We start from the raw sequence: 114,924 nt of genomic DNA, 5'->3' as shown, positions 1-114,924 counted from the left end.
CCGTGCTCGCCCCGACCGGCACCATCGGTCTGGCGATGTCCTGCGACACCACCGGTGTCGAGCCGGACCTCGCGCTGGTCAAGTTCAAGAAGCTCGTCGGCGGCGGTTCGATGCAGATCGTCAACGGCACCGTGCCGCAGGCCCTGCGCCGCCTGGGCTACCAGGAGGAGCAGATCGAGGCGGTCGTCGCCCACATCGCCGAGAACGGCAATGTGATCGACGCCCCCGGTCTCAAGCCCGAGCACTACGAGGTGTTCGACTGCGCCATGGGCGAGCGGGCCATCTCCCCGATGGGCCACGTCCGCATGATGGCCGCGATCCAGCCCTGGATCTCCGGCGCCATCTCCAAGACGGTCAACATGCCGGAGACGGCGACCGTCGAGGAGGTCGAGGAGATCTACTTCGAGGCGTGGAAGCTGGGCGTCAAGGCGCTCGCCATCTACCGCGACAACTGCAAGGTCGGCCAGCCGCTCTCCGCCAAGAAGAAGGAGGAGGAGAAGGCCGAGGTCACCGAGAAGGCCGAGGCGACCATCCGCGAGGCCGTGGAGAAGGTCGTCGAGTACCGCCCGGTCCGCAAGCGCCTGCCCAAGGGCCGTCCCGGCATCACCACGTCCTTCACGGTCGGCGGCGCCGAGGGCTACATGACCGCCAACTCCTACCCGGACGACGGTCTCGGCGAGGTCTTCCTGAAGATGTCCAAGCAGGGCTCGACGCTCGCGGGCATGATGGACGCCTTCTCCATCGCCGTGTCGGTGGGCCTCCAGTACGGCGTGCCGCTGGAGACCTACGTCTCGAAGTTCACCAACATGCGCTTCGAGCCGGCCGGTATGACCGACGACCCGGACGTGCGGATGGCGCAGTCGATCGTCGACTACATCTTCCGCCGCCTGGCGCTGGACTTCCTGCCCTTCGAGACCCGCTCCGCGCTCGGCATCCACTCCGCCGAGGAGCGTCAGCGTCACCTGGAGACCGGTTCGTACGAGCCGTCCATCGAGGAGGACGAGGTCGACGTCGAGGGTCTGGCCCAGTCCGCCCCGCGGCACACCGAGCTGACGGCCGTGGCCACGCCGAACGCCGAGTCGGAGGCCGCCAAGCCGGCCCCCAAGCAGGCTCACACCAGCGCCGAGCTGGTCGAGATGCAGCTCGGCATCCAGGCCGACGCCCCGCTCTGCTTCTCCTGCGGCACCAAGATGCAGCGCGCCGGCTCCTGCTACATCTGCGAGGGCTGCGGCTCGACCAGCGGTTGCAGCTAATCCACGGCTGAGCCCGTGACACGGGCCCGGTGAAGGGGCGTCGGCCATGCGGTCGGCGCCCCTTTCGTCGTCAGGTGTGCACGGGGTGGCCGATGGCGCGGACAGCGGTCAAGCGGTATTGCAGTGGACCGTACGCGGCCGCTGCCAGGTCTATGACTCCATCGACCATCACTCCCTGAGAGCCGGGAGGGTCGACTTCACTCCGTGTCAGCCACCCGACCGTTGACACAGCCTTCACATCTGGCCCCCTTCCCGACCTCGCTCTGAAGTCCTCAGCATGCCCAGGAAGCGTCAGGCGCGACATCCGGGCGTGGGCACCTCTACCTGCGCCAGGCAGGTGCATCGCTCCCACGCCACCGGCTTCCTATTGGCAAGATTCTGCTGAAGGGGCCCACGGGCGGTGGCCTGTGCCAACAGTGCCGATATAGTCACCTCGCCCCGGCCATCGAGCGCAAATATTGCGGGAGGAATACATGGTTGGGCCCTCGGTTGAGAGTCGAGGGACCCAACCAATCTCCCGCGAGGCAGACCGTTCTAACCCGCCTACGGCGGAAGTGTTTTTATGAGCCGCGTGGTACCCGAATGTTTCTACGGTTTCGGCGGCTCAACTCTGTTGCGGTAACTGTACACTTGGTTTTTTCGGCGGCTATTCAAGCGGCCACAGCTTACGGCCGTCTACAGTGATGCTGCCAGTGATCCGTCCAGCCTGGACAGCTGCGCCGTAGACATCACCGACTAGAGAATTCGCTCCAGGAGGACCAACTTCACCGATGATGTTGTGGGAGCCAATCTGGACTACATTTTGTACATTCCCAATTATGGTCCCACCTTCCGTGATTACCGCTGTTCCATGCACGTTCCCCTCAAGGGTTCCGCCTCGGACGACGACATCACCGTGCACGTCCCCGGTGCGAATCTCATGGGGGCCGACGATTTGGACCGTTCTGACGCCTGCGGTGAACCGTCGCTTTCCGATCGAGGGCGCCGCTTCCTCCGGGTTTACTGCGGCTCGTCGCCACCCAGTCAGCCCGCCGACCCCGGTGACGGCGATCTGTTGGGTGAGTTCCTCCGCCGCGTCCGCGTACAGGTCGGCCAAGGCGTCGCAGCCCTGGTCGCGGAGCATGCTCTCGGCGCGGTAGAGGCGGTAGGCGGGGCGGATGGGGAGGTACTTGTCGACGAAGCCGCCGGCGCCGCCGTTCTCGCCGGTGAAGGCGTCGTGGACGTCGCCCATGAACACGAAGGGCGACTTGAAGACGTCGACGAAGGCGTTGCCGAAGATGCCGAGGACCTGGCCGAGGCTGTGGACGTGCTCGTCGTTCGGGTCGGCGGGTGTCAGACCGCTGGGGTCTGTCAGCAGGCTGGGTGTGTTGTCGGCGTAGGCGTACGGCGAGACGTAGGGCGTCGCCTGGTCGCGGGTGGCCGGGTCCGGTCGGGTGAAGCGGCCGGTGCCGGTGTTGTACTGGCGGGCGTGGAGGTCGAGGTTGCCGGTGGTGATCTCGTAGCGGGCGCCCGTGTAGGACGGGGTGCTCGCGGGGGCGCCGCTGGTGGCGGTGGCCAGGACGCGGGTGCCGAAGGAGTCGTAGGACCAGCGCTGGTACAGGGTGCCGGTGTTGCCGGTGACGTCGACCGGGGAACCCTGGGTGTCGTGGTGGTAGTAGAAGAGTGACCCGGCGCCGGTCGCGGTGGCGGTGGGCTGGCCGAGCGGGTCGTAGCGGTAGGACTGCTTCAGGGCCCAGGCGCTGTCGTACTCGCTGGCCAGGATGGGCAGGGGGGCGTTCGGGTCCCACTGGGTGCGGTTGGTGACTGCGCCGTCCTTGCTGGCGGTGACCTGGTTGCCCTCGGCGTCGTGGTCGTAGGTGTAGGCAGCCCCTGCCACGGTGGCGGCGGAGATCTGGCCGGCGAGGTCGTAGGTGAAGGTGTCGTTGCCCGCCTTGTTCTGGTTGCCTTCGTCGTCGTAGTCGTATGCGGTGATCGCGGAGCCGGTGGTGCTCGAGGTGAGCTGGTCGGCCGCGTCGTATGCGTAGCTGGTCGAGGTGGTGCCCAGGGTGGAGGTCAGGCGGTTGCCGACCTTGTCGTAGGTGTAGGACGTGGCGCGGGTCGTGGGGCAGCCGGTGACCCAAGGCTGGGGTGCGCAGCCCGTGGTGAGACGGCCGGCCGTGTCGTAGGTGAGGTCGTAGCCGCCGCTTCCGATGCCGGCCCTGGTGACGTCTATGTGGGAGGGCAGGCCCGCGGCCGAGAGGGTGAGCGCGGTCTTGGTGACCGTGGTGCCGGCCTTGGCCGAGGTGACGGCGGTGAGACGGCCCGCGCGGTCGTAGGTGCGGTCCTCGGTCTCGGTGTTGGGCAGTGCGGACTTGGTGAGATTGTCGGCCGCATCCCAGGTGTAGGTGGTGGTCTTGCCGTCGGCCGCCATGGTGGCGATACGGCCGTCGTTGTCGTGCGTGTAGGTGATCGTGTTGCCGTCGGAGTACTTGCGGGTGAGCATCTGCCCGGCGGCGTCGTAGGTGTAGGTGAAGCCGCGGGTCTTGGTGAGGTTGCCGACCGCGTCGTAGACGAAGTCCTCGGACATCTTGGAGTTGGCGCGGGTGGTCATCTGTCCGGCTGCGTCGTAGCCGTACGTCACGTCCGGGGTGGAGTCGGAGTAGTCGACCTTGGTGAGCAGGCCGCGGGGATCGTAGGTGTAGCCGGTGTTCCCGCGCGGGGTGGTCTTCTTGGTGAGGTTGTTCTCGGCGTCGTAGTCATAGGCCGTCTCACGCTTCAGCGGATCGCTGACGGAGGTGAGGCGGTGGGCCGTGTCGTAGCCGTAGGTCGTGACGTGGTCGTTGGCGTCGGTGCGGGTGGTGACGTTGCCGGTGCTGTCACGGGTGAAGGCGGTCTTCGCGCCGCCGGGGGCGGTGACCTCGGTGAGGTGGTCGAGCTTGTCGTAGCCGTAGTCGGTGGCGCGTTTGTCGGCGTCGGTCTGCTTGACGACGTTGTTCACCGCGTCGTAGGCGGTGGTCGTCACACCCCCGAGCGGGTCGGTGACCGTGGTGGGGTTGCCGGCCGGGTCGTAGCCGTAGGTGGTCGTGTACTGGGCCGGGTCGGCGCCGGTGACGTTGCCGCGGGGGTCGACCGAAGTGGCCTGCCGTCCGTCCGCGTCGTAGGTCCAGCTTGCCTTGCCGCCGAGTGGGGAGGTGCGGCTGAGCAGGTTGCCGTCGGCGTCGTAGGCGTACGCGGTGGTCTTGGTGAGCTGGTTGGTGCTGCTGGTGAGCCGGTTGTTCTTGTCGTAGACGGAGGTGACCGTCTTGGACGCGGCATCCGTGACCTTGGTGACGTTGTCGTTCGCGTCGTACGTGTAGCTCGTGGTGCTCTTGCGCGGGTCGGTGACCACGAGCGGCCGGTTGATCGCGTCGTAGGTCGTGGTCGTGGACGCCCCCGTGGGTCCGGTGACTGCGGTGCGGTTTCCGGCGGCGTCGTAGGTGTAACTCGTGGTGTACGCGGCCGGGTCGGCGCCGGAGACGTTTCCGCGCGGGGAGACGCTGCTCAGGAGGCGGCCGGCCTTGTCGTAGGTGTACGTGGTCTTGCCGCCGGCCTGGTTGGTCTCGGAGGTGAGGCGTCCGCCGGCGTCGTAGACGCGGCTGAGGGAGGCGTTGGAGGGGTCGGTGGCGCGGGTCAGGTTGCCGGCGTCGTCGTAGGCGAACGTGCTGTTGTCGCCCGCCGGGTTCCGTACGGAGGTCACCTGCTCGGCGCCGTTGTACTCGTAGGCCGTGGTGTGGCCCAGCGGGTCGGTGGCCGAAGTGAGCAGCCCGCGGCCGTCGTAGGCGTACGTCGTGGTGTAGGCGGCCGGGTCGGCCCCGGAGACGTTGCCGCGTGGGTCTGTCTTGGTAAGGACGCGGCCGGCTTTGTCGTACGTGAAGGTCGTCTTCTCGTTCAGCGGGGTGGTGACCGAGGTCCGGTTGCCCGCCGCGTCGTACCCGTAGGTGGTGGTCTTGCCGCGCGGGGTGGTCACGGTCTGCAGGGAGCCGAGGCCGGTGTAGGTGTAGGCGGTCTTGCCGTTCAACGGGTCTGTGGTGGACGTCAGTTGGTTCGAGGAGTTGTACGTGTACGTCGTCTTGTTGCCGCGGCCGTCGGTGTGGCTGGTGATGTTGCCGGCCGAGTCGTAGGTCCAGCTCTCCGAGTAGCCCAGCGCCGACGGCGCGCTGCGGGTGAGCATCCGCCCCGCGCTGTCGTAGGTCATGGAAGTGGTGTTGCCGCGCTGGTCGGTGATCGCGACGGGGTGCAGGTAGCGGTCGTAGTCGTAGCTGACGCTCTTGCCGTATGGGTCGATCGTCTCCATCAGGACGTTGCCGGCGTAGACGTCCGTCCATACGCCCCCGTCGGGCGCCGTGGTGTGCGACTCGCTCTTGCCGTCCCAGGTGAACGCGGTCGTCTTGCCGTTCTGGTCGGTCTGGGACTTGATCCGGCCCGAGGCGTCGTAGGAGTTGGCGACCTTGCCGCCCGCCGGGTCGGTGTAGGAGGACAGTCGCTTGTCGGTGCCGTACGCGTACGAGGATGTCCTGCCCGCCGGGTCGGTCACGGAGGTCAGCAGGCCGGCTGTGTAGGTGTAGGACACCGAAGTGTTGTCGGGCAGGGCCACCTTGGAGAGCAGCCCGTCAGCGCCCACCGTGAAGGAGGTGGTACGGCCGGCGGCATCCTTGACGGACGCGAGCTTTCCGGAGGTGTAGGTCAGGCTCAGGCCCTTGCCGGCGGTGTCGACCACAGCGGTGAGCAGCCCGGCGCTGTCGAAGGTCCGCTTAATGTGATCCGGCGTGGTGATCGTGTAGGTGCTGGTGCCCTTGACCAGCTTGGCCGCAGACCCCGCTGGGGCTGTGTAGGTGCCATCACTGGCCTGCGTGAACACGAACGACGCACCGTCGTCCGACCGGTACGTCACCTTGCCCGTCGCGACCGCCAGACTCGTGTCGAACGGGGTGGACCAGCCGCGCCCGAGGAGGCCGGTGACGGTCGAGTCTGACCGGTAGGTGCGCTCCAGAGTGAGTGGGACACCGGCGCTCACCAGGGAGGCGTCGGTGAGCTGTTCGTAGAACATGCCGGTCGCCGTGTTGACCGGGTCGGCGCGGTGGGCCTGTGCGTAGCAGGTGCAGATGCCGGCCTGAGCGCCGGGGATGACCGGGGTGTAGAAGGCTTCCACCAGCGGGGAGGTCGTTCCCTGCGGGCTGGATGATCCGTCAGAGCTGTTCAGGAAGATCCACGCGTAGTACTTCTTGCCGTCCTGGAGAGAGCCGCCCAGAGCGTTGCTGGCCCACCAGAAGCACTCGTCGGTGGGGTAGGAGTTGCTCGACCACCAGTCGTAGCACCACACCCCGGTAGGCGATGTGTCGCCGCTGGGATCGTCCGTCGACTTCTTGATCTCCTGCTGGATGACGAAGTTGCCCGCCTCGTCCAGAACGTAGAACCACATCCCGCTGTAGGTCGACCCACGCTTGGGCAGCTTCACATGCCCGCCGATGGACAGCAGACCCGGAGAGGCTGTTGCCCAGGACGACACCCAGGTCGGGTTCTCCGGCGCGGCAGCTACGCCGGGACGAACGGCATTCGGCGACTGAGCGGCGGGACCGCGCGTGGCGCCGTGGCCGTTCGGCCGCGCCGGCTTGCTGGTCGGCTTCCGTCCCGGCTTCTTCATGTAGTCGCTGATGGGAGACAGGCCGAGCCGGTTCTTGGTGACCTGCTTCCGGCGCTCGGCCAGCGTCATGGACTTGGGCGGCTTGGGCAGGTCTGCTGCGGTGGGGGTCCTGGGCTGAGTAATGACCGTCGAGGCCTCGTAAGGCGAGCGCCCCTGAGACGATGCCCACGCTGGGGCGGCGACCCCAGTAATCGTTAGGAGCGTCGATGTCAGGAGGGCTGTGACAAGTCTTCGCGCGTGGGTGCGCACGATGCATCACCTACCTGGCTAAGGGTGTAAGAGGACGAAGTTAAGTTGATCCACAGAACATTCGAACTAACGTGTCACGAGCGATAAGGCCGAATTACGACGGCAGCTCCGTAAGACATTGACTGCATGCCGCAGGCTACGTGGCCGACCGGCTGTGAGCTTCGTTCACTTTGGCGTGATCACGACCGTACAGACAGGGGATCTCGCTCAGCCGGTATATCGGCCGCTGAAGACCGGAACACGCCACGGGCGATGCGGGCGCACAGCCTCCGGATGTCCCTCACGTCAAGAGGTAGAGGAGGTTGACGACCAGTTGGCCCTGAGCCGACCGCGTAGAGGCCGCCCTCGGTGGGAGCGTGGCGGCCCCTCCGGCGTGTACTGCACACGAATCGACCACTTGGTTCGGACACTGGCGATAATCAACCGATGAGTGCCATCGATCGCCCTATGCCGCCCCTGAACGCCGACGAGCCCACGACGCTGGAAAGCTCGCTGGACTTTCACCGCACCACACTGGCCATGAAGTGCGAGGGGCTGGACGATGAGCAGGCCGCCGAGGCGTCCGTGCCGCCGTCCGACTTCACTCTGACCGGCCTGGTCCAGCACATGGCGGAGATGGAGCGCAATTGGTTCCGCCGCGTGTTCGCCGGAGAACAGGCTCCGCCCATCTACGACCCGCAGGCCGACCCGGATGCCCCCCACGGTGGGTTCGATGTGGCTGAGGGCGCCAACCTGAGCGACGCCCTCGCCACCTGGCGCGCGGAGATCGCCCGCGCCCGTGGGAACTGCGCCGAGCATGCGGCGTGTAGCGCCGGATCAGGCAGTGTTGGCCCTGTCGACGACGGCGCGTAGGCGCTGGTCGTCGGCATGGCGGTTTCGCCAGGCGATGTAGCGCCGGATCATGCTGCCCTGCTCCTCGTGGCTGGCGTGGTCGGTGCCTCGAGGGTGAAGTAGCGCAGGGCGGTGAACTGGGCTTCTATGCGGTTGAGCCAGGAGCTGTTGGTCAGGGTGTAAGCGATCTCGACGTTGTTCGCCGCGACCCAGGCACCGACCCGCTGGCATCTCTTCGTGGTCAGGTGCGGGGAGAAGTTGTCGCAGACGATCGCGATGCGGACCTGCGGCGGGTAGAGGGTGCGCAGGCAGCGGCAGAACTCGAGGAACTGCCTCCGCCTCTTGAGCGGCTCAATGTGACCGTAGAGCTTGTCCTTGGCCAGGTCCAGGGCGGCGAACAGGCGTCGTACTCCGCCGTAGCGGTTGTAGGTCGCCCGGCGCCGTCGGCGAGGTTCACGGTCGGGGTCCTTGTGCTTGCCGGCTCGCTCGGCCCAATGCCGCCCCGGATGTGGCATCACGTTGAGAGGCCCGAACTCATCCATCCAGAAGATGGGTTCGGGTTCACCCTTGTCGGGCATGACCTAGGCGTCGGCGATCGCGTAGAGGTGCTCGATGCGGGCCTTCTTCGCCGCATAGTCAGGGTCCTTGGAGGTCTTCCAGGTCTTCAGGCGTTGAAAGGAGACGCCCTCCTCGCGGAGCAGGATGCGCAGGCCCCCGTGGCTGATGTCATCGACCATCCCCTCGGCGACCAGGAAGTCCGCCAGCTTGGTCAGACTCCACGTCGCAAATGGCAGGTCGTGCTCGGTCGGCTTGGACTTCGCGATCTTCTTGATCTCGCGCCGCTCAGGCAGGGTGAAGGTCTTGGGCCGACCGCCCTTGCGCTTCGGATACAGGGAGTCGAAACTGCCGGCGTTGAAATTGTGGATCACATCCCGGACCCGGTCCGCGTTCGTGAATGTCACCTCGGCAATCTTCGCCACGGGCATACCCTGCGGGGACAGCAGCACCATCTGGGCGCGCCGCCAGGTCACCACCGACCTCGTGCCCCTGCGGATGATCCGCAACAGGCGCTGCCCCTCGTCGTCATCGATCTCGCGGACACGTACTCGTTCTGCCACCCGGACAGCCTGGCGACACCGCGCCGTCCGAACCAGCATCCGAACGGCGCGTCACGTCACTACGGAGCAAAGGTTGTCTGATGCGGCACTAGGCGTAGGTCGGCACGTCGGCGGACTCTATTCGGCTGCAACCGGTGCGACTGGGAAGGTCGAGCTGCGGCTGCCGACGCGCGCTAGCGTACGGGCAACTCTGAGAGGGCCTCGCCGCCCGCTGCCCCGATCTCTAGCGTGGCCGTCGCTACCTCGGCGTCGGTGGGACCGGAGGCTGCGCCGGGCTGCCACGCAACGACGGCGACGAGCGGCCCTACTTGGTCCACCCTGTTGTCTCGGTGCCCAAGCTGGAGGCGTGCTACCGCTACCGTGATGATGACGTGATGCACCGCCAGGTGAGTAACACTGCTACGTACATCAACATGAGTGATGTCGCGCAGGTAACGTACTCAACGTCTGGCCAAACGAAGCGCTCAAGGCTTTAAGAATGGCACCACCAGCAAGTTTCCGCCGTCGAAGTCACGATCGAGCGCGACTCGAAACGCCTCCAACCCGCCTGAAAGATCTCGGCCATCGCACGCCGCGAACCGGGCAGTTCTGCTCATCAGCGGCGTGTCGATGGGCCAGCGCGGCAGCGATCGATGGCACCGGTCTGGTGAACCATCGCACACTGGTAGGCAGCCGCTCACACCCAGCGCATTACTCTCGCCGACGACCTCGACCTTGCGCACGTGGTCGACCTACTCGACATGCTAAGGGAGCCTGCGGTGGCCCCCATCTGGGCCGAAGGAGACCACCGCGCTATGGGGCAGAGGTTCGCTGCTGGGCTCAAGCCCATTTTCACTGGCCAGGACCACGGGCGGGACGTGGTCTACTCCGGACGTCTTGCAGAGGCGGCACAGCCCACCGCTGACACCCCCAGCCGGGGTGGTGGAGTGCTCAAGTCCGACGTTTGGAGCCCATGCCCCGAATAAAGGTCGCCGGGTCCTCGTCGGAGCCATGGATGCCCGGGTGGAAGGTCCACTCGCCCGCGCTGTCGCGGGTGAACTCGGCGACGACGGCTGCCGTGGCGTCCTGGGCGGTGGTGAAGTCGGCCTCGAAGAGGGTCGTGTAGCCCTCCGCGACGCGGACCGCCGGGTTCAGGACCGAGGCGAACGTGGTGCGGTTCTGACTCTGCTGGATGACGACGCCGACCACCACGCGCGCGTAGCGGGCGTCCAGGCGGCCGAGTTCGAGCTTCATGACCTCGTCCCAGCCGAACCCCTTGCCGTCGGGGCTGTCCCGGTTGAGGAAGATCGTGCCGTCGGGGGAGCGGCTGTCGAAGTGCACCAGATAGGCCGGTTCCCCGTACGCGTCCGCCGCCGTGAACGTCGCGGCAACGACGTCCAGGTCGGAGGGCGGCCGCCCCGCCGGACTGGGGTCCCACTTGAGCGCGACCTCGACCTCGCGGATTCCCTTGCTGACCCCGGTCACCAGGCTTCCCCTTCCCCCTGAAGCGCCATCATCCCCAACTCCCTTGTCGCCGGGACTTCTTCCCATCGTGTCACGCATCCGGCACCGGTGCGCGGGCGAACTCCGCCAGAGCGTGACCGACGCCACGCCCGGTGGCCTTACGATGGCGCGGTGCTGGTCAAGTGGATTCGCTGCACCGTCGTGGACCGTCGCGGGTTCGAACGCGGGCAGCGGAAATGGGCGGGGCTTCTGGGGGAGCCGGGGTTTCGGGGACAGGGCGGAGGCTGGAGCCGGCACCGGCCGGGAGTGGCGCACATCTTCGCCTTCTGGGAGAGCCGTGCCTTCTACGACTCCTTCATGGCCCGCTCGCACGACCGGCTGGCCGCGTCCCAGTCCGGCACGTTCAAGGACTCCCAGGTCAAGCTGTTCGAGTACCGCTTCGACGTGAAGACCGGCTTCGAGCCCCGGTTCACCGACGCCGACCTGGTACGGGTCGCCCTGTGCCGGGTCCACGAGGAGCGCGTCGAACACTTCACGCTGATGCAGGAGAAGGTCTGGAACCCGGCGATGGCCGGCTCGCCCGGCATGATCCGGGGCATGTTCGGCGAGGCGACCGAACACGACTTCCTGGTGCTGTCGATGTGGCGCGCGGCGGCCGAACACGGAAAGTATCGCACCGAACGCGTGGAGCGGCTGGCCCTGCGCGCCCAGACCGAGGCCGACATCGCCTCCCTCACCGGCGACATCGTGGAACTGGAACCCTCCTGGACGGTCTGAGCGGGGCGCGCGGTGTGACCTACACCGTATGAGGGCCGTACGAGTGTCCGGTCCCGCCCCCGTCCCCGTAGGGTTTCCGACATGGCACGACCACGGCGCATCGTCCTTGTCCGGCACGGGGAGTCAGTGGGCAACGTCGATGACTCCGTGTACGAGCGCGAGCCCGACCACGCCCTCGCGCTCACCGACCGAGGCCGGGAGCAGGCGGAGGAGACCGGCAAGCACCTGCGGGAGATCTTCGGCGACGAACGCGTGAGCGTCTACGTCTCCCCGTACCGCCGCACCCACGAGACCCTGGACACCTTCCGCCTCGACCCGGAGCTCATACGCGTGCGCGAGGAGCCCCGGCTGCGCGAGCAGGACTGGGGCAACTGGCAGGAACGCGACGACGTCAAGCTCCAGAAGGCGTACCGGGACGCGTACGGGCACTTCTTCTTCCGCTTCCCGCAGGGCGAGTCCGGCGCCGATGTGTACGACCGCGTCGGCGGCTTCCTGGAGAGCCTGTTCCGCAGCTTCGAGGAGCCCGACCACCCGCCGAACGTCCTCCTGGTGACGCACGGCCTGGCGATGCGGCTGTTCTGCATGCGGTGGTTCCACTGGACGGTCGCCGAGTTCGAGTCCCTGTCGAATCCGGGGAACGCGGAGGTGCGCATGCTCGTTCTCGGGGAGGACGGCAAGTACGCCCTGGACAAGCCCTTCGAGCGCTGGCGGGACCCGGTTCCGCACTGGATCGACGGATAGGCTGGCGGGAAGATGATCCCTGAATCCTCCTCCCTCCCCTCCGGGCGCCTGGAGCGCGCCCTGGCCAGCCTGCGCGGCCTCGCGGTGGGCGACGCGCTCGGCTCCCAGTTCTTCGTCCCGGTGAACCACCCGCTGCTCAAGCGCCGCGAGCTGCCCGCCGGGCCCTGGCAGTGGACCGACGACACGGAGATGGCCTGCTCCGTCGTCTCGATCCTGGCCGCGCACCGGATGGTCCACCAGGACGAACTGGCCCGGTCCTTCGCCGAGCACCACGACTTCGACCGGGGCTACGGCCCCGCCGTGAACCGCCTCCTGCGGCTCGTCCGCGAGGGCGCCGACTGGCGTGAACTCGCCGCCCAGCTCTTCGACGGCCGGGGCTCCTGGGGCAACGGCGCCGCGATGCGCATCGCGCCCCTGGGCGCCTGGTACGCCGACGACCCCGAGCAGGCCACCCACCAGGCCGAGATCTCCGCCTACACCACCCACCAGCACCGCGAGGCGGTGGCCGGCGCCATGGCCGTGGCCGCCGCCGCCGCGCTGGCGGCCGCTCCGGGCGGCCCGCCGGCTCCCGAGGCCCTGCTGGACGGTGTGATCGCCCTGGTGCCCCGCAGCGCCGTGGGCGCCGGTCTGCGCCGCGCGCGGGACATGCTCGACTACGGGGACGCGGCCACCGTGGCGGCCGTCCTCGGCTGCGGGCGCCGGACCAGTGCGCACGACACCGTTCCGTTCGCCCTGTGGTCGGCCGCGCGGGCCCTCGGCGACTTCGAGCACGCCTTCTGGACGACCGCGCAGGTCGGCGGCGACGTGGACACGACGTGCGCGATCGTCGGCGGTGTCCTGGCCTCCGGCGAGGCGGGAGCACCGCCCGCGAAGTGGCTGGAACGGACCGAGTCGCTGCCGGAATGGGTGCCGGGCCGCGTGTGACGCGTGTGATGTTTCCGGCTGCGAGGGGCCGGGGTGTCGGGGCGGCAGCGGGGCGGCGTAGTCTGAGTGCGCCATGCCGTACGAACCACCCACTCATACCGTCGAGCGCTCCCTTCGCGCCACGACCGGGGCGAAGGTCATCGCCGGCGTCGACGAAGTGGGGCGGGGTGCCTGGGCCGGACCCGTCACCGTCTGCGCGGCGATCACCGGACTGCGCCGCCCGCCCGAAGGGCTCACCGACTCCAAGCTCCTGACGGTCAAACGCCGTGCGGAGCTGGACGGGATACTGCGGTCCTGGGTGACGGCCTTCGCCCTCGGTCACGCCTCCCCGGAGGAGATCGACGACCTGGGCATGACCGCCGCCCTGCGGCTGGCCGCCGTCCGCGCCCTGGAAGCCCTGCCGGTCCGGCCCGAGGCCGTCATCCTCGACGGCAAGCACGACTACCTCGGCGCTCCCTGGCGGGTGCGCACGGTGATCAAGGGCGACCAGTCCTGCGTGGCCGTCGCGGCGGCCTCGGTGATCGCCAAGGTGTACCGCGACAAAATGATGGCCGAACTCGGTGCCGGCCATGCAGACTTCGGATTCGCGGACAACGCCGGGTATCCGTCGCCGGTGCACAAGGCCGCACTGGAGGAGCGGGGCCCCACCCCGTACCACCGTCTGTCGTGGGCGTATCTTGATGCGCTGCCCCGGTGGCGGCATCTCAAGAAGGTCCGCAGCCTCGTGGACGGCGGCGTCCCGGTGATCGAGGGCCAGCTCGGCTTCGATTTCTGACGCTTCCGCCCGCCGCCGATGTGCCACCCGGCCATCGGCGTCGTACCAACGTTTGATTAAAATCAGCTCATGCCTCTCCTTCCCGAGGAGCCTCAGATTCACGAGAGTGCCCAGGGTCCCGTCGCGACTCCGGCCAGCAGCCGCGTCGCACCGACCCCTCGTCCCGTACCCGGCCCCCGCCCCGCGGCTCCGGTCCGTCCCGGCCGGCCCGGCCTCCCGCGGCCCGCGCCGCCGGCGCAGCGCGCGCCGCGTGACGTGGCCCCGGCCGAGCCGAGCCCGTCGGGCCCGGCCGTTCCCGCCGCTCCCGCGGCCGGTCCCCAGATCCAGTTGATCCCGGCCTCGGCCGAGGGCGCGCTCGACGCCGCCGAGGAGGCGCTGGACCTGCTGCTCGACTCCGGCCGCGCCCCCGGCGAGGTCCTGGTGCTCACCACGGGTGCCCGGCACCCGTGGGCCGAGCACGAGCTGTCCTTCGGCGAGGCGTCCTACTGGGCGCAGCACGACGCCGGCGACGACGTCTTCTACGCCGACGGCGCCATGGCCGCCCGCGCGGCCACCCGGCCCGTGGTCATCGTCGCCGTCAACGGGGACGACACCGCCGCTGCCGCCACCGCCCTGCCGGTCGCCCACACGCGGGCCGGCGCACTGCTGATCGTCTGCGGCGACCCGCAGCAGATCAACGCGGTGCTGGGCGCCGGGGTCTGACCCCACCGCACGACCGACGGCGCCGCGCGCGCCGGACAGCCGCTCTGCCGTGACACGGCAGCGGGCGGCTGTTCGGCCCGCACGGCGCCGCAGCGGTTTTCCGGGATACGGCGCCGAAGTGTCCGGCGCCGGGACCGAGTTCGCTCAGCGGGCCGCGGCCCGGCGCATGACCTCGGAGACCGGCCCACCCGTGCGCGGCATCAGGGGCGGTGACTCGGACAGGGCGAAGGACTCCGGCGTGGAGTGCGCGTTGGGATGGCGTCCGCCGCGTCCCTCGCCGAGCACCTGCCAGCCGTCGTGCGTCAGCGTGATGTACGCGCCGCAGCGCAGCCCGTGCAGCGTGCAGGCGTCGCGCAGCCCCCACATCCAGGCGCCGTCCTCCTCCGTCCACCGCGCGTCGCCCTCGCGGCAGTACAGCAGCACGGCGGTGCGTACCGGGGTCCGGCGGCGCAGGTCGTGCGGGATGACCCGGCGCAACTGGTCCAGCAGCGCGTTGCGGAACATCCAGCCGTCCGCCGGGGCGGAGCGCCGGGTGAACGAGGCGCTGGCCAGCAGCCGTTCGTCCGCATCGAGGACGGCCACGATCGCGGTGGACGGCCGCGGGCGATGGCGGACGTGCAGGCCGCTGACGACCTCGCGCGGGTTGCGCAGCAGGGGGATTCCGGCGGCGGCCCACTCCGCGGGTTCGAGCAGGCGGCTGACGGAAGCGGCGGACGCGGACGTCGACAACGAGGCCGCCGAGGACGAGGCGAATCCGAAGGTCACGTTCCTCCCTTCGGCTACGCGCCCACACTGCGGGCGAGGTCGGAATTCGGGGGAGCGCGCACCGCAGTGAAGCCCAGCCGGAACACGGGCGAGCCGTGCGGGGAGCGGACTTCAATTCTTCCTGTCGAACTTCGATGCGGCAACGAGCAATTGAGGCCGCCGACGCTTATCTGATGGTCCGGGGCTTATATCCCTACCCACAGAGACCGGTGACGACGCCTGGGACGGCACGGGGTCTCTGGACGGCCCGCCGGAGGAGGTTTCAGGCGCTGATGCGAGCAGAGGGCTCGCCCTCGTCGTCCTCGCCCTCCTCCGCCTCCACGGGCCGCTGGGCCAGCAGGCGTTCGGCGCGGTCGGGGGCGAGGTCCAGGGTGGGCATGAGCTGGGGGAGGGTGATGCTGGGCAGGAGGTGTCTGAGCAGGACCGTCACCCGCTCGCTGAGGTCGGCGCGCTCGCACAGGATCTGCGACATCCACTGGATGCCGGTGAAGGAGCCGGCGAGCAGGTCGGCCGTCTCCGCCGGGTCGACGTGCGGCAGCAGTTCGCCCCGTTCCCGCGCCTCCACGAGCAACTGGGTCAGCCGGTTCGCCCAGGACTGGAACGGCGTGCCGTGGAACGGGTTGCTGCGCTCCGGGCCTTCTCCCCACTGGTCCATCGCCAGGCCCACGCTGGCCCGCGTCAACGGGTCGTGCCGAAGCTGGTGCGCGAACAGCAGCCCCTGGTCGATGAGTTCCTGCACCTTGGTGCGCTGCGGGGGCAGCGGGCCCACTTCGAGCTGGGCCGCGATCACCCCGAGGGCCAGCTCCTCCTTGGAGGCGAAGTGGAAGTACAGGCCACCCTTCGTGACCCCGGCGCGCGCGAGGATCTCGGTGATCGTGGCGGCGCTGTAACCGCGTTCGTCGAAGACGGCGGCCGCTGCCAGCAGGATCGTCTTACGGGTCTGGATCGCGCGTGCTTGGCGTGCCATGGGCTGTCGCCCCTGTTTCTATGTCAGAGCTTGGTCAGGTTCGCACACGAAGAGAACCGGACTGTCAGTATTTTGTCGAGGGGGAACGAGCCTTGATCACACCGGACTCAAAGGGCAATCCATGTCTGAAGGCATTAGCTTCATAGCCGATCGCGCCGACATCGGCACCTCATCGGCCGTACGGACGGTCATGACGCAGGCACCGGACCCCGCCGCGCCGCCCGAAGACCAGACCGACCCGCTGGTTCTTGTACCCGAATCCGGCGACACCGGTCAACCTCCGGCGCACGGCGGCCGGGCCACCGGCGAACTCGTGCACCGGCCGGACGCCGACGACGCCTTCCCCGTGGAATGGACCCGGCTGGCCGAGCACCGCTACCTGGTCGTCGCCGACTGGCCCGCCGCCCACCGCTTCTTCGCCCCGCTCCCCGGCGGCGTCCAGGACCCGTTGCTGGTAGCGGAAACGATGCGGCAGACCGCGATGATGCTGGCCCACGCCGAGTACGGGGTCCCCGCCGACCACCACTTCGTCATGTGGGACATGGAATACGCCCTCGGCACGGCCGACTTCGGCCTCTCGGACGCCTCGGGCCGCGTCGACGTCGTCGTGGAGTGCTCCGAGGTCCAGATGCGGGCCAGGAGCCTGGCCGGGATGAGGGTGCGGCTCACCTTCGAGCGCGGCGGGCGGCTCCTGGCCACGAGTACGGGCAGCCTGAGCTGCACTTCGGACCGGGCCTACCGCAGGCTGCGCGGCGACAAGCTGGCCGCCGCCGGTGACCCCGTACCGCTGCTGGACGGCGTACCGCCCGAGCGAGTCGGCCGTCGTGACCCCAGGGACGTCGTGCTCGCGCCCTCGGAGGAGGGGGACGGGTGGCGGCTGCGCCTCGACACCGCCCATCCCACGCTCTTCGCGCGGGCCAACGACCACGTCCCCGGCATGGTGCTCCTGGAGGCCGCCCGGCAGGCCGCCGTCGCGCTGGCTCCTGACGGCCGCTTCCTTCCCGCCTCGCTGGCGATCGCCTTCCGCCGGTACGCCGAACTCAACCAGCCGTGTCTTGTCCGCGCCCGGCGCGAAACCTCCCCCGAGGGTGAAGTCTCGGTCCATGTCGAGGGCGTCCAGGGCAACGAGGCCGTCTTCACGGCCACCCTTGGCGACACCCCGGAGGCGACCCGATGACCCGGCGCCTGCTCATCACCGGATCGAGCGGATTCATCGGCGGACACGTGCTGAGGGCCGCCCGCGCCGCCGAGGACGTACGGCTCCGCCTGCTCGTCCGCACTCCGCCGGCCACGCCCGACCCGGACGTCGAGTACGTGTACGGCGACCTCACCGACCCGGCCTCGTTGCGCGGCGCCTGCGCGGACGTGGACGCCGTGGTGCACTGCGCCGGGCTGATCGGCGGCGACGCGGAGCTGCTCCGCCAGGCCAACGACCTCGGCACCCACGCCCTGGCGGAGGAGGTACGCCAGGCCGCAGTCACGCGGTTCGTGTACCTCAGCACGGCCGCCGTGCACGGACGCGGGCCCTTCCGTGATGCGCGGCCCGGCGAGGTGCCCGTAGCCCCCGCCTCCGACACCAGCCGCACCCGTGCGGCCGCCGAGGAACACGTGCTCGCGGCGGGCGGAACGGTTCTGCGCCCCCACCTCGTTCACGGCAGGGGCGACCGCTGGGTGATCCCCGGCATCCTGGCCCTGCTGCGCACCCTGGACGGCCTCCCGGACGGCTGGGCCGGGCTCCAGTCGATGATCGACGCGGACACGCTGGGCCGGGTCGCCTTCGCGGCGGCCACGAGGGGGCCAGCGGACGGTGTGGGGCGCGTCCACTACGTCACCCATCCCGATCCCGTGCCGGGGGAGCTGCTGCTGTCCACCGTGGCGGAGACCTTCGGGCTCTTCGCCGAGGACGCCCCGCGCGTCTCGGCCGAGACCGCCCGGCAGCGGGTGCTCGACCACCCCGCCGCCCGCCACCACCTCGGCATGCTCGCCGTCGACCACTGGTTCAGCGACCAGTCGCTGTGGAGCGAGTACGGCGTCGAACCGGGCGCCGGATTCGCCGGGCGCTTCCCGGAGTACGCCGACTGGTATCGCGAACAGACCGGGTTGCCTGCGGGGTTTGAGAAGACGCGGTGACCTAAGGCGGTGTCAGCGCAGATCCCGGCCACGCGCGCGTAGCCGGGATCTGGGTCGCGCGCGGCGCGGCTCGGCCCGCATCCGGGCGCCCCTGGTAGGACCGGATCATGACGCGAGGAACCGGCCGCCACCTGCTCGCCACCAGCCTGCGCTCCCTGAAGGTGCGCAACTTCCGGCTCTTCGCGGTGGGCCAGATCGCCTCCGCCACCGGCACCTGGATGATGGCCGTCGCCCAGGACTGGCTCGTACTGGAGCTGACCGGCGACTCCGGCGGGGCCCTCGCCACCGTCACCGCCCTCCAGTTCACCCCGGTCCTCCTGCTGACCCTCTACGGCGGCCGGCTCGCCGACCGGTACGACAAACGCGCCCTCCTGACCGGCGCCAACATCGCCTCCGGCGTTTTCGCCCTGAGCCTCGGCCTGCTGGTCACCGCCGACGCCGCCCGGCTGTGGCACGTCTACGTCGCGGCCGCCGCGCTCGGCGTGGCCAACGCCGTGGAGGTCCCGGCCCGGCTGTCCTTCATCACCGAACTCGTCGGCCCCGAACTGCTCCCCAACGCCTCCGCGCTCAGCGGCGCCTACTTCAACATCGCGCGCGTACTGGGCCCTTCGCTGGCCGGGCTGCTCATCCAGTGGTCGGGCACGGGGACCGTCATGCTGCTCAACGCCGTCAGCTACACGGCCACGGTCGCCGGGCTGCGCGCCATGCGGCCGGCGGAACTGCACCGCGTGCCCCGCCAGGCCACGCCCGCGCGCGTCATCGAGGGCCTGGCCCATCTGCGGACCCGGCCCGACCTGCTCACGACGCTCGCCCTGGTCGCGGCGGTCGCCCTCTTCGGCCTCAACCTGCCTCTGACGCTGCCGCTGATGGCCCGCGTCGTGTTCCACACCGAGGCCGCCTCCTTCGGCCTCCTCACCGCCGCGCTCGCCGGTGGCTCCCTCCTGGCCGCGCTGGTCGGCACCCTGCGCCGGACCCGCCCCTCGGCGCGGCTGGTGGCCGCCTGGGGATGCGCCTTCGGCGCGCTGGAGCTAATCACGGGGTGGGCGCCGAACCTGCCCGTCGCGCTGGCGCTGCTGGTGCCGACCGGATTCGCCTCGCTGTACTTCGTCCAGGCGGCGAACCACCGCATCCAACTGGGCGGCGACCCGGCTCACCGGGGCCGGGTGATGGCCCTCTACACCGTGATCCTGCAAGGCAGCACCCCGCTCGGCGCCCTCTTCGTCGGCGCCGCCACCCACACCCTCGGCGCCCGCTCGGGACTGTGGGCGGGCGGACTGATCGCACTGACCGCCGCCCTCATGGCCCTGGCCGGGGCACGCGCGGACGCGCCGGTACGGGCTCCCGAGGACGAGCGGGTCCGGCCGACGGGCAGTCGTCCGTAAGGCGAGTGGCCGGATGTCAGTGGGGTGCGGTTGCATGGGGGCATGAACGACCTGGAGCAGTTGCGTACCGAAGCCGACGCCGTCCTCGCCGAGCTGGTCGGCGCGCCGGAGGGTTCGGCGCGGCTGCGGGAAGACCAGTGGGAGGCGGTCAAGGCCCTGGTGGTGGACCGGCGCCGGGCCCTGGTCGTGCAGCGCACCGGCTGGGGCAAGTCGGCCGTGTACTTCGTGGCCACCGCTCTGCTCCGCCGTCGCGGCGCGGGTCCCACGGTGATCGTCTCGCCGCTGCTGGCACTGATGCGCAACCAGGTCGAGTCGGCCGCGCGGGCCGGCATCCAGGCCCGCACCATCAACTCGGCCAACCCCGAGGAGTGGGACGCCATCCACGAGGAGGTGGAGCGCGGCGAGGTCGATGTGCTGCTGGTGAGCCCGGAACGGCTCAACTCCGTCGACTTCCGCGACCGCATGCTGCCCAAGCTGGCGGCCACCACCGGCCTGCTGGTCGTGGACGAGGCGCACTGCATCTCCGACTGGGGTCACGACTTCCGCCCCGACTACCGCAGGCTGCGCACCATGCTCCAGGAGCTGGCGCCCGGCGTGCCCGTGCTCGCCACCACCGCCACGGCCAACGCGCGCGTCACGGCGGACGTGGCCGAGCAACTGGGCACCGGCGCGGGCGAGGCGCTGGTGCTGCGGGGGCGGCTGGACCGGGAGAGCCTGCGGCTCGGCGTGGTCCGGCTGCCGGACGCCGCGCACCGGCTGGCGTGGCTGGCGGAGCACCTGAACGAGCTGCCGGGCTCCGGGATCATCTACACGCTGACCGTCTCGGCCGCCGAGGAGGTCACCGCCTACCTCCGCGCGCGCGGCTTCGCCGTCGCCTCCTACACCGGCCGCACGGAGAACGCCGACCGCCAGCAGGCCGAGGCCGACCTCCTGGACAACCGGGTCAAGGCCCTCGTGGCGACCTCCGCGCTGGGCATGGGCTTCGACAAGCCCGACCTGGGCTTCGTGGTCCACCTCGGCTCGCCGTCCTCCCCGATCTCCTATTACCAGCAGGTGGGCCGCGCGGGCCGAGGCGTCGAGCATGCCGACGTGCTGCTGCTGCCGGGCAAGGAGGACGAGGCGATCTGGCGGTACTTCGCCGAGGTCGCCTTCCCGCCCGAGTCCCAGGTCCGCCAGACCCTGGCCGCCCTCGCCGACGCGGGCCGACCGCTGTCGGTACCCGCGCTGGAGTCGCTGGTGGACCTGCGGCGCACCCGGCTGGAGCTGATGCTCAAGGTGCTGGACGTGGACGGCGCCGTCCACCGGGTGAAGGGCGGCTGGACGGCCACCGGCGCCGAATGGATCTACGACGCGGACCGCTACGCCTGGGTCGCCCGCCAGCGCGCCGCCGAACAGCAGGCCATGCGGGACTACGTCGGCACGGACGAGTGCCGGATGGCGTTCCTGCGCCGCCAGCTCGACGACGTGGAGATCACCCCGTGCGGGCGCTGCGACACCTGCGCGGGCGCCTGGATCGACACGGCCGTCTCCGCCGACGCGCTGACGGCCGCCGCCGGTGAACTGGACCGGCCCGGCGTGGAGATCGAGCCGCGCCGCATGTGGCCCACGGGGATGCCGGCGCTGGGCATCGACCTCAAGGGCCGCATCCCGGCGAAGGAGCAGTGCGCCACCGGGCGTGCCCTGGGCCGGCTCTCGGACATCGGCTGGGGCAACCGGCTCCGGCCGCTGCTGGCCGAGCAGACGCCTGACGGTCCGGTGCCGGAGGACGTGCTGAAGGCCGTGGTGGAGGTCCTCGCCGACTGGGCACGCTCGCCCGGCGGGTGGGCGTCGAACACGTCGGACGCCATGGCGCGTCCGGTCGGTGTCGTCGCCATGCCGTCGCTGAGCCGGCCGCAGCTCGTCGCCTCGCTCGCGGAGCGGGTGGCCGAGATCGGACGGCTGCCGTATCTGGGGGCGCTCGCGTACACGGGAGAGGCGGGGGCGCATCAGGCGCATCGCAGCAACTCCGCTCAGCGGTTGCAGGCGCTGGCTTCGGCGTTCACGGTGCCGGGGGAGTTGGCGGCGGCTCTGGCGGGTGCTCCGGGGCCGGTGCTCCTCGTGGATGACCGGACCGAGTCCGGGTGGAGTCTGGCGGTCGCGGCGCGGTTGTTGCGGCGGGCGGGGGCGGGGGAGGTTCTGCCGTTGGTGTTGGCTGCGGCGGGGTGAGGTGGGCTCTGGGCGCGGGGGCAGGCGGGCTCGGTCGAGTTGGTTGTCGTGTCCCTGCTTCGACTTATCCACAGGCCCGTTATCCACAGGCCCAGCGGGATTGTGAGATTCGCGGGATCGTCAGCGCATGACGAATCACGGCGAAACGACCGAACCCTTCGAAAACGGTGACATCGCGGCGGGAGTGTCCTTCGACGGGCAGCTCACGCCCGACACCCCGATCGCCCTGCGCACCCCGGCCGAGCTGGCCGACGCGCTGCCGTACCTGCTGGGATACCGCCCGGAGGACAGCATGGTGCTGGTCAGCCTGCTCGACCGGGGCAACTTCGGCGGGCGTGCCCGCCTGGGCATTCCGGCCGGCGTCGAGGACTGGCAGGCGGCGGCGCGGCAGATCGCCAGAGGGCTGGTGATCGGCGCCCGACGGCGCGGTTCCCGGCCCGAGCGCATCGTGGCCTACGTCTGCCAGGAGCCACGGCCAGGGGAGACGGGGCGGGACGTGATGCTCCGGCTCGCCCCGCTCGCCCAACTGCTGCGCACCGAGTGCGGCAGTCTCGACGTACCGGTGATCGAGGCGCTGTGCGTCTCGGACACCCGCTTCTGGTCCTACGTCTGCCCGGTGGAGAGCTGCTGCCCGCCCGAGGGCACGCCGATGGGCATGCCGGGCACCTCGGCCATGGCGGCCGCCGCGACCTACGCCGGTATCCAAGTACGGGGCTCGTTGCGGGAGCTGCGCGCGAGGATGCAGCCCTGGGAGACCTCGGCCGCACTGGAGCAGGAGGTCGCGCTGGACGCCGCGGGCATGTCGCTGGTGCCCCGCATTCTGGACGACACGAGCCGCGTCGAGGTGGCCGAGGAGACGCTGGACCTGGCCGGACGCGTCATCCGCCGGTTCGCCGAGGCCGCGCCGGTGTCGGGGGTCCACCCGGCCGACGTCCGCGACGACGCGCTCCTCGGCCACGACGAGGCGGCCACCCTCATCCTCGGCCTCCAGGACCGCACCACCCGTGACCGGGCGGCCGCCTGGATGGAGGGCGACGAAGGCGCACCCGCCCTACGGCTCTGGCGGGCACTCGCCCGCCGCTGCGTCGGCCCGTACCGAGAACACGCGGCGGCTCCGCTCACCCTGGCCGGCTGGGTCGCCTGGTCGACCGGCGACGACATCGAGGCCCGAGAGGCCCTGGCCATGGCCCTCGGCGCCGACCCGCACTACCTCTTCGCCCAGCTCCTGCACCGGGCGTGCAACGAGGGCCTGGACCCGGAGTCCATCCGCCGATGCCTCCGGCAGGAGCGGCACGGGCGGACACCGGGGGAGGGGCCATCGTCGACGGGGCCGCACATCCCGGAGCAGAAAACCGGCTCCCAGCTCCCGCCGGGTACGCCCCTCCCCGCGCAGGACACGGCGGAGGCGGACCGGGCCACCCCGACGCGCCGAAAGCGCCGCCCCCGCTCCACCGGCCCAGGCGACACCGCCCCTGGCAACACCGGTCCTGGCGAGACCGCCCCCGGTAACACCGGCCCCTGCCCCCAGCGCCCGCAAGCCCAGACCCGCCGCCCGACCCGCTCACGCCCCACCCCCTCCGGAGCCGGCAAGACATGCAGCAACGGGGAGGACGGCTGAGCGGCCCCCCGAACTGTTTGATCCCACCATCCGCTGCCACCGGATTCACCGATCCTCCCAGCGAACGGAGTGTTTATCGTCAGGAAGACGACTATGATCGCGGCATGCCCTACGACCCGTCAGCGTTCCCGCCCTTCGCCGTCACCGTGGACCTGGTCGTGCTGACCGTGCGCCGCCACGCCCTGTGCGCGCTGGCGGTACGCCGGGGCGAGTCGCCCTTCCAGGGGCGGTGGGCACTCCCCGGCGGCTTCGTACGGGACGACGAGGACCTCGCCCAGGCGGCGGCGCGCGAGCTGGCGGAGGAGACGGGGCTCCGGGCCCACGACCCGGCGACTCCGGCGCAGGACAACGGTGCCCACCTGGAGCAGCTTGCCACGTACGGGGACCCGAAGCGTGATCCGCGTATGCGCGTGGTCAGCGTCGCCCACCTCGCCCTCGCGCCCGACCTCCCCGCCCCGCGCGCGGGTGGCGACGCGAGCAACGCGCGCTGGGCGCCGGTGGAGGAACTGCTCCAGCAGGGGGGCTACGGCCGCGACGGCGAACCGATGGCACCCCTGGCCTTCGACCACGCCCTGATCCTTTCCGACGGGGTGGAGCGCGCCCGCTCCAAGATCGAGTACTCATCGCTGGCCACCGCTTTCTGCCCGCCGGAGTTCACGGTCGGCGAGCTGCGTCGGGTCTACGAGGCGGTCTGGGGCGTGGCGCTCGACCCGCGCAACTTCCATCGCAAGGTCACCGGCACGCCCGGCTTCCTCGTCCCCACGGGCGGTACCACCACCCGCCAAGGAGGCCGGCCCGCGCAGCTCTTCAGGGCGGGCGGTGCCACGCTGCTCAACCCCCCGATGCTCCGCCCCGAGGTCTGAGGCGAGGCGTCGGACCATCACGGGCGCGGCAGTTGGGGAGCCGTCGCGCGCGGGACGCTCATCGGGCAAGTGAGCCATGCAGGTTGCCCCTCCGTCGAACAACTGCCGGACAGAAGGGGTGATACCCGGAAATCAGGACATAGCGCGCTATCTTCCGTCAGGTGATCCAGGCTGTCGGACTGACCAGTGATTCCCTCAAAGACCAGCCGCCCGCCGTCGAGGACGTCTCCTTCGAAGCGCGCGCCGGCCAGGTGACCGCCCTGCTCGGAGCGGCGGGCGCGGGCAAGACGACGGTGCTCCGGCTGATGCTCGAACTCCAGCGAGGGCGCGGCATCGCCTACTTCAGAGGGCGCCCCCTGCACTGCATCACCCACCCCTCACGCGAAGTCGGCGTACTGCTCGGCGATGTACCGGGACACCCCTCCCGGACGGTCCGCAACCACCTGCGCATGCTCTGCGCGGCGGCCGGTGTCCCGGCCAGGCGGGCCGACGAAGTGCTGGAAGAGGTCGGCCTCGTCAGCCTCCGCGAAGAACGGCTCGGCACACTGTCCCTGGGTATGGACCGCCGACTCGGCCTGGCCTGCGCCCTGCTGCCCGACCCGCACACCCTCGTGCTGGACGAACCGGCCGCCGGACTCTCCGCACCGGAGGCACGTTGGCTGCACTCCACCCTGCGGGAGTACGCCGACCAGGGCGGTGCCGTACTCCTCACGACCGCCGCCCCCAAGGAGGCCGCCCGGCACGCCGATCACGTCGTCACCCTCGAAGCTGGCCGGGTCGCGGCGGACCTGGACGCCGCGGAGTTCGCCCGTACCCGGCTCCGGCCGCGTGTCGCCGTCCGCAGCCCCCACGCCGCACGCCTGGCCAGCCTGCTCGCCAAGGAGGCGCGCACCGAACGACGTTCCGTGGAGGTCGTCCGCGAACAGGGCAACCGCCTCTCCGTGTACGGCAGCACCACCGCGGATGTCGGGGAGACCGCCTTCCGGAACGGCATCCTCATCCACCAACTCGCGGATGAAGTCGGTGACATGCGGCCGGAGCCACGCGAGGAGGAGCAGCCGGTACCGGCCGAAGACGCTGCCATGCCGGAGGGTGACGCGGAGCCGGAGGAGACCGAGACCGCAGAAGCCCCCGAACCTCTGCCACTCCCCATCGCCGTCCGCTCCGTACGCAGCCCCCTCCGGCCCCTGCGCTACGAACTCCGGCGCGCCACCGGCATCAGTACCGGGTTCGTCGTCTGCGGGGTCGCCCTCGTCGTGTCCGCGGTCACCGCCGTGGTGCTGGCCCGGATCGGGCACACCCCGCAGGCGCGCCTGTTCGCCGCGTGGCCACGTGAATTGCCGTTGCCGCCGGTCGCGCTCGCGGCGGGGCTGCTCGGTGCGCTGGCTTTCGGGGACGAGTTCCGCCATCCCGCGCTGGCGGCGGACCGGGGCACCGTTCCCCGTCGGCTGGGGCTGCTCACCGCGAAGCTCCTCGTCTCCGGAATCACCGCCGGAATGCTGGCCTTTCTCGCGCTGGGCTGTGACGCCGAGCTTCTCTATCTCGTCTACGGCCGGGAATTGGTTCAGGTCCCCGAGGACTGGCTGCCGCTGTGTGCGAGTTGGCTGGCGCTCGTGGTCGGCTGCGCGTGGGCCGGTGTACTGGCGGCCGGGGTGTTCCGGTCCACGGCGGCGGGGCTGGCCGCCGTACTCGCGGTGCCGGTGGCCGTCGTACCGCTCGTGCACCGGTTGTTCGAAGGCTCATATGTGCGAGTCGCAGCCGGGATTCACGTACGGATGCGGGAGGTTCTGCTGCTCCAGTGGCCCTTCGGAGGGGAGCGCTATCTGCTGGGTCTTGCACGAGTGATCGCTCAACCCGTGGGTGGCGCAATGACGTTGTCGCTCGCCGCGCTGCTGTGCGCGTACCTGATCACGACCCTGCGCGCCCGGGCGAGATGACGGCCTGAGGTGCGGTTTCCGAGCCGCTGTGCACACAACTCCCCACAGAAAGCCCGTTTATTTCCGATAAGGCGTCAATTGCGACGGGGTGAGCGATCACCCTTTCGTGTGCTTTTCACCAAAGCCCTCAAGGCAGTTGAAGGCAACGCCGACAAAAGATGCGTGAGTACCCTTGCGCACACCATGATGACCGCCGCCCGCTCCGCCGACTCCGGCCTCGCCGGACCGGGCGAACTCGACCGCTACCCCTACGCCGAGGCCCCGATGGCCGACCGCGTGGCGGCGCCCGCCTGGGAGGGCGCCGATTCCGACCTGGGCCGCGTGGGCCGGCGCGCCGCGGGCAGCCGCGGGCGCGGACTGCACGGCCAGCTCGTCCAGCAGCTCGGTCAGATGATCGTCTCCGGCGACCTGGGTGCCGACCGCCCGCTGGTGCCGGAGGAGATCGGCCAGCGTTTCGAGGTCTCCCGCACCGTCGTGCGCGAGTCCCTCCGGGTCCTGGAGGCCAAGGGCCTCGTCAGCGCCCGGCCGAACGTGGGCACCCGCGTGCGCCCGGTGAGCGACTGGAATCTGCTCGACCCGGACATCATCGAATGGCGCGCCTTCGGCCCGCAGCGCGATGACCAGCGCCGCGAGCTGAACGAATTGCGCTGGACGATCGAGCCGCTCGCCGCCCGTCTCGCCGCCGGACACGGCCGCGAGGACGTGCAGCAGCGCCTCGTCGACCTGGTCGAGATCATGAGCCACGCCTTGGCCCAGGGCGACGCGCTGACCTTCTCGCGCGCCGACGCCGAATTCCACGCGTTGCTCATCCAGGTCGCGGGCAACCGGATGCTGGACCACCTGTCCGGGATCGTCACCTCCGCCCTCCAGGTCTCCGGCGGCCCGGCCACCGGCTGCGAGCGGCCGACCGAGGCGTCCGTCGCGCAGCACGCGCGGATCGTGGACGGACTCGGCAGCGGCGACGGCGCCGTGGCCGAGGGCGCGATGCGCCAGCTCCTCACCGTCCACCCCGAGGTGGAGCGCGTGGTCCCCGCGCCGCGCGAGCACTGACGGGGAAGCGGACGGCGCGCCCGCTCGTGGCGCGCAACAGTGATCGAGATGGCGGTACCGCGACCGGGTCCCGCCGTCGCCGGACTCGGCCGGACTCCCTGGATTCCGGCCGAGTCCGGCGGTACGACAGGCCGTCCGGACCGGCGAAGTGATCAAGACAGAAATCGGCAGCGGACCGCTTCGTTCACATCTGATCGCATTTGGCTGTAGGCAGGGTGTGACTCGGGCCACGCGGATTGGGCGTAACGCTCCCGGAAACAGCGCGATGACCTAAGAGGTGAACAGCCGCGAAGGGAATACGGACGCCGTGCCAGGCGCTGTGTCTCTTCCCGGCCCCGCCCGCGCCGTCGGCCCATCCCCAGGCCGGTGGTCGGCTCCTGTCCATGACGGACGGTGCCGGAAGCCGCTTTCCAACGTTCCGAGAGGTTGTTCGTGTCGGCCAGCACATCCCGTACGCTCCCGCCGGAGATCGCCGAGTCCGTCTCTGTCATGGCGCTCATTGAGCGGGGAAAGGCTGAGGGGCAGATCGCCGGCGACGATGTGCGTCGGGCCTTCGAAGCTGACCAGATTCCGGCCACTCAGTGGAAGAACGTACTGCGCAGCCTCAACCAGATCCTTGAGGAAGAGGGTGTGACGCTGATGGTCAGTGCCGCAGAGCCCAAGCGCACCCGCAAGAGCGTCGCAGCGAAGACCCCGGCCAAGCGCACCGCCACCAAGACGGTTGCGGCGAAGACGGTGACCACCCGGAAGGCCACGGCCGCCCCGGCCGCGTCCGCCGCCGCGGGCGAGGACACCGACGACGCCGCCTCCGTCGCGAAGGCCGCTGCCAAGAAGACCACCGCCAAGAAGACGGCCGCGAAGAAGACCACGGCCAAGAAGACGGCGGCCAAGAAGACCAGCGCCAAGAAGGACGACGCCGAGCTTCTCGAGGAAGAGGTCGTCGAGGAGACCAAGACCGAGGGCGAGCCCGAGGGCACCGAGGCCGCCGGCTTTGTACTGTCCGACGAGGACGAGGACGACGCGCCCGCGCAGCAGGTCGCCGCGGCCGGGGCCACCGCCGACCCGGTCAAGGACTACCTGAAGCAGATCGGCAAGGTCCCCCTGCTCAACGCGGAGCAGGAAGTCGAGCTGGCCAAGCGCATCGAGGCCGGTCTGTTCGCCGAGGACAAGCTCGCCAACTCCGACAAGCTCGCGCCGAAGCTCAAGCGCGAGCTGGAGATCATCGCCGAGGACGGCCGCCGCGCCAAGAACCACCTGCTGGAGGCCAACCTCCGACTCGTGGTCTCCCTGGCCAAGCGCTACACCGGCCGCGGCATGCTCTTCCTGGACCTGATCCAGGAGGGCAACCTCGGTCTGATCCGCGCGGTCGAGAAGTTCGACTACACCAAGGGCTACAAGTTCTCCACGTACGCCACCTGGTGGATTCGTCAGGCGATCACCCGCGCGATGGCCGACCAGGCCCGCACCATCCGTATCCCGGTGCACATGGTCGAGGTCATCAACAAGCTCGCCCGTGTGCAGCGCCAGATGCTCCAGGACCTGGGCCGCGAGCCCACCCCGGAGGAGCTGGCCAAGGAACTCGACATGACCCCCGAGAAGGTCATCGAGGTCCAGAAGTACGGCCGCGAGCCCATCTCCCTGCACACCCCGCTGGGCGAGGACGGCGACAGCGAGTTCGGTGACCTCATCGAGGACTCCGAGGCCGTCGTCCCCGCCGACGCCGTCAGCTTCACGCTCCTCCAGGAGCAGCTCCACTCGGTGCTCGACACCCTGTCGGAGCGCGAGGCCGGCGTCGTCTCGATGCGCTTCGGTCTCACCGACGGCCAGCCGAAGACCCTCGACGAGATCGGCAAGGTCTACGGCGTGACGCGTGAGCGCATCCGCCAGATCGAGTCGAAGACCATGTCGAAGCTGCGCCACCCGTCGCGTTCGCAGGTGCTGCGCGACTACCTCGACTAGGTCGACTCCGTTCGAACACCGAAGGCCCGGCTCCCCTCGTGGGGGCCGGGCCTTCGTGCTGCGGGCCACCGCGTGCTGGATGACTCTGGGTGTTCCAGAACCACCCTGAGTGAGGAGTCCGCATGCGTCGTTCTGTTGTCCGGGGGCTGATCCGGCCGCTCTCCCTGGCGGCCACGCTGACCGCGATACCCCTGATCGGCGCGGCTCCGGCCGTGGCCGACAGTGTCGTGGTCGGCGGGTTCCCGATAGATGTCTCCCAGGCCCCGTGGACGGTGGCGCTCTCCAGCCGTGACCGGTTCGGGGGTAGTCGCGCGGGCCAGTTCTGCGGCGGGGTGGCGATCGCGCCGACCACCGTCCTCACCGCCGCCCACTGCGTCGCCGACGACGTCCTGGGCACGCCCCCGAACCGGGTGCGCGACTTCAAGGTCATCGCGGGCCGCACCGACCTGCTCGCCACCGACGGGCCAGGAGACGGCCGTACGGGACATCAAGGTGAACCCGGAGTACGACCCGGCCACCAATGCCGGCGACTACGCCGTCCTCACCCTCGCCGACCCCGTGCCGCAGAGCGCCGTCGTACCCATGGCGGCGGCCGGTGGCCCGGCGTACGCGGCCGGCACGGAAGCCCTGGTCTCGGGCTGGGGCGACACCAGCGGCGGCGGCGCCTACACGAACCGGCTGCGCGCCGCGCGCGTGCATGTGCTGGCCGACGACCTGTGCGCCCGCGCCTATCCGGGCGGCCGGGACGGCACCTACCGCGCCGCCTCCATGCTCTGCGCGGGAGAGGCCGCCGGCGGGCCGGACGCCTGCCAGGGCGACAGCGGCGGCCCGCTGGTCGCCGGGGGACGGCTGATCGGGCTGGTGTCCTGGGGGAGTGGCTGCGGGCAGGCGGGCAGTCCGGGCGTCTACACGCGGGTGTCCGAGGTGGTGCGCACGCTGGAGCCGGCCGAGGACGGGGCCGAGAAGGCCCCCAAGCGCTCCTGAGAGCGCCTGGGGTGCCCTTCCGGGTACGAGAACGGGCGGCCGCTCCCCTGGGGAAGCAGCCGCCCGTTCACCGGCCTATGCCGGGGCTGGCTCGTCGGGTGGGTGCGAGATTCAGCGCTCTTCGGTGGCAGAGGTGCCGGGAACGGACGTGAGCCGCTCCGTCTCGTCCTGTATCTCAGCGGCGATCTTCTTGAGTTCCGGCTCGAACTTGCGCCCGTGGTGGGCGCAGAAGAGCAGTTCTCCGCCGCTCAGCAGGACGACGCGCAGGTATGCCTGGGCGCCGCAGCGGTCGCAGCGATCGGCGGCCGTCAGCGGGCTCGCGGGGGTCAGAACAGTAGTCACGTCGCCTCTTCTCTAGCTCGACGAGCTGTCGTACCAGGGTCAACATCCAACCAGGCCGAATTCGTTCCCGCTCGTGGCTTTCCGTCGAAAATTTCTTTCGGGATGGCTGGGTGTTGCCGGTTGGCGGCGAATGTGCCGTAGTGCGTGGTCTGGTGCGTACGGGTTCGCGCGTTCTTGGGGGTCGGTCCTCCCGGCTGGGTTGCCGGTTGTTGATGAGGACGTGCCCGGAGCCTAAATGGTTCATGCCTCGAAGGGAACGTGATGTGTGCTTCACTCCATCGAGGGATCGAACGTCCGTACGACCCTCGGCTAGTCTGAGTTCCCCGCCGAGGGTGGCGTTACACCGGCTCTACCAGGCATCGGTACCCTCTGAGCGGCGACCGAAGCCGGCCCCGTACCCACCAGGGGCCCATCTGAAATTCAGCGAGGAGCGAACCGCGTGACCGCCGATACGTCCGTGCCGTCCACTGCGCTGCTGGCAGGAGCAGACCGGGACGGCTCCAACTACACCGCGCGGCACCTCCTCGTCCTCGAGGGCCTCGAAGCCGTGCGCAAGCGTCCGGGCATGTACATCGGCTCGACCGACAGCCGCGGCCTGATGCACTGCCTCTGGGAGATCATCGACAACTCCGTGGACGAGGCCCTCGGCGGTTACTGCGACCGCATCGAGGTGATCCTCCACGACGACGGCTCCGTCGAGGTCCGGGACAACGGCCGCGGCATCCCCGTGGACGTCGAGCCCAAGACCGGTCTGTCCGGCGTCGAGGTCGTCATGACCAAGCTGCACGCGGGCGGAAAGTTCGGCGGCGGCTCCTACGCGGCCTCCGGCGGCCTGCACGGCGTCGGCGCCTCCGTGGTGAACGCGCTCTCCGCCCGGCTCGACGTCGAGGTGGACCGGAGCGGCAGCACCCACGCCATCAGCTTCCGCCGCGGTGTTCCGGGCGCCTTCGCGCGGGGCGGCGCCGAGGCCAAGTTCGAGGCCGGGACCGGCCTCACCAAGACCAAGAAGATCCCGAAGAACCGCACCGGTACGCGCGTGCGCTACTGGGCCGACCGGCAAATCTTCCTCAAGGACGCCAAGCTCTCCCTGGACAACCTGCACCAGCGGGCGCGCCAGACCGCCTTCCTGGTACCGGGCCTGACCATCGTCGTGCGCGACGAGATGGGCCTCGGTGACGGTGGCAGCAAGGGCGAGGAGTCCTTCCGCTTCGACGGCGGCATCAGCGAGTTCTGCGAGTACCTGGCCACCGACAAGCCGGTCTGCGACACGCTCCGCTTCTCGGGCCAGGGCACCTTCAAGGAGACCGTGCCGGTCCTCGACGACCACGGCCAGATGACGCCCACCGAGGTCACCCGCGAGCTGGGTGTCGACGTGGCGCTGCGCTGGGGCACGGGCTACGACACCAACCTGAAGTCCTTCGTCAACATCATCGCCACCCCCAAGGGCGGCACCCACGTGGCCGGCTTCGAGCAGGCGGTCACCAAGACGATGAACGAGGTGCTGCGCGCCAAGAAGATGCTGCGCGTCGCCGAGGACGACGTGGTCAAGGACGACGCGCTGGAGGGCCTGACGGCGGTCGTCACCGTCCGCCTGGCCGAGCCGCAGTTCGAGGGCCAGACCAAGGAGGTCCTCGGCACCTCGGCGGCCCGCCGCATCGTCTCCACCGTGATCGCCCGGGAACTCAAGGCGTTCCTCACCTCCACCAAGCGCGACGACGCCGCACAGGCCCGCACGGTCATGGAGAAGGTCGTCGCCGCCGCTCGCACCCGGGTGGCCGCCCGCCAGCACAAGGACGCCCAGCGCCGCAAGACCGCCCTGGAGTCCTCGTCCCTGCCCGCCAAGCTCGCGGACTGCCGCAGCGACGACGTCGACCGCAGTGAGCTGTTCATCGTCGAGGGCGACTCCGCGCTCGGTACGGCCAAGCTGGCCCGCAACTCCGAGTTCCAGGCGCTGCTGCCCATCCGGGGCAAGATCCTCAACGTGCAGCGCTCGTCCGTGACCGACATGCTCAAGAACGCCGAGTGCGGCGCGATCATCCAGGTCATAGGAGCGGGCTCGGGCCGCACCTTCGACATCGACGCCGCCCGCTACGGCAAGATCATCATGATGACGGACGCCGACGTGGACGGCTCCCACATCCGCTGCCTGCTGCTCACGCTCTTCCAGCGCTACATGCGGCCCATGGTCGAGGCGGGCCGGGTCTTCGCCGCGGTTCCCCCGCTGCACCGCATCGAGCTGATCCAGCCGAAGAAGGGCCAGGACAAGTACGTCTACACGTACTCCGACCGCGAGCTGCGGGACACGCTCATGGAGTTCCAGCGCAAGGGCGTCCGGTACAAGGACTCCATCCAGCGCTACAAGGGCCTCGGTGAGATGGACGCCGACCAGCTCGCCGAGACCACGATGGACCCGCGCCACCGCACCCTGCGCCGGATCAACCTCGCGGACCTCGAAGCCGCCGAGCAGGTCTTCGATCTGCTGATGGGCAACGACGTGGCGCCGCGCAAGGAGTTCATCTCCAGCTCGGCGGCGACGCTGGACCGGTCGCGGATCGACGCGTAGCCGTGGGCACTCGGCTTTGACCGGGTGCGGGCGGGAGGACGGGAGTACTGGCCTTGGCCGGTGCTCCCGTTTTTGTTGCTGTACCTCTGCCGGTGGCCGCGCCCCTGTCCCGTCCGCCCCTGTCCCGTCCGGTCCGGCTCAGGGTTTCCCCCAAGATCTCTCCACCCGTGGGTGGAGAAGTCCGCCGTGTAGAGATCCACCCGTGATCCACCCCCGCTCCGATCCCGTGGCCTGCGGATTTCCGTAGTTTCGAGGGTGTCGGGAGCGACCGCCTCCGACAGCCCCTCTCGTACACGGAGGCTCGCATGTCCGGGTTCGTCGACGCGTTGGTGATCGTGGCCGTCGCCGTGCTGGTGATCGTCAGGCAGTTCCGCACCCATGCCATCGACGCCGAGCGGCGCTGGTGGCTGGCGCCCGCGATTCTCGCGGTGATGGCGCTGCGCGGGCCCGGCATAGTGGACTCCCACCACCGCATCGAGTCACTCGGACTGCTCGTCGCCGAAGTGGCCGTCGGGGTCGTCACCGGAGCCGGCTGGGCCTGGACCACCCGGATCTGGAGGGCCGCAGACGGGGTCGTGTGGAGCCGCAGCACGAAGGCCAGCGCGGCCGTGTGGGCCGGGGGGATCGTCCTGCGCGGCGGCCTCTACGGCCTCGGGTACGTCCTCGGGGTCCGGCAGGACAGTGCCGCCCTGATGCTGGGCCTCGCCGCCACCCTGTTGGTCCGCGGCGGCATCACCGCCTCGCGGGCACAACTGCTGACCTCCTCGCCCGCCCCGGCCCCGACGTACGGTGACGGAACGCCGTCGGCACCGGCGGCCCCGGTGGCACGGCCGGCCTGGAAGGAGCGGGTGTGAACGAGAACTCCTGGACCCGCTGGCCCTCACGCGAGGCGCTCAGCAAGGAGGGCGTCAGCCGCCCCCGGCGTCTGCTGGGCCGGGCCATCAGGGTGGTGCTGCTCGGGCTGCTGCTGTGGGCGGCCCTCAGACAGGACGACATCCCCCTGTGGGGAGAGGCCGCCGCCGTGGCAGGCGTGCTGCTGGCTTCCGGTGCGGCGTGGGGCTACTTCCGCGCCACCTACGCCCACCGGCTGCTGCCGTCCCTGGCGCTCGTCGCCGTGCTCCTGGCCCTGGCGGTCGCCGCCCAGGTGACAGGTTTCGGAGGCCCCGCCCTGGTGCTCTGGTGCGGCTGCGGCATCCTCGCCCTGGAGCGGCTGCCCCTCGCGGCGGCGGTACCCGTGACCTCGGTCGCCCTCGCCTCCTTCGCGGTCTTCAACAAGGACGTATGGCTCACCACCGCCTCCACCGTGGCCGGGCTGGCGCTGGCCGGCTACGTCGCGCGGCTGGACTCGGAGGCGCGGGGCAACGCGCAGCGGCTCCTCGCCCAGGAGCGGGCCGCGCGGGAGGCGGAGGCGGAGTCGGCCGCGCTGAGCGAGCGGGCGCGGATAGCGCGGGAGATCCACGACGTGCTGGCCCACAGCCTCTCGGCGCAGATGGTGCACCTGGAGGCGGCCCGGCTGCTGCTGGAGCGCGACGCGAGCCGTGAGCAGGTGCTGGAGCGGGTGGTGGCCGCGCGGGGGATGGCCCGTGACGGGCTCGCCGAGACCCGCCAGGCGCTGTCGGCGCTCAGGGGTGAACTGACCCCGCTGGAGGAGTTCCTGACGGATCTCGTCAGCGTGACGGACGGGGGCGAGGTCACCGTCACGGGTGAGCGCAGGGCGCTGCCGGCCGAGGCGTCGCAGGCGGTGCGCCGGGTGGCGCAGGAGGCGATGACGAACGTCCGCAAGCACGCCCAGGGCGCCAAGGTGCGGGTCCGGCTCGACTACAGCGCGCATCAAGTGACCCTCGATGTGCGGGACAAGGGCGGTCGTCCGGGCGAACTGGCCGCGTCCGGCGGCGGGTACGGTCTGCTGGGCATGCGGGAGCGCGCCGAACTGCTGGGCGGCTCGCTGGACGCGGGGCCGGACGAGGAGGGGTTCGTGGTGACGTTGAAGGTGCCGGTATGACGGCGCCGGAGGGGGAGCGGAAGCCCGCGCGGGTGGTGGTCGCCGACGATCAGACCGTGGTGCGGGAAGGCATTGTGATGCTGCTCGGGCTCTTGCCCGGTCTCGACGTAGTCGGTGCGGCCGGGGACGGCGAGGAGGCGGTGCGCCTGGTCGGCGAACTGGCCCCGGACGTGGTGCTGATGGACCTGCGGATGCCCCGCTGCGATGGGGTGGAGGCCACTCGGCGTATCCGGAGCGAGTATCCGGGCACGCAGGTGGTGGTGCTGACCACGTTCGCGGACGACGAGTCGTTGTTCGCCGCGTTGCGCGCCGGGGCGCGGGGATACCTCACCAAGGACGCGGGCGGGGAGGAGATCGTGCGCGCGGTTCAGAACGTGCTGTCGGGAGAGGCGGGGCTGGCGCCGGGCATCCAACTCCGGCTGCTGGAGAAGCTGTCCCAGGCCGAGGTGCGGACGACTGCGGCACCGCCCGAGCCGCCCGACGGGCTGACCACCCGCGAGAGCGAGGTGCTGGTGCTGATCGGCGAAGGGCTCAGCAACCAGGACATCGCCCGGAAGTTGCACGTCTCCACGGCGACCGTGAAGACGCACATCAACAATCTCTTCGCCAAGACGGGCCTCAAGGACCGTGCGCAGGCGGTGCGTTACGCGTATGGGAAGGGCATGGTGCGGCCGAGGGCGGAGTGACTCACCTGATGGGGTGAAGTGGTACGGGAAGGTGTGTCGCGGATCTTCCCGATCTGTCCATCCTTGGGTATGCAGTCAAGCAATGGTCGACACTTCGGTGCCGGGAACGGTCCCGGAAGTTCGGCCGACAACCAGGAAGAGCAGAGCGTGACTTCCCGCGACGTGCGGCAAGAGGACCCCTGGCACGACACGCTGACCGCCGGCTGGGGCGAGCTGGACGGGGTGGGGATGCCCGCGCCGGCGGCCGTACCGCGTCCGCGTGGTGAGGCCGAGCGGGAGATCGCGGAGGCTCGAGCGCGGGACGTCTATCTCGCGGTGCAGCAGAGCGAGGCGTTCCAGGAGGTGCGCAGCCGGTACCGGAGGTTCGTGGTGCCGGGAGCGGCCGCCTTCCTCGTCTGGTACGTGGGGTACGTGGTCACCGCGACGGCAGCGCCCGGACTGATGGCGCGGCCCGTCATAGGGGCGGTGAACGTGGGGATGCTCGCCGGGCTGGGGCAGTTCGCCAGCACCTTCCTGCTCACCTGGGCCTACGCACGGCACGCGCGACTGCGGCGCGACCGGCCCGCGTTGGAGCTGCGCTGGGACACCCAGGAGCTGACCCGTGGCGTCCAGGGAGGCACCTCGTGACCAGCCACCACCAGATGCTGGCGCTGGTCCTGTTCAGCGCGTTCGTGGCCGTGACCCTGGGCATCACCACCTGGGTCAGCCGACGCAGACACGGGTCGGCGGAGGAGTTCTACGCCGGTGGGCGGCTCTTCACCCCGCTGGAGAACGGGTTCGCGATCTCCGGCGACTATCTCTCGGCGGCCTCCTTCCTCGGGGTGACCGGGCTCATCGCGCTGTACGGCTACGACGGGCTGCTGTACGGCGTCGGGTTCCTCGTGGCCTGGCTGGTCGTGCTGTTCGTCGCGGCCGAACTGGTGCGTAACTGCGGCCGGTTCACCCTCGCCGATGTGGTCGCCGCGCGGATGGCCGAGCGGCCGGTGCGGATCGCCACCGGCACCGCCTCGGTCACCGTCTCCGTCATGTACCTGGTCGCCCAGATGGTGGGCGCCGGAAGCCTGGTGGCGCTGCTGCTCGGCGGCTCCGGCGGGGCCGCGCAGGCGTGGACGGTCATCGGGGTCGGCGCGCTCATGGTGATCTATGTGTCGCTGGGCGGGATGCGGGCGACCACCTGGATTCAGATCGTGAAGGCCGTCCTGATGCTGGTCGGGACGATCGTGATGACCGTGCTGGTCCTGGTGCGGTTCCACGGGGACATCAACCAGTTGCTGCTGACGGCGGCCGAGCGCAGTGGGCACGGGGCGTCGTTCCTGGCGCCGGGGCTCAAGTACGGCGGTGACTGGACCGCGCGGATGGACTTCATCAGCCTCGGTCTGGCACTGGTACTGGGCACCGCGGGCCTGCCGCACATCCTGTCCCGCTTCTACACGGTGCCGACCGCGCGGGCGGCCCGGCGTTCCACGGTGTGGTCGATCGGGCTGATCGGCAGCTTCTACCTGATGACGATCGTCCTCGGCTTCGGGGCGACCGCCGTGGTGGGCGCCGACGCGCTGCGGCGGTCCAACGCGGCCGGGAACACCGCGATTCCGCTGCTGGCGCTCGACCTGGGCGGCGGTGCCTCCTCCACCGGGGGCACCGTGCTGTTCGCGGTCGTGGCCGCCGTCGCCTTCGCCACCATTCTCGCGGTGGTCGCCGGGATCACCCTCGCCTCCTCGGCGTCGGTCGCCCATGACCTGTACGCGTCGCTGCGGCGCAGGCCGACCACGCCGCGCGGCGAGGTGGCGGTGGCGCGGATCGCGGCGGCCGCCATCGGTGTCGTGGCGATCGCGCTGGGGCTGCTGGCCCGGAACCTGAATGTGGCGTTCCTGGTCGGGCTGGCCTTCGCGGTGGCTGCCTCGGCGAATCTGCCGACGTTGCTGTACTCGTTGTTCTGGCGGAACTTCACCACGCGCGGTGCGGTCTGGGCCGTGTACGGCGGGCTGATCCCCGCAGTGATCCTGGTGCTGCTGTCGCCCGTGGTGTCGGGGAGCCCCGGCTCGCTCTTCCCCGGCGTGGACTTCCAGTACTTCCCGCTCCAGAACCCGGGCATCGTCTCGATCCCGCTCGGCTTCCTCGCGGGCTGGCTGGGGACGGTCACCTCGGACGAGGTGCCGGACGAGGCGAAGTTCGCCGAGACCGAGGTGCGTTCGCTGACCGGTGCGGGAGCCGTGTAGGAACACCGGGCCTGGGCGGCGTCACAGCGTTATGGCGCCACCCAGGCGTACCGGTGCTCGGGCCGCCCGGTGTCCCCGTATCTGAGGGACAGCCGTAGGCGGCCCGCCTGCTCCAGGTGACGGAGGTAGCGCTGGGCGGTGGAGCGGCTCAGCCCGGTGCGGGACGCCACCTCGTGCGCCGACAAGGGCTGTTCCGCGCCGTGCAGGACTCCGCAGATCAGGTCCGAGGTCGGCTCCGTGTGGCCGCTCGGGAGTCCCGGGGCCGAGGGGGCGGGGGCCGTGCGCAGGGCGCCGAAGATGCGGTCGACCTGTTCCTGGCCTGTCACTCCGCGTCCGCCCACCCGGTCGACGGTGCGGCGCAGGGCGGCGTAGGAATCCAGGCGGCCGCGCAGTGCGTTGAAAGTGAAGGGCTTCACCAGGTAGTGCAGCGCGCCGAGCCGCATCGCCTGCTGGACGGTCGTCACATCGCTGGCCGCCGTGATCATGATGACGTCGGTGCCGTGGCCGTGCTGGCGCATGAGGTGGACGAGTTCGAGGCCGGTGCGGTCCGGCAGATAGTGGTCGAGCAGCACCAGGTCGACGCCGCCGCGTTCGACGGCGGCTAGCGCCTGGGCGGCACTGTGGGCGCGGGCGGCCACCCGGAAGCCGGGAACCTTGCCCACGTACCTGGCGTTGATCTCGGCGACACGGAAATCGTCGTCCACGACCAGCACGTCAATCATCGGGGCCTCTCCCTTAAGGCCGGCGAGCGTTAAGCCCGTGTTTCGGCTCCGCAGTTGTAGCGTGAGCAAAACGAGCACAACAGGTTCTTGCGAGCAAAAGAAGGGGTTGCGCGCACAAGACTGCTGCCGGAGTGGCGCCGCCCCTACCGTCCCGGTGCATGAGCGCAGACACCAGCCCCGCCATCGAGCTGAGGGGCGCGAGCAAGATCTTCAGAACCCCTTCCGGCGATCCGCACACCGCGGTGCGCGGCCTGGACCTCACCGTGGAGCGTGGCGAGTTCGTCGCCGTCGTCGGGCCGACCGGTTGCGGCAAGTCCACCACGCTGACCCTGGTCAGCGGGCTGGAGGAGCCTTCCGAGGGCGACGTGCTGGTGGCCGGGCAGCCGGTCGACGGCGTCGGCGACCGGGTCGGCTTCGTCTTCCAGCAGGACGCCACCTTCCCCTGGCGCACGGTGCTGTCCAATGTGATGGCCGGCCCCCGCTTCCGGGGCGTGCCCAAGGCGGAGGCCAAGCAGAAAGCCCGCGAGTGGCTGGCCCGCGTGGGGCTCGCCGCATTCGAGGACCGGTATCCGCACCAGCTCTCCGGCGGCCAGCGCAAGCGCGTCGCCCTCGCCGCGACCTTCGTCAACGACCCCGAGATCCTGCTGATGGACGAGCCGTTCTCCGCGCTCGACGTGCAGACGCGCGCCCTGATGTCGGACGAGCTGCTGGAGCTGTGGGAGGGCACCGGCGCCTCCGTCGTGTTCGTCACCCACGACCTGGAGGAGTCGATCGCGCTGGCCGACAAGGTCGTCGTGATGACCGCCGGGCCCGCGACGGTCAAGCAGGTGTTCACCATCGACCTGCCCCGGCCGCGCAAGGTCGAGTCGATCCGGCTGGAGCCCAAGTTCATCGAGATCTACCGCGAGATCTGGGAGTCCCTCGGTGAAGAGGTCCGCATCACCCGTGAGCGAGGTGCCGCCGATGTCGCCTGAGACCGTGACCCCGCCGCTCGCCGACCCCGTCAAGCCGCAGACCCCGGCCCCGTCCCGTTCGCGGGCGCAGGCCGCCCGCAGGCGCCGGGTGATCGTGGTGGTGGCCCGCGTACTGCTGCTGATCGGCGTGCTCGGCCTGTGGGAGGGCCTGTCCCGCGCCGAGGTCATCGACCCGTTCAACTTCTCGATGCCGTCGGAGATCTGGGACCAGATCACCTCCTGGGTGCTGCACGGCACCGCGCTCGGCTCCCTGGGCGAACAGATCTGGTACACGCTGTACGAGGCGCTGCTGGGCTGGGTCATCGGCGTTGTCGCCGGTGTCGTCCTCGGTATCGCGCTCGGCCGGGTCGCCTTCCTCGCCGACCTGTTCGGCCCCTACATCAAGGTGCTGAACTCCATCCCGAGGATCGTGCTCGCCCCGATCTTCCTGATCTGGTTCGGCCTCGGCCCCGCCTCCAAGGTCGCCTCGGCCGTGGTCCTCGTGTTCTTCCCGGTGTTCTTCAACGCCTTCCAGGGCGCACGCGAGGTCAACCGCGACCTGGTCGCCAACGCCCGCATCCTGGGCGCCACCGACCGGCAGGTCACCCTCCAGGTGGTCATCCCCTCGGCCACCTCCTGGATCTTCACCAGCCTGCACGTCAGCTTCGGCTTCGCGCTCATCGGCGCCATCGTGGGTGAGTACATCGGTGCCACCCGGGGCATCGGGCTGCTCGTCGCGCAGTCGCAGGGCACCCTCAACTCCGCCGGTGTGTACGCCGCGATGGTGATCCTCGCGGTCGTGGCGCTCCTCGCCGAGGGGCTGCTGACCTTCGCCGAGCGCCGCGTCTTCCGCTGGAAGTCCTCCGACTCCGGGCACTGAACCGCCGTTCCGCGCGCCGTACTCCCCGCACCCCGCACAGTCCCAAGGACGTGACTCGTCATGCGCAAGCGCACCAGAATCGCCTCGCTCACCACCGCCTGTCTGCTTTCCCTCACCTCGCTCACCGCCTGCGCCAACGAGGTGGCCAGCCATGGCGGTTCCGGGGGCGGTGGCAAGGGCACCAAGGTCAAGATCATGGTCGGTGGTCTCGACAAGGTCATCTACCTGCCCGCGATGCTCACCCAGCGGCTCGGCTACTTCGACGCCGAGGGCCTCAACGTGGAGCTGCTGACCGAGCCCGCCGGGGCCCAGGCGGAGACCGCGCTCGTCTCCGGCCAGGTCCAGGGCGCCGTCGGCTTCTACGACCACACCCTCGACCTCCAGGTGAAGGGCAAGTCGGTCGAGTCCGTCGTGCAGTTCTCGCACGCCCCCGGCGAGGTGGAGGTGGTGTCCGCGAAGAAGACCGGCGACATCCACTCGCCCGGCGACTTCAAGGGCCGCAAGCTCGGTGTGACCGGGCTCGGTTCGTCGACCGACTTCCTCACCAAGTACCTCGCGGTCAAGCACGGCGTCCAGGTGAACCAGTTCAGCCCGGTCGCCGTGGGAGCCGGGCCGACGTTCATCGCGGCGCTGCAGAAGGGCTCCATCGACGCGGGCATGACCACCGACCCGACCGTCGCCACGATCCTGGCCAAGAAGGCCGGCCGTGTGTTGATCGACATGCGTACGCCCGAGGGTTCGCAGGAGGCGCTCGGCGGACCGTACCCCTCGTCAAGCCTGTACATGAACACGGACTGGGTCAACGGTCACAAGGACACCGTCCAGAAGCTCGTCAACGCGTTCGTCAAGACGCTCACGTGGATGTCCACCCACAGCGCCGACGAGATCGCGGCCAAGATGCCGTCCGACTACTCCCAGGGCGACGAGAAGCTCTACGCGGCCGCCATCAAGAGCACTCTGCCGATGTTCACCAAGGACGGCATCATGCCGGCGCGGGGACCGGAGACCGTTGAGAAGGTGCTCAAGGCATTCAGTCCCAACATCAAGAACGCCGACGTCGACCTCGACAAGACGTACACCACCGAGTTCGCGGAGAAGGCCGCCAAGTAGCCGCTTGCGAGGAGCCGCTCAAAGGGCGCGGGGTGCCTGGTGCCCCCGCGCCTCCTCCGTGCCCGAGGGCACCGGGTCGCCCAGCGCGTCCGGCAGCACCACCGTGAACTCCGCGCCGCCGCCCGCCGCCGCGCCCACCGAGGCCGAGCCGCCCTGGCGTTCGGCCAGGCGCCGCACCAGCGACAGGCCGATGCCGCGCTTGCCGTGCGCGGGCGGCTCCTTGGTGGACCAGCCCTCCGTGAACACCGACTCCCGCTGCTCCTCGGGCACGCCCGGACCGGTGTCCCGTACCCGGAGCACCACGGTGCGGCCCTCGGGGCGCAACTCCGCCTCCACGCGCGCGTGCGGAGTGCCCGCGACCGCGTCGAGCGCGTTGTCCACGAGGTTGCCCAGCACCGTGACCAGGCCGCGCGGGTCGATCAGCCGATCCGGCAGCCAGGTCTCCTCGGACAGCCTGAGGGCCACCCCACGCTCGGCGGCGACGGTCGCCTTGCCCACCAGCAGCGCGGCCAGCAACGGGTCCTCGATCCGCTCCGTGACCTGTTCGGCCGTCGCCCGGTGCTCTCCGACCAGCTCCCCGATGAACTCCGCCGCGTCGTCGTACATCTCCAGCTCCAGCAGCCCGAGCAGGGTGTGCATGCGGTTGGCGTGCTCGTGGTCCTGGGCGCGCAGGGCGTCGATCAGGCCGTGCGTGGAGTCGAGTTCGCGGCCGAGGCGCTCCAGCTCGGTGCGGTCGCGCAGGGTGGCCACCGCGCCGCCGTCCTCGGTGGGCATCCGGTTGGCGACCAGCACGCGCCGCCCGCGCACCGTCAGCAGATCGGTGCCGGTCACCCGGCCGGCCAGTACGTCCGTCGTGCGGCCCGCGCCGAGCGCCTCGTCGGGCGAGCGCCCGACCGCCTCGTCGCCGATGCCGAGCAACCGGCCCGCCTCGTCGTTGAGCAGCCGTATCCGGCCGCCGCGGTCCAGTGCGACCACGCCCTCCCGGATGCCGTGCAGCATCGCCTCGCGCTCCGCGAGCAGCGCCGAGATGTCGGAGAAGGCCAGGTCACGGGTCTGCCGGTGCACCCGCCGGGAGATCAGCCAGGCGGCCAGCGCGCCCACCGCCAACGCGCCCCCGGCGTACGCCAGCAGGCCGGGGATCGCGCCGAGCAGCCCAGCGCGCACGCTGTCGTACGCGATGCCCACCGAGACCGCCCCGACGATCCGGTGCCCGGCGTCGTACAGCGGCACCTTGCCGCGCGCGGAGCGGCCGAGGGTGCCCCGGTCGATCTCCATCACCTGGCGTCCGGACAGGGCGCGGCTGGGGTCGGTGGAGACGCGGCGGCCTACCTCCCGGGTGGTCGGGTGGGACCAGCGCGTCCCCCGCGCGTCCATCACCACGATGTACTCGGCGTGCGTCGCCCGTCTGATCCGCTCGGCCTCCCGCTGCACCGGCCCGTCGGGGGTGGGCCGGGTGCGCAGGACGCCCTCGGCGATCGCCGGGTCCTGGGCGGTGGTCTGCGCGATGACCAGCGCGCGGCGCATCGCCTCCTGGTCCAGTTGTCCGCTGAGCGGCGCCAGGAAGAGCCCGGTCGCGAGGACCGCGACCCCGGCCGCGATCGTCACCTGGGTGAGCAGGACCTGCGCGAACGCCCGCCGGGGCAGGCCGAGTCGCGGACGGCGGGCCGGGGGAGTGGGAGGCATGCCGAGACGGTACGCGGGATCGTGCGTGCCTCCCAGGGCGGGCGCCTTGTCAGCCCGCCAGGGCCGCCGTGTGCAGCGCCCTGATGCCGACGACGTCCATCCGCGCGGGGGTGCCCAGGACGTCCACCCCGCAGCTCTCCGGGCGCGGCGGCAGCGCGGCGGTCTGGGCCACGGTCACCCGCCATCCCCGGCCGTCCGTATGGCCGATGGTGACCTCCCAGCGGGGCGCGGCGCCCTCGGTGCGGACGACGTGGAGCGCGTCCGCCGCGTACTCGGCCGTCGCCGTCCGTACGGCCAGCTCGGCGGCCTGGCCGGGGCGGTCCCAGGCCGAGCGGCCGCGGCAGTCATCCAGCAGCACCTGCCCGTCCTGCGCGCGGTGCAGGGCCTCCTTGACCGTGTGCGCCTCCGCGCGGGCGTACGCGTAGCCGTACGGCAGCACGAGCACGGTCGGGGCGAAGCGATGACCACCCAGATGAGTGACCTCCCAGACGCCGGGCACGTCGGACGCGGTCAGTTCGGCGGCCAGCGGGCGGCCCAGCAGGGCGCAGCAGCGGTCGCGCTTGCCGTTGGTGCACACCAGCGCGAGCGGGTCACCGGTCTGGGGGCGCCCGCCGAGCGCCGACACGAAGGAGCGGGGGTCGCCCGCGCCCAGGGCGGCGAAGTCCAGGCCGAGGAGGTGGCGCGGGTCGCGGGTGGTGGTGCCGTACAGCCACACGTTTCCCGGAACTGTGTGGGCCACATACACCTGCCGTACGGGCGGTGTGCCGGGGTCCGCGTGCCGGCCGGGGCGTCTGATCAGCGCCACCCGTACGCCGGTGTCCTTGGCGGCGGCCTCCAGGGCGCGGCCCAGCGCGGGGTCCAGATGGCTCGCGGTCAGCGCTTTCGCGCCCCAGGGGCCCGGCTGTTCCAGCAGCAGCCACGTCGTCGCCGTGGCCGCCGTACCGGAAACGGGCTCGTCGAGGTTCCGGGAGACGGTCGCACACCTACTCACACAGGTGAGCCTAACCTGACTTGCGGGTGGGTACGACTCAGGGTTCGGGCAGTGGTCGTGGGGGTCGCGGGCCCACGTACTGGCCGCTCGGGCGCATGCGCAGCGGGCGTTCGCCGTACTCCTCCAGGGCGTGCGCGATCCAGCCCGCCGTTCTGGCCACGGCGAAGAGGGTCTCGCCCGCCGTGTCGGGCATGCCGTGGGAGGCCGTGAAGACTGCCAGGGCGAGGTCCACGTTGGCGTGCAGCGGGGTGTGCCGCGCCGTGGTGGCGACGATGTCGCGCGCGGCGAGCAGGGCGGGTTCGGCGGTCGGGAGCTGCTCCAGCAGCCCGAACAGCGCCTGGGCGCGCGGGTCCTCGCCGGGGTAGAGCCGGTGGCCCAGGCCGGGGACGCGGCGGCCGGCCCGCAGTTCGGCGGCGATCACGGGGCCCGCGCTGCCCTGGTCGAGGACTTCGAGCAGCAGCCGGTGGGCCAGCCCGCTGGCTGAGCCGTGCAGTGGGCCTTCCAGGGCGCCGAGCCCGGCCGACACCGCCGCGTATGCGTGCGCGCGCGCCGAGGCGGCGACCCGGACGGCGAGGGTGGAGGCGGCCAGGTCGTGGTCGGCGAGCAGACCGAGCGCGGTGTCCAGCACCCGTACCGAGGCGTCGTCGGCGGGGCGGCCGGTCAGCCTGTGCCACAGGCGGTGGGCCAGGGGGCCGTCGTCGGGGTGGTCGCGCCGGGCCGGGGGGAGGGCGCCGACGAGCGTGGGGATGAGCACGCGTGCCGCGCCGAGTACGGACTCCTCGGACAGGTCGAAGCGCAGCGGGTCCTCGGCTGACGCGGCGATGGCCGCCGCGCGCAGCCGGTCGGTGGGGGAGGCGTGCGCGGGCAGGGCGTTGACGGCGCGACGGGCGGCGTCAACGGTTGAGTCCGGCGCGGTGAAGGAGGCGCCGGGGACGAGCCGGCCGGTCCACAGCCACTCCGCGACCTCCTCGAACGAGTGGCGCGCGGCCAGCTCCGTGGCATCCACCCCACGGAAGTAGTACCGGTCCTCCTCGATCAACGTGATGCCGGTCCGTACGGACAGGTCGACGCCGGAGGCCGAAGTCGTGGCCGCCTCCCGCCTGTTGCGCTGGGCCAGGGCCGTCACCTCCTGGGCGTCGAAGGTGCTGGCGCGGCTGCCGGGCTCGCGTCTGCTGCTGAGCAGGCCCCGGCTCACGTAGGCGTAGACCGTCTCCGGCTTCACGCCGAGGAATTCGGCGGTCTCCTTGGTGGTCAGCCGCCCTTCGGGCCGGCCCGGGGCGAGTTCGTGAGCGCGCATGAGGGTCACCGTAGCCCTCTCTGGACAGGTGGATGGGCAATGTTGATTCAATCAATATTGACAGCGATCTGGTCAAGCATGGACAGTCGGATCAAGTTCAGGGAGGAACATCATGTCCAGCAACAGGACCGCACCCCTCGTCCAGGTACCGCGGGGACTCGCCGGCGTCGTCGTCACCGACACCGAGATCGGCGATGTCCGGGGAGCCGAGGGCTTCTACCACTACCGCCAGTACTCCGCCGTCGAACTCGCGCGCACCCGCGGCTTCGAGGACGTCTGGCACCTCCTGGTCCACGGCGACCTCCCCGACCCCGAGCAGCGGACCGCCTTCACCGCCGAGGTCGCCGGACTGCGGCACCTGCCCGACGAGGTCCGCGAGGCGCTCCCCGCCGTCGCCGCCGCCAGCCGCGTCGCCGGTCCGCTCGCCGGACTCCGTACGGCCCTGTCCCTGCTCGGCGCGGCCCGCGGCTTCCGGCCCGTGTACGACATCGACGCAGGCCGGCGCCGCGCGGACACCCTCGCCGCGTGCGCGGCCGTACCGACGTTGTTGACGGCTCTGTACCGGCTCGGGCAGGGACTTGAGCCGGTCGAGCCCCGCGTTGATCTGTCGTACGCCGCCAACTACCTGTACATGTTGACCGGCGAAGAACCGCAGGCTCGACAGGCCCGTGCGGTCGAGCAATACCTGATCTCCACCATTGACCACGGATTCAACGCGTCAACCTTCACCGCCCGCGTCATCGCCTCCACCGGCGCCGACGTGGCCGCCTGCCTGGTCGGCGCCCTCGGCGCGCTCTCCGGCCCTCTCCACGGCGGAGCCCCCAGCCGCGCCCTCGACACCCTCGACGCGATCGGCACCCCCGACCGGATCGACCCCTGGGTCCGCGAACGCGTCCTCGCCGGTGACCGGATCATGGGCTTCGGCCACGCCGTCTACCGGACCGAGGACCCCCGCTCCCGCATGCTCCGCGAGATCGCCCTCGGCTTCGGCGGCCCGCGCGTCGACTTCGCCGTGGAGGTCGAGCGGCACGTCGAGGCGATCCTCGCCGAACTCAAGCCGGGCCGTGAACTGCACACCAACGTCGAGTTCTACGCCGGAGTGGTCATGGAACTGTGCGGTCTGCCCAGGGAGATGTTCACGCCCACCTTCGCCGCCGGACGCGTCGTCGGCTGGAGCGCCAACATCCTGGAGCAGGCGGCCGACCCGAAGATCATCCGCCCGGTGGCCCGCTACGTCGGCCCCGAGGCGCCCGTGCCCGTCCCGGCGCCGGCCCCGGTGCCCGCCGGTATCTGAGGCCCCGCCGCTGAGCCCCCCTCGCTAAGACCCCTCTGGTGCCGCCGCAGCCCACCGCACCCTTCGTATCCTGGTCGGACAGTCCGTCCACCGGGCGCCGCACGCCCGGTGCGGCGCCCGGCGAGAAGTGTGGGAAGGGTGCCACCCGTTGGCGAACAGCCGTAGTGCGCAGATTCCGGTCGTCGTGCTGGCCGGGTTCCTGGGGTCCGGGAAGACGACGTTGCTCAACCATCTGCTGCACCGCAGCGGGGGCAGCCGGATCGGGGCCGTCGTCAACGACTTCGGGTCGATCGAGATCGACGCGATGGCCGTCGCCGGGGCGCTCGGGGACTCCACCGTGTCACTCGGCAACGGCTGCCTGTGCTGCGCGGTCGACGCGAGCGAGCTGGACACCTATCTGGCCCGGCTCGCCGCCCCGGCCGCCGGGATCGACGTGATCGTCATCGAGGCCAGCGGGCTCGCCGAGCCGCAGGAGCTGGTGCGGATGGTGCTGGCCAGCGAGCAGCCGGAGATCAGGTACGGCGGGCTCGTCGAGGTGGTCGACGCCGCCGAGTTCGACGACACCCGCGCCCGGCACCCCGAGATCGACCGGCACCTCGCCCTCGCCGACCTGGTCGTGGTCAACAAGCTCGACCGGGCACCCGACGCCGACCGCGTCCTCGGCCTGGTCCACGGACTCACCGAGGGCGCCGTACTCCCCGCCACCTACGGCCGCGTCGACCCGGAATTCCTCTTCGACTGCCGCCCCAGCGAGGAGCGCGTCGGCCAGCTCTCCTTCGACGACCTGCACAGCCACGACGGCCACGCCGAGCCCGACGGCCACGGCGAGCACGACGCCCACCCCGCCCACCTGCACTCCGCCTACGACACCCTGTCCTTCACCTCGGACACCCCCATGGACCCCCGCGCCCTGATGCGCTTCCTGGACAGCCGCCCCGAGGGCCTGTACCGGATCAAGGGCTACGTCGACTTCGGCGCCCACGACCCCGCCAACCGCTACGCCGTACACGCCGTCGGCCGCTTCCTGCGCTTCCTGCCCGAGCCCTGGCCGCCCGGCGCGGACCGCCTCACCCAGCTCGTCCTGATCGGCACCGGCATCGACGCGGATGCCCTCGGCAAGGAACTGGACGCCTGCCGAGGCGGCGCGGAAGAGACCGACGAGCAGGCCATGTGGGGCGTACTCCGCTACGTGCCGGGCTCCGAGGACGAGCCCGGCACCCCGTAAAACCCGGCACACCGCAGCGGAGCGCCCCGCTAGACCACCGGCCCCGCCACCACCGAGACCGTCTTCGGCAACGACGTCCCCGACCCGTCCCGCCGCGGGTCCACCTCCGGCAGCTCCACCGGCAGCCCCGTCTTCTGCGCCGCCCGCGCCGGAGCGGGACCCGCCCAGGCCAGCGCGAGGCAGTCCTCGCCCTTCAGGAACCGCTGGCAGCGCACACCACCGGTCGCCCGCCCCTTGCGCGGGAACTGGTCGAACGGGGTCAGCTTGGCCGTCGTCTGCACCGAGTCGTCCAGCGTGCCCCGCGAGCCCGCCACCGTGAACACCACCGCGTCGACGGCCGGGTCGACCGCCGTGAACGAGATCACCTTCGCGCCCTCGGTGAGCTTGATGCCCGCCACACCACCCGCCGCGCGGCCCTGCTGGCGCACCTGGGCCGCCTGGTAGCGCAGGAGTTGGGCGTCGTCGGAGATGAAGACGAGGTCCTCCTCGCCGGTGCGCAGCTCCACCGCGCCGACGATCCGGTCGCCCTCCCGAAGGGTGATGACCTCCAACTCGTCCTTGTTGGACGGGTAGTCGGGCAACACCCGCTTGACCACGCCCTGTTCGGTACCGATCGCGAGGCCCGGCGAGGTCTCGTCCAGCGTGGTCAGGCAGACCACGCTCTCGTCGCCCTCCAGGGACACGAACTCGGCCAGCGGCGCCCCTCCGGAGAGGTTCGGCGCGCTCGCGGTGTCCGGCAACTGGGGCAGGTCGACCACATTGATCCGCAACAGGCGCCCGCTGGACGTCACCGCCCCGATCTCACCCCGCGCGGTCGCCGGCACCGAGGAGACAATCACATCGTGCTTGACGCGGCCGCCCTCCTGGGTGAGCGGCTCCGCGCCGGTCGTACGCGCCAGCAGCGCGGTCGAGGACAGCAGCACCCGGCACGGGTCGTCGGCCACCTGAAGCGGCACCGTGGCCACCTGGGAGGCGGCCGACTCCAGCAGGACCGTACGCCGGTCGGAGCCGAACTTCTTGGCCACGGCGGCCAGTTCGCCCGAGACCAGCTTGCGCAGCTCCGCGTCCGACTCCAGGATGCGGGTCAGCTCCTCGATCTCCTGGTTGAGCCGGTCCTTCTCCGCCTCCAGCTCGATCCGGTCGTACTTGGTGAGGCGGCGCAGCGGCGTGTCGAGGATGTACTGGGTCTGGATGTCACTCAGGCCGTAGCGCTCCATCAGGCGCTCCTTGGCCTGCGCGGAGTTCTCGCTGGACCGGATGACCCGGATGACCTCGTCGATGTCGACGAGCGCGGTCAGCAGGCCCTCGACCAGGTGCAGCCGGTCGCGGCGCTTGGTGCGGCGGAACTCGCTGCGCCGGCGCACGACCTCGAAGCGGTGGTCGAGATAGACCTCCAGCAGCTCCTTCAGGCCCAGCGTGAGCGGCTGGCCGTCCACCAGCGCCACGTTGTTGATGCCGAAGGACTCCTCCATGGGGGTCAGCTTGTAGAGCTGCTCCAGGATCGCCTCCGGCACGAAGCCGTTCTTGATCTCGATGACCAGGCGCAGGCCGTGCTCGCGGTCGGTGAGGTCCTTGACGTCCGCGATGCCCTGGACCTTCTTCGCGTTGACCAGGTCCTTGATCTTCGCGATGACCTTCTCCGGGCCGACCGCGAAGGGCAGTTCGGTGACGACCAGGCCCTTGCGGCGGGCGGTGACCGCCTCGATGGCGACCGTCGCCCGCATCTTGAAGGAGCCGCGGCCGTTGGCGTACGCGTCCCGGATGCCGTCCAGGCCGACGATCCGGCCGCCGGTGGGCAGGTCGGGGCCGGGGACGTGCCGCATCAGGGCGTCCAGGTCCGCGTTCGGGTGCTTGATCAGGTGGCGGGCGGCCGCGATGACCTCGCGCAGGTTGTGCGGCGGCATGTTCGTCGCCATGCCGACCGCGATGCCGGAGGAGCCGTTGACCAGCAGGTTCGGGAAGGCGGCGGGGAGCGCGACCGGCTCCTGCTCCTGGCCGTCGTAGTTCGGCGCGAAGTCGACCGTGTCCTCGTCGATCGACTCCGTCATCAGGCTCGCCGCGGCGGCCATCCGGCACTCGGTGTACCGCATGGCGGCCGGCGGGTCGTCGTTGCCCAGGGAGCCGAAGTTGCCGTGTCCGTCGACCAGCGGGACGCGCATCGAGAAGGGCTGCGCCATGCGCACCAGCGCGTCGTAGATCGACGCGTCGCCGTGCGGGTGCAGCTTGCCCATGACCTCGCCGACCACGCGCGCGCACTTCACGTAGGCGCGCTCGGGGCGCAGGCCCATCTCGTTCATCTGGTAGACGATGCGGCGGTGCACCGGCTTCAGACCGTCCCGGGCGTCCGGCAGAGCACGCGAGTAGATGACCGAGTACGCGTATTCGAGGTAGGAGCCGCGCATCTCGTCCACGACGTCGATGTCGAGGATCTTCTCCTCGTACGAGTCGTCGGGCGGCGGGGTCTTGGTGCTGCGGCGGGCCATCGCTGCCGGCTCCTTGCTGAAGGCGTGGGACGGATCGGACGCGGACCATTGTGGACCGGGGCACTGACAACGCGGGCCGCGACCCGGTCCGTACGGGTCCGACCCGGTGCTCGGCGGCCCGGCGCTCCACCGCCGTACGCCGGCCGGGAGCGCGCTCGCCATGAGCACGCCTGACGCAGGCTAGTCGATCCGCTGTGGGCGTACGTCGGGCGGGAACTCCGCCGGGCCCTCGCACGCTTTGCATACAGTGGCAGGAACGGCAGGAAAACCGCGGTTTCACTCCACCGCCACCGCTTGCGAAGGGACGTACATGCCCATGGGTCACACGACCACCGCCCAGGCAGGCTCCGGGGGCCTGACAGCGACCGAGCACCGCCTGGCCAACGGTCTGCGCGTGGTGCTCTCCGAGGACCACCTGACCCCGGTCGCGGCGGTCTGCCTCTGGTACGACGTCGGCTCCCGCCACGAGGTCGCGGGCCGCACCGGCCTCGCGCACCTCTTCGAGCACCTGATGTTCCAGGGTTCCGGCCAGGTCAAGGGCAACGGCCACTTCGAGCTGGTCCAGGGCGCCGGCGGCTCGCTCAACGGCACCACGAGCTTCGAACGCACCAACTACTTCGAGACGATGCCCGCCCACCAGCTCGAACTCGCCCTGTGGCTCGAGGCCGACCGCATGGGCTCCCTGCTGGCCGCGCTGGACGACGAGTCGATGGAGAACCAGCGCGACGTCGTCAAGAACGAGCGCCGCCAGCGCTACGACAACGTCCCCTACGGCACCGCCTTCGAGAAGCTGACCGCGATGGTCTACCCCGAGGGCCACCCCTACCACCACACCCCGATCGGCTCCATGGCCGACTTGGACGCGGCCACGCTGGAGGACGCCCGCGCGTTCTTCCGTACCTACTACGCGCCCAACAACGCGGTCCTCTCCGTGGTCGGCGACATCGACCCCGAGCAGACGCTGGCCTGGATCGAGAAGTACTTCGGCTCCATCCCCGGCCACGACGGCAAGCCCGCCCCGCGCGACGGCTCGCTGCCCGAGGTCATCGGGGACGAGCTGCGCGAGGTCGTCGTCGAGGAGGTCCCGGCGCGCGCCCTGATGGCCGCCTACCGGCTCCCGGAGGACGGCACGCGCGCGTCCGACGCGGCCGACCTCGCCCTCACCGTCCTCGGCGGCGGCGAGTCCTCCCGCCTCTACAACCGCCTGGTGCGCCGCGACCGTACGGCCGTCGCCGCCGGGTTCGGGCTGCTGCGGCTGGCCGGCGCGCCCTCGCTGGGCTGGCTGGACGTGAAGACCTCGGGCGACGTCGAGGTCCCGGTCATCGAGGCCGCGATCGACGAGGAGCTGGCCCGCTTCGCTCAGGAGGGCCCGACCCCGGAGGAGATGGAGCGCGCCCAGGCCCAGTTGGAGCGCGAGTGGCTGGACCGGCTCGGCACCGTCGCGGGCCGCGCCGACGAACTGTGCCGGTACGCCGTCCTGTTCGGCGACCCGCAGCTCGCCCTGACGGCCGTCCAGCGCGTCCTGGAAGTGACCCCCGAAGAGGTCCGCGAGGTCGCGGCGGCCCGCCTGCGCCCGGACAACCGCGCCGTGCTCGTCTACGAGCCGAAGTCCCCGGAGGCGGTCGAGGACACCGGCCTGCCCGACGACCCGGAGCACGAGGCCACCGTAGAGGCCGGCAACGACGACGAGGAGACGGCCAAGTGACCGAGCTCGCCCCCATGGAGTTCCACCCCCAGCCGCAGGCCGGCGAGGCCAAGCCGTGGGCGTTCCCGGCGCCCGGGCGCTCCACGCTGGACAACGGCCTGACCGTGCTGCGCTGCGACCGCCCCGGCCAGCAGGTCGTCGCCGTCGAGGTACTGCTCGACGCTCCCCTGGACGCCGAGCCGGCCGGTCTCGACGGCGTCGCCACGATCATGGCGCGCGCCTTCTCCGAGGGCACCGACAAGGACTCCGCCGAGGAGTTCGCCGCCGAGCTGGAGCGGGCCGGCGCCACGCTGGACGCGCACGCCGACCACCCCGGCGTCCGGCTCAGCCTGGAGGTGCCCGCCTCCCGCCTGGAGAAGGGCCTCACCCTGCTCGCGGACGCCCTGCGCGCCCCCGCCTTCGCCGAGAGCGAGGTCGAGCGCCTGGTCCGCAACCGCCTGGACGAGATCCCGCACGAGCTGGCCAGCCCGGCCCGGCGCGCCGCGAAGGAGCTGTCCAAGGAGCTGTTCCCGGCCTCCGCGCGCATGTCCCGGCCGCGCCAGGGCACCGAGGAGACCGTCGAGAAGATCGACGCGGGCGCCGTCCGCGCCTTCTACGACCGCCATGTCCGCCCCGCCACCGCCACCGCGGTGGTCGTCGGCGACCTGGACGGCATCGACCTCGACGCGCTGCTCGCCGAGACCCTGGGCGCCTGGACCGGCACGCCCGGCCAGGCCCGCCCGGTGCCGCCGGTGACCGCCGACGACACCGGCCGCGTGGTCATCGTCGACCGGCCCGGCGCCGTGCAGACCCAGCTCCTCATCGGCCGCATCGGCTCCGACCGGCACGACCGCGTATGGCCCGCCCAGGTGCTCGGCACGTACTGCCTCGGCGGCACCCTCACCTCCCGCCTGGACCGCGTCCTGCGCGAGGAGAAGGGCTACACCTACGGCGTGCGCTCCTTCGGCCAGGTGCTGCGCTCCGCCCCCGACGGCACCGGCGCCTCGCTGCTCGCCATCAGCGGCTCCGTGGACACCCCGAACACCGGCCCCGCGCTCGCGGACCTGTGGACGGTGCTGCACACGCTGGCCGCCGAGGGCCTGACCGACGCCGAGCGGGACGTGGCCGTGCAGAACCTCGTCGGCGTGGCCCCGCTGAAGTACGAGACGGCCGCCGCCGTCGCCGGCACCCTCGCGGACCAGGTCGAGCAGCACCTGCCGGACGACTTCCAGGCGGAGCTGTACCGCACGCTCGCGGCCACCGGCACCGTGGAGGCCACGGCCGCCGTGGTGAACGCCTTCCCGGCCGACCGGCTGGTCACGGTCCTGGTGGGCGACGCCGCCCAGATCAAGGAGCCCGTCGAGGCGCTCGGCATCGGCGAGGTGAAGGTGGTCTCGGCCGAGTAGCCGAGTAGCCGTACGCGCGTGGGCCCTGATGACACACAAGTCGTCAGGGCCCACACGCGTGTTCGGGAGCGTCCTCGAACAGCGGTCACCAAATGTCCGGATTGGGGCGGAGGTTACCCCCTCGGGCGTGTGGGATGCGCTACAAAAGTCCGGACCCGTTTGAAGATCCGCTCCCGCCCCCTTTAGCTTCTTCCGGGCTGTTCGTCAGGCAGTGCGCCGCGCCCGCGGCACCGGACAGCCATCGCCGAGTCCCCTTAGGGGGAGCCGGGGACCCACGCAGTCCCTTGGGGTGAATCGGGCGCCCGCGCGTCAAGCGAGGGCGGCCGTAGGAGACCTTCCTGCTCCGAACCCGTCAGCTAACCCGGTAGGCGAGAGGGAAGGAAAGGAACAGCCTGCTCATGGCGTTCATGTGCGCCACCGGGAAGCACCGCAAGCCCGGCCGGGTCAAGCGCACCACCGCTGCGGCGGCCGGTGTGGCGGCTCTCACCACCGGTGTCGTCGGCACCCTCGCGGCCTCCCCGGCGCTCGCCGCGGACAACTCCGTCGAGAACACCGGCCTCACCCCCGTCATCGCCGTCAGCGACACCCTCGCCGACGAGATCGCCGCGCAGGCCACCGCCCAGAAGGCGACCGCCGAGCGCAAGGCCGCCGAGGAGGCCGCCGAGCGCGCCGCCGCCGAGCGGGCCCGCGAGGCCAAGGAGCGCGCCGCCCGCAAGGCCGAGCGCGAGCGCCTCAACTCCTTCGTCATGCCGATCACCGGCTCCTACGTCTCCACCGCCTACCAGTCCTCCAGCTCCCTGTGGTCGTCCGGTTCGCACACCGGCATCGACTTCCACGCCGCCAGCGGCACCGCGGTCCACGCGGCCGGCGCCGGCACCGTGGTCTCCACCGGCTGGGGCGGCGCGTACGGCAACGAGATCGTGATCAGGATGGCCGACGGCATGTACACCCAGTACGGCCACCTGTCCTCCATCGGCGTCAGCGTGGGCCAGCGGGTCATTCCGGGCCAGCAGATCGCCCTGTCCGGCGCCACCGGCAACGTCACCGGCCCGCATCTGCACTTCGAGGCCCGTACCGGCCCCGACTACGGGTCCGACATCGACCCCGTCGCCTACCTCCGCAAGCACGGCGTGAACGTCTGACCCTCCGGTCCCGTGAAAGCCCCGGCCCACCCGGCCGGGGCTTTTCGCTGCGCTTTCCTCCGCGCGCTGTCCAAAAAATAGCCATGGATTCCGGTACGCCATCGGAAAAGCTCGCGCATTGCCATAGAGTCACGGAACAAGCGCTGTCGTCGGCGTTTCACGGGCATTAAGGCGGAGGTGGGTCATGCGTATTCCGGCGCACTCGGTGTGCACGGCGATCCGGGACGACATCGTCGCCGGAATCCACGAGCGCGGCGGCCGGCTGACCGAGGAGGTACTCGCCCGCCGCTACGGCGTCTCCCGCGTCCCCGTCCGCGAGGCGCTGCGCACGCTGGAGGCCGAGGGCTTCGTGGTGACCCGGCGCCACGCGGGCGCCTGCGTGGCCGAGCCCACCGAGCAGGAGGCCGCCGACCTGCTGGAGATGCGCCTGCTGCTGGAGCCGCTCGGTGCCGCGCGGGCCGCCCAGCGGCGCACCGAGGCTCATCTGAAGGTGCTGCGCGGCCTGGTCAGACTGGGTCAGGAGCGGGCCAGGCTCGGCAACAGCGACGACCTGCGCGCACTGGACGGCTGGTTCCACGAGACGCTCGCCCAGGCGTGCGGCAGCCACGCGCTGACCTCGGCGCTCACCCAGCTCCGGCACAAGATCGCCTGGATGTACAGCGTGGACGGCCCGGCCAGCCCGCCGGAGACCTGGGCGGAGCACGGCGCGATCGTGGACGCGGTGGCGCGCGGCGACGGCGAGCGCGCGCGGGCGGTCACGGCGCTGCACACCGAGCGCGCGACCCTCGCCCACCGGCTGCGCACCCCCGCCGGCGACCGCGCCCGGCGCGCGCAACATGCTGTAAACACAGCGGGACTCCGGAATTAACACGGGCGCTGTATACAAAGAGGGATATTCGCGTGCCGGGCAATTGTGCTGCCCTTTTCCGGCGTGCCGTCAATTGCCGACGGTGCGCTTTTCCGCGTGCCTTGATATCCGGCCGGGTAAACGCGGAAGCCGCGCCACCCCTAAGGGGCGACGCGGCTTCCGGGGGAGAAAGAATCAGACCGTCTCGGGCAGCTCGTCCAGGCCCTCGGCGACCAGCTTGGCCAGCCGGTCCAGCGCGGCCTCCGCGCCGTCGGCGTCGGAGGCCAGGGTGATCTCCTCGCCACCCTGGGCGCCCAGGCCCAGGACGGCCAGCATCGAGCCCGCGTTGACCGGGGTGCCGCCGGACTTGGCGATCGTGACCGGGACGCCGGTGGCCGTGGCGGCTCGGACGAAGATGGAAGCGGGGCGGGCGTGGAGGCCCTCGGCCCAGCCGACGTTGACGCGGCGCTCAGCCATGTGATGCTGCCCTTCAGTCTCTCAGGTTGTCTAGACCAGTTTCCCACATGGGGAAACGCGCACTGCCTCGCGCCCTACGCCCGCGCGAGCCGTACGCTGGGCCCCATGCAGACCCCGGCGGACCGGCAGGACCGGCACGAGTACCCCGCCCACTGGGAGGCGGACGTGGTGCTGCGCGACGGCGGTACCGCGCGCATCCGGCCCATCACCGCCGACGACGCCGACCGTCTCGTCAGCTTCTACGAGCAGGTGTCCGACGAGTCGAAGTACTACCGCTTCTTCGCGCCGTACCCGCGGCTCTCCGCCAAGGACGTGCACCGCTTCACGCACCACGACTTCGTGGACCGGGTGGGGCTCGCCGCCACCGTCGGCGGCGAGTTCATCGCCACCGTACGCTACGACCGCATCGGCGCCGACGGCATGGCGGCCTCCGCCCCGGCCGACGAGGCCGAGGTCGCCTTCCTGGTGCAGGACGCCCATCAGGGCCGGGGGGTCGCCTCCGCGCTGCTGGAGCACATCGCGGCCGTCGCCCGTGAGCGCGGCATCCGGCGCTTTGCCGCCGAGGTGCTGCCGGCCAACACCAAGATGATCAAGGTGTTCACCGACGCCGGGTACACCCAGAAGCGCAGCTTCGAGGACGGCGTGGTCCGGCTGGAGTTCGGGCTCGAACCCACCGACCGCTCGATGGCCGTGCAGCTCGCGCGGGAGCAGCGGGCCGAGGCCCACTCGGTGCGGCGGCTGCTCGCCCCCGGCTCCGTGGCCGTCATCGGCGTGGGTCGCGCGTCCGGCGGGGTCGGGCGCAGCGTGCTCGGCAACATCAAGGACGCGGGGTACGCGGGCCCGCTGTACGCGGTCAACAACGCCTTCCCGGACGGCTGTCACGAGGTGGACGGGGTGCCCGCGTACCGCTCGGTCCGGGAGATCGAGGGCCCGGTGGACGTGGCCGTGGTCGCCGTACCGGCCGACGTGGTGCCCGCGGTGGTCGCCGAGTGCGGGGAACACGGGGTGCAGGGGCTGGTCGTGCTGTCCGCCGGGTACGCCGAGAGCGGGCCCGAGGGGCGGGAGCGGCAGCGGGCGCTGGTCCGGCAGGCGCGGGCCTACGGCATGCGGATCATCGGCCCCAACGCCTTCGGCGTCATCAACACCGCCGAGGAGGTACGGCTCAACGCCTCCCTCGCGCCCGAGATGCCCCGGCCGGGCCGGATCGGGATGTTCGCCCAGTCCGGCGCCATCGGCATAGCCCTCCTCTCCCGGCTGCACCGGCGCGGGGGAGGGGTCACCGGGGTGACGGGCGTCTCCACCTTCGTCTCCTCCGGCAACCGCGCCGACGTCTCCGGCAACGACCTCCTCCAGTACTGGTTCGACGACCCCGACACCGATGTCGTCCTCATGTACCTGGAGTCCATCGGCAACCCCCGCAAGTTCACCCGGCTCGCCCGGCGCACCGCCGCCGCCAAGCCGCTCGTCGTGGTGCAGGGCGCGGGCTCCGCGCCGCAGGGGCACGCGGTACGGGCCACCCGGCTGCCGCACGCCACCGTGTCCGCGCTGCTGCGGCAGGCCGGGGTGATCCGGGTCGACACCATCACCGAACTGGTCGACGCCGGGCTGCTGCTGGCCCGCCAGCCGCTGCCCGCCGGGCCGCGCGTCACCATCCTCGGCAACTCCGAGTCCCTCGGCATCCTCACCTACGACCGCTGCCTCGCGGAGGGGCTGCGGCCCTCCCGCCCGCTGGACCTGACCACGGGTGCCACCGCCGCCGACTTCCACCGGGCGCTCGCCCACGCCCTCGCGGACGACACCTGCGACGCCGTCGTGGTCACCGCCATCCCCGCCATCGGGGAGGGCTCGCCGGGCGACGCCGAGCTGGCGGAGGCGCTGCGCTCGGCGGCCGCCGCGGTGCCGGGCAAGCCGGTGCTGGTCGTGCACGTCGAGCTGGGCGGTCTGGCCGAGGCGCTGTCCGCCGCCACCAGCACCGCCCCGAAGGCGGGCGCGCCGGTGCTGCCTCCCGTGCCGGTGCCGGACGGTGCCGCCGAGGAGGACGGCCCCCGGCTGATCCCGGCCTACCCCGCCGCCGAACGCGCGGTGCGCGCGCTGGCCGAGGCCGTCCGGTACGGGCAGTGGCGCCGGGAGGCCGCCGACCCCGGCAAGGTGCCGGAGTACGACGACATCGACGAGCGCAAGGCCGCCGAGATCATCGCCGGGCTGCTGGAACGCGGCGAGGGGTTCGCCGTCGGCCCCGAGGACACCCGCGAGCTGCTCGCCACCTACGGCATCCACGTCCGGCCCGCGCTGCCCGCGCCCACTCCGGACGCCGCCGCGTCCGCCGCCCGCTGTCTCGGCTACCCGGTCGTCCTCAAGGCCACCGCGCCCCACCTGCGGCACCGCGCCGACCTCGGCGGGGTCCGGCTCGACCTCGCGGACGAGGAGCAACTGCGGCGCGCGTACGGCGAGTTGACCGACCTGTTCGGCCCGCCGGAGCAACTGCGCCCGGTGGTACAGGCCATGGCCCCCCGAGGCGTGGACACCGTCGTACGGGCGGTCATCGACCCGGCGGCCGGTGCCGTGCTGTCCTTCGGGCTGGCCGGGGCCGCCTCCCAGCTCCTGGACGACATGGCACACCGCCTGGTCCCCGTCACCGACCGCGACGCCACCTCCCTCATCCGCTCCATCCGCACCGCCCCCCTCCTCTTCGGCTGGCGCGGCTCCGCCCCCGTCGACACCCCCGCCCTCGAAGAACTCCTCCTCCGCGTCTCCCGCCTGGTCGACGACCACCCCGAAGTGGTCGCCATCACCCTGGAACCCGTCGTAGTAGCCCCACACGGCATCACCGTCCTGGACGCCACCATCCGCCTCGCACCCCCACCGGCCCGCAACGACCTGGGCCCGCGCACACTGCCGACGTACTGAGGGGGAGCTCGATGGAGATCGCCGGCCGGGCGCTGCCCGAGGGGAGCTGGTGGGACTGGGAGGTGCTCGGCTGGGACGCCGGGCGGCTGCGGCTCGCCGCCGGGCACGACCTCACCTATCACCACGGGCTGGAGGTGCACTTCCTCTCTCCGGCCCTGGTGTCCTGCCCGTTCGCCTTCCAGGACCCCGTCTTCCGGCCGCCGACGGCCGAGGAGCGGGCCCGGCTGGCGCGGTCGCTCGGCGAGGACCCGCCGGTGATCGTGGCCTTCGAGGCCGACGGCGGCGGCAGCGAACCGGTCACCTGCCTCATCGCCGCCGAGGGCGTCGAGATACGGCCGGGACCGGTCCGGCGAGCGGTGCCGGGTCGTCCCGACTGGCCCGGAGTGCACCTGGTCACGGATTAGGATGGACGCCATGGCCAAGACCAGTACGACGACCCAGGGGCTTCGCGCGGCGATCGAGCGCAGCGGCTACTACCCGGCCCTCGTGGCCGAGGCGGTGGAGGCCGCTGTCGGCGGCGAGGCCGTCCGGTCGTACCTGGTCCACCAGGAGACCACGTTCGACCAGAACGAGGTCCGCCGCCATGTCACCGTCCTCGTCCTGACCGCCAACCGCTTCCTCGTCAGCCACACCGACGAGCAGGCCGCCGACGGCACCTCCCCGACGCCGTACGCCACCACGTCCACCGAGTCCGTGAAGATCGGCCGGATCTCCTCCGTCGTGGTCAGCCGGGTGGTGGCCAACCCCGAGCAGTACACGCCGGGCACCCTGCCCCGCGAGGTCGTCCTCACCATCGGCTGGGGCGCGGTCAGCCGCCTCGACCTGGAGCCCGCCGCCTGCGGCGACCCGAACTGCGAGGCCGACCACGGCTACACCGGCAGCTCCACCGCCGACGACCTCAGCCTGCGGGTGAGCGAGGCCGGGGACGGCCCGGAGACCGTGCGCCAGGCGCTCGCCTTCGCGCAGGCCATCTCCGAGGCGACCGCGGACGTCACCCGCTGATGTCCCAGCCCTCTCCCTGGGACGCCCTGGAACCCCTCGCCCTGTCCTCCGCCCCGCTGCCCGAGTACGGCCACGGCTCCCTCGCCGACCTGCTGCCCACCCTCGCGGCCGGCCTCGGCGTCCCCGGCATGACCCCGGCGATCACCGAGCTGACCCCCGCCGACCGGGTCTGCGTCTTCCTGGTCGACGGCCTCGGCTGGGAGCTGCTGCGCGCCCACCCCGACGAGGCGCCGTTCCTCAACTCCCTGCTCGGCAGCTCGCGCGGCGGCACCGGCCGACCCCTCACCGCCGGGTACCCCGCGACCACGGCGACCTCACTGGGCTCCGTCGGCACCGGTCTGCCGCCCGGCGCGCACGGCCTGCCCGGCTACACCGTGCGCGACCCGGACACCGGCGGGCTGATGAACCAGCTCCGCTGGCAGCCCTGGACCCCGCCGCACGCCTGGCAGCCGTACCCCACCGTGTTCGAGCTGGCCGACCGCGCCGGGGTGCACGCCGCCCAGGTGTCGTCCCCGCACTTCCAGAACACCCCGCTGACCAAGGTCGCGCTCAGCGGCGGCACCTTCGTCGGCAGCCTCGCCGGCGAGGAGCGCATGGACCTCGCGGCCCAGCAGCTCGCCGCCGGCGACCGCTCGCTGGTCTACACGTACTACGCCGAACTCGACGGCGCCGGCCACCGCTACGGCATCGGCTCCGACACCTGGCGCGGCCAGCTCATGTACGTCGACCGGCTCGCCCAGCGCCTGGCCGAACAGCTCCCCCCGCGCAGCGCGCTCTACGTCACCGCCGACCACGGCATGGTCGACATCCCCTTCGACGAGGAGCACCGCATCGACTTCGACGAGGACTGGGAGCTGCGCGCCGGCGTCTCCCTCCTCGGCGGCGAGGGCCGCGCCCGCCACGTGTACGCGGTGCCCGGCGCGGCGAACGACGTGCTGACCTGCTGGCGCGAGGTCCTCGGCGACCGCTTCTGGATCGCCTCCCGCGACGAGGCGGTCCAGGCCGGCTGGTTCGGCCCGCACGTGGACGAGCGGGTGTACCCGAGGATCGGTGACGTGGTCGCCGCCGCCTGTGACGACGTACTGATCACCGCCTCCGAGCGCGAGCCCAAGGAGTCGCTGATGGTCGGCAACCACGGCTCGATGACCCCCGCCGAGCAGCTCGTCCCCCTCCTCGAAGTCCGTTCCTGACCCCCACCTCCCACTCGCCGAAAGGTGCTCAACCCCTCATGTCCGAGCTGGTGTTCTTCTCCGGAACGATGGACTGCGGGAAGTCGACCCTGGCTCTGCAGATCGAGCACAACCGCTCGGCGCGAGGACTCCAGGGCCTGATCTTCACGCGGGACGACCGCGCCGGCGAGGGCAAGCTGTCCTCCCGCCTCGGCCTGGTCACCGACGCGGTCGAGGCGATGCCGGGCATGGACCTGTACGGCCATGTCGTCGCCCTGATGTCACGCGGCGGCAGGGTCGACTACGTGATCGTGGACGAGGCCCAGTTCCTCGGCCCCGAGCAGATCGACCAGCTCGCCCGCGTGGTGGACGACCTGGACCTCGACGTCTTCGCCTTCGGCATCACCACCGACTTCCGCACCAAGCTCTTCCCCGGCTCCCAGCGCCTGATCGAACTCGCCGACCGGATAGAGACGCTCCAGGTCGAGGCGATGTGCTGGTGCGGCGCCCGCGCCACGCACAACGCCCGCACGGTCGGCGGCGAGATGGTCGTGGAGGGCGAGCAGGTGGTGGTCGGCGACGTCAACCGCCCCGCCACCGCCATCGGTTACGAGGTCCTGTGCCGCCGCCACCACCGCCGCCGGATGACCGCCGCCGGAGCCCAGGCCGGCGCTCTGTCCCCCGACGTCCTGCCGGTGACCTCGGGCTGACGTAGTTTCGGAAGGCAGCCCCTACCCGCGCGGCCGGGGCACCGTCCCCACCCTGCGCGCCACGCCGAACCGGGCCCCCTGCGGGTCCGCCACCGTCGCGACTCTGCCGTACGGGCCGTCGTGCGCCGGTTCCAGCAGCCGGCCGCCGAGGTCCAGCACCTGGCGGACCGTGGCGTCGGTGTCCGCCACCTCGAAGTGCGGCAGCCAGTGCGCGCCCAGGGCGCGGGGGAGACCGTGGCCCATCCCGCGCAGGGCCACCACCGGACGGCCGCCGCTGCGCAGGGTGATGTGGTCCGGGGCCGACGGCGGCTCCGCCTCGTAGCCGAACACCCGCGCGTAGAACGTCGTCACGCGCACCGCCGACACCGTCCGCAGCTCGGTCCACGCGGGCAGGCCCGGTCCGCGAGCGCCCTTCGGGGCGGGGTGGGCCCAGGCGGTGCAGAAGCCGAAGACCGCGCCGGAGGGGTCGGCGGCGATGGCGACCCGGCCGTTCTCCCCCGCGTCCAGCGGGCCCACCGCCACCGTGCCGCCCGACAGCCGCACCCGCTCGGCGGTGAGATCGACGTCGTCCGAGGCGAGATAGGGCGTCCAGGCGGCCGACAGCCCGGCGTCCGCGGGGAGTTGATTGATGACGGCCACCTCCCGGCCACCCAGCGACGCCCGCACCGGGCGGCCGAGCGGCCCGGCCCGGAACTCCCAGCCGAACACGGCCCCGTAGAACTCCTCGGCGGCGTCCGCCGCCCGCGTCATCAGGCTCACCCAGCACGGCGTGCCGGGCGCGTGCGGCGCTCGTGGGCCGGCCGACTCCGGTGCCTCGGTCATCGCTCACTCTCTCTCCGGCCCCTCATGGGGGCCGCGTCGCATCCGCTCCCCGCGGGCCCGAGCCGCCACCGGTACGTGGCGACGCGCGGTCCAGGCGGAAGGTCCGGTCGGCCGCGGTCCGCCCTGACCGGCGCGTGCCGCCGAACGCACACTGTGTGCCCGATACCGTACGCCGTGTGATCGGGGCTGTCCGGCCGAGCAGAGTAGTGGCAGCCGGGCGTGGCGGCCACCCCGTGCGCGAGGATGGCGCCATGACAGTCATCATCACCGCCGCCGAACTGGCCCGGGACCTGGCCGGACCGACCCCGCCGACGCTGCTGGACGTGCGCTGGCAACTGAGCGCGCCGGACGCGCCCGCCTTCGACGCCCGCGCCGCCTACGAGGCCGGCCACCTCCCCGGCGCGGTCTTCGTCGACCTGGACCGGGAGCTGGCCGCGCCTCCCGGCCCGCGCGGCCGCCATCCCCTGCCGGACCTGGCGGAGTTCGGCGCCGCCATGCGCCGCGCGGGCGTCTCCGCCGGCACCCCGGTCGTCGTGTACGACGGCGGCCAGGGCTGGGCGGCCGCTCGCGCCTGGTGGCTGCTGCGGGCGACGGGTCACCCGGACGTGAGGGTGCTGGACGGCGGGTTGACGGCATGGGAGGGCCCGCTGTCCACGGACCTCCCCACCCCGGCCCAGGGCGACTTCGCGCCCCTGCCGGAGCCGGCCGGTGTGCTCGACGCGGACAGCGCGGCCCAACTCGCGGGCTCCGGTGTGCTGCTCGACGCCCGCGCGGGGGAGCGGTACCGGGGTGAGGTCGAGCCCATCGACCGGGTCGGCGGCCACATCCCGGGTGCGCTGTCGGCGCCGACCATGGAGAACGTCGGCCCCGACGGCCGCTTCCTCCCCGCCGCCGACCTTCGCGACCGCTTCAAGGCCCTCGGCGTCTCGGGCGACGCCCCGGTCGGCGTCTACTGCGGCTCCGGTGTCTCCGCCGCCCACGAGGCGCTGGCCCTGGCGATCGCGGGCATCCCGGCCGCGCTGTACGTGGGTTCGTGGTCGGAGTGGTCCAACGACCCGTCCCGCCCGGTCGCGGTGGGTCCTGACCCGCGCTGAGCAGACGTGAGGGGTGGAGCGCACCCGCGCTCCACCCCTACGGTCCTGCTACTCCCGCTACTCCTGCTTCTTGCGCCGGGTGCCGAACACGATCTCGTCCCAGCTCGGTACGGCGGCCCGGCGGCCGGGGCGCACCCCGTCGGCCTCGGCCTGACGGTCCGTCGCGCCGGTCAGCCGGTCGCGGTGACTGGAGACGGCACGGGGCATCAGTACGTCCGCGTAGGCGGAACCGGCCGACGCGGCGGGCGCCGGAGGCTCCTCCTCCATGACCTCCTCGGCCGGCTCCTCCGGGGGCTCCGGCGGCCGCTCCGGCACCACCAGGTCGCCCCGGAAGCTCGGCACGGCCTCCAACAGGCTGGTCAGGGAGTCGCGTTCGCCCGTCGACTCCTCGACCGGCTCGGACGGCTGCGCGGGCAGGCTGGGCCGCTCGCGGTCGCCCCGGTCCAGCGCGCGGTCCATGCCGCGGTCGCGCGGCAGCCGTGCGATACGCGGGACGAACGGGAAGCTGGGCTCCGGCACCGCGAGGTCGTCGGACTCACCGATCAGCGAGCGCGCCTCGTCGTCGACGGCCTGGACGAGCCGCCGGGGCGGGTCGTACGTCCAGCTCGCCGAGTGCGGTTCGCCCGCGACCAGGTAGACGAGCAGGACCTCCCAGGTGCCGTCGTCGCGGCGCCAGGAGTCCCACTGCACGGTGTCCTTCTCCGCGCCCCGCAGCAACAGCCGCTCCTGCACGGCCTCGCCGAGCAGCGGGCCGGAGTTCTCGCCGGGGCGGCGGACGGGGGTCTTGCGGGCGCGCTCGGCCATGAAGGCACGCTCGGCGAGCACCGGCCCCTCGAAGCGGCGGACCCGGTCGACGGGGATGCCGGCGAGCTGGGCGACCTCTTCCGCGGTGGCACCGGCTCGTATCCGCGCCTGGATGTCACGGGGGCGGAGGTGGCTCTCCACCTCGATCTCGATCTGGCCGAGGCGGGGGCGGTCACCGCGCACGGCGGCGCGCAGCCGCTCGTCGATCGGAAGGGTGTACTCCGTCGCGTCGGCAGCCTTGAGCACCAGCCGTGTGCCGTCATTCGAGACGGCCACGACACGCAGTTCGGGCATGGGGACCTCCCGGATGGTGCCTGCCGACGTCACGTGCGTCGCTGCTTCCGCTAGTCGAGTGTGGCCTGCCCGAGCGCAACGTGCCACAACCTTGCCGAGTTGCCCGGCGTGTCGGGCGCGAGCCGAGCACCGCCGTTATGGCACGGTTACCTGTTCGCAACGCTGAGTGACGAACTCCATCACCCTGTGCAACTTTCCCCCTCCTGGCGGCCCTGCGGGGCTCCGGACATCCCGATGGGACACCGGTGCCCAGGGCTCGCAACAGTACTCCATTCGGGCCATGCGCGTCGTTCGGCGCGCCCGTCAACTTCTGCCGGGGGGTGCGACTTGGCCGCTCGTGGGCGGGTTCCGGCCGTCACCAACGTGGCGAAGTTCACGCAATCCGGCGAAACGGAACTAATGGTTTCGTTCGTACGTCCCTCACTCGTGATCTGTCGGCAGCAGCCGGCGCCGAGCAAGGGAAAGGCAGCGGGTTCCGGGTATGCGTGAAACGCCCGATGCGGGTCGGAAGCGGTTCGACCTGAACGTCCCCCAGGTCGCGGGCAGCGCGCTCGCGGCGGTCGTGGCGGCCAAGATGGCCTCCTACTTCGGGGTGTACGGCACGATCCTGGGCGCCGGAGTGGTCAGCATCGTCGCCACCTGCGGCGGCTCGGTCTTCCAGCAGTTCTTCCGGCGCACGGGGGAGCAGTTCCGCGAGGTCCGGGTCACCACCCGGTCCCGTACGGCGGTGGTCGCCGGCCAGCCGGAGTCGGAGCCGGTGCCGGCGTCGGCGTCGGGGGAGTTCACCGAGGGCACCGTCTACCGGGCGAAGGTCAAGAGCTGGAAGCGCCCGCTGCTCGCGGCCGCCCTGGTCTTCGGCGTCACCATGGGCGGCATCACCGTCTACGAGGCGGCGTCCGGCAGCAGCTTCAGCGGCGGCTCCGGCACCACGGTCAGCGACGCGGTCGGCGGCCACAACTCCCGTCACCAGCGCAGGGACGACGACCCCACCCCGGCCGAGACGCCGTCCGGCACGACGGGCCCCACCGCGGAGACCCCGTCCGAGGGCGGTTCCTCCACCACCCGGCCGACGGCGCCCGAGACCACCCGGACCCCGAGCGACGGGCCGAGCAGCGCGCCCGGCGAGGACGCGACCACCCCGGCTCCCACGCCGAGCGAGGGCGCGACCGACCCGGCGCCCACTAGCCCAGAACCCTCCGCAAGTAGTCGTTCTGGAACAGCCGTTCCGGGTCCAGCCGGTTCCGCAACGCCGTGAACTCGGTGAAGCGCGGATACACCCCTTCGAGGTACCCCGCGTCCCGCGTGTGCACCTTCCCCCAGTGCGGCCGCCCCTCGTGCGCGGTGAACACGCGCTCCGCCGCGCTGAAGTACGCCTGGTACGGGGTGCCCCGGAACATGTGGACCGCGATGTAGGCGCTGTCCCGGCCCGACGCGGTGGACAGGGCGATGTCGTCGGCCGGGGCGGTGCGCACCTCGACCGGGAAGCTGACCCGCAGCCCGGACCGCTCGATCACCGCCCGCAACTCCCGCAGCGTCTCCGCCAGCGCCGCGCGCGGCACCGCGTACTCCATCTCCACGAACCGCACCCGGCGCGGCGAGGTGAACACCCGGTACGGGATGTCGGTGTACGACCGCGCCGACAGCGCCCGGCTGGAGACCCGCGCGATGGCCGGGACGGAGACGGGAGCGGCGCGCCCCACCCACTGGACCGCCTGGAAGACGCCGTTGGAGAGGAACTCGTCCTCGAACCAGCCGGCCGCCCGCCCCACCGGCCGCGCGGGGCCCTCGCTGCGGTTGTTGCGCTTGGTGTTGGTGCTGCCGGTGTGCGGGAACCAGTAGAACTCGAAGTGCTCGTTCTCCGCCCAGAGTTGATCGAACTCCGCCAGCACCCGGTCGAGCGGCATCGGCTCCTCGCGCGCGCTCAGCAGGAACAGCGGCTCGACGGCCAGGGTCAGCGCGGTGACGACACCCAGCGCGCCGAGGCCGATCCGGGCGGCGGCGAAGATCTCGGGGTTCTGCTCGGCGGAGCAGGTGAGCACCGAGCCGTCGGCGGTGACGAGTTCGAGCCCGGTGATCTGGGCGGCTATGGAGCCGGACTCCCGGCCGGTGCCGTGGGTGCCGGTGCTGGTGGCCCCCGCGACGGTCTGCTCCATGATGTCGCCCATGTTGGTGAGCGACAGACCCTCGCGCGCCAGCGCCGCGTTGAGCCGCTTCAGCGGGGTGCCCGCCTCGACCGTGACGGTCATGGCGGCGCGGTCGATGGCGCGGATGCCGGTCAGCAGGTCGGGGCGGATCAGCACCCCGTCCGTGGCGGCGACGGAGGTGAAGGAGTGTCCGGTGCCCACCGCCTTCACCCGCTGCCCGCGCTCGGCGGCCTTGCGTACCTCGGCGGCCAGTTCCTCGACCGAGGCCGGTGTCACCTGCCGGGCGGGCCGGGCGGTGACATTGCCGCCCCAGTTACGCCACGTTCCGTGCTTCCGGTTCGCCGTGCTGCTCAACGGTGCCTCCCCGCCCCGTGACCGGCCTGCGCAGCCGGCGGTACCCGAGGAAACCGACCACGACCGCGGCGGCCCCGGCGGCCACCGGGACCCCGTACCCGGCGCGCGCTCCGGCCGCGTCGATCACCCAGCCCGCCATGGCGGAGCCGAGCGCGACCCCGACCGCCAGACCGGTGCCCACCCAGGTCATGCCCTCGGTGAGGTTCGCGCGAGGTACGTGCTTTTCGATGAGGGACATCGTCGTGATCATCGTCGGTGCGATGGACAGTCCCGCAACGAACAGTGCCGCGGCCAGAAGTGCCAGGTTTCCGACCAGTAGGAGTGGGATCATACTCATGGCCATCGCGCCCACGCCCAGCAGCCACCGACGCTGCGCCGGACCGGAGAAGCGCAGCAGGCCGAAGACCAGGCCCGCGACGCACGAACCGGCCGCGTACAGCGCGAGCACCACGCTGGCCGCGCCCTTGTGGCCGCGCTCGTCGGCGAAGGCCACGGTGACCACGTCGATCGCGCCGAAGATCGTGCCCGTGGCCACGAAGGTCGCCACCAGCACCTGGAGCCCGGGGGAGCGCAGCGCGCTGCCGGTGTGGTGGTCCTCGCGCGGGTGCGGCACCGGCTCGGTGGCGCGCTGGGCGGTCAGCCAGAAGACGCCGACGGCCAGGAAGCAGGCCGCGAGCAGCGGGCCCGCCTCCGGGAACCAGGCGGTGGACAGGCCGATGGACAGGATCGGCCCGAAGATGAAGCAGACCTCGTCGACGACCGACTCGAACGAGTAGGCGGTGTGCAGCCTCGGGTCCCCGGCGTAGAGCGCGGCCCAGCGGGAGCGGATCATCGCGCCGAGGCTCGGCACCGCGCCGACCCCGGCCGCGAAGGCGAACAGCGTCCAGTCCGGCCAGCCGAAGTGCGCGGCGAGCAGCAGCCCGGCGCCGGCCGCGAGCGCCACCAGGGTCGCGGGGCGCAGCACCCGGCGCTGCCCGTGCCGGTCCACCAGCCGGGAGATCTGCGGTCCGAGCACGGCGGCGGAGAGCGCCATGGTGGCCGAGAGGGCGCCCGCGAGGCCGTAGCGGCCGGTGAGCTGGGAAATCATCGTGACCACGCCGATGCCCATCATCGACAGCGGCATCCGGCCGACGAGTCCCGCGGCGGAGAAGCTCTTGGTGCCCGGTTCGGTGAACAGGGCGCGGTAGGGGCTGGGCACGCGGGGCTCCGTCTGGACTGCTCAGTAAGGCGCGAAGTAGGTGGATACAGCTTACAAGTTAGGTGACCCTAACGCAGACCGTTTTTGGCCGGGACGAATCGGTGTGAAGAGCTGCTTTCCCGGCGCACCCCCGTGCCGTTTCCGCCCTGTCAGCGGCGGGTGGCAGGATCGAGTCATGCCAGACGCGCTCGATGTCACCCCCTACGACGCCCTCCTCCTGCTCTCCTTCGGCGGTCCCGAGGGGCCGGACGACGTGGTCCCGTTCCTGGAGAACGTCACGCGCGGCCGCGGCATCCCCAGGGAACGCCTCAAGGAGGTCGGGCAGCACTACTTCCTGTTCGGCGGCGTCAGCCCGATCAACGAGCAGAACCGCGAGCTGCTGGACGCCCTCCGCAAGGACTTCGCCGACCACGGCCTGGACCTGCCGGTCTACTGGGGCAACCGCAACTGGCAGCCGTACCTCACCGACACCCTGCGCGAGCTGACCGCCGACGGCCGCCGCCGCGTGCTGGTCCTCGCCACCAGCGCCTACGCCTCCTACTCGGGCTGCCGCCAGTACCGGGAGAACCTGGCCGACGCGCTCGCCGCGCTGGAGGCGGAGGGGCTGACGCCCCCGAAGGTCGACAAGCTCCGGCACTACTTCAACCACCCCGGCTTCGTCGAGCCCATGGTCGACGGCGTACTGCGCTCGCTGGCCGACCTGCCCGACGAGGTGCGCGACGGCGCCCACCTCGCCTTCACCACCCACTCCATCCCGCTCGCCGCCGCCGACACCTCCGGCCCCGTCGAGGGTCACGGGGACGGGGGCGCCTATGTCGCCGAGCACCTGGACGTGGCCCGGCTCATCGCCGACGCCGTCCGCGAGCGCACCGGCGTCGACCACCCCTGGCAGCTCGTCTACCAGTCCCGCTCCGGCGCCCCGCACATCCCCTGGCTGGAGCCGGACATCTGCGACCACTTGGAGGAGCGGCACGCCGCCGGGGTCCCGGCCGTGGTGATGGCCCCCATCGGCTTCGTCTCCGACCACATGGAGGTCCTCTACGACCTCGACACCGAGGCCACCGCCAAGGCGGCGGAACTGGGCCTGCCAGTACGCCGCTCGGCCACCGTGGGCTCCGACCCCCGCTTCGCCGCCGCCGTCCGCGACCTGGTCGTCGAGCGGTGCGAGACCGAGGGCGGCCGCGAGATCACCCCGTGCGCCCTGGGCACCCTCGGCGCGAGCCACAACGTGTGCCCGGTCGGCTGCTGCCCGGCCCGGGCCCCCCGCCCCGCCGCAGCGGGCGCCGACAGCCCCTTCGCATAAGGAGTCCCGTGACCGACCCCCTCCACTCCGAACTGCTCCAGCTCGCCCAGGAGGCCGCCCGGCAGGCGGGTGCGCTGCTGCGGGACGGGCGGCCGGCCGATCTCGCGGTGGCGGCGACCAAGTCCAGCCCGGTCGACGTCGTGACCGAGATGGACCTCGCCGCCGAGAAGCTGATCGTGGACCTGATCTCCGGGCGCCGTCCCGACGACGGGTTCCTCGGTGAGGAGGGCGCGAGCACCGAGGGCACCAGCGGGGTCCGCTGGGTGATCGACCCGCTCGACGGCACGGTCAACTACCTGTACGGGCTGCCGACCTGGGCCGTGTCCATCGCGGCCGAGGTGGACGGGGAGACCGTGGCGGGCGTGGTCGCGGCCCCGATGCGCGGCGAGACCTACCAGGCCGTGCTCGGCGGGGGCGCCTGGGCCACCGGCGCCTGGGAGGGCGAGCGGCCGCTGGCCTGCCGCCCGCCCGCCCCGCTGGACCAGGCGTTGATCTCCACCGGCTTCAACTACGTCACCGAGGTCCGCACCTGGCAGGCCCAGATCGCGGCCCGGCTGATCCCGCTGGTCCGCGACATCCGCCGCGGAGGTTCGGCGGCGATCGACCTGTGCGACCTGGCCTGCGGCCGGCTCGACGGGTACTACGAGCGCGGGCTGCACCCGTGGGACGTGGCCGCGGGGGACCTCATCGCACGGGAAGCGGGCGCCGTGACCGGTGGGCGGCCCGGAGAGCGCCCCTCGGCCGAGCTGACGCTCGCCGGTACCCCCGCCGTCTTCGAGCCCCTCCAGCGGCTGCTGGGAGACTTCGGCGCCTGGCAGGACTGAGCCGCTCGGGGCCGGGCAGACGTCCGGTGCCGGTCAGACGTCCGGTGCCGTCAGGCGGGGGTGACCCCGACCTCGACACCGTGCTCGGCGGCGAGCCGGCGCAGGTCGTCCAGCTCACCCTGCTCCACCTCGACGAGGAAGTCGTCCCCCTCGTCACGCGCCCGCGTCAGATCGGACTCGGTCGCCTTTATGCGCTGCAGAAGTCCCGTGGTGAAAGCGTCCATGCTGCGCCCCCTCGTCCTGGGTCGTGGGTCGGTGGCACGGGATGTGCCGGGTCAAGGAAGGGGCGATCATCGCCGCGGGTGCCCAGCGCTGCCCTGCTGGGCGGCGACGGTGCCGGACACCCGCGCCCGCTCCGCCGAGTGATCGCGGAGTACCGCATGGTGCTGCGGCACATGCAGAGCGTGATCGCGGGGTGTAAAGCCGTCCTCCCCGTCCGCTTCCGCGCGGAAACCTCGCCGGCCGGAGAAATTCCGGCATTCTCGTCCCGCCCCCTCCGTCCCTGCGGTCCCCGCTCCCGGCTTACAGCCGACTTATGGCCGAAAAGGGCAGGATGGAGGCCCGATCCCACGGCCGTCTCCGCCCGCCCGCGCCCCGGCGCGGCTACGCGGGTGGACTTCAGGAAGGACTAGCGACGTGCGTGTACTCGTCGTCGAGGACGAGCAGTTGCTCGCCGATGCGGTGGCCACCGGACTGCGCCGGGAGGCCATGGCCGTCGACGTCGTGTACGACGGGGCGGCCGCCCTGGAGCGCATCGGCGTCAACGACTACGACGTGGTCGTCCTCGACCGCGACCTCCCGCTCGTGCACGGCGACGACGTCTGCCGCCGCATCGTGGAGCTGGGGATGCCTACGCGCGTGCTGATGCTCACCGCCTCCGGTGACGTCAGCGACCGCGTCGAGGGCCTGGAGATCGGCGCCGACGACTACCTGCCCAAGCCGTTCGCCTTCAGCGAGCTGATCGCCCGCGTGCGCGCCCTCGGCCGCCGCACCAGCGTGCCGCTGCCCCCCGTCCTGGAGCGGGCCGGTATCAAGCTCGACCCCAACCGCCGCGAGGTCTTCCGCGACGGCAAGGAGGTCCAGCTCGCGCCGAAGGAGTTCGCGGTGCTGGAGGTCCTGATGCGCAGCGAGGGCGCGGTCGTGTCGGCCGAGCAGCTGCTGGAGAAGGCGTGGGACGAGAACACCGACCCCTTCACCAACGTGGTGCGGGTGACGGTGATGACGCTGCGCCGCAAACTCGGCGAGCCCCCGGTGATCGTGACGGTCCCCGGCTCCGGCTACCGGATCTGATCCGCCGTGGCCGCCTCGCCCGCGCCGCCCCAGGCGCCCCCGAAGCCCACCTGGGACCCCCGCCCCCAGCCGCCCTTCCCCTGGCTGCGCCCGACCATCCGGATACGGCTCACCCTGCTGTACGGCGGTATGTTCCTGATCGCCGGCATCCTGCTGCTGTCGATCATCTATCTGCTGGCCGCGCAGGCGATCAGCACCGGCAACCAGCCCCTGTTCAAGATCGTCGGCTACCAGGACCTCCGCGTGTCCAGCGGCAACTGCCCGGCGATCAACAACACCACCAGCCTGTCGCTCCAGGACTTCAACACTGCGATCAGCCAGTGCGTCGACCACCAGCGCCAGGTGGCCCTGGACAACCTGCTCAGCCGCTCGCTGCTGGCCCTGCTGGGCCTCGCGGTGATCGCCTTCGCGTTCGGCTACGCGATGGCCGGCCGGGTGCTCTCCCCGCTCGGCCGGATCACCCGCACCGCCCGCCAGGTGGCCGGTTCCGACCTGTCCCGGCGGATCGAGCTGGACGGACCGGACGACGAGCTGAAGGAGCTGGCCGACACCTTCGACGACATGCTGGAGCGCCTCCAGCGTGCCTTCACCGCCCAGCAGCGCTTCGTCGGCAACGCCTCGCACGAGCTGCGCACCCCGCTGGCGATCAACCGCACGCTGCTTGAGGTCCACCTCTCGGACCCGAACGCCCCGGTGGAGCTGCAGCAGCTCGGCAAGACCCTGCTGGCCACCAACGAGCGCAGCGAGCAGTTGGTGGAGGGCCTGCTGCTGCTCGCCCGCAGCGACAACCAGATCGTCGAGCGGGGTCCGGTGGACCTCGCGGAGGTGGCCGGGCAGGCCATCGACCAGGTGCGCGGCGAGGCCGAGGCCCGCGGCGTGGAGATCCGCAGCGAGCTGGAGCCCGCCGTGGTGCGCGGCAACGGCGTGCTGCTGGAGCGCATTGCGCTCAACCTCGTACAGAACGCGGTGCGCTACAACGTGGCCCCGGACGAGACGCAGCGCGACGGCGGGGCGGCGGAGATCGGGTGGGTGGAGGTCAGCACGGCGGTCGAGCACGGCCGTGCGGTGCTGACCGTGGCCAACACCGGTCCCGTGGTGCCCGCGTACGAGATCGACAATCTCTTCGAGCCCTTCCGGCGGCTGCGTACGGAGCGTACGGGCAGCGATAAGGGGGTCGGGCTCGGTCTGTCCATCGTGCGGTCCGTGGCGCGGGCGCACGGCGGGCACATCGCGGCCGTTCCGCGTGAGGGCGGCGGTCTGGTGATGCGGGTGACGCTGCCGTTGTGACCGCCCTTGTCACAGATCCCGACACTCGCGGAGGATGTTCGCTTCGCGCGGAATTTTCCGAGCACCGAAAGAGGTTTTCCCTGTGTGATCAATCACATGGGCGGATTTCCGGCCATGCACTGTCTGTGATCATGAAGGGGGCCGGAAAGCCGGGAAAATCCGGGTTTTCAAGGCTCCTGATCACGGGAAGTACACGATGAGGCGCCTTTGAGGTGCGGCATTCGAACCGTGTACGGTCCTCACCGCCATCCAAGCCGATCACTCACGAGGGGCCGGGTTGGGTGTCGATTGAGTAACAGACCTTGATGTGAGGCAAAATCTCCGCCTCAGGTCGGGCACAAGTCCGGCCTCTCACGCGTTACGTGCGCTGAAGACACCGCAGACACCCAGAGGGGGAGAGCGACACATGGCAACCGATTACGACACTCCACGCAAGACCGACGACGACGTCGACTCGGACAGTCTCGAAGAGCTGAAGGCCCGCCGGAACGACAAGTCCACCTCCGCGGTGGACGTCGACGAGTTCGAGGCCGCTGAGGGCCTTGAGCTTCCGGGCGCCGACCTCTCCAACGAGGAGCTGGCCGTCCGCGTGCTGCCCAAGCAGCAGGACGAGTTCACCTGCATGAGCTGCTTCCTGGTCCACCACCGCAGCCAGTTGGCCCGTGAGAAGAACGGCCAGCCGATCTGCCGCGACTGCGACTAGGGACGGGTCGGCCGTGACTGGCTCGACCCCTCCGCGGAAGCGCCGCTTCCACCTTCCGGGAGCGGACAAAGGGCTCTTCAAGGGCTCGCACGGCACACGTGACGAAGACGAGCGGGGCCCCGCCGAACCGGGGGCCTCGCTCGAACCGGCGTCTGAGACCGACGCGGCCAGGACGGGGGAGTCCCCCGGCCGGGCGGCGGCGATGCGCGCCCGCGCCCGCCTGCTGGCCCGCGAAGGCGCCCGCAGGGGCGGCACGCACGCCCGCGCGGGACTCGCCTACGTCGCCGACCGGGTCATCGACCTGGCCCCACGCGTCCCCGTACGCGACCTGGCGACCCTGCGCCGGCAGTTCCCGGGCCTCGGGCCCGAGCAGCTCGCCGACAAATTGGTGGCCGGAGCGGCCGCCGGGACCTCCACGGTCGGCGCCGGGATCGGCGCTGCCGCCATGCTCCCCGTACCGCCCGCCATGCCCACCGAGCTGGCCGCCGAGATCACCGGGGTCGCCGCGATCGAGCTGAAGCTCATCGCCGAACTCCACGAGGTCTACGGCCTGCGCCCGCCGGGCGGCCTCCGCGTCCGCAGCACCGCGTATCTGTCCTCCTGGTCGGGGGAGCGCGGGATCGACGTGATGAAACCGGCGTCCATCGACGTCGCCCTCAGCGGCCGGATGAAGCGCGAACTGCGCCAGCGGATCATGAAGCGCATGGTCCGCAACCTGCCCAACCTCATGCCTTTCATGGTCGGCGCCGCCGTCGGCGCGGTCATGAACCGCCGGGACACCCGGAAGCTCGCCGCACGCGTGCGGGCCGACCTGCGCAAGAGCCAGGTCCCCTGGGACCGGCTGGCCGACCTGCCGCCGCTGGAGGAGCCCGAGGACCCGCTGAGGATCACCGGCTACCCGGAGGGCACCGGGAGCTGACGTCGCGCTGATCCGGCGCGGCTCAGGCGGCCGGGGTCTTCGCGCCCGCGATCGCCGCCGCCAGCTTCTCCGGGTCCCGCGTCGACAGGTACAGGTACGGCGTCGGGTCCTCGGGGTCGGTCACCTCGACCCGCAGCGCCGTCGGGATGTAGGCGCGCAGCAGCAGGAACGCGCGGACGTCGGCCTTGTACGTGCGCCAGGCGCGGGCCTCCTCCGCGTCCAGCACCTCGGCCGCGCCGAGCGCCGCCACCGGGATACGGGCGTCGCCCGCGATCAGCGCGTCGCCCACCACGCGGATGCGCGGGGAGCCGTACGCGCTGGCCATCACCGCCGCGACGGCCGTGCCGCCGACCAGGCCGCCGAGCAGCGGCAGGGTGCCGAAAGGCAGCAGGATCAGGGCGAAGGAGACGCCCACGAGCACGCTGATCAGCCACCACGAGCGGGGGGCGGTCAGGCGTTCTTCGTAGGGGGCGGCGGAGAGCTGCATGAGCCAAGCTTGGCACGGTGGACGGACATCCCGGACGCCGGGGCGGCGGCGTGGTGGCGGCCACAGGGCGGAGCGGTAAGGTCTGCGCCTGTGAGTTCAGCCAGCCTCCTGCCCCCCGCCGACGCACAGCCCCCCGTCCGGCATCCCGACGCCCCCGCGCCCGGTGAGCCGCTCGGTGCCCACTACGAACACTGTTTCGGCTGCGGCCCCGGCCAGCCGCACGGGCTGCACCTGGAGGCACGCGCGGGCGACGGCGTCTCGCTGACCGCCGAGTTCACCGTCCAGCCCGCCCACCAGGGCGCCCCCGGCCTCGCGCACGGCGGGGTGCTGGCCACCGCCCTGGACGAGACCCTCGGCTCGCTGAACTGGCTGCTGCGCACCATCGCCGTCACCGGACGGCTGGAGACCGACTTCGTGGCCCCGGTGCCCGTCGGCACCGTGCTGCACCTTGAGGCCGAGGTCACCGCGGTCGCCGGCCGCAAGATCTACTCCCGCGCGACCGGCCGCATCGGCGGTCCCGAGGGCCCCGTCGCCGTCCGCGCGGAGGCGCTGTTCATCGAGGTGAAGGTCGACCACTTCACCGAACACGGCCGCGAGCAGGAGATCCGGGCCGCCATGAGCGACCCGGACCAGATCCGGCGCTCCCGTGCCTTCGAGGTGAACCCGTGAGCGCCCCGCTGGACGTCTCCCTCCGCCGCATCGACCCCGACGTACCGCTTCCGGCGTACGAGCACCCCGGCGACGCCGGCGCCGATCTGCGCACCACCGAGGCATGCGAACTGAAGCCCGGTGAGCGGGCCGTGCTGCCCACGGGCGTGGCCATCGCGCTGCCCGAGGGGTACGCGGCCTTCGTGCACCCCCGCTCAGGGCTGGCGGCCCGCTGCGGAGTGGCGCTTGTGAACGCCCCGGGGACGGTTGATGCCGGGTACCGTGGAGAGATCAAGGTGATCGTGGTGAATCTCGATCCGCGCGACAGTGTGCGGTTCGAGCGCTTCGACCGGATTGCCCAACTGGTCGTCCAGCAGGTCGAGAGGGTCCGCTTCCAGGAGGTCGCGGAACTTCCCGGTTCGGTGAGGGCCGAGGGGGGCTTCGGGTCCACCGGAGGCCACGCCTCGGTGGACGGCTAGCGCGGCACGACGGTCCGGCCGCCGCGGGTGGCCGGGCGGGTGGGAATCGATACGCTTCGGTCGTATCCGACCGGGAAGGACAGTGACGTGTTCGGACGTCGCAACAAGAAGGGTGCCGCCGAGGACGCGGCCGGCGAGGCCGAGCAGGTCGTCGACAGCGTCGACACCGAGGCGGAAGAGCAGACGCGGGTACGGCTCGAGCCCGAGCCGCGCCCCGACGGACCCTGGGACTCCACCGAGGTGCGCGACCCGGCCGAGGGCCGCGTCGACCTGGGCGGTCTGTTCGTACCCGGGGTCGACGGCATGGAACTGCGGGTCGAGGTCGCCGGTGACGCGATCGTCGCCGCGACCGTCGTCCTGCGCGACAGCGCCGTCCAGCTCCAGGCGTTCGCCGCTCCCAAGCGCGAGGGCATCTGGGGCGAGGTCCGCGACGAGATCGCGGGCGGCATCACCCAGCAGGGCGGCATCGTCGACGAGGTCGAGGGCCCGCTCGGCTGGGAGCTGCGGGCCCAGGTGCCGGTGCAGCTCCCCGACGGCACGGGCGGCTTCCAGGTCGTCCGGTTCATCGGCGTGGACGGCCCGCGCTGGTTCCTGCGCGGTGTGATCTCCGGCCAGGGCGCGGTGCAGCCGCAGGCGGCCGGGCTGCTGGAGCAGATCTTCCGGGACACCGTCGTGGTGCGCGGCGAGGGCCCGATGGCGCCCCGCGACCCGATCGTCCTCAAGCTGCCCAACGACGCCCAGATGGTCCCCGAGGGCGTCCAGCAGCAGGACCAGCAGGAGGAGGGCTCCCGCTTCTCCGGCGGCATGGGCCAGCTCCAGCGCGGCCCGGAGATCACCGAGGTCCGCTGAGCGAGAGACACGAGCAGAAGGGCCGTACCCCCGGGGGTACGGCCCTTCGCGCGTGCGTGCGCCCGAGGCGTCAGGGTTGCGTCAAAGCGTCCCGTCGCGCGGCCCCCCGTCCGCTTTGTCCGCACCGCCCGCCGTAAGGTCGACGCGGCGCAGACGGCAGTCACCGGAAAGACAATGGGGCCATGGCACGCGGCAAGCTTCGGATCTACCTCGGCGCGGCACCGGGTGTGGGCAAGACCTACGCCATGCTCGCCGAGGCACACCGCCGCCTGGAGCGGGGCACCGACTGCGTGGTGGCGTACGTCGAGCACCACGGCCGCCCCCGCACCGAGACGCTGCTGCACGGCCTGGAGCAGGTGCCGCGCCGCCGGCTGGAGCACCGGGGCGCCTGGTTCGAGGAGATGGACGTCGACGCCGTACTGCGCCGGGCGCCCGCCGTCGCCCTGGTGGACGAACTCGCGCACACCAACGTCCCCGGCTCCCGCAACACCAAGCGCTGGCAGGACGTGGAGGAACTCCTCGCCGCCGGCGTCGATGTCGTCTCCACCGTCAACATCCAGCACCTGGAGTCCCTCGGGGACGTGGTCGAGTCGATCACCGGGGTCCGCCAGCGCGAGACGGTGCCCGACGAGGTGGTGCGCAGGGCCGACCAGATCGAGCTGGTCGACATGTCCCCGCAGGCCCTGCGCCGCCGCATGGCGCACGGCAACGTCTACCAGCCCGACAAGGTCGACGCGGCCCTGTCCAACTACTTCCGCCCCGGCAACCTCACCGCCCTGCGCGAGCTGGCCCTGCTGTGGGTGGCCGACCGGGTCGACGAGCATCTGAACGCCTACCGCAGCGAGCACCGGGTCTCCCGCATCTGGGGCTCCCGCGAGCGCATCGTGGTCGGCCTGACCGGCGGACCCGAGGGGCGCACCCTGATCCGCCGCGCCGCCCGGCTCGCCGAGAAGGGCGCCGGCGGCGAGGTGCTGGCGGTCTACATCGCCCGCAGCGACGGCCTGACCGCCGCCTCCCCGAAGGAACTCGCCCTCCAGCGCACCCTGGTGGAGGACCTCGGCGGCACCTTCCACCACGTGGTCGGCGACGACATACCCGCCGCCCTGCTGGCCTTCGCGCGCGGCGTCAACGCCACCCAGATCGTGCTCGGCTCCTCCCGCCGCAAGACCTGGCAGTACGTCTTCGGGCCCGGCGTCGGCGCCACCGTCGCGCGCGAGTCCGGACCCGACATCGACGTGCACATCGTCACCCATGAGGAGGTCGCCAAGGGGCGCGGACTGCCCGTGGCGCGCGGCTCGCGGCTCGGCCGGGGCCGGATCGTCGCGGGCTGGGCGACGGCGCTCGCGGGTCCGGCCCTGCTGGCGCTGCTGCTCAACGCCGTCGACCTCGGCCTCGCCAACGACATGCTGCTGTTCCTGGCCGTCACGGTGGCGGCCGCCCTGCTCGGCGGACTGCTGCCCGCGCTCGCCTCGGCCGCGCTGGGCTCCCTGCTGCTGAACTTCTTCTACACCCCGCCCCTGCACCGGCTGACCGTCTCCGACCCGCGCAACATCGTCGCCATCGCGATCTTCTTCGGCGTCGGCATGGCGGTCGCCTCCGTGGTCGACCTCGCCGCCCGCCGCACCCACCAGGCGGCCCGGCTGCGCGCCGAGTCGGAGATCCTCTCCTTCCTCGCCGGCAACGTCCTGCGCGGTGAGACCAGCCTGGAGGCGCTGCTGGAACGGGTCCGGGAGACCTTCGCCATGGAGTCCGCCGCCCTGCTGGAACGGGCGGGCGACCTGGAACCCTGGACCTGCGCCGGGCGCGCCGGGGTCGGACCCCCGCTGGAGCGGCCCGAGGACGCCGATGTGGACATGCCGGTCGGCGACCACATGGCGCTCGCGCTCACCGGCCGCGTGCTGCCCGCCGAGGACCGCCGGGTGCTGGCCGCCTTCGCCGCGCAGGCCGCCGTCGTGCTCGACCGGCGCCGCCTCAAGGCCGAGGCCGACCGGGCGGGCGCGCTCGCCGAGGGCAACCGCATCCGCACCGCCCTGCTCGCCGCCGTCAGCCACGACCTGCGCACCCCGCTCGCCGGGATCAAGGCCGCCGTCTCCTCCCTGCGCTCCGACGACGTGGCCTGGTCCGAGGAGGACCGGGCCGAGCTGCTGGAGGGCATCGAGGAGGGCGCCGACCGGCTCGACCACCTGGTGGGCAACCTGCTCGACATGTCCCGCCTCCAGACCGGCACCGTCACCCCGCTGATCCGCGAGATCGACGTGGACGAAGTGGTCCCCATGGCGCTGGTCGGCGTCCCCGAGGACAGCGTCGGCCTGGACGTGCCCGAGACGCTGCCCATGGTCGCCGTCGACCCCGGCCTGCTGGAGCGCTCGGTCGCCAACCTGGTGGAGAACGCCGTCAAGTACAGCCCGCCCGGCCAGCGCGTCACCGTCTCCGCCAGTGCCCTGGTGGACCGGGTCGAGGTGCGGGTCGTGGACCGGGGGCCCGGCGTGCCGGACGACGCGAAGGACCGTATCTTCGAGCCGTTCCAGCGGTACGGCGACGCCCCGCGCGGCGCCGGGGTCGGACTCGGCCTCGCGGTGGCCCGAGGCTTCGCCGAGGCCATGGACGGCACCCTGACCGCCGAGGACACCCCCGGCGGCGGACTCACCATGGTGCTCAGCCTCCGCGCCGCCCGGCCCCGCCCCGAGCCGTCGGACGCCGGGCAGGACACCGCAGAACAGGAAAGGCAGCCGCAATGACCAGGGTGCTGGTGGTCGACGACGAACCGCAGATCGTGCGGGCCCTCGTGATCAACCTCAAGGCGCGCTCGTACGACGTCGACTCGGCCCCCGACGGCCGCACCGCGCTCCAGCTCGCCGCCTCCCGCCACCCCGACGTGATCGTCCTGGACCTCGGCCTGCCCGACATGGACGGCGTCGAGGTGATCCGGGGCCTGCGCGGCTGGACGCGGGTGCCCATCCTGGTGCTGTCCGCCCGGCATTCCTCCGACGAGAAGGTCGAGGCGCTGGACGCGGGCGCCGACGACTACGTCACCAAGCCCTTCGGCATGGACGAACTGCTGGCCCGGCTGCGGGCCGCCGTGCGCCGGGCCGAGCCGGTCGGGCCGGGCGAGGACGAGGTGACCACCGTGGAGACGGACGGCTTCACCGTCGACCTGGCCGCGAAGAAGGTCGACCGGGGCGGCAGGGACGTACGGCTCACCCCGACCGAGTGGCATCTGCTGGAGGTGCTGGTCCGCAACACCGGCCGGCTGGTCGGCCAGAAGCAGTTGCTGCGGGAGGTCTGGGGGCCCTCCTACGGCACCGAGACCAACTATCTGCGGGTCTACATGGCCCAGCTCCGCCGCAAGCTGGAGGCCGACCCGGCCCACCCCCGGCACTTCATCACCGAACCCGGCATGGGCTACCGCTTCGAGAAGTGAACCGGTGTTCGAACAGGGCCCTCTGGAGTACGGCCTCGGGGGCACACCCCGGTACGCTTCAGATATGAGTGGCGTTCCTCGATCCGAAAAGCCGGCAGGCCGGTTCCGCCGCATGCTGGACCGGCTCTCCACCTCGCAGGAGGACCTGGAGTCGGAGGAGCTGCGGGAGGACGCCGAGACCGCGGGCTGCACCCGGATCGGCGACTGCCACGACCGGCAGATCGTCACCGTAACTGGTACCTTGCGCACGGTCACCCTGCGACCGCGGGCGGGAGTCCCGGCGCTGGAGGCGGAGTTGTTCGACGGCACCGCCGCGCTGGACGTGGTGTGGCTCGGCAGGCGCTCCATCACGGGCATCGAACCGGGACGCAAGCTGATCGCATCGGGCCGGATCTCGATGAGCCGGGGCCGCCGCGTGCTGTTCAACCCGAAATACGAACTGCGACCCCTCGGACGGGAGTAGCCGGTGACGTCCCTCGACAAGCCGACCCAAGACGCCGGACAGAGCCCGCCGGACGGCCGCCGTGAGGACGACGGCCAGGTCCACGACTCGCGGACGGTCACCGAGGCCGCGCTGTTCGAGGCGTTCGGCGGCATCCGCGGCATGGTCGAGACGGTGCTGCCCGGCCTGATCTTCGTCACGATCTTCACGATCAACAAGGACCTGCATCTCTCCGCGATCGCCGCGCTGGCGGTCTCGGTGGTCATGCTGGTGGTCCGGCTGCTGCGCAAGGACACCGTCAAGCACGCCTTCAGCGGTGTCTTCGGGGTCGCCTTCGGTGTCGTGTTCGCCATGTTCACGGGCAACGCCAAGGACTTCTACCTGCCCGGCATGCTCTACACCCTGGGCCTGGCGCTGGCGTACATCATCACGACGCTCGCCGGGGTGCCGCTGATCGGGCTGATGCTGGGGCCGGTGTTCAAGGAGAACCTCTCCTGGCGCACCCGCAATCCCGGCCGCAAAAAGGCGTACACCAAGGCCAGTTGGGCCTGGGGCCTGATCCTGCTCGCCAAGTGCGCGATCCTCTTCCCGCTCTACTGGTGGGCCGACACCACGCAGCTCGGCTGGGTCCTGGTCATCCTGAAGATCCCGCCCTTCCTGCTGGCGGTCTGGCTCACCTGGGTCTTCCTCGCCAAGGCGCCGCCGCCGATCGACGTGTTCGCCGAGATGGAGGCCGCCGAGAAGGCGGAGGAGGCGGCGAAGGCCGAGCGTGCGGGCGCCGCCGCCGAGAACGGCGAGCCCGCGGCGGGACGGCACCGCAGGGGCGCGTAACCAGCTTGTACGAAGAGAGCACCTACTGACGTCAGTAGGTGCTCTCTTCGTACGTCCGGCCTCAGGCGCTGTCGCGGCGGACCGACAGCAGGTCCTCCAACTGCTCCTCGCGGGCCTGCGCGGCCACGAAGAGGAGTTCGTCGCCCGCCTCCAGGGAGTCCTCCTTGGACGGCGTCAGCACGCGGGTGCCGCGGATGATGGTGACCAGGCTGGTGTCCTCGGGCCACTCCACGTCCCCGACCTGGGTGCCGGCCAGCGCCGACTCCTCCGGCAGGGTCAGCTCGACCAGGTTGGCGTCGCCGTGGCTGAAGCGCAGCAGCCGGACCAGGTCGCCGACGCTCACCGCCTCCTCGACCAGGGCGGACATCAGACGCGGCGTGGAGACGGCCACGTCCACGCCCCAGGACTCGTTGAAGAGCCACTCGTTCTTGGGGTTGTTCACCCGGGCGACGACGCGCGGGACGCCGTACTCCGTCTTGGCGAGCAGCGAGACGACCAGGTTGACCTTGTCGTCGCCGGTCGCGGCGATCACGACGTTGCAGCGCTGGAGCGCGGCCTCGTCCAGGGCCGTGATCTCACAGGCGTCGGCCAGCAGCCACTCCGCCTGCGGTACCCGCTCCACCGAGATGGCGGTGGGCGCCTTGTCGATCAGCAGGACCTCGTGGCCGTTCTCCAGCAGTTCCGCCGCGATCGAGCGGCCGACCGCGCCGGCTCCGGCAATGGCGACCCTCATCAGTGACCGCCCTCCTCTTCGGGGCCGTCGGCGAACGCGGCCTCGACCTTCTGGACCTCGTCCGTCCGCATCATCACATGCACCAGGTCGCCCTCCTGGAGGACCGTCTGCGAGGTGGGCAGCACGGCCTCGCCCAGCCGGGTCAGGAACGCCACGCGGACGCCCGTCTCCTCCTGGAGCTTGCTGATCTTGTGGCCGACCCACTTCGCGGAGGCGTGCACCTCGGCGAGCTGGACCCCGCCGGTGGGATCGCGCCACAGCGGCTCCGCGCCCGAGGGCAGCAGCCGGCGCAGCATCTGGTCGGCGGTCCAGCGGACCGTGGCGACGGTCGGGATGCCCAGGCGCTGGTACACCTCGGCCCGGCGGGGGTCGTAGATCCGGGCGGCCACGTTCTCCACGCCGAACATCTCGCGGGCCACCCGGGCGGAGATGATGTTGGAGTTGTCACCGCTGGAGACGGCGGCGAAGGCGCCCGCCTCCTCGATGCCCGCCTCGCGGAGGGTGTCCTGGTCGAAGCCGACACCGGTGACCCGGCGGCCGCCGAATCCCGGCCCCAGCCTGCGGAAGGCGGTGGGGTCCCGGTCGATCACGGCGACCGTGTGTCCCTGTTGCTCCAGGGTCTGGGCGAGAGCGGAACCCACTCTGCCGCAGCCCATGATGACGATGTGCACGACCGTCCTTCCGGTGTCCAAAAGTTGCTGCTCGGCATCAGGGTCTCAGACCGGGGCCCAAAGCTGCACACGCGTGCTTCGTTCCACTCGCCGTCAACCCACCGTGACGGCGCTCATCTGCGTTGTTCCGTGACCCCGGTCACGGACGGAGGGCGGCGCCGAGTGATGCTGCGCACGCTGCACCCGGTGAGGACGGCGAGACCGGCCAGGGCGAGCACGGCTCCGAGCAGCTCGGCGGCGGCGGGCATGGGACCTCCGAAGTGCGACGACGGGCCGGAGCAGTCATCTAGGCACGGGGGCGCACGCACCCCGCACACCCCACTTCCGGGCGCCCCCGATTTCACTCGTGAGGCAGAACGCGGCCACCGGTTGCGCGCCCGCCTGTTCGAAGCCTTACGATCCTCTCTCGTGTCCAAACTGACCGACGTGCCCAAACGGATTCTGATCGGGCGCGCACTGCGCAGTGATCGGCTGGGCGAGACGCTCCTGCCGAAGCGCATCGCCCTCCCCGTCTTCGCCTCCGACCCGCTGTCCTCCGTCGCCTACGCGCCGGGGGAGGTTCTGCTGGTCCTGTCCATCGCGGGCGTGTCGGCGTATCACTTCAGCCCCTGGATCGCCGTCGCGGTCGTCGTGCTGATGTTCACGGTGGTCGCCTCCTACCGGCAGAACGTGCACGCCTACCCCAGCGGTGGCGGCGACTACGAGGTGGCCACCACCAACCTCGGCCCCCGCGCCGGACTGACCGTCGCCAGCGCCCTGCTGGTCGACTACGTCCTCACCGTGGCCGTGTCCATCGCCTCCGGCATCGAGAACCTCGGCTCGGCGGTGCCCTTCGTGGTCGAGCACAAGGTGCTGTGCGCCTGCACGGTGATCGTCCTGCTGACGCTGATGAACCTGCGCGGGGTGAAGGAGTCGGGCAAGCTCTTCGCCATCCCGACCTATGTGTTCGTCGGCGGCGTCTTCATCATGATCGCATGGGGCGCCTTCCGCGGGCTGGTCCTCGGGGACACGATGCGCGCGCCCACGGCCGGCTTCCACATCCGGGCCGAGCACCAGGGCCTCGCGGGCTTCGCGCTGGTCTTCCTGCTGCTGCGGGCCTTCTCCTCCGGCTGTGCCGCGCTCACCGGCGTGGAGGCCATCTCCAACGGCGTCCCCGCCTTCCGCAAGCCCAAGTCGAAGAACGCGGCGACCACGCTCGCCATGATGGGCCTGCTCGCCGTCACCATGTTCTGCGGCATCATCGCGCTCGCCATGACCACCAAGGTCCGCATGGCCGAGTACCCGGCCACCGACCTGCTGCGCGACGGCGTGCCCATCGGCTCCGGCTACGTCCAGAACCCGGTGATCTCCCAGGTCGCCGAGGCGGTGTTCGGCAAGGGCAGCTTCCTGTTCATCGTGCTCGCCGCGGCGACCGCGCTGGTCCTCTTCCTCGCGGCGAACACGGCGTACAACGGCTTCCCGCTGCTCGGCTCGATCCTGGCGCAGGACCGCTATCTGCCCCGCCAGTTGCACACCCGCGGCGACCGCCTGGCGTTCTCCAACGGCATCGTGCTGCTGTCCGGTACGGCGATGCTGCTGGTGGTGATCTACGGCGCCGACTCGACGCGGCTGATCCAGCTCTACATCGTCGGTGTGTTCGTGTCCTTCACGCTCAGCCAGACCGGCATGGTCCGGCACTGGAACCGGCACCTCGCCGCAGAGAAGGACCCGCTCAAGCGCCGCCACATGGTCCGCTCCCGCGCGATCAACGCCTTCGGTGCCTTCTTCACCGGCCTGGTGCTGGTCGTCGTCCTGGTCACCAAGTTCACCCACGGCGCCTGGGTCGCCCTGCTGGGCATGTGCATCTTCTACGTGACGATGACCGCGATCCGTAAGCACTACGACCGGGTCGCGGACGAGATCTCCGCCGTGGACGCCCCTCACGACGACAGCGTGCGGCCCTCGCGGGTGCACTCGCTGGTGCTGGTCTCCAAGATCCACCGCCCCACGCTGCGCGCCCTGGCCTACGCCAAGCTGATGCGCTCCGACACCCTGGAGGCGCTCACCGTCAACGTCGACCCGGCGGAGACCAAGGCGCTGCGCGAGGAGTGGGAGCGGCGTGGGATCGACGTACCGCTGAAGGTGCTGGACTCGCCCTACCGCGAGATCACGCGGCCGATCATCGAGTACGTCAAGAACCTCCGCAAGGAGTCCCCGCGCGACGCGGTGTCGGTGATCATCCCGGAGTACGTGGTCGGTCACTGGTACGAGCATCTGCTGCACAACCAGAGCGCGCTGCGGCTCAAGGGCCGGCTGCTGTTCACGCCCGGTGTGATGGTCACCTCGGTGCCCTACCAGCTCGAGTCCTCCCAGGTGGCCCGCGACCGGGCCCGCCGCAGGCAGGAGTGGAGCGCGCCGGGCGCGGTGCGGCGTGGACCGGCCGAGCGGCCGAAGGACGGGCCGAAGGAGTGAGAGAAGGGGTGCGCGGGACCCCGTAGACTGGTCGGCTGTTGTCCGCGCGGGCCTTTCCGTGGCCGCCGCCCCTTCCTCCCCGATCTTGGAGTCACCCCACCATGCAGGCAGAACAGAAGCAGTCTCTGGTGGGCGAGGAGTACGAGGTCGAGGTCGGCCCCGTCGCCCACGGCGGTCACTGCATCGCCCGTACCGCCGAGGGCCAGGTGCTGTTCGTCCGGCACACGCTGCCGGGGGAGCGGGTCGTGGCGCGGGTGACCGAGGGCGAGGAGGGCGCGCGCTTCCTGCGGGCCGACGCGGTGGAGATCCTGGACGCGTCCAAGGACCGCGTCGAGGCGCCGTGCCCGTTCGCCGGCCCCGGCAAGTGCGGCGGCTGCGACTGGCAGCACGCGAAGCCGGGCGCGCAGCGGCGCCTGAAGGGCGAGGTCATCGCGGAGCAGCTCCAGCGGCTCGCGGGCCTCACCCCGGAGGAGGCCGGCTGGGACGGCACGGTCATGCCGGCCGAGGGCGACAAGCTGCCCGCGGGCCAGGTGCCGCAGTGGCGCACGCGCATGCAGTACGCGGTCGACGTGGACGGCAACGCCGGCCTGCGCCGTCACCGCTCGCACGAGGTCGAGCCGATCGATCACTGCATGATCGCCGCTGAGGGCGTCAGCGAGCTGGGCATCGAGGACCGGGACTGGGCGGGCATGGCCTCCGTCGACGCGATCGCCGCGACGGGCTCGCAGGACCGCATGGTCATCCTGGAGCCCCGCCCCGGCGCCCGGCTGCCGCTCGTCGAGCTGGACCGGCCCGCGTCCGTGATGCGCGTCGACGAGAAGGACGGCGGCGTCCACCGAGTCCACGGCCGCGCCTTCGTCCGCGAGCGCGCCGACGGCCGCACGTACCGCGTCGGCAGCGGCGGCTTCTGGCAGGTCCACCCGAAGGCGGCGGACACCCTGGTGACGGCCGTCATGCAGGGCCTCCTCCCGCGCAAGGGCGAGATGGCCCTGGACCTCTACTGCGGCGCCGGCCTGTTCGCCGGCGCCCTCGCCGACCGCCTCGGCGAGACCGGCGCGGTCCTCGGCATCGAGTCCGGCAAGCGGGCGGTGGAGGACGCGCGGCACAACCTGGCGGGCTTTCCCCGTGTGCGGGTGGAGCAGGGCAAGGTGGAGTCCGTCCTCCCCCGCACCGGCATCACCGAGGTCGACCTCATCGTCCTCGACCCGCCTCGCGCGGGGGCCGGCCGCAAGACGGTGGAGCACCTGACGTCGCTGGGGGCGCGCCGGATCGCTTATGTGGCTTGCGATCCGGCTGCGTTGGCTCGGGATTTGGGGTACTTCCGGGAGGGGGGGTATCGGGTGCGGACGTTGCGGGCTTTTGATCTGTTTCCGATGACTCACCATGTGGAGTGCGTGGCGATTCTGGAGCCGGTGAAGTAGGGCGCCTGGCGGCGAACGACGCGGAGCGTCGTGGCTTCGGCTGGGGTTTCTCGCGCCTGCGGTTCCGGACAGGGAGGAATGAGATGATCCAACCGGGAAGAGGGCGTCAGACCCTACTCTTCGGCATGCTGGCTCTCCTTTGTGGCGCAGTTCTCCTGGTCATTTCCTCCGGGGGTCCGGCGGGCGTATTTGGGTGGCTGCTTATTGTGGGGGGAGCGCTTTGCGTGCCTGTGAGTCTGATCAGCAAGAGGAAGGGGCAGGGGTGATGTGCTCCTTCTCAGCTCCTTGTTGGAGCAGTCCTTCTTGAGTGTGTCGCGATTCAGGGTTCACGCCGTGACGCGTGCGCTGTCGCCCCCGGTGATCGACAGAGCCGTGCCGGACACCATGCGGGCGGCGTCGGAGGCGAGGTAGACGACGGCTGGGGCTACGTCGTCCGGGGCGATCCATGGGACGCCGAGGGGGAGTTTGGCGGCCAGGGAGGTTGCGGCCGTTTCCTCGTCCTTTGAGACCTCGCCGCTGGGGGTGCTGCCGCCGTCCGCGATGGCTTGGGCGTAGCGGTCTTCGTGGCGGGTCAGGGCTGTGTCGATCAGGCCCGGCACGATGGCGTTGACGGTGATGCCGTACTGGCCGAGGTCGAGGGCCGCGGACTTCATCAGCCCGATGATGCCCCACTTGGACGCCGAGTAGGAGGCGCCCCACTTCGTGCCGTGCTGGCCCTGGGTGGACGACGTGACGATGAGCCGGCCTCCGCCTCGAGTGACCAGGTGGGGGCCGAAGGCTCGCAGGGTGTTCGCTGTTCCGGTGAGGTTGTTGTCGATCTGGTCGAACCAGTCGGCGTCGTCCATCTCCAGCAGTGGCTTGAATGCCTGGATTCCGGCGTTGGCGAGTACCACGTCGATACCGCCCCACTCCTGGACGACCCTTTCCGCTGCCGTCCGTAGAGCGGAGATATCGCGGATGTCGGCCTGGAGCGACAGCCATTTCCTACCTTGCGCACGCACGGCCCGGCCCGTTTCCTCCAAGTCCGCCGGTTCGGCCGGCGCGAAGTCCATCCGCGGGCTCACCTCGGCGACGATGTCGAGCCCCGCGACGTCCGCACCGGCGGCCGCGAGCGCGATTGCGGCGGACCGGCCGATACCCCGAGCGGCTCCGGTCACCACCGCCACGCGGCCGGACAGGTCGAAGGGGCTGGTCGAGGCGGTGTGCGTGGTCATGGGGCGAAGTTTGGCGGAGGAGGCGGGGCGGATCGACCGACTGCCCGGCGACTGGTCCGAAGCGGGCACTATTTCACTCGGCCGCTGCGCCAGACGATGAAGCGCTCGATGCGGGTAACCGCCGTGGCAGGAGGTACGGGCGATCAGCCACGGGCCGGAACAGGTTCCGCCATGGCAGCCGGAGGCGGCCGGTACTCCATCAGCAGACGGCTTCCTTGCGTGCCGACCAGGCGGAATCCCGCCTTGTGCCATGCCCTGACGGCCCGGAGGTTGGACGTCTCGGGGTCGACGGTCACCCGGTCCCATCCCAGGACGGTGTGGAGGTGTCGGAGCAGGGCGCGTGCGGCGTCGGGGCCGAGGCCCTGGCCCTGGGCGTGCGGGTTGAGGACCAGGTCGATGCCCCCTTCGCGGGGGCCGGTGGGGACGTACTGGGCGTACCCCACGGCGGCGGCGGCCCTGAGGACCAGCAGGGACACGACCGCCGGCCGGCGCCGGCCGACGTACTTCGCGGAGACTTCCTCGCGGGTGAGCGGCCGGCCGCCCCAGTGGCGGACGAACTCGGGGTCGGAGAACCAGTCGGCGAGCAGCGGCAGATGCTCCTCGGTGGCGGGGATGAGGACGGTCATCTCGCCCTTGATCCCGCCCTCCGGTGTATTCGGCATGAACGCCCTTCCGCTGGCGTGCCCGGCTGATCCAGTCTTCAGGTACGGGCAAGGGAATTCCGGTTGCTCCAGGTTCCGCCGAGGCGGATGCTTGCGTGCCGGAGGCGATGCGGGTGATCGATGTGGTGTTGAGCCTGAGCGTACGGGAGTTGACGTACGAGGATCTGGCGTCGTGCGGCTGGGCGGGTACTCCGCTCCATCTCGTCAGCATGGCACGGCAGTTGGAGCGGGTGCGGGCCGGCGAAGTCGATTATCTGGCCGTCTGCGCGCGCAATGACATTCCGATCGCCAAGGGCGGCGTCGACTACCTGGTCGAGCACGGCGTGGGCACGCTGTGGCAACTGGCCGTCCATCCCGCGCTGCAGTCCTGCGGTATCGGCACCGTTCTCGTCTCGGCCGCGGAACGGCGCATCAAGGACCGCGGGCTGCGCTACGCGCAACTGAGCGTCGAGGACGACAACCCGCGTGCCCGCGCCCTCTACGAACGCCTCGGCTACCTCGTCCACGACCGTCGGCCCGAGGCGTGGGACGAGCAGGCTCCCGACGGAACGACGCGTCGCCACGAAACGATCTGCACGGTGATGCGCAAAGACCTGTCGTGAAGGGCCTGCCGTAAGGGCAGAGGCGCTCGAGATGCGCTCCCCGACCCGCGCTGCCTATCCTTGCCGGGGACCCGGGCGGAGCTGCCCGGGGTGTGGCCGTGCAGGCCCCCCACCGCCCAGCAACGGCAAGCCGCCTTCGCGGCGCTCACACCTCCGTGGGAGGGAGTTGCGATGAGGCTCATCCACACGCACACGGTCAGGTTCACCGGCGCGGCGCTGGCCGCCATCCCGCTCGCGCTCGGTGCGCTCACCTCCCCGAGCAGCGCACAGGAACCGTCACCCAGCCCCACGGGGACCTTCGGTTCGGGCTGCTCGGCGCTCTCCCAGAAGGCCGACACGGCCAAGGACAAGGTCGTGGACGCCGCGGCCGCGTACCCGCAACTGAGCCAGCTCGTCTCGGCGGCGGTCCGGGCGCATCTCACGGACACCCTGAACGACAAGTCGGACGTCACCGTCTTCGCGCCCGACAACGACGCCTTCAAGAAGGTGAGCGCGTCCCAGCTCTCCTCCCTCCTCAGCGACGAAGGTCAACTGAAGAAGGTGCTGACCTACCACGTGGTGGACCAGAAGATCACGCCGGACCAGTTGTCCGACGGGTCCTTCACCACGGTGGAGGGCGGCAAGCTGACCACGTCCGGCTCGGGCAGCGACTTCAAGGTCAATGGCAAGGCGAACATCGTCTGCGGCAACATCAAGGCCGCGAACGCCACCATTTACGTCGTGGACTCGGTACTCCAGCCTCCGTCCTGACCCGGCAACCGATGAGGCACGGCGTCGCACGCGTACGCGGCCGCCGTGCCTCGTCCCGTCGCCGAACGAGGTCACCGTACGAGGGACTTGAGCGGGCCGCCCGCACCGTGGATAGGGTGGGCGCCGGGCCCGGAGGGACTTGGGGGAAGCGATGGCGTTCGAGCAGGAGTGGGCAGCGATGCGGGCGGCGGCGTCCGAGCGAAGTGCCGTGCGGATCAACAGCGTTCCGGCCGAGGGCGGCGGGAGCGGGTACGAGTTGGTGGTCAATCGGGACGACCTCGGCGCCATCGGCAATGACGCGTATGACCTGTTGGGCCGGATGGGGAAAGAGGGTGACATCGCTCGCTCGTCCACATTTGACGCCGCGACGGCGTTGACCAACGGGAACTTCGCAAGCGGCTCAGCCGTGTTGAAGGTGCACGACTTCTGGCAGACGCATTTGCGGACGCTGCTGGACGCCTGCGCGCAGATCTCGAATCACCTCGATTACAGCAAGGCGCGGCACGCCAAGGACGAAGTGAAGATCGTGGGAGATCTGGCGCAGATCTCCGCGCTCACGGACTACATGAAATAGGGCTCGGGGGAGCGCGCTGCATGCTGAAGTACGAGGACATCATCGACGCCCCGCTGGGGAAGCTGAAGGCCGCGGCCGACGACTGGTCGGAGATGGCGGGGAAGCTGGACAAGCTCGCCACGGACGCCGCCGACGGGATGAAGACGAAAGCGGACAAGGCGGACTGGGAAGGCGTCAACGCGGGCGTCACCAGGGCGTTCATCGGCAAGACCGTCAAGGAGTTCGCGGACGCCGCGGCCGAGGCCAAGGGTGTGAAGCTGATCCTCGAAGACGGTTACACGGCCATCAAGCAGGCCCATGACGACCTGGTCAGCATCCGGGACCATGAGGGCCCCGCGGCCGGCATCCGCGTGGACGGCAAGGGCAAGGTCACGGCCCGGCACCCGATTTCCGAGATCCCCGCCGCGCGGCACGACCCCGACTACAGCGGGCTGCTCCAGAAGGAGAAGCAGAGCATCGAGTCGTGGCAGAAGCGGATCGACCTCATCGTCGACAACTGCAACGACACCGACGTCGCCCTCAAGAACGCCCTCGAAGCCAACGTCACCGACCGCAAGGACTTCAGCGCCCCCACGTACACCAAGCTGGACCAGGAGGAGGCCGCCCGCGCCGCCGCTCTCGCGGCCAAGGGCCGGGACCTCACGCACGCCGAACTCCAGCAGCTCAACGAGCTGTTGAAGGACAACAGTTCGTCGGCGGAGTTCGCCAAGGACTTCTACGGGAACCTCGGCCCCGAGAAGTCGCTCGCGTTCTTCGGCCAGTTGTCCACGGACACGTACGACTACAGCAAGGTCGACCCGGAGCGGCTCAAGGACGTCCAGGAGCTTCAGAAGAACCTCGGTCTCAACCTGGCGACCGCCTCCCACGACAAGGAATTCACCGACAAGTGGGGTCCGGAGCTACGTAAGTTGGGGACAGAGCGCATTCCGCTGGCCAAGCACGACTACGGCGGCCCGTTCGGCTACCAGCTCCTCGGCGGGATCATGCGGAACGGGAACTACGACGCCAAGTTCCTCAACCCGATCGCCGAACACGTGGCGCAACTGCATGCCGAGGACCCGTCCATGTTCGCCGAGAACAAGCAGGTGAACGGCTGGTTGAAGAACCCGTTCAACCCCTCCGGCGTGAACGGAGCCGGTTACGACCCGGCCACCGCCATGCTCGAAGCCCTCGGCAACAGCCCTGACGCGGCGAAGCACTTCTTCGCCGACCCGCCGACCGCGTACAACCAGGACGGCACGGTCGACCACGGTGCCACGGCCAACCTCGGGAAGGACAAGGACGGCCAGGCGATCGACAACTACCTCGACTTCTTCAGCAACGAGAAGTGGGAGTCCTTCCCCGACGTCAACTCGACCGACCCGGACGAGCACAAGGCGTCGCTCGACCAGATGCCCGACGCCCTCGGCCACGCCCTGGAGGCGGCGACCCTCGGCTACCCGGCCGGGCACCCCGACACCCACGTGGTGCGGGACGCGGACAACGCCGCGATCATGCAGAAGGTCATGGAGAAGTACGCCTCCGACCCGGAGCTGCTCAAGAAGCACCACGAGGCGATGGCCGACAGCCTGGGCACCATGGGCGCCGGCTACATCGACGACATCAACTGGGCGCTGGACAAGAACGATCCGGACAGCGTGTTCGCGCCGGGCAAGAATCCCGAGGGGCATCTCGACTTCGGCGACACGGTGGACGGGAACGGGCGGAGCGTCGTACGGGGCTTCCTCAGCACGCTGGGTCAGCATCCGGACGCCTACGCGACTGTCTCCGCCGCCGAGCAGGTCTATACCCGCAGCGCGCTCGAAGAGACGGTGGGCGCGGACGGGAAGATCAGCGAGGGTGCCGCCCGGGCGACCGTCCGTACGGGCGCCGAGGTGCAGGGCATGCTCGACCAGTCCCGCGCCGACCAGGTCGAGGCGACCAACCTCAAGACCCACGAGGACTACGAGAAGGCGGTCGCCAAGCGGGCGGGCTGGGTCGAATTCGGAGCCACGGCGGGCCTCGCGGCGGGGGTTGCCTTCCTGCCCGCGACCGCTGCGGTGGGCGCGGCCGCGGTGCTCATTCCGCTGGCGACCGATACCGCGAGCGGGGCTGCCGAGCAGGTCATCGGGCAGGTCGTCGGCGACGTCGCGGACAACTCGGTGGACGAGCACAAGGAGAAGCTGGAGGACCTCTCGCGGACCGAGAAGACCAAGATCTACTCCGCCGGTGAGAGCATGGCCGAGGCCCCGATGGAAGGTTTCATGCTTAGGAACGGCGTGGACCGCGACAATGACGTGTTCGCGCAGGACCTGCGCGAATCGATGCTGCTCGGCTACGGGGTCGGCAATGACCGGGCACGTCAGCAGGGCAACGACCCGGAGACCGGCTGATGAAGGTGCGAACAGTGACCAGTCTTAGGTCGGCACGTGGGGGGCTGCTCTCCGCTGCCTTGGCCGGCTCGTTGCTTCTCGGGGCCACGGGGTGTGGAGGGGACGAGGAGGGGAGTAAAACTCCTAAGGACTACAAGGTCGTTGCGGGGACACAACTCTGCGGCGGCGATGCCGTGTCCGCAGACGCGTCCAAGGCGCTGAAGGTGATCACGGGGTCGTCGCGCTTCGAGGCGTCGGAAGAGAGGGCAACCACCGCACAGGCCGCGGCGGATCTGATCGCGTCGTCCCCGATCGCCACCACGACCAAGAATATCTGTCGCATCTTCACGCCCATCGGTACGCCGGATTTCCAGCTCAGAGCCACTTGGAGGCTGGCCGACCATGCCCCGACGGACGACCCTTCGGCCCCGAAGTTCACTGAGCTGAAGATGGGGGACAAGGCCGTGGCGGCGGCGGACATGGCGTACGTCTATTTCGCGTGCCGGAGCGACAAGGTGCCCAGCTCGTCGGAGGGGGCCCACCTAGTGGTCGGCGTGGAGCACTGGGCTGTGCCGAGGGAACCCGAGGGCAACATCAAGGCGTTGAAAAACGCCTACGCCACCGTCGCCCACTCCTTCTCCCTCGCCATGGCCAAAGAACTCCGCTGCGACAACAACGGCGGCCTCCCCCCGAAGCCCGTGCTGATCCCCGCGTAACGGCCCTACGCCGCCATCCTCCGGTTGTACGACGTACCCGTCGTCGGGTGCTGGGACTCCGCGTACTGGGCGGAGACCGTGTGCCGGATCTTCTTGCGGAGGGCGGTCGGGCGGATGCCGTGGGTTTCGTTGTGGGCAATCTGGAGGGCGCGGCGGCGGTTGGTCTCGTCGATGGCGCGGGCCATCGAGGGGGTCAGGCGGTTGGCGTACATATGCACCTCACCGCTGACGTTGCGCGCCGCGCGGCCGATCATCTGGATCAGGGCCGTGTCGTTGCGGAAGATCCCGTCCTGGTCGGCGTCGAGGATCGCGACCAGCGAGACCTCCGGCAGGTCGAGCCCCTCGCGCAGCAGGTTGATGCCGACGAGGACGTCGTACTCGCCCCGGCGCAGGTCGGCGAGGAGTTCGACGCGGCGCAGGGTGGTCACGCCGGAGTGCAGGTAGCGGACGCGGACGCCCTCGGCGTCGAGGTAGTCGGTCAGCTCCTCCGACATCCGCTTGGTCAGCGTCGTCACCAGGGTCCGCTCGCCCCGGGCGGAGCGCTCGCGGATCTCCGCGAGCAGGTCGTCCATCTGGCCGGCGGTCGGCTTGACCGTCACCTGCGGGTCGAGCAGCCCGGTGGGCCGGATGATCTGCTCGACCACCGCGCCCCGCGCGGCGGTCAGCTCGAACCGGCCCGGCGTCGCGGACAGGTAGACCCGCTGCGGGCAGCGCGCGGCGAACTCCGACCAGGTCAGGGGACGGTTGTCCATCGCTGACGGCAGCCGGAAACCGTGCTCGACCAGGGTGTTCTTGCGCGCGGCGTCGCCGTGGCTCATGCCGGAGAGCTGCGGGACGGTGACGTGCGACTCGTCGATCACGACGAGCATGTCCTCGGGGAAGTAGTCCAGCAGCGTGGACGGCGGTGCGCCGGGTGCGCGGCCGTCCAGGTGCCGGGAGTAGTTCTCCATCCCGGAGGCGACCTGGGTGTGCCGGATCAGCTCGATGTCGTACTCCGTACGCGTCTGCAGCCGGTCGGCCTCCAGCAGCTTGCCGGCCCGGGTCAGCTCCGCGACGCGCTCCTTCAGCTCGGCCTGGATGGAGTCGGCCGCCGCGCGCATCCGCTCGGGGCCCGCGAAGTAGTGGGTGGCGGGGAAGACGCGGGTGCGGTCGATGACCTCGCGTACCTCGCTGGTCTCCGGGTCGACGACGGTCAGCCGCTCGACCGTGTCGCCGAACATCTCCACCCGCAGCATCGTGTTCTCGTACGCGGGGTGGATGTCGATGGTGTCGCCGCGCACGCGGAACCGGCCCGCGGCCGGCTCGCCGTCCGTGCGGGTGTACTGGATGTCGACCAGCGCTGCGAGCAGCTCCTCCCGGTCGACGGTGTCGCCCACCGCCAACTGGAACGAACGGTCGAGGTACGACTGGGGCGTGCCCAGGCCGTAGATGCACGACACGGACGCCACGACGATCACGTCACGGCGGCTGAGCAGCGACCAGGTCGCCGAGTGCCGCAGCCGGTCGACCTCCTTGTTGGAGACCGACTCCTTCGCGAAGTAGGTGTCGGTGCTCGGGGCGTACGACTCGGGGCGGTAGTGGTCGTAGAAGGAGACGAAGTACTCGACCGCGTTGTGCGGGAACAGCTCGCGCAGCTCGTTGGCGAGCTGGCCGGCGAGGGTCTTGTTCGGCGCGAGGACGAGGGTGGGGCGCTGGAGCTTCTCGATCAGCCAGGCGGTGGTCGCGGACTTGCCGGTGCCGGTGGCGCCCAGCAGGACCACGTCGCTCTCCCCGGCGCGGAGGTGCTTCTCCAGCCCGGCGATAGCCTGCGGCTGGTCACCGGACGGGGTGTGCGGGGAGACCACCTGGAACGGCCGACCGGCCCGTATGACCTGGTCGGCGGTGTGCTCGGCGAGGGTGATGCGCCGGTTCTCGGACGGGAATGCCATGGGTTCGCTCCTGAACTCGATGGAACCGCTCAGAAGCGGACAAAAGCTATTTAGACTCTGTCCAGTTTGCGTGTAGCACCCAATATTGTCAATGTCTAATAGCTTTACGGGTGACATGTGTGGTACAGCACCCGCGCGGCGCCCTCGTCACAGCACGGCCAGCCGGTCCACCAGCAGCTCCAGCCGCTGCTCCGCGTCCCCCGGCGGCAGCCGTCCCGCTCGGGTCAGGGTGGCGAGGCCGTGCAGGGAGGCCCAGAAGGTCTCGGTGAACAGGCCCGGGTGGACGCCCTCCCCGGCGACCTCCGCGAGGCATTCCAGCAGGGCGGCGAAGGCGTCCTTCAGGGGTTCCGGGGTGTCCTCGCGGGCGAAGGCCAGGCCGCCGTCGAGGCTGAACATGGCGTCGTAGACGGCCGGGTTGCGCTCGGCGAAGTCGAGATACGCGCGGGCGAGGGCGGTGACGCGGCTGCGGGGGTCGCTCGCGGCGGCGGTCGCGGCGCGCAGGGCTACGGCCATCTCCGCGGCGCCCTCCAGGGCCACCGCGCCGATGATCTCGCGTTTGCCGCGGAAGTGGCTGTAGAGGACCGGCTGGCTGTATTCGATGCGCTCGGCGAGCCGGCGTGTGGTGACGGCGTCCCAGCCCTGCTGTTCGGCGAGTTCACGGGCCGTCGCCACGATGAGGCGTTCACGGCTCGCCCGTTCCCGTTCCTTGCGTTCCTGTACGGACATATTTCGATGCTAGCACTGCTAGACAACCGAGCGCTGGTAGAGCTAGCGTTGAATCAATCGCTAGCAGTGCTAGAAAACGGGAGGGTCCATCATGCTCACCGCACTCGAGGTCTTCACCACCGTCGTCGCCGGTCTGATGGTGGGGGTGGAGTTCTCCGTCGCCTTCGTCATCAACCCGATCCTCGGCGGGCTCCCCGGCGACAACGGCCTGCGCGGCCGCATCCACGGCGCCCGGATGCTCGGCGCCGTGATGCCGTTCTGGTACATCGGCTCGCTCGTCCTCGCCGCGGTGTGGGCCGTCGCCGAATGGGGTCACCAAGGCGCCGGCCTCGTCGTCATCGCCGCCGGACTGCTGATGCTGAGCGTGCTCATGTCGATCCTGCTGCTCGTCCCGATCAACAACCAGACCAAGGAGTGGACCACGGACAGCCTGCCGGAGGACTGGAAGGAGCAGGCGGCTCGCTGGGACCGCTACCACTACGTCCGCGTCGGCATCCTCATCGGCGCCTTCGCGCTACTGGCCGCCGCGCTTGCCTGACGGATCCGACCTGGGGGTCTTCGCTCCGGCTCCCGCCCGCCCGCCGTACGTCCGACAATGGACCCACCCCCGACCAAGGAGCTGAGATGTCGGAGCAATTCGCCGTCGACGACCATGTCCGGTGGAACTCGGAAGCCGGGCACGTACAGGGCGTCATCACCAGGAAGCACACGCACGACGTGGACTGGAAGGGCTACACCCACCACGCCAGCGAGAACGACCCGCAGTACGAGATCAAGAGCGACAAGACGGATCACGTGGCCCTGCACAAGGGGCGCGCGCTCACCAAGGTCGCGTGAACACCGTCGACGCGGTCCGCGAGGTCGTCGCCACGATCCCGCGCGGCCGTGTCGTCTCGTACGGCGACATCGGTAAGCGGATCGGCGTCGGCCCCCGGCAGGTCGGGCGGGTGATGGGCCTGCTCGGGGACGGGGTGCCGTGGTGGCGGGTGGTCCGCGCCGACGGGACGCCCGCCACCTGTCACGAGGGGCGGGCGCCGGGGCTGTTGCGCGGAGAAGGGGTGCCGATGGCCGGCGCGCGGGTGGACATGGGACGCGGCCGGCATCGGTGGGCGGACTGAGGGCGGGGTGGCGGCGAGAACTCGTTCGCCGGTTCGAGAAGATGTCCCCATGACAGAAAGCAACCTGGCCGCCGAGGCCGCGCAGCGCCTCGTGGCCGGTGACCGTGCCGCCGCCCTCTCCCTCTATCTGCGGGCCTGGAACCGTCCGGACGACGAGGTGGCGGAGAGGATCTTCGACATCGTCTCCGAGTGGGGCGACATCGACGCCGCGCTGAAGACCGTCGAGGCCGAGGCGCAGGGCGGCAATCCCGCCGCCTACGAGGCTCTCGCCGAGCTGCTGGTCGAACTCGACCGCCCCAAGGAGGCGTTGGCGGCACTCCGGTCGGCGGCCGAGGGTGGCCGGGACGTCACCCTGATGATCGCCTCCGTCCTGGCCGACGAGCTGGGCGACCGCGAGCAGGCCGAGGAGTACTACCGTCAGGCGCTCGTCGACGACAACCCCCGCGCCCTCAACGACTACGGCGCCTTCCTCAGCGAGGACGACGAACGGCTTGACGAGGCAACCGACTTGCTCCGCCGGGCCATCGAGCGCGGCGACACCATGGCGGCCGGCAACCTCGGCCGTCTCCTCGCGGACGAGGAGAAGTACGAGGAGGCGCTGCCCTGGCTGCAGCAGGCGCTGGACGCCGGGCACCGTTCCGTACTGGCCGTACTCGGCGAGACCGAACACGCCCTCGGCGACCTGGAGTCGGCCCGCACCCACCTCCGCGAGGCTCTCGCCGAGGAGGTCACCGGCGCCCACTTCGCCTACGCCCTCCACCTGGCCGACACCGGTTCCCCCGAGGAGGCCGTACGCCACTACGAGTCCGCCGCCAAGGAGGACGGCGAAACCAACGCCCACCTCAACCTCGCCCTGCTCCACGAGGAGTTGGAGCACTGGCCCCAGGCCGACCACCACTACCGCGAGGCCCTCGCCCACCAGGACGAGACGGCGTACGTTTACTACGCGCAGTTCCTCGCGGACCAGAACCGGGGGGACGAGATCGGCGCGTTGCTGAAGTCGGCGGAGCAACTCGCTTTGGACGAGGAGGACTTGGCTGAGCTGAGGGCACTCGCAGAGGAGAACGGCCGCGTGGACAATTCCTGATCGGCTCAGCCGGTCAGAAGAGCCAACATCTCCGTGAAGGACGGGCTGTCTCAGGCGTCAGGCGGGTGACGCCTGAGCAGCACCTTGTTGCCGAGCCCGCCGTGATTGCCCGTACCGAGAGGCTCATTGACCTTGATTTTCGGTCTTCCCCGGCCTGTCCCCATCGGCTTGAGTGGTCAGGAGCTGCAGGGCGGCGTAATAATAGGGCATTTCGTTCGGGTGGAGGGTCAGTCGGGCCACGCACCAGGCGGCTTCCTCTGGCAGCGCCGGGACTTCGGCCTCGCGTATGCGGCGGGCCAAGAAGGCTGTGCGCGGGGACAGGAGCCAGCGCAGCAGGGTCGGCCTCACCTGGCCTCCATAGCGGCGGACAGATTGGCGGCCAGACGGCGGTGCCCCAGGAGCTCCATCATGCTGGACGCGAGCTTCAACAGGTCCTCGGCTTGGTCCTCCGTGACACGCTCGCTGAAGGTGTGGAGCGTCTGGGCGATCAGGACCCAGCGTGATGTCGGGTGCCAGCGGTGCACTTCACGTACCAGTTCGTCCGGATCGCTGCTGGGCAGCGGACCGCCGAGGCGTGGAGACAGCTGGAGCAGGCTGTACAGACGGGCGGAGGAAGGGTCGACCAGGAGTTCGTCCCGGAGAAACTCCATACGGGCCCGGGCCTGGCGGCGTTCCAACTCGTCCAGTTCGTAGTCGTACCGGGTCTGTTCCTTGCGGCGGGCGGCTGCCACCACGTCATCGTCGACGCGGAGGGAAACGGTGACGGCTTTCACGACCACGTCACCGCGAAGCGGAAGCCGGTCGTGCAGGACCGCCGCCACATCCTGTTCGGCCGCGTGCAGGCGCGTCACAGAAGCCTCGTTCAATGTCTTCTCGATCACCTGTCGTGCCACGTGCCCGGCGATGCGTGGGCCGTCCGCCGGCTTCGGCCCTCGTGTCGAGGGATGCCACTCGACGCGGACCGACACCTTGAACGCGAGCCCCGTGTCCCGGCTTTCGCACACGTCGGTGAACGCGTGTACGGACGTGGAACGGTGTCTGCCCGGCCACCTCATGCCGGAATCCGTACTTCGCCGCTCTCGGACACCTTGCGGTGGAAGCTCGCGACGAGGCCGTCGTCGAGCAGCTGGGTCAGTTTCGTGTACACCTCCGTGCGGTCCGGTGCGTCCGAAGGGGTGCCGAATCCGTTCGGCGGGGGTCCGGCGTCCGGGTCCTGGGCCCATGTGCGGACGATCGCCCGTAGCCGGTCCCTCGGACTTTCCCTGGACGTGGCCGTTTCGTCCTGTACCGCCGTGCTGAGGATCGTCAGGACCTCATCCAGCAGCCCGGGGTAGTGACGTGTCGCGTCCAGCCAAAGCCTGACGGCAGCCGCATCCGCGTCATCCGATTCCAGCCCGAGCGCACCGTGCAGCACCGCTCGCCAGCCTGTGGTGAGGTCGGTCGTCGACGGGGTGAAGCCGCTGTCTCCGTCACGGGTGAGCAGGACAGGGAGGGCGGAGGCGGTGTCGTCGGTCGCGGAGGCCAGAGCACGGAACGTCTCTCGCCCCGCCTGCCGCGTCGCGTCGTCGCCGCACCAGGTGACGACGTAGGAGAAGAGAGTCGAGCGAGCGGTGGGCTCGGACCAGAGCTCGTGTACCGCACGCTGAAGCGCGCGGCGTACATCAGGGTCCTGGTCGGCGGCGGCGTGGCGGAGACGCCGCAGCGCCTTCACGGTGTACTGCCTGCCGAACTCCCGCGAACACACCTCCACGGCGGCGAGACGCTGGGCGGTCACACTGGAACGCGCCCATTGCAGGAGCATCTCGTGGATGTAGGAGGCGCTCGCGGCATGGACGCTGGCGGAGTCGACGATATCGACGAGGGTCGGCCACAGGGCCTGCCCCTTCCAGCTCTCCGCAAGCCGTCGCAACGGCTCCTGCCGCCGCTGGCGTACGGCCCACTGAACGGCGAAGGAGCCGATGCGCAGCGCCATCGTCCGCTGCTGCTCCGCGCTGAGGCTGTCCAGGGCCGCCCGGCTGGTCTTCAACGGTGCGTCGGCGAGCCATTTCAGGAACTCGATACGGGACAGCGGGCGGTCGACCCAGAAGTACTCCAGCGCCGCGTCATGCTTCCTCGCCGGCCGTCCCAGTCCGGCCGGCCGAAGACGACCGTGTCGTCGTCTGCCAGGTCGGCGTCGATGGAGTCGACCATCTCGATGACCCCGGGTTCCCGCTGCCCCTCCAAGGCGACTTTGGGCTCGCCGAGTGCCTTCCCCAAGTCTGCTGCGCTGGCGTAGAGATGGGCGACCGGAGCGCCGCGCAAGGCGGAGCAGGACAGGAGGAAGTTGCGCTGGAAACTCGTGCGACTGGTTGTGCGGTGCCACTCGAGTAGCTGAGCACGCCAGTTGCCCCGCGCGGCGAGCACACTGAGTACCTGACGATCGAAGGGGTCGCTGGTGCGACGATTGTGTTTACGCGCGAGGGATTCCAGGTTCGGCGGCTTGCTGTCGGTGGCCCGGTGGGCTTGCAGGATGTGGCCGACGATCTCCAGTACCTCCATCGGGGGCTGCCCGGCGAGCAGCGCCACGATGTCCCGGTCATCGAGCCACTGACGGACCGGGAAGCCTGGAGATTCCGCCTCCAGCCACTTGCGCGCGATGTCCAGTGCCGCGGGTGTGCCGAGTTCCGGCTGGACGTCGTCCGGGGCGCCGGTGCCGACGCGCCGCCACTGCTGCGGCGTAGTCAGCACGACAAGGCGCGCGTTGCGCTGGGCCAACTGGTCGCGTAACCCCTTGAGTGTCGCGCCGAAGGTCTCCGAAACCTCGAAGTCGTCTTCGTCCGGGGGCAGTTCCATCACGTAGGCCCAGTCGCGGACTTGGGGGAGGCGATGCGCGGGGAAGTCAGGGGAGACGCCGAACCCGAGCGGGCCGACGCGCACGCTCGGCTGCTCGTGCCGCAGCCTGGCCAGCATGGCCCGGCCTGCGGTGGTGCGGCCCTTTCCTGGCCTTTCGGCGAGAACGACGACCGAACCGGGCTGTTTCCACGATTGGTAGACCGCCTCGAAGTCCGCGCCTCCCTTGGGCGTGACAAAAATGGCACGTATGGCTTCCATGAAGTCGTCCGAGTATTCGCCGTGTGCAAGTGGTGTGTCGAAAGCAAGACTGAACTTGACGGCGTCCATCTCGCCGAAGTTCATCAGGGCGAGCTGGCGCAGGTGGGCGACCGCGTCGCTGTCCAACAGCGACTTCAGGCCCAGTGGATCAGGTGTGGAGGCATCGGAATGTGGTTCCGATTGTTCACTCTGCATTTTCGACCCCCGTCGCGCGGATAGGTGGGCTGGTTCGATCAGGAGTTATCCGAGCGTGCCCTCGATGTCCAGAGCGGTGAGTTCTCCGCCGTGAAGCACCGTTCGTGCGGTCTGCTGGACATCGACGGATGCCTTCTCGGTCACTCGGCGCGCTCGAAGGGCTCGTACCAGAGCGTCCTGCTTGACCTTGTCGACGTGCTGGACGACGCGGACCCCGGCAGTCGGGCGTCGCTCGCCCGCAAAGGTGAAGCGCTGGTCGTAGATGGTCTCCAGGTCGTCACGCACCTCGCTCAGTGTCCGTACCAGGGCCTCGTTGTCGAGCCGGATCAGGTCCGGGTTGCGCCGGTAGGCAGCCAGCTCTCGGGACGCGCTGGCCAGACGGGCAAGACGGACTTCGGTCAGGGCCTCCGTCTGAAGAGTGAAAGTGGCCGGCGGATCGGCGAGCGCCGTGCGGAATTCCTCTTCCGCACGGGATTGCGCGCGCCGGTCGAGGACCGCTTCCAGTCGACCGAACAGGAAGCCGAAGACCTGGGGAAGCGTGGTGCCGGCCACAGTGGCCAGCGAAAGCTGGTCCGTCATTACAGTCCCCCCGGTGCGTGCTTCACGTGTTCGAGAATCGAACTCTTGCGTACGTCAACTGCCTGCTGGCGAGACGGCAAGGTATTCCCCAAGACTAGAGTTTCGGGGGGCTCGGACGTGAAGGGGGAATCCTGCCAGTTCTCGTGCTGGTGGCTGGCGTGACATTCGATATAGGGATTCGAACTTGATCAGCCGATAGAGGGTTCGCTGTGCTTGATCGACGCCGGATCTCAAGGACTGCTTATTCGATCGCGTTCGATCTGATGTGGTCCAGGGTGAGATGGAACGCTCGCGGCGCTCTGGCCGAATGCGCCGTCTTCCTGGCGAAGTTCACGAAGACCGTGCCGCCAGTACCCGCAACGCCAGCTCCCCCCACCGCAGGTTCTCCTCCTCGAAGGCGATGCCTCGTAGCAGGGTGAGGTACGGGCCCACGCGGTCCGCCTCCGTGAGGTACTCCTCCTCAGTGCGGGCGCCCAACAGCCGTTCGCGCAGGCGCTCGTAGCCGGCGAGCTTGTTGCGGGACCAGTCCATGTGGGCGGTGATGTCGGCCTGGACGGGGGCCGGATCGGCGATGTCGGCGCACTGGACCTTGACCAGGAGGCCGTCGCGGATGGCGGTGGGGCGGGTGAGGGGGTCGGCGAGGTGGGCGCGGAGGGCTGCGTGGCCGGTGTCGGTGAGGGAGAAGAGGCGTTTGTCGGGGCGGCGGTCCTGGCGGATCAGGCGCGCGGTGACCAGGCCCTCGCGCTCCATCCGGTCCAGCTCGCGGTAGAGCTGCTGGGGCGTCGCCGTCCAGAAGTTGGCCACCGAGGCGTTGAAGCCCTTGGCCAGGTCGTAGCCGGATGCCTCGCCCTCCAGGAGGGTGGCCATCACCGCATTGCGCAGGGTCACGTTCTCACCCTACTCTCCAACACACCTATTCAACTTGTTGAGTAAGGAGCACCCTGTGCATCCCTTCCGTGCCGCCGTGGAGAACCGCGACGCCGACGCCATCGAGGCACTCCTCGCCGAGGACGTCGTCTTCACCAGCCCCGTCGCCTTCAAGCCGTACGCGGGCAAGCCGATCACCGCCGCGATCCTGCGCGGCGTGCTGCGGGTGTTCGAGGACTTCCGGTACGTGAAGGAGATCGCCAACCCGGACGGGCGGGACCACGCCTTCGTCTTCACGGCCACGGTGAACGGCCGGGAGATCCAGGGCTGCGACTTCCTGCACTTCGACGAGGAGGGGCGGATCGACGACTTCACCGTCATGGTCCGCCCCCTCTCGGCGGCTCAGGCGCTGTCCGAGGCGATGGGCGCGCAGTTCGAGCGCATCAGCCAGGAGGCGGCCAGCGCCTGAGTCAGCCCAGCCGCTTGAGGACCTCCTCCGCCAGCGGCGCGGAGGACGCCGGGTTCTGCCCCGTGAGCAGGTTCCGGTCGACCACGATCTTCGGCGCCCAGGGCTCGCCCACCTGCACGTCCACGCCCGCCTCGCCGAGCCGCGTCTCCAGCAGCCACTTGGCCTTGTCGGCCAGACCGGCCTGCTGCTCCTCGGCGTTGGAGAAGGCGGTGACCTGGTAGCCGGAGAACGCGTTGGTGCCGTCCGGCCGGGTCGCCGCGAGGAAGGCCGCCGGGGCGTGGCAGACGACGGCGAGCGGCTTGCCGGAGTCCAGGGCGTCGACCAGCAGCCGGCCGGAGGTGGCGTCCACGGCGAGGTCCTCCATCGGGCCGTGGCCGCCGGGGTAGAAGACGGCGTCGTAGTCGTCCAGGTTCACGTCCTCCAGCTTCACCGGGTGCTTGAACTCGGGCGCGGCCTCCAGCGCGGCGGCGATCCGGTCGGCGCCCTCCTGGCCGCCGTTGACCTCCGGCGCGAGGCTGCCCTTGTCGACGGTGGGGACGACCCCGCCCGGCGTCGCCACGACCACCTCGTCACCGGCCTTCTTGAACGCCTCGTACGGCGCGACGGCCTCCTCGGCCCAGAAGCCGGTGGGGTGCCGCGTACCGTCGGCCAGGGTCCAGTGGTCGGCGCCGGTCACGACAAAAAGGATCTTCGACATGAGGTCTCTCCAAGCACTCTGAGGTCGGGGAGCACCGGCTCCCCGCTCGACCGTAGACGGGTGCCCGCGGCAGCACCGATGAAGCTTAAAGCTGCCCTGACCTGCGGCGACGTCTACTCCACCCCGGCTCCCCGGAACGTCCGCCGGTATGCCAGCGGGGTCACCCCGATCGCCGCGTGCAGATGCTCGCGCAGCGAGGTGCCGGTGGCGAAGCCGACCTGTGCGGCGAGGTCGTCCACGGCGAGGTCGGTGGTCTCCAGCAGGTGCCGCGCGCGGGCGACGCGCTGCTGGATGAGCCAGCGCCCCGGACTCGTACCGACCTCCTCGGTGAACCGCCGCGCGAAGGTGCGCAGGCTCATCCGGGCGTGCCCGGCCAGGTCGGCCAGCGACAGCGGCTCGTGCAGCCGCTCCAGCGCCCACTGGCGGGTGGCCGAGGTGCCGTTGGCCTGCTCCTCGGGCACCGGGTGCTGGATGTACTGCGCCTGCCCGCCGTCCCGCCAGGGCGGTACGACACACGCGCGGGCCACGTCGTTGGCGACGGCCGCGCCGTGGTCCTGGCGTACGACGTGCAGGCACACGTCGACCCCGGAGGCCGCGCCCGCCGACGTGAGGAGGTCGCCGTCGTCGACGAAGAGCACGTCCGGGTCGAGGTCCACCGCCGGGTACCAGGCGCGGAAGGTGTCCGCGAGCGCCCAGTGGGTGGTGGCGCGGCGGCCGTCGAGGCGCCCGGCGGCGGCCAGGACGAAGGCGCCGGTGCAGATGGAGACGATCCGGGTGCCCGGCGGTACGGCCGCGAGCGCCGCCTCCAGCTTCGGCGGCAGACCGCGCTGGACCAGGGAGATGTCGAACGGCGGGAGTACGACCGTATCCGCCGTCGCCAGCACCTCGGGGCCGTGCCCGACGGCGACCGAGAAGTCGGCGTTGGTGGCGACCGGGCCGCCGTCGGCCGAGCAGGTCAGCACCTCGTAGCGGCTCCAGGCCGTGCCGAAGACCCGGTTGGGGATGCCCAGCTCGAAGGGGTAGACGCCGTCCAGGGCGAGGACGACGACGCGGTGCGGAGCGGTCATGGCACGATCCCGTTGAAAGATGGCATTCATGCCATGGTACGTCGGCCCCGCTCGGGCGAACCTGGACGTATGACGAATCACGCCACCATGCGCGCCATCAGCCAGGACGAGTACGGCACCCCCGACGTCCTGAAGGAGACCGAGCTGCCCCGCCCGAAGCCGGGCCCGAGCGAGATCCTGGTCTCCGTCCGCGCCGCCGGACTCAATCCGACCGACTGGAAGCACCGCACCGGGGGCCTCTTCCTCGACCGGCTCCCGCTGGTCCTCGGCTGGGACGTCTCCGGCGTGGTCGAGGAGGTCGGCTACGGCGTGACCCTCTTCAAGCCCGGCGACGAGGTCTTCGGCATGCTGCCCTACCCGTACGGCGTCGGCGCCCACGCGGAGTACGTCACCGGGCCGGCCCGCGCCTTCACCCATAAGCCGGGCGCTATTGACCACGTCCAGGCGGGCGCGCTGCCGCTGGCCGCGCTGACGGCGTACCAGGCGTTGGTGGATACGGCCCAAGTTCGCCCCGGTCAGCGGGTGTTGGTGCACGCCGCCGCCGGAGGCGTCGGTCATCTCGCGGTGCAGATCGCCAAGTCCCTTGGGGCGTACGTCATCGGGACGGCGAGTGAGCCCAAGCATGAGTTCCTGCGGTCGCTCGGGGCGGACGAGGTGATCGACTATCGGTCGGTGGACTTCCGGGACGCGGTGGGTGACGTCGACGTGGTGCTCGACACCATCTCCGGGGAGACGCGGGTGCGTTCGCTGGAGGTGCTGCGTCCTGGGGGCGTGCTGGTGTCGCTGCTGCCGGGTACCGATCCGGAGGAGCCGGCCAAGGCCGAGGCTCGGGGGGTGCGGGTGGAGACGTTGCTTGTGGAGGCGGATCAGGCGGGGATGAAGGCGATTGCCGGGCTGGCGGCTTCGGGGGCGCTGCGGGCGCATGTCGAGGGGGTGTATCCGCTTGCGGAGGCGGCCAAGGCGCATGCGGTGGGGGAGACGGGGCGGGTTACGGGGAAGCTGGTATTGACCGTTGAGTCCTGAGACGGTATGCGGCTTCCATTATTCCGCTATGTCGTTGAGTAGAGAACAAACTCCGCGCCGCGCAGGGTAATGTGCCGCAGGCGACGACGGCTGGTGGCGGGAATCCTGATTCCTTGTCAAGCGACGGCAGTTGCGTGATCATGTGGCAATGAGGATTCTCGTCATTGGCGGCTCGGTGTTCCTGGGACAAGCCTTTGCGCAGGAGGCAATCGGCCGCGGCCATACCTTAACCGTCTTCAACCGTGGAAAGTCCGGACCGGACATCCAGGGAGCGGAGAACCTCCGTGGCGACCGGGAGAATTCCGCCGATCTGGAAGTGCTGGCCGCGGCGGGGCCCTGGGACGCGGTCATCGACACCAGTGGTTTCCATCCCCGTACCGTCGGGCAATCCGCTCGCGCGCTGAGCGGGCACGCGGAAACGTACCTCTTCGTTTCCTCCTTCCACGCTTACTCCGACTGGCCCGGCGGACCCGTCAGCGAGGATTCGGCACGCCACGCCTGTCCGCCGGACGCGGCCGTGGACGAGGTGCCGGGCAACGCCCTGAAGGCAGGGTGCGAGCGGGCCGTCGAGAAGTACTTCGAGGGTGATGTCCTCATCCTCAACCCCGGCCTGATCGTGGGCCCGCGCGAGACGCCCGGCCGGCTGCTCTGGTGGCTGGAGCGCATGGCACGCGGCGGTGAGGTCCTCGCCCCAGGAGCGGCCGGCCAGAAGATCCAGCTCATCGACGCCCGGGACATCGCGGCGTTCGCGCTGGACCTGCTGGAGGAAGGTTCCGCCGGGCACTACCTGGTCACCGGCCCCAAGGACACGACGACCCTCGGGGAACTGCTGGAGCTGTGCGCCCGGGTGACCGGGGCCGGGGCCCAACCGGTCTGGATCGACGAGGAGTTCCTCGGCGAGCACGAGGTGGGCGCGTGGACCGAGCTGCCGTTCTGGGCGACGGAACAGCCTGCCATGGCCGGTGCCTGGGCCGCTTCCCCCGACCGGGCCGTCGCCGCGGGGCTGCGCTGCCGCCCGCTGAGCGAGACGGTCACCGACACCTGGGCGTGGCTGCGCGAGCGCGGCCCGTCCGACACGCCCTACCGGCAGGGCGACATCCCGCTCGGCATCGACCCGGAGAAGGAGCGCGGCGTACTCCGCGCCTGGCAGGCGAAGGCGGGCACCCGATGACCGGACGCGAGCACGGCACGCCGCGTGAACTGCACGACTGGTTCGCCGTGTCGGCGCAGGAGCACGCCGACCTCGTCGCCCTGGAGGTGGGCGGCGAGCGGCTGACCTACCGGCAACTGGACGAGCTGGCCACGGCCCTGGCCGCGGAGATCCTCACCGCACACGGCGGCCGTGCCCCACGCCGGGTGGGCCTGACCACCGCGCCGGGCGTGCTGACGTACGCGGCCGCGCTCGCGGTGCTGCGGCTGGGCGCGGCCGTGGTCCCGCTGAACACGGCCTTCCCCCCGGCCCGGCTCGCCACCATCGCGCGCACCGCCGGCCTGGAACTGCATCTGACCGACCGCGCCCCGGCTCCCGAGGGCCCGGAGATACCGGCCCTGCTCCTGTCCGACGACCTGCTGACCCGGCTGCGCGACGGCCGGACGGCCCCGGACCCGCTGCCCCCGGCCGAGGTGGCGCCGGGGGACATCGCGTACGTGCTCTTCACCTCGGGCTCCACCGGGACTCCCAAGGGCGTACCGATCGCGCACCGCAGCATGGACGCCTTCCTGCGGTACGTCATCGACCGCTACGCGCTCGGGCCCGGCTGCCGGATGGCCCAGAACAGCGGCCTGGCCTTCGACGCGTCCGTCCTGGAGATGTTCGGCGCGTGGGGCTCGGGCGCCACGCTGGTCGTGCCGCCGAGGGCCGAACTCCCCAAGCCGGCCCGGTTCGTGGGCCGTGAGGGGATCACGCACTGGTTCTCCGTACCCTCCGTGATCACGATGGCCGACCTGACCGGCGGACTCACCTCCGGCTCGATGCCGTCGCTGCGCTGGACCCTCTTCGGCGGTGAGCAGCTCACGGTGCAGCAGGCGCGAGCCTGGCGCAGGGCCGCACCGCACACGGTCATCGAGAACGTGTACGGGCCGACCGAGCTGACCATCCTCTCGTCGCAGTACCGGCTGCCGGACCGGACGGAGGACTGGCCGGACACGGCCAACGGCACGCTGCCCATCGGCGAGGTCTACCCCCACCTCGACCACCAGGTGGTGGACGAGGACGGCCGGACCGCCGACGTGGGCGAGCTGCGGCTGCGCGGCGTCCAGCGGTTCGCCGGGTATCTCGACGAGAAGGACAACCGGGGGCGGTTCCTGGACGCCTCGGGGCGCCCCGTGGAGACCGACGGTCCGTACGTACCGGACGAGAAGCACTGGTATCGGACCGGTGACCTGGTCCAGGTGCTGGAGGGCGGGACCCTGGTGCATCTCGGGCGGCTCGACCAGCAGGTCAAGATCATGGGCCAGCGGGTGGAGATAGGCGAGGCCGAGGCGGTACTGCGGGAGCAGGACGACATCGGCCAGGTGGCGGTCGTGGCCCTGCGCGACGAGGACGGGCAGACCCGGCTGGAGGCCGCGTACACCGGTACCGCCCGGCCGGCCGCCGAGCTGCGGCAGGCGCTGTCGGCCCGCCTGCCGCGCTACATGGTGCCGCACCGGTTCACGCACCGGACCGAACTGCCGCTGAACCACAACGGAAAGCTGGACCGCCGGGTGCTGGCGGACCAACTGGCCGCGATCCGGAACTGACTGGGGCACGACGGCGAAAAGGGCCGATGGGAACCCGTGCGGGAACCCATCGGCCCTTTCGGGCGCGGAGTGTCAGCCGTGGTCGGCCAGCAGCGTGCCGAGCGTCTTCCAGAGCAGCGGCCAGTCCTCGGTGAAGTACATGTGGCCGCCGGGCATGTCCACCACGTGCGCGCCCGAGGCGGCGTACTCCGCCCAGCGGGCCGCGTCCTCGTGGCGCACCAGGTCGTCCCCGGTGCCGCGCAGGACGGTCAACGGCATGGGCAGCGGGGGGCCGGGAGACGGGACGTAGGCGTCCTGGACCGCCAGGTCGGCCCGGAGCGCGGGCAGCAGCAGCTCCCGCAACTCCGGCTCGTGCCACGCCTCGTGGTCGTACCCGACCAGGCCGCGCAGCCGGGCGACGAACGCGTCGTCGTCCAGCGCTGCGCCGTCCATCCTGGGGCGGTCGACGTCGGGCGCCGCCGCCCCGCTGACCACCAGGTGTTCCGGCAGCGGCGCCCCCTCGGCGGCGAGCAGCCGGACCGTCTCGTACGCGAGCAGCGCGCCGAAGCTGTGCCCGAAGACGGCGAACGGCCCGGTGTCCGCCGCTTCGCGGATCTGGCCGGCGCAGACGCGCGCGGCGTCCGCCATGGTCGTGCAGGGGTCCTGGACGAACCATTCGTCCCGTCCCGGAAGCTGTACCGGGACGACGCGGAACGGCAGGTCGGGCTGGTTCTGCCAGGGCCGGAAGACTCCCGCCCCGCCTCCGGCGTAGGGCAGGCACATGAGGGACAGCGTCATCGTGGACTCCAGGGGCGTGCGGACGCGGAGCGGGGGGCGGGGGTCACCGGCGGGCCCAGCGGCCGAGGGCCCGGGCGCGGCGGGCACCGCGCTGGGCGCCCGTCCCCGCCTCGGCCGGAGCCGGGCCCGCACCGGCGGTGACCAGGACGTCTTCCGGGCCGGCGTCGTCGAGGGTGTCCAGGAACGCGGCGAGCGCGCGCACGGTGGTGTGCCGGAACAGGTCGGCCGCGTGCAGGTGGGGGTGCCGGGCCCGCAGCAGGGTCAGCACCCGCAGGATGCCCGAGGAGGTGCCGCCGAGTTCGAAGAAGGTGGCGCCGACGTCGGTGACCGGTTCGCCCAGGACGCGCTCCCACACCTCCACGACCGCACCGGCGGCCGTCCCCGGCAGCGAGACCGGTGCGGACCTGGCCGTCTCGGCGTTCGTGGCGGCCCAGTCGGCGAGGACCCGCCGGTCCAGCTTGCCGTTGGGGGAGCGGGGCAGGTCGGCCACCCCGAGCCAGGCGGTGGGCAGCATGGCCCCGGTGAGCCAGTCGGCCGTGCCGCGCCGCAGTTCCGCCGCGACGGCGGCGGGCAGCGGGCGGGGCAGCGGGCCCGCCTCGGGGTCGTCCTCCCGTACGAGGAAGGCGACGACGCCGGTGAGGTCCGGCAGCGGTGCGACGGCGGCGTCCTGGACACCGGGACGCCTGCGCAGCGTGGTCTCGATCTCCCCGGCCTCGATACGCTGGCCGAGCACCTTGACCTGCTCGTCGGCCCGGTGCAGGAACTTGAGCCCGGCGCCGGGGGTGTAGGACACCACGTCACCGCTGCGGTACCCGGTACCGGCGCCGGGCAGGGCGGGGAAGCGCTCGGCGGTCAGGTCCGGGCGCCGCCAGTAGCCGTTGCCCACGCCGGTGCCGGAGATCAGCAGGTCACCGGGGCAGCCCGGCGGCAGATCACGGCCGGCCGCGTCCACCACATGGCAGCGCACGCCCGGCAGCGGCAGGCCGATGTGCACGGGGGCGCCCGGCTCGACCCGCCACAGCGTGGTGTACACCGTGGCCTCGGTCGGCCCGTACCCGTTGAGCACCGGGCCGGGAACGAGCCCCGCGAGGTCGTCGGCGAGGTCGGAGGCGAGCGGCTCGCCGCCGACCAGGAGAGCGCCGAGCCGGCCGAGGAACGCGCGGCCCTCCCGCGAGGTGGTGTGCAGCCGGGCGGCGGAGGGGGTGCACTGGTAGAACGCGCCGTCGGGGTCGGGTACGTCCTGGAGCACCGTGCGGTGGCTGGTCAGATGCAGGATGCGGCCGCTGGTCAGGGGCCAGACCAGCTCGATGAGACTGATGTCGAAGGACGAACTGGTGCCCGCCAGCACGACGTCGGGGCCCTCGGGGAACTCGGCGTCGAAGGCCGCGAACAGGGCGCACAGGTTGTCGTGCCGGATGACGGCGCCCTTGGGATGGCCGGTCGAGCCCGAGGTGTACATGACGTACGCCGGGGCGTCGGTGGCGACCTCCGGCCAGCTCGCCGGTGCCGGGGCGGAGGAGTCCGGGGCCAGCGTCGGCAGGTCCGGCAGCAGGGGAGCCCGCGCGATCAGCGCGGCGGGCTCGGCGTCCCGCAGGACGTAGCGCAGCCGCTCGGCCGGGTGGTCGGGGTCGAGCGGCACATAGGCGGCACCGGCCCACCAGGTGGCCAGGACGGCGGTGACCAGGTCCGGAGAGCGGTCCAGGTGGATGGCGACGCGGTCGCCCGGACTTACGCCCGACGCGAGGAGCGCCGCCGCCAGCTCGCGGGCGCGGGCGGTCACCGTGGCGTAGTCCAGCTCGGCACCGGCCGCGCGGACGGCGGGGGCCGCCGGGTGCCGGTCCGCGCGGTGCTGGATGACGCGGTGCACCGGCTCGGTGGCGACGCCGGCCGCAGGGGCGGCGAGGGCCGCGAGTTCGGCGCGCTCGCCCGCGCTCAGCAGGTCGCAGGTGGTCAGGGGCCGGGCGTCCGGTGCGGTCAGGGCGTCCAGGGCGGCGACGAGATGGCCGAGGAAGCGTTCCGCGGTCGCGGTGTCGAGGGCGGCGCGGGGGTGGGCCACGACCAGGTGCTCGCCGCCGTCGGGGGCGTGCAGCAGGGTGACGCTCAGGTCGTACTCGACCTGGTCGGAGCCGGGCGGGTCCATCCGCCAGCGCAGTCCGGAGGCGTCCACCGTCTCGGTGAACAACTCGCCCTGCGTGCAGATCAGTTGGGTGAAGGGCTTGCGGTCGGGGTGTCTGGGGGCGCCGGTCACGGCCAGGATCTCCTCCAGCGGCAGCTCCGCGTGCTCGACCGCGTCGAGGAGGGATTCCAGGGTCCGGTCGAGCAGGGTCTCCGTCGTGGCGCCGGCCAGGCCGATCCGGACCGGGATGGTGTTCTGCAGACAGCCGACGGCCGAGATGCCCCGGGTGTCCCGCTCGGCTCCGCTGACCGTCGCGACGACCATGTCGTCGGTGCCGCCGTACCACCCCGCGACCCAGGCCAGGGCGCTCATCACCTGGGTGAAAGGGCTCGCCCCGGTCTCCGCCGTGCGGCCGCGCATGCGGTCCACGAGGGCGTCGGGCAACCGCGTGGCGGCCGACGCGCGGGCCCGGTCCGTGCCGGGCGTCAGTTGCGGGAGGGAGCAGTTCTCGGGGGCCTGGTCGAGCGTGGTGGCCCAGAACTTCCGCAATACGTCCTGCCGTTCGGGGGACGGCGCACCCTGTGGCGGCTCGGCGTCGGCGAGGCTGTCCGGGCCCGACCCGTGGGCGGTGGTCAGCGAGGCGAGCAGGGCCGGGGCGGAGCCGTCGTCGAAGACGCCGTGGTGCACGGAGAACAGCAGGTGGGCCCGGTCCGCGCGGTGCAGCACCGCGATACGGCACAGCGGTGCGCCGGCGTGGTCGAACGGGGCGCCCAGCGCTGCGAGTTGACGTTCCAGAACGCGCCGCGCCTCCTCCTCGTCCGCCGGCAGGGCGTGCACGTCGACCGGCACCTCGGACACCGGGTGGAGGTGCTGGACCAGACCCTCGGGCTCCATGCGCAGGGACACGCGCAGGGCGGGCTGGGCGCGCAGCACGGCACGCACCGCCGCGAGCAGCCGGTCGATGTCCACCCTCCCGGAGGCGGTCAGGCGATGCACGATGGCCGGCCGCGGCTGCTGCATGTCGAGAACGAAGAAACGGAGCTGGCCGGGAGTCGCAGGATTCTGCATTCGGCGTCCTTATTCGGTCGACTGCGAGAATTTCCGGATCGTAAGTGGGCCCGCGCGAAGTCGTCAAGATCCATCAGGGGGTTATCAGGTGAATGGAAAGGCGCATACCTCATCGGCGTACTTCGCGGATCGGCTTTACGGGAATGCCAAAAGATACGGGTGGACTCGGTGGGAATGTTCGAGTTTCGTCCCTTTTGGACTCGTTACCCTGCCGGGTCGTCGAAAACACCTGTGTAAATTCGGCCGGTGGCTGGTTCTCATCGCCCCGTCTCCCGAAATCGTTGGTTGACAGTTCCCTTCCGATATGGCGATGATCTTTCCCGTTCTCGCGGCCCGTCGGGCTGCAGTCACCGTCGAAGTCATTGGTAGGTGGTGTTCTGTGTCACGAGAAGTGGTATTCACGGAAGAGCTCGCCGCACTCTGGAAAGAAATGCTCGGCGATGAAGCCGATGTGAACACCGGGTTTATTGCCAATGGCGGGGACTCGTTGAAGGCGGTGTTGTTCGCCGACCGGGTATTCAGACTCACCGGCCGCGAGCTCGACTACCTGGAAATCCTGGAAGCCCCGGACGCGGCCACGCTCGCGGCTTCCGTCCTCGCCGGTGACCGTGAGTAGAGGGCCGGCGGTGCTGCCCCTCACTCCGGGACAGTGCGACCTCTACGCGGCCGACCGCAGCGCCGAGGACCCCGCCACCTACAACTCCGCGCTGTTCCTGCGGGTCGACGGCACTCTCGACGAGGACGCTCTCCACGCCAGGTTCGCCGCACTGCTCGCCGCCCACCCGTTACTGGGCTCGCGGGTGACGGAGGAGCGGGGGAAGCTGGTGTTCGCTCCGGCCCGCCGCCCCCCGAAGCTCTTCGTGACCGAGGCACCCGTCGACCCGGACGGACCGCTCGCCCACGCCCGCCTGCGCCGG

At 71.0% G+C, this 114,924-nt stretch carries 101 protein-coding genes, 3 pseudogenes and 1 riboswitch (2 of these 105 running past the window's edge); of the genes and pseudogenes, 69 read left to right on the top strand and 35 right to left on the bottom strand.

Annotation, left to right across the window (positions count from 1 at the left end; translation table 11 throughout):
• Positions 1–1,253: the 3' end of a vitamin B12-dependent ribonucleotide reductase gene (locus E5083_RS16680; protein WP_135786475.1), read on the top strand. Its footprint begins 1,648 nt before the window's first position; the window shows 1,253 of its 2,901 coding nt (coding positions 1,649–2,901); the start codon falls outside the window, past its left edge; the stop codon is at positions 1,251–1,253.
• 646 nt (positions 1,254–1,899) lie between these two features.
• Here the strand turns inward: E5083_RS16680 and E5083_RS16675 are convergent.
• Positions 1,900–6,981 (bottom strand): DUF6531 domain-containing protein, encoded by a 5,082-nt coding sequence (locus tag E5083_RS16675; protein WP_244317523.1) that lies wholly within the window; start codon positions 6,979–6,981, stop codon positions 1,900–1,902.
• A 606-nt stretch (positions 6,982–7,587) separates the two neighbouring features.
• On the opposite strand from E5083_RS16675, the gene E5083_RS16670 reads away from it, so the two are divergent.
• Positions 7,588–8,013, top strand: a complete 426-nt coding sequence (locus E5083_RS16670; RefSeq protein ID WP_135786474.1) for a DinB family protein — start codon at positions 7,588–7,590, stop codon at positions 8,011–8,013.
• Here the strand turns inward: E5083_RS16670 and E5083_RS32145 are convergent.
• The 3 genes and pseudogenes from E5083_RS32145 to E5083_RS16650 form a co-directional block, all read right to left on the bottom strand.
• A pseudogene (locus E5083_RS32145) lies at positions 7,978–9,110 on the bottom strand (IS630 family transposase). The gene E5083_RS16670 and the pseudogene E5083_RS32145 sit on opposite strands and share 36 nt — an antisense overlap.
• Before the next feature lie 464 nt (positions 9,111–9,574).
• Complete coding sequence (locus tag E5083_RS16655; RefSeq protein WP_135786472.1) at positions 9,575–9,832, bottom strand: hypothetical protein; 258 nt, start codon at positions 9,830–9,832, stop codon at positions 9,575–9,577.
• A gap of 208 nt (positions 9,833–10,040) precedes the next feature.
• Entirely contained in the window at positions 10,041–10,574 is a 534-nt protein-coding gene (locus E5083_RS16650; protein WP_135786471.1) for a TerD family protein, read from the bottom strand.
• A 150-nt stretch (positions 10,575–10,724) separates the two neighbouring features.
• On the opposite strand from E5083_RS16650, the gene E5083_RS16645 reads away from it, so the two are divergent.
• From E5083_RS16645 to E5083_RS16625, 5 genes are all read left to right on the top strand, one after another.
• Positions 10,725–11,330 carry a YdbC family protein gene (locus tag E5083_RS16645; protein WP_135786470.1) on the top strand — a complete coding sequence of 202 codons (606 nt, stop codon included), beginning with the start codon at positions 10,725–10,727 and terminating at the stop codon, positions 11,328–11,330.
• 81 nt (positions 11,331–11,411) lie between these two features.
• Entirely contained in the window at positions 11,412–12,071 is a 660-nt protein-coding gene (locus tag E5083_RS16640; RefSeq protein WP_135786469.1) for a histidine phosphatase family protein, read from the top strand.
• Positions 12,072–12,083: 12 nt separating this feature from the next.
• Positions 12,084–12,995, top strand: a complete 912-nt coding sequence (locus tag E5083_RS16635; protein WP_135786468.1) for an ADP-ribosylglycohydrolase family protein — start codon at positions 12,084–12,086, stop codon at positions 12,993–12,995.
• Positions 12,996–13,068: 73 nt separating this feature from the next.
• Positions 13,069–13,770 (top strand): ribonuclease HII, encoded by a 702-nt coding sequence (locus E5083_RS16630; RefSeq protein WP_135786467.1) that lies wholly within the window; start codon positions 13,069–13,071, stop codon positions 13,768–13,770.
• 69 nt (positions 13,771–13,839) lie between these two features.
• Positions 13,840–14,472, top strand: a complete 633-nt coding sequence (locus E5083_RS16625; protein WP_135786466.1) for a hypothetical protein — start codon at positions 13,840–13,842, stop codon at positions 14,470–14,472.
• 144 nt (positions 14,473–14,616) lie between these two features.
• Here the strand turns inward: E5083_RS16625 and E5083_RS16620 are convergent, their stop codons facing one another.
• Together E5083_RS16620 and E5083_RS16615 are read right to left on the bottom strand one after the other, a co-directional pair.
• Positions 14,617–15,237: a hypothetical protein gene (locus E5083_RS16620; protein ID WP_135786465.1), complete on the bottom strand. Its 621-nt coding sequence runs from the start codon at positions 15,235–15,237 to the stop codon at positions 14,617–14,619.
• 262 nt (positions 15,238–15,499) lie between these two features.
• Entirely contained in the window at positions 15,500–16,204 is a 705-nt protein-coding gene (locus E5083_RS16615; RefSeq protein WP_135786464.1) for a ScbR family autoregulator-binding transcription factor, read from the bottom strand.
• Between the two features lie 121 nt (positions 16,205–16,325).
• Between E5083_RS16615 and E5083_RS16610 the strand changes: the two genes are divergently transcribed.
• The 10 genes and pseudogenes from E5083_RS16610 (at position 16,326) to E5083_RS16565 (ending at position 30,332) form a co-directional block, all read left to right on the top strand.
• Positions 16,326–17,381, top strand: a complete 1,056-nt coding sequence (locus E5083_RS16610) for a ScbA/BarX family gamma-butyrolactone biosynthesis protein (RefSeq protein WP_244317521.1) — start codon at positions 16,326–16,328, stop codon at positions 17,379–17,381.
• On the top strand, positions 17,378–18,334 hold the full coding sequence (locus E5083_RS16605; RefSeq protein WP_135786463.1) for an NAD-dependent epimerase/dehydratase family protein: 957 nt from the start codon (positions 17,378–17,380) through the stop codon (positions 18,332–18,334). The genes E5083_RS16610 and E5083_RS16605 overlap by 4 nt, the downstream gene beginning before the upstream one ends.
• Before the next feature lie 107 nt (positions 18,335–18,441).
• Complete coding sequence (locus E5083_RS16600) at positions 18,442–19,716, top strand: MFS transporter (protein WP_135786462.1); 1,275 nt, start codon at positions 18,442–18,444, stop codon at positions 19,714–19,716.
• Between the two features lie 42 nt (positions 19,717–19,758).
• Positions 19,759–21,921: a RecQ family ATP-dependent DNA helicase gene (locus E5083_RS16595; protein ID WP_135786461.1), complete on the top strand. Its 2,163-nt coding sequence runs from the start codon at positions 19,759–19,761 to the stop codon at positions 21,919–21,921.
• A 127-nt stretch (positions 21,922–22,048) separates the two neighbouring features.
• Positions 22,049–23,539: a DUF4192 domain-containing protein gene (locus E5083_RS16590; protein WP_135786460.1), complete on the top strand. Its 1,491-nt coding sequence runs from the start codon at positions 22,049–22,051 to the stop codon at positions 23,537–23,539.
• A 104-nt stretch (positions 23,540–23,643) separates the two neighbouring features.
• A complete protein-coding gene (locus E5083_RS16585) occupies positions 23,644–24,402 on the top strand; it encodes an NUDIX hydrolase (protein WP_130337334.1) in 759 nt (252 codons plus the stop codon).
• 161 nt (positions 24,403–24,563) lie between these two features.
• Complete coding sequence (locus E5083_RS16580) at positions 24,564–26,339, top strand: ABC transporter ATP-binding protein (protein WP_135786459.1); 1,776 nt, start codon at positions 24,564–24,566, stop codon at positions 26,337–26,339.
• A 162-nt stretch (positions 26,340–26,501) separates the two neighbouring features.
• Complete coding sequence (locus tag E5083_RS16575) at positions 26,502–27,389, top strand: FadR/GntR family transcriptional regulator (RefSeq protein WP_135786458.1); 888 nt, start codon at positions 26,502–26,504, stop codon at positions 27,387–27,389.
• Between the two features lie 432 nt (positions 27,390–27,821).
• Positions 27,822–29,348 (top strand): RNA polymerase sigma factor, encoded by a 1,527-nt coding sequence (locus tag E5083_RS16570; RefSeq protein WP_135786457.1) that lies wholly within the window; start codon positions 27,822–27,824, stop codon positions 29,346–29,348.
• Positions 29,349–29,470: 122 nt separating this feature from the next.
• Positions 29,471–30,332: pseudogene (locus E5083_RS16565) on the top strand (serine protease).
• A 111-nt stretch (positions 30,333–30,443) separates the two neighbouring features.
• On the opposite strand, the gene E5083_RS16560 reads toward E5083_RS16565, so the two are convergent.
• Positions 30,444–30,674 (bottom strand): DUF7455 domain-containing protein, encoded by a 231-nt coding sequence (locus E5083_RS16560; protein ID WP_086691807.1) that lies wholly within the window; start codon positions 30,672–30,674, stop codon positions 30,444–30,446.
• A gap of 439 nt (positions 30,675–31,113) precedes the next feature.
• On the opposite strand from E5083_RS16560, the gene E5083_RS16555 reads away from it, so the two are divergent.
• From E5083_RS16555 to E5083_RS16530, 6 genes are all read left to right on the top strand, one after another.
• The gene (locus tag E5083_RS16555) at positions 31,114–33,237 is read left to right on the top strand and encodes a DNA gyrase/topoisomerase IV subunit B (protein ID WP_135786456.1); all 2,124 of its coding nucleotides are present in this window, start codon (positions 31,114–31,116) and stop codon (positions 33,235–33,237) included.
• A gap of 305 nt (positions 33,238–33,542) precedes the next feature.
• Positions 33,543–34,091, top strand: coding sequence for a DUF1453 family protein (locus tag E5083_RS16550; protein ID WP_135786455.1), 549 nt, complete (start codon positions 33,543–33,545; stop codon positions 34,089–34,091).
• Entirely contained in the window at positions 34,088–35,239 is a 1,152-nt protein-coding gene (locus tag E5083_RS16545) for a sensor histidine kinase (RefSeq protein ID WP_167513552.1), read from the top strand. Before E5083_RS16550 ends, E5083_RS16545 begins: the two co-directional genes overlap by 4 nt.
• Complete coding sequence (locus E5083_RS16540; RefSeq protein WP_135786454.1) at positions 35,236–35,925, top strand: response regulator transcription factor; 690 nt, start codon at positions 35,236–35,238, stop codon at positions 35,923–35,925. The genes E5083_RS16545 and E5083_RS16540 overlap by 4 nt, the downstream gene beginning before the upstream one ends.
• Before the next feature lie 69 nt (positions 35,926–35,994).
• The gene (locus tag E5083_RS16535; RefSeq protein WP_208754062.1) at positions 35,995–36,552 is read left to right on the top strand and encodes a DUF485 domain-containing protein; all 558 of its coding nucleotides are present in this window, start codon (positions 35,995–35,997) and stop codon (positions 36,550–36,552) included.
• Complete coding sequence (locus tag E5083_RS16530; RefSeq protein WP_030803162.1) at positions 36,549–38,141, top strand: solute symporter family protein; 1,593 nt, start codon at positions 36,549–36,551, stop codon at positions 38,139–38,141. The genes E5083_RS16535 and E5083_RS16530 overlap by 4 nt, the downstream gene beginning before the upstream one ends.
• Positions 38,142–38,170: 29 nt before the next feature.
• Here the strand turns inward: E5083_RS16530 and E5083_RS16525 are convergent, their stop codons facing one another.
• On the bottom strand, positions 38,171–38,863 hold the full coding sequence (locus E5083_RS16525) for a response regulator (protein ID WP_130337316.1): 693 nt from the start codon (positions 38,861–38,863) through the stop codon (positions 38,171–38,173).
• Positions 38,864–39,021: 158 nt separating this feature from the next.
• Here E5083_RS16525 and E5083_RS16520 point away from each other — a divergent pair, with 158 nt between their 5' ends.
• Genes E5083_RS16520 through E5083_RS16510 form a run of 3 tightly spaced genes read left to right on the top strand, consistent with a single transcriptional unit; the run spans position 39,022 to position 41,806 of the window.
• Entirely contained in the window at positions 39,022–39,837 is an 816-nt protein-coding gene (locus tag E5083_RS16520; RefSeq protein ID WP_135786453.1) for an ABC transporter ATP-binding protein, read from the top strand.
• Positions 39,827–40,696: an ABC transporter permease gene (locus E5083_RS16515; protein ID WP_135786452.1), complete on the top strand. Its 870-nt coding sequence runs from the start codon at positions 39,827–39,829 to the stop codon at positions 40,694–40,696. The genes E5083_RS16520 and E5083_RS16515 overlap by 11 nt, the downstream gene beginning before the upstream one ends.
• A gap of 60 nt (positions 40,697–40,756) precedes the next feature.
• Positions 40,757–41,806 carry an ABC transporter substrate-binding protein gene (locus E5083_RS16510; protein ID WP_135786451.1) on the top strand — a complete coding sequence of 350 codons (1,050 nt, stop codon included), beginning with the start codon at positions 40,757–40,759 and terminating at the stop codon, positions 41,804–41,806.
• 18 nt (positions 41,807–41,824) lie between these two features.
• On the opposite strand, the gene E5083_RS16505 is transcribed toward E5083_RS16510, so the two are convergent.
• From E5083_RS16505 to E5083_RS16495, 3 genes are read right to left on the bottom strand one after another with little or no spacing between them, the layout of a single operon-like run.
• Positions 41,825–43,489, bottom strand: coding sequence for an ATP-binding protein (locus E5083_RS16505; protein ID WP_135786450.1), 1,665 nt, complete (start codon positions 43,487–43,489; stop codon positions 41,825–41,827).
• 49 nt (positions 43,490–43,538) lie between these two features.
• Positions 43,539–44,480: a sucrase ferredoxin gene (locus E5083_RS16500; RefSeq protein ID WP_135786449.1), complete on the bottom strand. Its 942-nt coding sequence runs from the start codon at positions 44,478–44,480 to the stop codon at positions 43,539–43,541.
• Between the two features lie 37 nt (positions 44,481–44,517).
• Entirely contained in the window at positions 44,518–45,777 is a 1,260-nt protein-coding gene (locus tag E5083_RS16495; RefSeq protein WP_135786448.1) for a citrate synthase, read from the bottom strand.
• 112 nt (positions 45,778–45,889) lie between these two features.
• Between E5083_RS16495 and E5083_RS16490 the strand changes: the two genes are divergently transcribed.
• Together E5083_RS16490 and E5083_RS16485 are read left to right on the top strand one after the other, a co-directional pair.
• Positions 45,890–47,071 carry a citrate synthase/methylcitrate synthase gene (locus E5083_RS16490; protein ID WP_135786447.1) on the top strand — a complete coding sequence of 394 codons (1,182 nt, stop codon included), beginning with the start codon at positions 45,890–45,892 and terminating at the stop codon, positions 47,069–47,071.
• A 148-nt stretch (positions 47,072–47,219) separates the two neighbouring features.
• Positions 47,220–48,296, top strand: a complete 1,077-nt coding sequence (locus E5083_RS16485; RefSeq protein ID WP_135786446.1) for a CobW family GTP-binding protein — start codon at positions 47,220–47,222, stop codon at positions 48,294–48,296.
• A gap of 29 nt (positions 48,297–48,325) precedes the next feature.
• Here the strand turns inward: E5083_RS16485 and E5083_RS16480 are convergent, their stop codons facing one another.
• On the bottom strand, positions 48,326–50,779 hold the full coding sequence (locus E5083_RS16480; protein WP_135786445.1) for a DNA gyrase/topoisomerase IV subunit A: 2,454 nt from the start codon (positions 50,777–50,779) through the stop codon (positions 48,326–48,328).
• Positions 50,780–51,089: 310 nt separating this feature from the next.
• Between E5083_RS16480 and E5083_RS16475 the strand changes: the two genes are divergently transcribed.
• From E5083_RS16475 to E5083_RS16460, 4 genes are all read left to right on the top strand, one after another.
• Positions 51,090–52,484: a M16 family metallopeptidase gene (locus E5083_RS16475; protein ID WP_135786444.1), complete on the top strand. Its 1,395-nt coding sequence runs from the start codon at positions 51,090–51,092 to the stop codon at positions 52,482–52,484.
• The gene (locus E5083_RS16470) at positions 52,481–53,869 is read left to right on the top strand and encodes a M16 family metallopeptidase (protein ID WP_135786443.1); all 1,389 of its coding nucleotides are present in this window, start codon (positions 52,481–52,483) and stop codon (positions 53,867–53,869) included. The genes E5083_RS16475 and E5083_RS16470 overlap by 4 nt, the downstream gene beginning before the upstream one ends.
• A gap of 232 nt (positions 53,870–54,101) precedes the next feature.
• Positions 54,102–54,255, top strand: a riboswitch (cyclic di-AMP (ydaO/yuaA leader).
• A gap of 12 nt (positions 54,256–54,267) precedes the next feature.
• Positions 54,268–55,011: a M23 family metallopeptidase gene (locus E5083_RS16465; RefSeq protein ID WP_135786442.1), complete on the top strand. Its 744-nt coding sequence runs from the start codon at positions 54,268–54,270 to the stop codon at positions 55,009–55,011.
• A 184-nt stretch (positions 55,012–55,195) separates the two neighbouring features.
• On the top strand, positions 55,196–55,879 hold the full coding sequence (locus E5083_RS16460) for a GntR family transcriptional regulator (protein ID WP_135786441.1): 684 nt from the start codon (positions 55,196–55,198) through the stop codon (positions 55,877–55,879).
• A 174-nt stretch (positions 55,880–56,053) separates the two neighbouring features.
• Here the strand turns inward: E5083_RS16460 and E5083_RS16455 are convergent, their stop codons facing one another.
• The gene (locus E5083_RS16455; protein WP_135786440.1) at positions 56,054–56,335 is read right to left on the bottom strand and encodes an HPr family phosphocarrier protein; all 282 of its coding nucleotides are present in this window, start codon (positions 56,333–56,335) and stop codon (positions 56,054–56,056) included.
• A gap of 105 nt (positions 56,336–56,440) precedes the next feature.
• On the opposite strand from E5083_RS16455, the gene E5083_RS16450 reads away from it, so the two are divergent.
• From E5083_RS16450 to E5083_RS16430, 5 genes are read left to right on the top strand one after another with little or no spacing between them, the layout of a single operon-like run.
• Positions 56,441–59,242, top strand: a complete 2,802-nt coding sequence (locus tag E5083_RS16450; protein WP_208754061.1) for a bifunctional acetate--CoA ligase family protein/GNAT family N-acetyltransferase — start codon at positions 56,441–56,443, stop codon at positions 59,240–59,242.
• 11 nt (positions 59,243–59,253) lie between these two features.
• Complete coding sequence (locus E5083_RS16445; protein ID WP_135786439.1) at positions 59,254–59,646, top strand: hypothetical protein; 393 nt, start codon at positions 59,254–59,256, stop codon at positions 59,644–59,646.
• A 10-nt stretch (positions 59,647–59,656) separates the two neighbouring features.
• The gene (locus E5083_RS16440; protein WP_208754060.1) at positions 59,657–60,244 is read left to right on the top strand and encodes a DUF5998 family protein; all 588 of its coding nucleotides are present in this window, start codon (positions 59,657–59,659) and stop codon (positions 60,242–60,244) included.
• Positions 60,244–61,434: an alkaline phosphatase family protein gene (locus E5083_RS16435; RefSeq protein ID WP_135786437.1), complete on the top strand. Its 1,191-nt coding sequence runs from the start codon at positions 60,244–60,246 to the stop codon at positions 61,432–61,434. Before E5083_RS16440 ends, E5083_RS16435 begins: the two co-directional genes overlap by 1 nt.
• Positions 61,435–61,472: 38 nt before the next feature.
• Positions 61,473–62,123, top strand: coding sequence for a thymidine kinase (locus tag E5083_RS16430; protein ID WP_135786436.1), 651 nt, complete (start codon positions 61,473–61,475; stop codon positions 62,121–62,123).
• A 21-nt stretch (positions 62,124–62,144) separates the two neighbouring features.
• On the opposite strand, the gene E5083_RS16425 is transcribed toward E5083_RS16430, so the two are convergent.
• Entirely contained in the window at positions 62,145–62,945 is an 801-nt protein-coding gene (locus E5083_RS16425; RefSeq protein ID WP_135786435.1) for a VOC family protein, read from the bottom strand.
• 251 nt (positions 62,946–63,196) lie between these two features.
• Here E5083_RS16425 and E5083_RS16415 point away from each other — a divergent pair, with 251 nt between their 5' ends.
• Entirely contained in the window at positions 63,197–64,039 is an 843-nt protein-coding gene (locus E5083_RS16415; protein WP_135786433.1) for a sulfurtransferase, read from the top strand.
• 57 nt (positions 64,040–64,096) lie between these two features.
• Here E5083_RS16415 and sepH read toward each other — a convergent pair whose 3' ends face one another.
• On the bottom strand, positions 64,097–65,137 hold the full coding sequence (gene sepH, locus E5083_RS16410; protein WP_135786432.1) for a septation protein SepH: 1,041 nt from the start codon (positions 65,135–65,137) through the stop codon (positions 64,097–64,099).
• A gap of 481 nt (positions 65,138–65,618) precedes the next feature.
• Here sepH and E5083_RS16405 point away from each other — a divergent pair, with 481 nt between their 5' ends.
• Positions 65,619–66,392: a RodZ family helix-turn-helix domain-containing protein gene (locus E5083_RS16405; RefSeq protein ID WP_135786431.1), complete on the top strand. Its 774-nt coding sequence runs from the start codon at positions 65,619–65,621 to the stop codon at positions 66,390–66,392.
• On the opposite strand, the gene E5083_RS16400 is transcribed toward E5083_RS16405, so the two are convergent.
• A complete protein-coding gene (locus tag E5083_RS16400) occupies positions 66,319–67,635 on the bottom strand; it encodes a D-arabinono-1,4-lactone oxidase (protein ID WP_135786430.1) in 1,317 nt (438 codons plus the stop codon). The genes E5083_RS16405 and E5083_RS16400 overlap by 74 nt on opposite strands.
• Complete coding sequence (locus E5083_RS16395; RefSeq protein WP_135786429.1) at positions 67,595–68,833, bottom strand: MFS transporter; 1,239 nt, start codon at positions 68,831–68,833, stop codon at positions 67,595–67,597. Before E5083_RS16395 ends, E5083_RS16400 begins: the two co-directional genes overlap by 41 nt.
• A gap of 175 nt (positions 68,834–69,008) precedes the next feature.
• Between E5083_RS16395 and E5083_RS16390 the strand changes: the two genes are divergently transcribed.
• Positions 69,009–70,136, top strand: coding sequence for a ferrochelatase (locus E5083_RS16390; protein WP_135786428.1), 1,128 nt, complete (start codon positions 69,009–69,011; stop codon positions 70,134–70,136).
• Between the two features lie 8 nt (positions 70,137–70,144).
• Positions 70,145–70,960: an inositol monophosphatase family protein gene (locus E5083_RS16385; protein WP_135786427.1), complete on the top strand. Its 816-nt coding sequence runs from the start codon at positions 70,145–70,147 to the stop codon at positions 70,958–70,960.
• 50 nt (positions 70,961–71,010) lie between these two features.
• On the opposite strand, the gene E5083_RS31220 is transcribed toward E5083_RS16385, so the two are convergent.
• The gene (locus E5083_RS31220; protein WP_165425622.1) at positions 71,011–71,184 is read right to left on the bottom strand and encodes a hypothetical protein; all 174 of its coding nucleotides are present in this window, start codon (positions 71,182–71,184) and stop codon (positions 71,011–71,013) included.
• Positions 71,185–71,596: 412 nt separating this feature from the next.
• Between E5083_RS31220 and E5083_RS16380 the strand changes: the two genes are divergently transcribed.
• The 4 genes from E5083_RS16380 to E5083_RS16365 all read left to right on the top strand — a co-directional run bounded on the left by E5083_RS16380 (position 71,597) and on the right by E5083_RS16365 (position 75,159).
• A complete protein-coding gene (locus E5083_RS16380) occupies positions 71,597–72,250 on the top strand; it encodes a response regulator transcription factor (protein ID WP_007387794.1) in 654 nt (217 codons plus the stop codon).
• A gap of 6 nt (positions 72,251–72,256) precedes the next feature.
• Positions 72,257–73,537, top strand: a complete 1,281-nt coding sequence (locus tag E5083_RS16375; RefSeq protein ID WP_135786426.1) for a sensor histidine kinase — start codon at positions 72,257–72,259, stop codon at positions 73,535–73,537.
• Between the two features lie 406 nt (positions 73,538–73,943).
• On the top strand, positions 73,944–74,240 hold the full coding sequence (locus E5083_RS16370) for a DUF4193 domain-containing protein (RefSeq protein ID WP_005481602.1): 297 nt from the start codon (positions 73,944–73,946) through the stop codon (positions 74,238–74,240).
• Positions 74,241–74,253: 13 nt separating this feature from the next.
• Positions 74,254–75,159 (top strand): hypothetical protein, encoded by a 906-nt coding sequence (locus tag E5083_RS16365; protein WP_135786425.1) that lies wholly within the window; start codon positions 74,254–74,256, stop codon positions 75,157–75,159.
• 22 nt (positions 75,160–75,181) lie between these two features.
• Here E5083_RS16365 and E5083_RS16360 read toward each other — a convergent pair whose 3' ends face one another.
• A complete protein-coding gene (locus E5083_RS16360; RefSeq protein WP_135786424.1) occupies positions 75,182–75,646 on the bottom strand; it encodes a DUF3093 domain-containing protein in 465 nt (154 codons plus the stop codon).
• A 90-nt stretch (positions 75,647–75,736) separates the two neighbouring features.
• Here E5083_RS16360 and E5083_RS16355 point away from each other — a divergent pair, with 90 nt between their 5' ends.
• The 7 genes and pseudogenes from E5083_RS16355 to E5083_RS16325 all read left to right on the top strand — a co-directional run bounded on the left by E5083_RS16355 (position 75,737) and on the right by E5083_RS16325 (position 82,316).
• Positions 75,737–76,315, top strand: coding sequence for a PaaI family thioesterase (locus E5083_RS16355; RefSeq protein WP_135786423.1), 579 nt, complete (start codon positions 75,737–75,739; stop codon positions 76,313–76,315).
• A pseudogene (gene dut / locus E5083_RS16350) lies at positions 76,312–76,859 on the top strand (dUTP diphosphatase). The gene E5083_RS16355 and the pseudogene dut overlap by 4 nt, the downstream one beginning before the upstream one ends.
• Position 76,860: 1 nt before the next feature.
• Positions 76,861–77,622: a DUF3710 domain-containing protein gene (locus tag E5083_RS16345; RefSeq protein WP_135786422.1), complete on the top strand. Its 762-nt coding sequence runs from the start codon at positions 76,861–76,863 to the stop codon at positions 77,620–77,622.
• Positions 77,623–77,804: 182 nt separating this feature from the next.
• A complete protein-coding gene (locus E5083_RS16340; protein ID WP_135786421.1) occupies positions 77,805–80,360 on the top strand; it encodes a sensor histidine kinase in 2,556 nt (851 codons plus the stop codon).
• Complete coding sequence (locus tag E5083_RS16335) at positions 80,357–81,043, top strand: response regulator (protein WP_135786420.1); 687 nt, start codon at positions 80,357–80,359, stop codon at positions 81,041–81,043. The genes E5083_RS16340 and E5083_RS16335 overlap by 4 nt, the downstream gene beginning before the upstream one ends.
• Positions 81,044–81,107: 64 nt before the next feature.
• Entirely contained in the window at positions 81,108–81,506 is a 399-nt protein-coding gene (locus tag E5083_RS16330) for an OB-fold nucleic acid binding domain-containing protein (protein ID WP_135786419.1), read from the top strand.
• Positions 81,507–81,509: 3 nt separating this feature from the next.
• Positions 81,510–82,316, top strand: a complete 807-nt coding sequence (locus E5083_RS16325; RefSeq protein WP_135786418.1) for a DUF3159 domain-containing protein — start codon at positions 81,510–81,512, stop codon at positions 82,314–82,316.
• A gap of 61 nt (positions 82,317–82,377) precedes the next feature.
• Here E5083_RS16325 and E5083_RS16320 read toward each other — a convergent pair whose 3' ends face one another.
• From E5083_RS16320 to E5083_RS32020, 3 genes are all read right to left on the bottom strand, one after another.
• Positions 82,378–83,049, bottom strand: coding sequence for a potassium channel family protein (locus tag E5083_RS16320; RefSeq protein ID WP_030803048.1), 672 nt, complete (start codon positions 83,047–83,049; stop codon positions 82,378–82,380).
• Positions 83,049–83,720 (bottom strand): potassium channel family protein, encoded by a 672-nt coding sequence (locus E5083_RS16315; RefSeq protein ID WP_030803045.1) that lies wholly within the window; start codon positions 83,718–83,720, stop codon positions 83,049–83,051. Before E5083_RS16315 ends, E5083_RS16320 begins: the two co-directional genes overlap by 1 nt.
• A 113-nt stretch (positions 83,721–83,833) precedes the next feature.
• Positions 83,834–83,968 carry a hypothetical protein gene (locus E5083_RS32020; protein WP_279632487.1) on the bottom strand — a complete coding sequence of 45 codons (135 nt, stop codon included), beginning with the start codon at positions 83,966–83,968 and terminating at the stop codon, positions 83,834–83,836.
• 160 nt (positions 83,969–84,128) lie between these two features.
• Between E5083_RS32020 and E5083_RS16310 the strand changes: the two genes are divergently transcribed.
• Positions 84,129–86,171 (top strand): APC family permease, encoded by a 2,043-nt coding sequence (locus E5083_RS16310; RefSeq protein ID WP_135786417.1) that lies wholly within the window; start codon positions 84,129–84,131, stop codon positions 86,169–86,171.
• A gap of 101 nt (positions 86,172–86,272) precedes the next feature.
• Positions 86,273–87,592 carry a class I SAM-dependent RNA methyltransferase gene (locus E5083_RS16305; protein WP_135786416.1) on the top strand — a complete coding sequence of 440 codons (1,320 nt, stop codon included), beginning with the start codon at positions 86,273–86,275 and terminating at the stop codon, positions 87,590–87,592.
• Between the two features lie 326 nt (positions 87,593–87,918).
• Here the strand turns inward: E5083_RS16305 and E5083_RS16300 are convergent, their stop codons facing one another.
• Positions 87,919–88,806, bottom strand: a complete 888-nt coding sequence (locus E5083_RS16300) for an SDR family NAD(P)-dependent oxidoreductase (RefSeq protein ID WP_135786415.1) — start codon at positions 88,804–88,806, stop codon at positions 87,919–87,921.
• A gap of 143 nt (positions 88,807–88,949) precedes the next feature.
• Positions 88,950–89,468, bottom strand: coding sequence for a GNAT family N-acetyltransferase (locus E5083_RS16295; protein WP_135786414.1), 519 nt, complete (start codon positions 89,466–89,468; stop codon positions 88,950–88,952).
• A gap of 107 nt (positions 89,469–89,575) precedes the next feature.
• Between E5083_RS16295 and E5083_RS16290 the strand changes: the two genes are divergently transcribed.
• The 5 genes from E5083_RS16290 to E5083_RS16270 all read left to right on the top strand — a co-directional run bounded on the left by E5083_RS16290 (position 89,576) and on the right by E5083_RS16270 (position 94,461).
• A complete protein-coding gene (locus E5083_RS16290) occupies positions 89,576–90,070 on the top strand; it encodes a GNAT family N-acetyltransferase (protein ID WP_208754071.1) in 495 nt (164 codons plus the stop codon).
• Positions 90,071–90,241: 171 nt separating this feature from the next.
• On the top strand, positions 90,242–90,820 hold the full coding sequence (locus E5083_RS16285; protein ID WP_135786413.1) for a fasciclin domain-containing protein: 579 nt from the start codon (positions 90,242–90,244) through the stop codon (positions 90,818–90,820).
• Between the two features lie 151 nt (positions 90,821–90,971).
• Positions 90,972–91,394, top strand: a complete 423-nt coding sequence (locus tag E5083_RS16280; protein ID WP_135786412.1) for a hypothetical protein — start codon at positions 90,972–90,974, stop codon at positions 91,392–91,394.
• Positions 91,395–91,414: 20 nt separating this feature from the next.
• Positions 91,415–93,766: a MerR family transcriptional regulator gene (locus tag E5083_RS16275; RefSeq protein WP_135786411.1), complete on the top strand. Its 2,352-nt coding sequence runs from the start codon at positions 91,415–91,417 to the stop codon at positions 93,764–93,766.
• A gap of 5 nt (positions 93,767–93,771) precedes the next feature.
• Positions 93,772–94,461, top strand: a complete 690-nt coding sequence (locus E5083_RS16270; protein WP_425276729.1) for a hypothetical protein — start codon at positions 93,772–93,774, stop codon at positions 94,459–94,461.
• Positions 94,462–94,466: 5 nt separating this feature from the next.
• On the opposite strand, the gene uvrB is transcribed toward E5083_RS16270, so the two are convergent.
• Complete coding sequence (uvrB, locus tag E5083_RS16265) at positions 94,467–96,389, bottom strand: excinuclease ABC subunit UvrB (RefSeq protein ID WP_135786410.1); 1,923 nt, start codon at positions 96,387–96,389, stop codon at positions 94,467–94,469.
• 147 nt (positions 96,390–96,536) lie between these two features.
• A complete protein-coding gene (locus tag E5083_RS16260) occupies positions 96,537–97,115 on the bottom strand; it encodes a TetR/AcrR family transcriptional regulator (RefSeq protein WP_135786409.1) in 579 nt (192 codons plus the stop codon).
• A gap of 91 nt (positions 97,116–97,206) precedes the next feature.
• Between E5083_RS16260 and E5083_RS16255 the strand changes: the two genes are divergently transcribed.
• From E5083_RS16255 to E5083_RS16240, 4 genes are all read left to right on the top strand, one after another.
• Entirely contained in the window at positions 97,207–97,653 is a 447-nt protein-coding gene (locus E5083_RS16255) for an anthrone oxygenase family protein (RefSeq protein ID WP_135786408.1), read from the top strand.
• A gap of 86 nt (positions 97,654–97,739) precedes the next feature.
• Positions 97,740–97,952, top strand: coding sequence for a hypervirulence associated TUDOR domain-containing protein (locus E5083_RS16250; protein WP_135786407.1), 213 nt, complete (start codon positions 97,740–97,742; stop codon positions 97,950–97,952).
• Positions 97,949–98,233 carry an MGMT family protein gene (locus E5083_RS16245; RefSeq protein ID WP_135786406.1) on the top strand — a complete coding sequence of 95 codons (285 nt, stop codon included), beginning with the start codon at positions 97,949–97,951 and terminating at the stop codon, positions 98,231–98,233. Before E5083_RS16250 ends, E5083_RS16245 begins: the two co-directional genes overlap by 4 nt.
• 49 nt (positions 98,234–98,282) lie before the next feature.
• The gene (locus E5083_RS16240) at positions 98,283–99,320 is read left to right on the top strand and encodes a tetratricopeptide repeat protein (protein WP_135786405.1); all 1,038 of its coding nucleotides are present in this window, start codon (positions 98,283–98,285) and stop codon (positions 99,318–99,320) included.
• Between the two features lie 344 nt (positions 99,321–99,664).
• Here the strand turns inward: E5083_RS16240 and E5083_RS16235 are convergent, their stop codons facing one another.
• The 5 genes from E5083_RS16235 to E5083_RS16215 all read right to left on the bottom strand — a co-directional run bounded on the left by E5083_RS16235 (position 99,665) and on the right by E5083_RS16215 (position 104,072).
• Positions 99,665–100,213 (bottom strand): hypothetical protein, encoded by a 549-nt coding sequence (locus E5083_RS16235; protein ID WP_244317520.1) that lies wholly within the window; start codon positions 100,211–100,213, stop codon positions 99,665–99,667.
• A 158-nt stretch (positions 100,214–100,371) separates the two neighbouring features.
• Complete coding sequence (locus E5083_RS16230) at positions 100,372–101,292, bottom strand: hypothetical protein (protein ID WP_135786403.1); 921 nt, start codon at positions 101,290–101,292, stop codon at positions 100,372–100,374.
• A 74-nt stretch (positions 101,293–101,366) separates the two neighbouring features.
• A complete protein-coding gene (locus tag E5083_RS16225) occupies positions 101,367–102,536 on the bottom strand; it encodes a hypothetical protein (RefSeq protein ID WP_135786402.1) in 1,170 nt (389 codons plus the stop codon).
• Between the two features lie 114 nt (positions 102,537–102,650).
• Positions 102,651–103,184 (bottom strand): hypothetical protein, encoded by a 534-nt coding sequence (locus tag E5083_RS16220; protein ID WP_135786401.1) that lies wholly within the window; start codon positions 103,182–103,184, stop codon positions 102,651–102,653.
• A gap of 330 nt (positions 103,185–103,514) precedes the next feature.
• Positions 103,515–104,072, bottom strand: a complete 558-nt coding sequence (locus E5083_RS16215) for a PadR family transcriptional regulator (RefSeq protein ID WP_135786400.1) — start codon at positions 104,070–104,072, stop codon at positions 103,515–103,517.
• A 55-nt stretch (positions 104,073–104,127) separates the two neighbouring features.
• Between E5083_RS16215 and E5083_RS16210 the strand changes: the two genes are divergently transcribed.
• Positions 104,128–104,520, top strand: a complete 393-nt coding sequence (locus E5083_RS16210; RefSeq protein WP_135786399.1) for a nuclear transport factor 2 family protein — start codon at positions 104,128–104,130, stop codon at positions 104,518–104,520.
• Position 104,521: 1 nt separating this feature from the next.
• On the opposite strand, the gene E5083_RS16205 is transcribed toward E5083_RS16210, so the two are convergent.
• Both E5083_RS16205 and E5083_RS16200 read right to left on the bottom strand, forming a co-directional pair.
• Positions 104,522–105,217 (bottom strand): type 1 glutamine amidotransferase domain-containing protein, encoded by a 696-nt coding sequence (locus tag E5083_RS16205; protein ID WP_135786398.1) that lies wholly within the window; start codon positions 105,215–105,217, stop codon positions 104,522–104,524.
• Positions 105,218–105,330: 113 nt separating this feature from the next.
• Positions 105,331–106,284: a GlxA family transcriptional regulator gene (locus E5083_RS16200; RefSeq protein WP_135786397.1), complete on the bottom strand. Its 954-nt coding sequence runs from the start codon at positions 106,282–106,284 to the stop codon at positions 105,331–105,333.
• 87 nt (positions 106,285–106,371) lie between these two features.
• Here E5083_RS16200 and E5083_RS16195 point away from each other — a divergent pair, with 87 nt between their 5' ends.
• From E5083_RS16195 to E5083_RS16185, 3 genes are all read left to right on the top strand, one after another.
• On the top strand, positions 106,372–107,307 hold the full coding sequence (locus tag E5083_RS16195; RefSeq protein ID WP_135786539.1) for an NADP-dependent oxidoreductase: 936 nt from the start codon (positions 106,372–106,374) through the stop codon (positions 107,305–107,307).
• Positions 107,308–107,455: 148 nt separating this feature from the next.
• The gene (locus E5083_RS16190; RefSeq protein ID WP_135786396.1) at positions 107,456–108,478 is read left to right on the top strand and encodes an NAD-dependent epimerase/dehydratase family protein; all 1,023 of its coding nucleotides are present in this window, start codon (positions 107,456–107,458) and stop codon (positions 108,476–108,478) included.
• Positions 108,475–110,046 (top strand): amino acid adenylation domain-containing protein, encoded by a 1,572-nt coding sequence (locus tag E5083_RS16185; protein ID WP_135786395.1) that lies wholly within the window; start codon positions 108,475–108,477, stop codon positions 110,044–110,046. Before E5083_RS16190 ends, E5083_RS16185 begins: the two co-directional genes overlap by 4 nt.
• A gap of 72 nt (positions 110,047–110,118) precedes the next feature.
• On the opposite strand, the gene E5083_RS16180 is transcribed toward E5083_RS16185, so the two are convergent.
• Together E5083_RS16180 and E5083_RS16175 are read right to left on the bottom strand one after the other, a co-directional pair.
• Complete coding sequence (locus tag E5083_RS16180) at positions 110,119–110,823, bottom strand: thioesterase II family protein (protein WP_135786394.1); 705 nt, start codon at positions 110,821–110,823, stop codon at positions 110,119–110,121.
• Positions 110,824–110,866: 43 nt separating this feature from the next.
• Positions 110,867–114,007 (bottom strand): non-ribosomal peptide synthetase, encoded by a 3,141-nt coding sequence (locus E5083_RS16175; protein WP_135786393.1) that lies wholly within the window; start codon positions 114,005–114,007, stop codon positions 110,867–110,869.
• Between the two features lie 304 nt (positions 114,008–114,311).
• On the opposite strand from E5083_RS16175, the gene E5083_RS16170 reads away from it, so the two are divergent.
• Positions 114,312–114,623: a phosphopantetheine-binding protein gene (locus E5083_RS16170; RefSeq protein WP_135786392.1), complete on the top strand. Its 312-nt coding sequence runs from the start codon at positions 114,312–114,314 to the stop codon at positions 114,621–114,623.
• Positions 114,610–114,924, top strand: partial view of a non-ribosomal peptide synthetase gene (locus tag E5083_RS16165; protein ID WP_135786391.1) — the beginning only. It continues 2,781 nt past the right edge of the window; the window shows 315 of its 3,096 coding nt (coding positions 1–315); it begins with the start codon at positions 114,610–114,612; the stop codon falls past the right edge of the window. Before E5083_RS16170 ends, E5083_RS16165 begins: the two co-directional genes overlap by 14 nt.

It is taken from the genome of Streptomyces bauhiniae, from assembly GCF_004784475.1.
Taxonomy (GTDB): domain Bacteria; phylum Actinomycetota; class Actinomycetes; order Streptomycetales; family Streptomycetaceae; genus Streptomyces; species Streptomyces seoulensis.
This window is presented reverse-complemented; position numbering and strand designations above follow the sequence as displayed.

Bases quoted from the DNA above. Each gene is read 5' to 3' on its own strand.
- E5083_RS16675 (WP_244317523.1), bottom strand. From the start codon at position 6,981: ATGACGCTGGCCGAGCGCCGGAAGCAGGTCACCAAGAACCGGCTCGGC.
- E5083_RS16670 (WP_135786474.1), top strand. From the start codon at position 7,588: ATGAGTGCCATCGATCGCCCTATGCCGCCCCTGAACGCCGACGAGCCC.
- E5083_RS16640 (WP_135786469.1), top strand. From the start codon at position 11,412: ATGGCACGACCACGGCGCATCGTCCTTGTCCGGCACGGGGAGTCAGTG.
- E5083_RS16635 (WP_135786468.1), top strand. From the start codon at position 12,084: ATGATCCCTGAATCCTCCTCCCTCCCCTCCGGGCGCCTGGAGCGCGCC.
- E5083_RS16630 (WP_135786467.1), top strand. From the start codon at position 13,069: ATGCCGTACGAACCACCCACTCATACCGTCGAGCGCTCCCTTCGCGCC.
- E5083_RS16625 (WP_135786466.1), top strand. From the start codon at position 13,840: ATGCCTCTCCTTCCCGAGGAGCCTCAGATTCACGAGAGTGCCCAGGGT.
- E5083_RS16615 (WP_135786464.1), bottom strand. From the start codon at position 16,204: ATGGCACGCCAAGCACGCGCGATCCAGACCCGTAAGACGATCCTGCTG.
- E5083_RS16610 (WP_244317521.1), top strand. From the start codon at position 16,326: ATGTCTGAAGGCATTAGCTTCATAGCCGATCGCGCCGACATCGGCACC.
- E5083_RS16605 (WP_135786463.1), top strand. From the start codon at position 17,378: ATGACCCGGCGCCTGCTCATCACCGGATCGAGCGGATTCATCGGCGGA.
- E5083_RS16600 (WP_135786462.1), top strand. From the start codon at position 18,442: ATGACGCGAGGAACCGGCCGCCACCTGCTCGCCACCAGCCTGCGCTCC.
- E5083_RS16595 (WP_135786461.1), top strand. From the start codon at position 19,759: ATGAACGACCTGGAGCAGTTGCGTACCGAAGCCGACGCCGTCCTCGCC.
- E5083_RS16590 (WP_135786460.1), top strand. From the start codon at position 22,049: ATGACGAATCACGGCGAAACGACCGAACCCTTCGAAAACGGTGACATC.
- E5083_RS16585 (WP_130337334.1), top strand. From the start codon at position 23,644: ATGCCCTACGACCCGTCAGCGTTCCCGCCCTTCGCCGTCACCGTGGAC.
- E5083_RS16550 (WP_135786455.1), top strand. From the start codon at position 33,543: ATGTCCGGGTTCGTCGACGCGTTGGTGATCGTGGCCGTCGCCGTGCTG.
- E5083_RS16540 (WP_135786454.1), top strand. From the start codon at position 35,236: ATGACGGCGCCGGAGGGGGAGCGGAAGCCCGCGCGGGTGGTGGTCGCC.
- E5083_RS16535 (WP_208754062.1), top strand. From the start codon at position 35,995: ATGCAGTCAAGCAATGGTCGACACTTCGGTGCCGGGAACGGTCCCGGA.
- E5083_RS16525 (WP_130337316.1), bottom strand. From the start codon at position 38,863: ATGATTGACGTGCTGGTCGTGGACGACGATTTCCGTGTCGCCGAGATC.
- E5083_RS16520 (WP_135786453.1), top strand. From the start codon at position 39,022: ATGAGCGCAGACACCAGCCCCGCCATCGAGCTGAGGGGCGCGAGCAAG.
- E5083_RS16515 (WP_135786452.1), top strand. From the start codon at position 39,827: ATGTCGCCTGAGACCGTGACCCCGCCGCTCGCCGACCCCGTCAAGCCG.
- E5083_RS16510 (WP_135786451.1), top strand. From the start codon at position 40,757: ATGCGCAAGCGCACCAGAATCGCCTCGCTCACCACCGCCTGTCTGCTT.
- E5083_RS16505 (WP_135786450.1), bottom strand. From the start codon at position 43,489: ATGCCTCCCACTCCCCCGGCCCGCCGTCCGCGACTCGGCCTGCCCCGG.
- E5083_RS16495 (WP_135786448.1), bottom strand. From the start codon at position 45,777: ATGCGCGCTCACGAACTCGCCCCGGGCCGGCCCGAAGGGCGGCTGACC.
- E5083_RS16490 (WP_135786447.1), top strand. From the start codon at position 45,890: ATGTCCAGCAACAGGACCGCACCCCTCGTCCAGGTACCGCGGGGACTC.
- E5083_RS16480 (WP_135786445.1), bottom strand. From the start codon at position 50,779: ATGGCCCGCCGCAGCACCAAGACCCCGCCGCCCGACGACTCGTACGAG.
- E5083_RS16475 (WP_135786444.1), top strand. From the start codon at position 51,090: ATGCCCATGGGTCACACGACCACCGCCCAGGCAGGCTCCGGGGGCCTG.
- E5083_RS16465 (WP_135786442.1), top strand. From the start codon at position 54,268: ATGGCGTTCATGTGCGCCACCGGGAAGCACCGCAAGCCCGGCCGGGTC.
- E5083_RS16460 (WP_135786441.1), top strand. From the start codon at position 55,196: ATGCGTATTCCGGCGCACTCGGTGTGCACGGCGATCCGGGACGACATC.
- E5083_RS16455 (WP_135786440.1), bottom strand. From the start codon at position 56,335: ATGGCTGAGCGCCGCGTCAACGTCGGCTGGGCCGAGGGCCTCCACGCC.
- E5083_RS16450 (WP_208754061.1), top strand. From the start codon at position 56,441: ATGCAGACCCCGGCGGACCGGCAGGACCGGCACGAGTACCCCGCCCAC.
- E5083_RS16445 (WP_135786439.1), top strand. From the start codon at position 59,254: ATGGAGATCGCCGGCCGGGCGCTGCCCGAGGGGAGCTGGTGGGACTGG.
- E5083_RS16440 (WP_208754060.1), top strand. From the start codon at position 59,657: ATGGCCAAGACCAGTACGACGACCCAGGGGCTTCGCGCGGCGATCGAG.
- E5083_RS16435 (WP_135786437.1), top strand. From the start codon at position 60,244: ATGTCCCAGCCCTCTCCCTGGGACGCCCTGGAACCCCTCGCCCTGTCC.
- E5083_RS16430 (WP_135786436.1), top strand. From the start codon at position 61,473: ATGTCCGAGCTGGTGTTCTTCTCCGGAACGATGGACTGCGGGAAGTCG.
- E5083_RS16425 (WP_135786435.1), bottom strand. From the start codon at position 62,945: ATGACCGAGGCACCGGAGTCGGCCGGCCCACGAGCGCCGCACGCGCCC.
- E5083_RS16415 (WP_135786433.1), top strand. From the start codon at position 63,197: ATGACAGTCATCATCACCGCCGCCGAACTGGCCCGGGACCTGGCCGGA.
- sepH (WP_135786432.1), bottom strand. From the start codon at position 65,137: ATGCCCGAACTGCGTGTCGTGGCCGTCTCGAATGACGGCACACGGCTG.
- E5083_RS16405 (WP_135786431.1), top strand. From the start codon at position 65,619: ATGCGTGAAACGCCCGATGCGGGTCGGAAGCGGTTCGACCTGAACGTC.
- E5083_RS16390 (WP_135786428.1), top strand. From the start codon at position 69,009: ATGCCAGACGCGCTCGATGTCACCCCCTACGACGCCCTCCTCCTGCTC.
- E5083_RS31220 (WP_165425622.1), bottom strand. From the start codon at position 71,184: ATGGACGCTTTCACCACGGGACTTCTGCAGCGCATAAAGGCGACCGAG.
- E5083_RS16370 (WP_005481602.1), top strand. From the start codon at position 73,944: ATGGCAACCGATTACGACACTCCACGCAAGACCGACGACGACGTCGAC.
- E5083_RS16360 (WP_135786424.1), bottom strand. From the start codon at position 75,646: ATGCAGCTCTCCGCCGCCCCCTACGAAGAACGCCTGACCGCCCCCCGC.
- E5083_RS16340 (WP_135786421.1), top strand. From the start codon at position 77,805: ATGGCACGCGGCAAGCTTCGGATCTACCTCGGCGCGGCACCGGGTGTG.
- E5083_RS16335 (WP_135786420.1), top strand. From the start codon at position 80,357: ATGACCAGGGTGCTGGTGGTCGACGACGAACCGCAGATCGTGCGGGCC.
- E5083_RS16330 (WP_135786419.1), top strand. From the start codon at position 81,108: ATGAGTGGCGTTCCTCGATCCGAAAAGCCGGCAGGCCGGTTCCGCCGC.
- E5083_RS16320 (WP_030803048.1), bottom strand. From the start codon at position 83,049: ATGAGGGTCGCCATTGCCGGAGCCGGCGCGGTCGGCCGCTCGATCGCG.
- E5083_RS32020 (WP_279632487.1), bottom strand. From the start codon at position 83,968: ATGCCCGCCGCCGCCGAGCTGCTCGGAGCCGTGCTCGCCCTGGCCGGT.
- E5083_RS16305 (WP_135786416.1), top strand. From the start codon at position 86,273: ATGCAGGCAGAACAGAAGCAGTCTCTGGTGGGCGAGGAGTACGAGGTC.
- E5083_RS16300 (WP_135786415.1), bottom strand. From the start codon at position 88,806: ATGACCACGCACACCGCCTCGACCAGCCCCTTCGACCTGTCCGGCCGC.
- E5083_RS16295 (WP_135786414.1), bottom strand. From the start codon at position 89,468: ATGCCGAATACACCGGAGGGCGGGATCAAGGGCGAGATGACCGTCCTC.
- E5083_RS16290 (WP_208754071.1), top strand. From the start codon at position 89,576: ATGCGGGTGATCGATGTGGTGTTGAGCCTGAGCGTACGGGAGTTGACG.
- E5083_RS16285 (WP_135786413.1), top strand. From the start codon at position 90,242: ATGAGGCTCATCCACACGCACACGGTCAGGTTCACCGGCGCGGCGCTG.
- E5083_RS16280 (WP_135786412.1), top strand. From the start codon at position 90,972: ATGGCGTTCGAGCAGGAGTGGGCAGCGATGCGGGCGGCGGCGTCCGAG.
- E5083_RS16275 (WP_135786411.1), top strand. From the start codon at position 91,415: ATGCTGAAGTACGAGGACATCATCGACGCCCCGCTGGGGAAGCTGAAG.
- uvrB (WP_135786410.1), bottom strand. From the start codon at position 96,389: ATGGCATTCCCGTCCGAGAACCGGCGCATCACCCTCGCCGAGCACACC.
- E5083_RS16260 (WP_135786409.1), bottom strand. From the start codon at position 97,115: ATGTCCGTACAGGAACGCAAGGAACGGGAACGGGCGAGCCGTGAACGC.
- E5083_RS16255 (WP_135786408.1), top strand. From the start codon at position 97,207: ATGCTCACCGCACTCGAGGTCTTCACCACCGTCGTCGCCGGTCTGATG.
- E5083_RS16250 (WP_135786407.1), top strand. From the start codon at position 97,740: ATGTCGGAGCAATTCGCCGTCGACGACCATGTCCGGTGGAACTCGGAA.
- E5083_RS16240 (WP_135786405.1), top strand. From the start codon at position 98,283: ATGACAGAAAGCAACCTGGCCGCCGAGGCCGCGCAGCGCCTCGTGGCC.
- E5083_RS16230 (WP_135786403.1), bottom strand. From the start codon at position 101,292: ATGGCGCTGCGCATCGGCTCCTTCGCCGTTCAGTGGGCCGTACGCCAG.
- E5083_RS16220 (WP_135786401.1), bottom strand. From the start codon at position 103,184: ATGACGGACCAGCTTTCGCTGGCCACTGTGGCCGGCACCACGCTTCCC.
- E5083_RS16205 (WP_135786398.1), bottom strand. From the start codon at position 105,217: ATGTCGAAGATCCTTTTTGTCGTGACCGGCGCCGACCACTGGACCCTG.
- E5083_RS16200 (WP_135786397.1), bottom strand. From the start codon at position 106,284: ATGACCGCTCCGCACCGCGTCGTCGTCCTCGCCCTGGACGGCGTCTAC.
- E5083_RS16195 (WP_135786539.1), top strand. From the start codon at position 106,372: ATGCGCGCCATCAGCCAGGACGAGTACGGCACCCCCGACGTCCTGAAG.
- E5083_RS16190 (WP_135786396.1), top strand. From the start codon at position 107,456: ATGAGGATTCTCGTCATTGGCGGCTCGGTGTTCCTGGGACAAGCCTTT.
- E5083_RS16185 (WP_135786395.1), top strand. From the start codon at position 108,475: ATGACCGGACGCGAGCACGGCACGCCGCGTGAACTGCACGACTGGTTC.
- E5083_RS16180 (WP_135786394.1), bottom strand. From the start codon at position 110,823: ATGACGCTGTCCCTCATGTGCCTGCCCTACGCCGGAGGCGGGGCGGGA.
- E5083_RS16175 (WP_135786393.1), bottom strand. From the start codon at position 114,007: ATGCAGAATCCTGCGACTCCCGGCCAGCTCCGTTTCTTCGTTCTCGAC.
- E5083_RS16170 (WP_135786392.1), top strand. From the start codon at position 114,312: ATGGCGATGATCTTTCCCGTTCTCGCGGCCCGTCGGGCTGCAGTCACC.